General features: G+C 69.5%; 75 protein-coding genes, 1 tRNA gene and 1 pseudogene. 35 read left to right on the top strand and 42 right to left on the bottom strand.

Translation table 11 applies throughout. From position 1 onward, the window contains the following. Nucleotides 1-632: pseudogene (locus ACFVXE_RS21775) on the top strand (hypothetical protein); the annotation flags it as partial. A 447-nt stretch (nucleotides 633-1,079) separates the two neighbouring features. Here ACFVXE_RS21775 and ACFVXE_RS21770 read toward each other — a convergent pair. The 4 genes from ACFVXE_RS21770 to ACFVXE_RS21755 all read right to left on the bottom strand — a co-directional run bounded on the left by ACFVXE_RS21770 (nucleotide 1,080) and on the right by ACFVXE_RS21755 (nucleotide 5,679). Then, entirely contained in the window at nucleotides 1,080-2,288 is a 1,209-nt protein-coding gene (locus tag ACFVXE_RS21770) for a type II toxin-antitoxin system HipA family toxin (protein WP_389673227.1), read from the bottom strand. Continuing rightward, nucleotides 2,269-3,885 carry a DUF262 domain-containing protein gene (locus tag ACFVXE_RS21765; protein WP_389673225.1) on the bottom strand — a complete coding sequence of 539 codons (1,617 nt, stop codon included), beginning with the start codon at nucleotides 3,883-3,885 and terminating at the stop codon, nucleotides 2,269-2,271. The genes ACFVXE_RS21770 and ACFVXE_RS21765 overlap by 20 nt, the downstream gene beginning before the upstream one ends. Nucleotides 3,886-4,150: 265 nt before the next feature. After that, nucleotides 4,151-4,834, bottom strand: coding sequence for an HAD family hydrolase (locus ACFVXE_RS21760; RefSeq protein WP_389673223.1), 684 nt, complete (start codon nucleotides 4,832-4,834; stop codon nucleotides 4,151-4,153). Further along, complete coding sequence (locus ACFVXE_RS21755) at nucleotides 4,831-5,679, bottom strand: GntR family transcriptional regulator (RefSeq protein WP_389673221.1); 849 nt, start codon at nucleotides 5,677-5,679, stop codon at nucleotides 4,831-4,833. Before ACFVXE_RS21755 ends, ACFVXE_RS21760 begins: the two co-directional genes overlap by 4 nt. Before the next feature lie 563 nt (nucleotides 5,680-6,242). On the opposite strand from ACFVXE_RS21755, the gene ACFVXE_RS21750 reads away from it, so the two are divergent. From ACFVXE_RS21750 to ACFVXE_RS21715, 8 genes are all read left to right on the top strand, one after another. Beyond that, nucleotides 6,243-6,509, top strand: coding sequence for a DUF6284 family protein (locus ACFVXE_RS21750; RefSeq protein ID WP_389673220.1), 267 nt, complete (start codon nucleotides 6,243-6,245; stop codon nucleotides 6,507-6,509). Then, complete coding sequence (locus ACFVXE_RS21745; protein ID WP_389673218.1) at nucleotides 6,506-6,958, top strand: Pycsar system effector family protein; 453 nt, start codon at nucleotides 6,506-6,508, stop codon at nucleotides 6,956-6,958. The genes ACFVXE_RS21750 and ACFVXE_RS21745 overlap by 4 nt, the downstream gene beginning before the upstream one ends. Then, on the top strand, nucleotides 6,955-7,818 hold the full coding sequence (locus ACFVXE_RS21740) for a protein spdB (protein ID WP_389673217.1): 864 nt from the start codon (nucleotides 6,955-6,957) through the stop codon (nucleotides 7,816-7,818). The genes ACFVXE_RS21745 and ACFVXE_RS21740 overlap by 4 nt, the downstream gene beginning before the upstream one ends. Further along, nucleotides 7,818-8,147, top strand: coding sequence for an RRQRL motif-containing zinc-binding protein (locus tag ACFVXE_RS21735; RefSeq protein ID WP_389673215.1), 330 nt, complete (start codon nucleotides 7,818-7,820; stop codon nucleotides 8,145-8,147). The genes ACFVXE_RS21740 and ACFVXE_RS21735 overlap by 1 nt, the downstream gene beginning before the upstream one ends. A gap of 17 nt (nucleotides 8,148-8,164) precedes the next feature. Further along, nucleotides 8,165-8,545 carry a DUF6251 family protein gene (locus ACFVXE_RS21730; protein WP_389673213.1) on the top strand — a complete coding sequence of 127 codons (381 nt, stop codon included), beginning with the start codon at nucleotides 8,165-8,167 and terminating at the stop codon, nucleotides 8,543-8,545. A gap of 76 nt (nucleotides 8,546-8,621) precedes the next feature. Continuing rightward, complete coding sequence (locus ACFVXE_RS21725; RefSeq protein ID WP_389673211.1) at nucleotides 8,622-9,179, top strand: hypothetical protein; 558 nt, start codon at nucleotides 8,622-8,624, stop codon at nucleotides 9,177-9,179. Between the two features lie 62 nt (nucleotides 9,180-9,241). After that, on the top strand, nucleotides 9,242-11,362 hold the full coding sequence (locus ACFVXE_RS21720; RefSeq protein WP_389673209.1) for an FtsK/SpoIIIE domain-containing protein: 2,121 nt from the start codon (nucleotides 9,242-9,244) through the stop codon (nucleotides 11,360-11,362). 204 nt (nucleotides 11,363-11,566) lie between these two features. Further along, a complete protein-coding gene (locus tag ACFVXE_RS21715) occupies nucleotides 11,567-11,740 on the top strand; it encodes a hypothetical protein (RefSeq protein WP_389673207.1) in 174 nt (57 codons plus the stop codon). A gap of 4 nt (nucleotides 11,741-11,744) precedes the next feature. On the opposite strand, the gene ACFVXE_RS21710 is transcribed toward ACFVXE_RS21715, so the two are convergent. Further along, nucleotides 11,745-12,710: an HNH endonuclease gene (locus ACFVXE_RS21710; protein ID WP_389673205.1), complete on the bottom strand. Its 966-nt coding sequence runs from the start codon at nucleotides 12,708-12,710 to the stop codon at nucleotides 11,745-11,747. A 100-nt stretch (nucleotides 12,711-12,810) separates the two neighbouring features. Here ACFVXE_RS21710 and ACFVXE_RS21705 point away from each other — a divergent pair, with 100 nt between their 5' ends. The 6 genes from ACFVXE_RS21705 to ACFVXE_RS21680 all read left to right on the top strand — a co-directional run bounded on the left by ACFVXE_RS21705 (nucleotide 12,811) and on the right by ACFVXE_RS21680 (nucleotide 18,550). Continuing rightward, complete coding sequence (locus tag ACFVXE_RS21705) at nucleotides 12,811-13,497, top strand: DNA cytosine methyltransferase (RefSeq protein WP_389673203.1); 687 nt, start codon at nucleotides 12,811-12,813, stop codon at nucleotides 13,495-13,497. Beyond that, nucleotides 13,494-14,144, top strand: a complete 651-nt coding sequence (locus tag ACFVXE_RS21700) for a DNA cytosine methyltransferase (RefSeq protein ID WP_389673202.1) — start codon at nucleotides 13,494-13,496, stop codon at nucleotides 14,142-14,144. Before ACFVXE_RS21705 ends, ACFVXE_RS21700 begins: the two co-directional genes overlap by 4 nt. After that, complete coding sequence (locus ACFVXE_RS21695) at nucleotides 14,141-14,980, top strand: bifunctional DNA primase/polymerase (protein WP_389673200.1); 840 nt, start codon at nucleotides 14,141-14,143, stop codon at nucleotides 14,978-14,980. Before ACFVXE_RS21700 ends, ACFVXE_RS21695 begins: the two co-directional genes overlap by 4 nt. Before the next feature lie 3 nt (nucleotides 14,981-14,983). Beyond that, nucleotides 14,984-16,456, top strand: a complete 1,473-nt coding sequence (locus tag ACFVXE_RS21690; RefSeq protein WP_389673199.1) for an ATP-binding protein — start codon at nucleotides 14,984-14,986, stop codon at nucleotides 16,454-16,456. Nucleotides 16,457-16,932: 476 nt separating this feature from the next. Next, nucleotides 16,933-17,124, top strand: coding sequence for a helix-turn-helix transcriptional regulator (locus ACFVXE_RS21685; protein WP_389673198.1), 192 nt, complete (start codon nucleotides 16,933-16,935; stop codon nucleotides 17,122-17,124). 61 nt (nucleotides 17,125-17,185) lie between these two features. Continuing rightward, a complete protein-coding gene (locus tag ACFVXE_RS21680; RefSeq protein WP_389673197.1) occupies nucleotides 17,186-18,550 on the top strand; it encodes a tyrosine-type recombinase/integrase in 1,365 nt (454 codons plus the stop codon). A 164-nt stretch (nucleotides 18,551-18,714) separates the two neighbouring features. Here the strand turns inward: ACFVXE_RS21680 and ACFVXE_RS21675 are convergent. Beyond that, nucleotides 18,715-18,796: transfer RNA gene (locus ACFVXE_RS21675), tRNA-Tyr, on the bottom strand. 167 nt (nucleotides 18,797-18,963) lie between these two features. Between ACFVXE_RS21675 and ACFVXE_RS21670 the strand changes: the two genes are divergently transcribed. The 3 genes from ACFVXE_RS21670 to ACFVXE_RS21660 all read left to right on the top strand — a co-directional run bounded on the left by ACFVXE_RS21670 (nucleotide 18,964) and on the right by ACFVXE_RS21660 (nucleotide 20,923). Further along, the gene (locus ACFVXE_RS21670) at nucleotides 18,964-19,452 is read left to right on the top strand and encodes a YajQ family cyclic di-GMP-binding protein (protein ID WP_266931780.1); all 489 of its coding nucleotides are present in this window, start codon (nucleotides 18,964-18,966) and stop codon (nucleotides 19,450-19,452) included. 187 nt (nucleotides 19,453-19,639) lie between these two features. Next, a complete protein-coding gene (locus tag ACFVXE_RS21665; protein WP_389673196.1) occupies nucleotides 19,640-20,170 on the top strand; it encodes a methylated-DNA--[protein]-cysteine S-methyltransferase in 531 nt (176 codons plus the stop codon). 93 nt (nucleotides 20,171-20,263) lie between these two features. Continuing rightward, nucleotides 20,264-20,923, top strand: coding sequence for an alpha-ketoglutarate-dependent dioxygenase AlkB family protein (locus tag ACFVXE_RS21660; protein WP_389673195.1), 660 nt, complete (start codon nucleotides 20,264-20,266; stop codon nucleotides 20,921-20,923). A gap of 13 nt (nucleotides 20,924-20,936) precedes the next feature. On the opposite strand, the gene ACFVXE_RS21655 is transcribed toward ACFVXE_RS21660, so the two are convergent. From ACFVXE_RS21655 to ACFVXE_RS21585, 15 genes are all read right to left on the bottom strand, one after another. Then, the gene (locus ACFVXE_RS21655; RefSeq protein WP_389673194.1) at nucleotides 20,937-21,209 is read right to left on the bottom strand and encodes a GlsB/YeaQ/YmgE family stress response membrane protein; all 273 of its coding nucleotides are present in this window, start codon (nucleotides 21,207-21,209) and stop codon (nucleotides 20,937-20,939) included. Between the two features lie 99 nt (nucleotides 21,210-21,308). Beyond that, nucleotides 21,309-21,866, bottom strand: coding sequence for an SMI1/KNR4 family protein (locus tag ACFVXE_RS21650; RefSeq protein ID WP_389673192.1), 558 nt, complete (start codon nucleotides 21,864-21,866; stop codon nucleotides 21,309-21,311). A 59-nt stretch (nucleotides 21,867-21,925) separates the two neighbouring features. Next, on the bottom strand, nucleotides 21,926-22,318 hold the full coding sequence (locus tag ACFVXE_RS21645; RefSeq protein WP_389673190.1) for a YccF domain-containing protein: 393 nt from the start codon (nucleotides 22,316-22,318) through the stop codon (nucleotides 21,926-21,928). Next, nucleotides 22,315-23,178, bottom strand: coding sequence for a zinc metalloprotease HtpX (gene htpX / locus ACFVXE_RS21640; protein ID WP_389673188.1), 864 nt, complete (start codon nucleotides 23,176-23,178; stop codon nucleotides 22,315-22,317). The genes ACFVXE_RS21645 and htpX overlap by 4 nt, the downstream gene beginning before the upstream one ends. A gap of 193 nt (nucleotides 23,179-23,371) precedes the next feature. Then, nucleotides 23,372-23,836, bottom strand: coding sequence for an MscL family protein (locus ACFVXE_RS21635; RefSeq protein WP_389673187.1), 465 nt, complete (start codon nucleotides 23,834-23,836; stop codon nucleotides 23,372-23,374). Nucleotides 23,837-23,943: 107 nt separating this feature from the next. After that, the gene (locus tag ACFVXE_RS21630; RefSeq protein ID WP_389673186.1) at nucleotides 23,944-25,494 is read right to left on the bottom strand and encodes an NADH-quinone oxidoreductase subunit N; all 1,551 of its coding nucleotides are present in this window, start codon (nucleotides 25,492-25,494) and stop codon (nucleotides 23,944-23,946) included. Further along, a complete protein-coding gene (locus ACFVXE_RS21625) occupies nucleotides 25,491-27,041 on the bottom strand; it encodes a NuoM family protein (RefSeq protein WP_389673184.1) in 1,551 nt (516 codons plus the stop codon). Before ACFVXE_RS21625 ends, ACFVXE_RS21630 begins: the two co-directional genes overlap by 4 nt. A gap of 27 nt (nucleotides 27,042-27,068) precedes the next feature. After that, nucleotides 27,069-29,069, bottom strand: coding sequence for an NADH-quinone oxidoreductase subunit L (locus ACFVXE_RS21620; protein WP_389673182.1), 2,001 nt, complete (start codon nucleotides 29,067-29,069; stop codon nucleotides 27,069-27,071). Further along, nucleotides 29,066-29,473: an NADH-quinone oxidoreductase subunit NuoK gene (nuoK, locus tag ACFVXE_RS21615; RefSeq protein WP_389673181.1), complete on the bottom strand. Its 408-nt coding sequence runs from the start codon at nucleotides 29,471-29,473 to the stop codon at nucleotides 29,066-29,068. Before nuoK (ACFVXE_RS21615) ends, ACFVXE_RS21620 begins: the two co-directional genes overlap by 4 nt. Next, complete coding sequence (locus ACFVXE_RS21610; RefSeq protein ID WP_389673180.1) at nucleotides 29,473-30,027, bottom strand: NADH-quinone oxidoreductase subunit J; 555 nt, start codon at nucleotides 30,025-30,027, stop codon at nucleotides 29,473-29,475. Before ACFVXE_RS21610 ends, nuoK (ACFVXE_RS21615) begins: the two co-directional genes overlap by 1 nt. Continuing rightward, on the bottom strand, nucleotides 30,024-30,641 hold the full coding sequence (locus tag ACFVXE_RS21605; protein WP_389673179.1) for a NuoI/complex I 23 kDa subunit family protein: 618 nt from the start codon (nucleotides 30,639-30,641) through the stop codon (nucleotides 30,024-30,026). Before ACFVXE_RS21605 ends, ACFVXE_RS21610 begins: the two co-directional genes overlap by 4 nt. Further along, nucleotides 30,641-31,609 carry an NADH-quinone oxidoreductase subunit H gene (locus ACFVXE_RS21600; RefSeq protein WP_389673178.1) on the bottom strand — a complete coding sequence of 323 codons (969 nt, stop codon included), beginning with the start codon at nucleotides 31,607-31,609 and terminating at the stop codon, nucleotides 30,641-30,643. Before ACFVXE_RS21600 ends, ACFVXE_RS21605 begins: the two co-directional genes overlap by 1 nt. Continuing rightward, nucleotides 31,606-32,949: an NADH-quinone oxidoreductase subunit C gene (locus ACFVXE_RS21595; protein WP_389673176.1), complete on the bottom strand. Its 1,344-nt coding sequence runs from the start codon at nucleotides 32,947-32,949 to the stop codon at nucleotides 31,606-31,608. Before ACFVXE_RS21595 ends, ACFVXE_RS21600 begins: the two co-directional genes overlap by 4 nt. Then, nucleotides 32,946-33,590 carry an NADH-quinone oxidoreductase subunit B gene (locus ACFVXE_RS21590; protein ID WP_389673175.1) on the bottom strand — a complete coding sequence of 215 codons (645 nt, stop codon included), beginning with the start codon at nucleotides 33,588-33,590 and terminating at the stop codon, nucleotides 32,946-32,948. Before ACFVXE_RS21590 ends, ACFVXE_RS21595 begins: the two co-directional genes overlap by 4 nt. Further along, nucleotides 33,581-33,982 (bottom strand): NADH-quinone oxidoreductase subunit A, encoded by a 402-nt coding sequence (locus ACFVXE_RS21585; protein WP_389673239.1) that lies wholly within the window; start codon nucleotides 33,980-33,982, stop codon nucleotides 33,581-33,583. The genes ACFVXE_RS21590 and ACFVXE_RS21585 overlap by 10 nt, the downstream gene beginning before the upstream one ends. A 180-nt stretch (nucleotides 33,983-34,162) precedes the next feature. Between ACFVXE_RS21585 and ACFVXE_RS21580 the strand changes: the two genes are divergently transcribed. The 6 genes from ACFVXE_RS21580 to ACFVXE_RS21555 all read left to right on the top strand — a co-directional run bounded on the left by ACFVXE_RS21580 (nucleotide 34,163) and on the right by ACFVXE_RS21555 (nucleotide 43,002). Beyond that, nucleotides 34,163-35,356: a sensor histidine kinase gene (locus ACFVXE_RS21580; protein ID WP_389673174.1), complete on the top strand. Its 1,194-nt coding sequence runs from the start codon at nucleotides 34,163-34,165 to the stop codon at nucleotides 35,354-35,356. 149 nt (nucleotides 35,357-35,505) lie between these two features. Continuing rightward, nucleotides 35,506-36,861 (top strand): sensor histidine kinase, encoded by a 1,356-nt coding sequence (locus ACFVXE_RS21575; RefSeq protein WP_389673173.1) that lies wholly within the window; start codon nucleotides 35,506-35,508, stop codon nucleotides 36,859-36,861. A gap of 133 nt (nucleotides 36,862-36,994) precedes the next feature. Then, nucleotides 36,995-37,654: a LuxR C-terminal-related transcriptional regulator gene (locus tag ACFVXE_RS21570; protein ID WP_389673237.1), complete on the top strand. Its 660-nt coding sequence runs from the start codon at nucleotides 36,995-36,997 to the stop codon at nucleotides 37,652-37,654. Nucleotides 37,655-37,923: 269 nt separating this feature from the next. Then, complete coding sequence (locus ACFVXE_RS21565) at nucleotides 37,924-39,894, top strand: 2-oxoacid:acceptor oxidoreductase subunit alpha (protein ID WP_389673171.1); 1,971 nt, start codon at nucleotides 37,924-37,926, stop codon at nucleotides 39,892-39,894. Then, on the top strand, nucleotides 39,887-40,966 hold the full coding sequence (locus tag ACFVXE_RS21560) for a 2-oxoacid:ferredoxin oxidoreductase subunit beta (protein ID WP_389673170.1): 1,080 nt from the start codon (nucleotides 39,887-39,889) through the stop codon (nucleotides 40,964-40,966). The genes ACFVXE_RS21565 and ACFVXE_RS21560 overlap by 8 nt, the downstream gene beginning before the upstream one ends. 80 nt (nucleotides 40,967-41,046) lie before the next feature. Next, nucleotides 41,047-43,002, top strand: coding sequence for an APC family permease (locus ACFVXE_RS21555; RefSeq protein ID WP_389673169.1), 1,956 nt, complete (start codon nucleotides 41,047-41,049; stop codon nucleotides 43,000-43,002). Here ACFVXE_RS21555 and ACFVXE_RS21550 read toward each other — a convergent pair. Next, nucleotides 42,990-43,376 carry a winged helix-turn-helix transcriptional regulator gene (locus ACFVXE_RS21550; RefSeq protein ID WP_389673167.1) on the bottom strand — a complete coding sequence of 129 codons (387 nt, stop codon included), beginning with the start codon at nucleotides 43,374-43,376 and terminating at the stop codon, nucleotides 42,990-42,992. The two genes, ACFVXE_RS21555 and ACFVXE_RS21550, sit on opposite strands and share 13 nt — an antisense overlap. Before the next feature lie 110 nt (nucleotides 43,377-43,486). Between ACFVXE_RS21550 and ACFVXE_RS21545 the strand changes: the two genes are divergently transcribed. The 7 genes from ACFVXE_RS21545 to ACFVXE_RS21515 all read left to right on the top strand — a co-directional run bounded on the left by ACFVXE_RS21545 (nucleotide 43,487) and on the right by ACFVXE_RS21515 (nucleotide 50,878). Beyond that, complete coding sequence (locus tag ACFVXE_RS21545; protein ID WP_389673166.1) at nucleotides 43,487-44,341, top strand: SDR family oxidoreductase; 855 nt, start codon at nucleotides 43,487-43,489, stop codon at nucleotides 44,339-44,341. Nucleotides 44,342-44,468: 127 nt separating this feature from the next. Continuing rightward, a complete protein-coding gene (gene rarD, locus ACFVXE_RS21540) occupies nucleotides 44,469-45,482 on the top strand; it encodes an EamA family transporter RarD (protein ID WP_389673164.1) in 1,014 nt (337 codons plus the stop codon). Between the two features lie 98 nt (nucleotides 45,483-45,580). Further along, a complete protein-coding gene (locus tag ACFVXE_RS21535) occupies nucleotides 45,581-47,140 on the top strand; it encodes an FAD-dependent monooxygenase (RefSeq protein WP_389673162.1) in 1,560 nt (519 codons plus the stop codon). 42 nt (nucleotides 47,141-47,182) lie between these two features. Continuing rightward, complete coding sequence (locus ACFVXE_RS21530; protein ID WP_389673160.1) at nucleotides 47,183-48,673, top strand: hypothetical protein; 1,491 nt, start codon at nucleotides 47,183-47,185, stop codon at nucleotides 48,671-48,673. Between the two features lie 126 nt (nucleotides 48,674-48,799). Further along, nucleotides 48,800-49,249, top strand: coding sequence for a VOC family protein (locus tag ACFVXE_RS21525; RefSeq protein WP_389673159.1), 450 nt, complete (start codon nucleotides 48,800-48,802; stop codon nucleotides 49,247-49,249). A 146-nt stretch (nucleotides 49,250-49,395) separates the two neighbouring features. Continuing rightward, the gene (locus tag ACFVXE_RS21520) at nucleotides 49,396-50,202 is read left to right on the top strand and encodes an HAD family hydrolase (RefSeq protein WP_389673157.1); all 807 of its coding nucleotides are present in this window, start codon (nucleotides 49,396-49,398) and stop codon (nucleotides 50,200-50,202) included. A gap of 124 nt (nucleotides 50,203-50,326) precedes the next feature. Then, nucleotides 50,327-50,878: a flavodoxin family protein gene (locus ACFVXE_RS21515; protein ID WP_389673156.1), complete on the top strand. Its 552-nt coding sequence runs from the start codon at nucleotides 50,327-50,329 to the stop codon at nucleotides 50,876-50,878. A 47-nt stretch (nucleotides 50,879-50,925) separates the two neighbouring features. On the opposite strand, the gene ACFVXE_RS21510 is transcribed toward ACFVXE_RS21515, so the two are convergent. The 5 genes from ACFVXE_RS21510 to ACFVXE_RS21490 form a co-directional block, all read right to left on the bottom strand. Beyond that, nucleotides 50,926-51,519 carry a TetR/AcrR family transcriptional regulator gene (locus ACFVXE_RS21510; RefSeq protein ID WP_389673155.1) on the bottom strand — a complete coding sequence of 198 codons (594 nt, stop codon included), beginning with the start codon at nucleotides 51,517-51,519 and terminating at the stop codon, nucleotides 50,926-50,928. A gap of 277 nt (nucleotides 51,520-51,796) precedes the next feature. Continuing rightward, the gene (locus ACFVXE_RS21505; RefSeq protein WP_389673154.1) at nucleotides 51,797-52,684 is read right to left on the bottom strand and encodes an ABC transporter permease; all 888 of its coding nucleotides are present in this window, start codon (nucleotides 52,682-52,684) and stop codon (nucleotides 51,797-51,799) included. Next, complete coding sequence (locus ACFVXE_RS21500; protein WP_389673153.1) at nucleotides 52,671-53,654, bottom strand: ATP-binding cassette domain-containing protein; 984 nt, start codon at nucleotides 53,652-53,654, stop codon at nucleotides 52,671-52,673. Before ACFVXE_RS21500 ends, ACFVXE_RS21505 begins: the two co-directional genes overlap by 14 nt. A 78-nt stretch (nucleotides 53,655-53,732) precedes the next feature. Next, nucleotides 53,733-54,992, bottom strand: coding sequence for an outer membrane lipoprotein carrier protein LolA (locus ACFVXE_RS21495; RefSeq protein WP_389673152.1), 1,260 nt, complete (start codon nucleotides 54,990-54,992; stop codon nucleotides 53,733-53,735). A gap of 228 nt (nucleotides 54,993-55,220) precedes the next feature. Continuing rightward, the gene (locus tag ACFVXE_RS21490) at nucleotides 55,221-56,231 is read right to left on the bottom strand and encodes a polyprenyl synthetase family protein (protein WP_389673151.1); all 1,011 of its coding nucleotides are present in this window, start codon (nucleotides 56,229-56,231) and stop codon (nucleotides 55,221-55,223) included. 323 nt (nucleotides 56,232-56,554) lie between these two features. Here ACFVXE_RS21490 and ACFVXE_RS21485 point away from each other — a divergent pair, with 323 nt between their 5' ends. The 3 genes from ACFVXE_RS21485 to ACFVXE_RS21475 all read left to right on the top strand — a co-directional run bounded on the left by ACFVXE_RS21485 (nucleotide 56,555) and on the right by ACFVXE_RS21475 (nucleotide 60,759). Then, nucleotides 56,555-58,549 carry a CocE/NonD family hydrolase gene (locus ACFVXE_RS21485; protein ID WP_389673149.1) on the top strand — a complete coding sequence of 665 codons (1,995 nt, stop codon included), beginning with the start codon at nucleotides 56,555-56,557 and terminating at the stop codon, nucleotides 58,547-58,549. A gap of 297 nt (nucleotides 58,550-58,846) precedes the next feature. Further along, nucleotides 58,847-60,076 (top strand): fumarylacetoacetase, encoded by a 1,230-nt coding sequence (gene fahA / locus ACFVXE_RS21480; protein WP_389673148.1) that lies wholly within the window; start codon nucleotides 58,847-58,849, stop codon nucleotides 60,074-60,076. After that, the gene (locus ACFVXE_RS21475; protein WP_389673146.1) at nucleotides 60,073-60,759 is read left to right on the top strand and encodes a GPP34 family phosphoprotein; all 687 of its coding nucleotides are present in this window, start codon (nucleotides 60,073-60,075) and stop codon (nucleotides 60,757-60,759) included. The genes fahA and ACFVXE_RS21475 overlap by 4 nt, the downstream gene beginning before the upstream one ends. Nucleotides 60,760-60,817: 58 nt before the next feature. On the opposite strand, the gene recQ is transcribed toward ACFVXE_RS21475, so the two are convergent. The 15 genes from recQ to ACFVXE_RS21400 all read right to left on the bottom strand — a co-directional run bounded on the left by recQ (nucleotide 60,818) and on the right by ACFVXE_RS21400 (nucleotide 79,055). Next, the gene (recQ, locus tag ACFVXE_RS21470; protein ID WP_389673144.1) at nucleotides 60,818-62,815 is read right to left on the bottom strand and encodes a DNA helicase RecQ; all 1,998 of its coding nucleotides are present in this window, start codon (nucleotides 62,813-62,815) and stop codon (nucleotides 60,818-60,820) included. 239 nt (nucleotides 62,816-63,054) lie between these two features. Beyond that, a complete protein-coding gene (gene nuoN / locus ACFVXE_RS21465) occupies nucleotides 63,055-64,719 on the bottom strand; it encodes an NADH-quinone oxidoreductase subunit NuoN (RefSeq protein ID WP_389673143.1) in 1,665 nt (554 codons plus the stop codon). Continuing rightward, nucleotides 64,716-66,287 (bottom strand): NADH-quinone oxidoreductase subunit M, encoded by a 1,572-nt coding sequence (locus ACFVXE_RS21460; RefSeq protein ID WP_389673142.1) that lies wholly within the window; start codon nucleotides 66,285-66,287, stop codon nucleotides 64,716-64,718. The genes nuoN and ACFVXE_RS21460 overlap by 4 nt, the downstream gene beginning before the upstream one ends. 5 nt (nucleotides 66,288-66,292) lie before the next feature. Then, nucleotides 66,293-68,188, bottom strand: coding sequence for an NADH-quinone oxidoreductase subunit L (gene nuoL / locus ACFVXE_RS21455; RefSeq protein ID WP_389673140.1), 1,896 nt, complete (start codon nucleotides 68,186-68,188; stop codon nucleotides 66,293-66,295). 14 nt (nucleotides 68,189-68,202) lie between these two features. After that, nucleotides 68,203-68,502 carry an NADH-quinone oxidoreductase subunit NuoK gene (nuoK, locus tag ACFVXE_RS21450; protein ID WP_024493678.1) on the bottom strand — a complete coding sequence of 100 codons (300 nt, stop codon included), beginning with the start codon at nucleotides 68,500-68,502 and terminating at the stop codon, nucleotides 68,203-68,205. After that, nucleotides 68,499-69,326, bottom strand: a complete 828-nt coding sequence (locus tag ACFVXE_RS21445) for an NADH-quinone oxidoreductase subunit J (RefSeq protein WP_389673138.1) — start codon at nucleotides 69,324-69,326, stop codon at nucleotides 68,499-68,501. The genes nuoK (ACFVXE_RS21450) and ACFVXE_RS21445 overlap by 4 nt, the downstream gene beginning before the upstream one ends. Continuing rightward, nucleotides 69,323-69,964 (bottom strand): NADH-quinone oxidoreductase subunit NuoI, encoded by a 642-nt coding sequence (gene nuoI / locus ACFVXE_RS21440; protein ID WP_389673136.1) that lies wholly within the window; start codon nucleotides 69,962-69,964, stop codon nucleotides 69,323-69,325. Before nuoI ends, ACFVXE_RS21445 begins: the two co-directional genes overlap by 4 nt. After that, nucleotides 69,930-71,333, bottom strand: a complete 1,404-nt coding sequence (gene nuoH, locus ACFVXE_RS21435; protein WP_389673135.1) for an NADH-quinone oxidoreductase subunit NuoH — start codon at nucleotides 71,331-71,333, stop codon at nucleotides 69,930-69,932. The genes nuoI and nuoH overlap by 35 nt, the downstream gene beginning before the upstream one ends. Beyond that, nucleotides 71,330-73,861 carry an NADH-quinone oxidoreductase subunit G gene (locus ACFVXE_RS21430; RefSeq protein WP_389673133.1) on the bottom strand — a complete coding sequence of 844 codons (2,532 nt, stop codon included), beginning with the start codon at nucleotides 73,859-73,861 and terminating at the stop codon, nucleotides 71,330-71,332. Before ACFVXE_RS21430 ends, nuoH begins: the two co-directional genes overlap by 4 nt. Next, a complete protein-coding gene (gene nuoF, locus ACFVXE_RS21425; RefSeq protein WP_389673131.1) occupies nucleotides 73,858-75,237 on the bottom strand; it encodes an NADH-quinone oxidoreductase subunit NuoF in 1,380 nt (459 codons plus the stop codon). Before nuoF ends, ACFVXE_RS21430 begins: the two co-directional genes overlap by 4 nt. Next, a complete protein-coding gene (gene nuoE / locus ACFVXE_RS21420) occupies nucleotides 75,237-76,064 on the bottom strand; it encodes an NADH-quinone oxidoreductase subunit NuoE (RefSeq protein ID WP_389673235.1) in 828 nt (275 codons plus the stop codon). The genes nuoF and nuoE overlap by 1 nt, the downstream gene beginning before the upstream one ends. A 29-nt stretch (nucleotides 76,065-76,093) precedes the next feature. Next, nucleotides 76,094-77,416 carry an NADH-quinone oxidoreductase subunit D gene (locus ACFVXE_RS21415; protein ID WP_389673129.1) on the bottom strand — a complete coding sequence of 441 codons (1,323 nt, stop codon included), beginning with the start codon at nucleotides 77,414-77,416 and terminating at the stop codon, nucleotides 76,094-76,096. Then, nucleotides 77,416-78,126, bottom strand: coding sequence for an NADH-quinone oxidoreductase subunit C (locus tag ACFVXE_RS21410; protein WP_389673127.1), 711 nt, complete (start codon nucleotides 78,124-78,126; stop codon nucleotides 77,416-77,418). Before ACFVXE_RS21410 ends, ACFVXE_RS21415 begins: the two co-directional genes overlap by 1 nt. After that, nucleotides 78,123-78,677 carry an NADH-quinone oxidoreductase subunit B family protein gene (locus tag ACFVXE_RS21405; protein WP_030926341.1) on the bottom strand — a complete coding sequence of 185 codons (555 nt, stop codon included), beginning with the start codon at nucleotides 78,675-78,677 and terminating at the stop codon, nucleotides 78,123-78,125. The genes ACFVXE_RS21410 and ACFVXE_RS21405 overlap by 4 nt, the downstream gene beginning before the upstream one ends. 18 nt (nucleotides 78,678-78,695) lie before the next feature. Next, a complete protein-coding gene (locus tag ACFVXE_RS21400) occupies nucleotides 78,696-79,055 on the bottom strand; it encodes an NADH-quinone oxidoreductase subunit A (protein ID WP_003992243.1) in 360 nt (119 codons plus the stop codon). A gap of 760 nt (nucleotides 79,056-79,815) precedes the next feature. Here ACFVXE_RS21400 and ACFVXE_RS21395 point away from each other — a divergent pair. After that, the gene (locus ACFVXE_RS21395) at nucleotides 79,816-80,619 is read left to right on the top strand and encodes a C40 family peptidase (RefSeq protein ID WP_389673125.1); all 804 of its coding nucleotides are present in this window, start codon (nucleotides 79,816-79,818) and stop codon (nucleotides 80,617-80,619) included. Nucleotides 80,620-80,757 lie beyond the last annotated feature (138 nt).

The raw sequence follows: 80,757 nt of genomic DNA, 5'->3' as shown, positions 1-80,757 counted from the left end.
AGGCAGACGCTCTCTTCGAGGAGACCCGCGCCAAGGCTGCCCAGGCTGCCGCCGACTTCGAAACCAACCTCGCCAAGCGCCGCGATCAGTCCGAGACGGAGGCCTCTGCCCTCGTCCCGGCGGCCAGGAATGAGGCCTCCCTCATCCTTGCCAAGGCAGCTCGGGATGCTCAGGCGAAGCGGGGGCAGGCAGACGCTCTCTTCGAGGAGACCCGCGCCAAGGCTGCCCAGGCTGCCGCCGACTTCGAAACCAACCTCGCCAAGCGCCGCGATCAGTCCGAGCGCGACCTCGCGTCGCGTCAAGCCAAGACGGAGAAGCGTCTCAGGGAGATCGAGGACCGTGCGGAACTGCTCCGCTTGGAAGCGGAGAAGCTGCGTAGCGACGCCGAGCGCCGCGCGCGCCAGGTGGTGGAGGCAGCGCAGCGGCAAGCCGAGAACCTCGTGGCGGGTACATCCGCCCGCTCCGAGCGCTACCTTGCGACGGACGCAATCGCTCCGGCGGGGCAGCCAGCGGGGACTCTCGCCTACGGCGAGCAGTCGTCCTGGGAAGTCGGTGAGCCAAATACCGAAATCGTGGAGGGCAGCGGCTCCAAGGCCAATCGCCGCAACAAGCGATGGCTGCGCCGGCAATAACGTGGGTGCCCTCGCTCAGTTACGCCCCGGTACCGCACGACGCCAGCCGAAATCAACTACCTTGCACCTCTAACCCAGCAGACCCGTGAGCTCTCGCCACCAAGCGGGAGCTCACGAGCTACGTCCAGCGACGCCTTTCACGACGTCGCTCTGTTCTCGCGTCCATCCATGTCCTCGTCTGCTAGATCACGACAAATCCCCGGCCCCAGTTGGCAGGCGTGGCGAGTCATTTGTATGTCGAATGTACGCGTCGGCAGCCTTACAGTCCGCGCAGGAATCTTCCCTGATCAGCACGAATGAGCAAGGGCGTCGGCATCACTCCGCGGCTGCCCCACAGCGTGGGCTTGGCGGCAAAGATGCGAGACAGCGCTCAGGAATGACCTCGGTTGCGTCAATGACACCCTCTCGCACGACCGGCGCTGAAGTAGAACGAACGCCGCTTTCTCTTCAGCGCAGCAGAGGAAGAAGGTTGAAGCGCTCCTTGAGATGCGTAACGACGGCGTCTGGAGCACCCTCAATCTGGGAGATAGTCGGCAGCGACTCCCGCATCTCGCCCACAGTTGCATCCACCACGTCAAGGACGTGGGCAGGGTCCACAGCATGATCTTCGAGACCTTCGGCGAACCTGCGGAAATGATCCCTGGAGATATACCTCATGTCTGTCTGGCCATCAATGGACAGCGTGAGCCCTTGTTTACGAAAGGCCGCATAAGAGGTGACCGAGAGAAGGTCATAAGCAGGAGACAGGCGCGGGGTGAGAGCATCTGCGTAGCGCAGGGACCAGTTCTTAAGGTGTTCATCGTTGTTTCCAACTGCAATACAAAAAACGATCCGCCGCAGGTACTCATCAAAGTCCTCAGGGCAGTTTTCGAGAAGGACCCTCGCAATTAGTTCCTGACGACCTCGGTCCTTGTCAGCCGGGACAAGGTTGAAGACCTGCGCAAAATCTTCCTGGTGAACACGCCCGCCGGATGTTCTGTCGAAACGACGGACCGCGAAAGCCGATTCTCCACCTTCGAAGTATTCCTCAGGAAGGCCACTCAAGGAGTTAAGAGGAATCAAGTGATGCTCGGGGACATCGATGCCGATCGATCTCGCCCAGGACATAACGAGATACTCGTTCGCGGGAAGGTCCGTGTGGCGGCCACTGGGAAGCTTCACGATCCATTCACCAAGATCCCCCGCAGATGGCAGGGTGAACCCAGTTCCGCCGTGACGCATCGAAAACTTCAGCTGCATACCGGAGAGGGAGAATCCTATTGGCGACTGCTTGGAAGCCGTTGTGCGTGCCTCTTCCAGCGCTTCCGACATTTCACCAGGCAGCTCGGCCTCCGCCTCTACCCGAACAGCGCCAGGAAGGTCTTGTCCGAGGTGAACCAGAAGCAGGAAATCCGGGACCTCACGGCGACCCAGCTGCTGGTTGTAGATCCTGCGTAGTGCCGACTCTCGCTCCGGCAGGAGGTTGGCAAACCAGCTGGGGACTCCGGTGACTGCTTGGGCTGCAACGTCAGGGTCGTATTCGAAGGTGAGTCCGAAGACGGGGTGATCGGGTTCCAGGTCCTCATACTCGAAGAACGAACGGCCCTGCACGTAGTGCAGAGTGCCGACTCGCCGATCACCGAGCAGAACACGGGCTCTAGTCGTCTGAGCGGCCATTGGAATCTCCTGTGATGTCGTTCAGGGTCGGCAGGCGGCCCGCGTCACGGAAACCCCATCGAGCAAAAGACTGCACACGACGCCTAATTGCCTTCTCCAAGGTAGCTTCTCGGTCTGCGGAAAATTCTTCGAACCGCTCCTTCCTCAGCAGGGCAAGACCGTATTGGTCGATGAAATGTCCATCAAGAACCTCACTTCCTGACGGCAGGTTCAAAATGGCTCTCAATAGATCCATAGGTGGCACGCGGGGATGCAGAACAAAGCATCCGATTGTGGCATCAGAGACCAGGTCCAGTGGGAGGAGCGGCGTAAAGACCTCTCCCCCGTCATCCAACCAAGGTGTCAAGATTTGACTATCCGCGAGCGGTGCGCCTTGCAGCTCTCTGAACTGTCCCGTAGGCGCGATCAACATAGGCTGCGCCCCAAGCATTCCCAGAGCATTCATGCGGCCTTCGGGATATTCAATATCCGTCCCGAACCGGTCTGGTTGATAATTCAACTTTCCGCGGACCGGCAGGCTATTCAGGAGCCTCTCAGCTTCCTTCGTCGGTGTTCGCGCCATTGCGCCCATGGCGACGTCTTCGGCCAGACGTCCACCTGCACGCCATACCCAGCGGCGCAGGAGTTCCCTCTCCCGCACACCTGGCCGACCAAACGCATGCACGAAGCGCGCCAGCACCGGAATCGTAGCTTCAACGGGAAGTAGCCGTGCGTGCGGAATCCGGCATTCCCTTTGCAGAAAACTAACGGTCACTCCGAGCGCCTCAAGTGCCGCCTGCTCCGCTTCTCGTCTCGTCTCCGGGGAGATTTCGCGATATTTGCGGAGCAATGTCGATGCACTTGAGGGGATATCGGCATGCGGCTTCAGGACTGCCAACACACACTGCGTGGCCGACTGATGAGTAAGCTGGCCAAAGCCGAGTGCCGCGGTCCTCCGCATAACCTGCGCCAGACCAAAGGAACGCTCCCTAGGACGCAACCGGCCTCTGTCGACGTCAGCCTGCGAGAGCTGCGCACCTCCGCGATTGATACGAGTGAACAATTCGTGGCTGACAGTGCGGTCTTTCAAGTTAGCCATTACAAACATCGGGATCTCGTAAGAGGCCAATCGGCTCCCTAGACCTATGGCCTCTCCTCGCTGCTCCTCGGACAGAAAAGGGCGTTCAGTCAGCCATGCTCGCAATAGGTTCGGGTGCACAGCAACAGGAATCGGCAGCATCAGCAAGTGCGTTGCTGTTCCTGGCACAAATGCCCGCCGCTCAAGGTCGAAGCAAAGTGCGTAGCGTGAGTTGTCTCGCGCCTGCCAGGCGCCGATGATCGTCGATAGCCTCTGCACGCCGTCGATGATCGTCCATGCTTTAGAATCATCTGGTGCGTGGACGATCAGCCCGCCCAAGTCCACGTCTTCGGCCTGTGCTGGTTCCTCAGCAACCATCAGCATCCCGACTGGGAACCCTTGGTAGACCGAGTCGAAGAACGCAGCGATCTGCTTGGGTCCCCACACCATGGGCCGGGAAAAGCTAGAGATCCGGAACCTGCCCTGCTCGGCCGTGCGCGCGATCTCTCCGAGGGTGAGGATCAGCGTCCGCTGTTGCATGCGTGGAGCCATAGGGACCGCCTTCCCGCCGAGATGTGAGCCAGTGCCGATAGTAGAACCCACTATCGATGCCCGAAGTGCCAGGCTCGCAGGTCAGCACATCTCGTCCACGCCCGCCCCGGGCCCCCACGCTCAAGGGCCAGCGGCCGTCTGGCCCCGCATGAGGCCCGAAGGCGGCCGGGATCCGGACGTGTTCGGCAACGACACCGCGACTCCACCGGAGAATCCGACCTAGGCAGAGACGGCAGCTCGGACCAAGAAGGCGTCATCCGAGTGCGTCCGCGATGGCGCTCATGGAATCGGTCACTGCCACAGCCCCTGCCGCCGCCAGCACGGCCTCCTTACCTGGCTTGTTGGCATAGCCGATGGTCGCCACGTCAGCGGCGCTGCCTGCCTGCACGTCGCGTGCCGCGTCTCCGATGAAGATGCACTCGTAGGGCGCGGCAGATGCGGCAGCCAGGGCATCGAGCAGTAGGCGCGGGTTGGGCTTCATGGATGTCGGATCGCCCGGCACGCGGCCGAACACCCCAGCAATTGCGCCATCGAGTCCGCGATCAGCCAGGTAGGCACGAATTGCATCCCCCGAATTGTTGCTGATGATCCAGACCGAGCGACCCGTTTCGACGCAGGCGCGAATGGCAGGCTCCCCGCCGGCGGTCTGCTCAGCAAGCGCGATGGCTTCCATCTCCAAGCGCACCAACGTTTCGTCTGCTTGGACTGCCAGATCCGGCCGCCCCTCTGCGACGCTCCGCAGGAGCGCGAGCGGGTCAGTCTCCGTGGCCCAGCCGTCAGGATCTCCCGGCACCAGGGCAGGGCGGAGAGCCTTAAACAGCCCGCGCGCTACAGCGGGCGCGGGCAGTCCAGCGAAGACGGAGCAAACCGGGCCGTCGAAGTCGAGAAAGACATGCTTGACGGGGCGGAGCACGTCGGTGAGCTGGGTCGTATTCATGGCTTCCGCTCGTAGGAGATGGTGTTCCAGACACTGTTGAACCAGAGCTGCGCTTGCTGAAGGTAGAGAGAGCCGAGCGACGCATCATCCGGTCCGGCGGAATGGTGGAAGAGCGTCGTGTCCTTGCCCGTTACGTCGAAGAACGTGCGGGACTCGCCTTCGACGGAGAGCGACCGCTCCCGCAGGGGATAGAACCCGAAGAAAGCTTCACGCTGGTTCAGGATGTAGAGCTTGAAGAGGCTGGACGCCCGGTGAACGCGCACCTCCACGTTCACAGACTTCACCAGGCCGTATTCCGCGAGCACCTCAACGGAATGCTTGATGCCGCCGGCGTTCGTCAGACCGATGTTACGAGCTCGGTCGCGCAGGGCCGGATCATCCTGAAGGCCATCGACCAACACCGGGACCGCCATAGGCACAGTCGTGTCGGGCAAGAGCAGCCGGACCGTAATCGATTCAGGGGTAAGTCGACCCGAGCGAATCTTGTCCAACGGTTCCTGCATTGCGTTGTACAGGGTTTCACTGGAGAAGCCAGCGAAGTCGAGGGTGACTTGTTGCTCGCCGAACGCTGCCTCGATGTGAGGACGGAGCCCCACCGGCCGCTCTGTGCGTTCCCGCACGAATGACCCGCTGCCCTGGCGAGTGATGATCAGCCCCTCACTCCGCAGCAGCTCCAGAGCCTTGTCCACGGTGCCACGCGCCACGCTGTAGCTCCTGGCCAGCTCGGGACCGGAGGGGAGTTTATCTCCGGGCGTGAAGCCTTCCTTCTTCGTGAGGATCGCAGCTCGCAAAGAGCTACTGACCTGCTGATACGGCGGTCGCGGGTCGTCCGGGTCAAGGGTCATGGACTCATCCTACCCAACATGCCCAACACGCACAGCTCACTCAACCCTCTTGACCTGCCTAAGCAGGTTGCCTATGTTGAGCATGTCGCCGAGAACGAAGCGGAGACAGCAAGAAGGCCCTTCTTTGGGCTGCTTCGGCCTGCACGGCTCAACAACTGCACAGCGTGATCCACCGCGTCAGTACGGCCGTGACTGTTCCGGCCGAGGCGAGTGGAGACCAGCCGATCGAGAACGGGCCCGCGCAGCAAACGCCGGCCCCACACCCCAGATGGGGGACACGCCATCGGCTCTAAAGAACCGCTACGACACACCTTCGAAACTGCGACAACTTCCGGGAGTTCGGAACTCCCCGGAACGAGCAGCGCCGTAGCGAACACGAGAACCGAACCCCTGCACCAGCGCTCACGGTGCCCGGCATTCGGGCCTGCCTCTTCGGCGGGCTGCGGTGCCGGGTCGCCGTGGTCGCTCGTAGCCACGATCGACCCGCAGACGGCGCGCGGCCCCGGTGCTCTAACACCGGGGCCGCTGTTTTGGGCCGTCCTACCGCTAGGAGAAAACAACCCATGAAGACCATCGCTGCACTTCAGGCCACTGTTACGGCCGCTTCGCTCGACTTCGAGCCGCCGGTCGCCGAGCTGGACGCGATCGAGCTGGAGATGCCGCTTATCCGGGCGGAAGTCGAGTTGCTGGACGCGCAGATCATGACCATCGACCGGCCGGCGAACGAGGTGGACGAGCGGCGGATTCGGCGGGCCGGCCGCAAGGTGCTTGCCGCTCGCCGCGCTCTGGCCAACAAGGCCGCGTCGCAGGTGGCGGGGGTAGAGGCATGAGCACTCTCACTCCTCAGCAGGCTCTCACCGCCGCGCACGCGGAGGTAAAGGCCGAGATCGCACGGACGGACACCAAGACCGGGCTGCTTCTCGCGTTCGTCGGCGCGCTCCTGGCCGGTGCCTGGACCGTCGCCAAGGACGCTCCCCTGAACGTTCCCGCCTACGTGGTGGGGGGTCTGGGGATGGGGCTGTTGGTCGTGGCGGCTGGTCTGCTGCTGCGGTCGGTCCGCCCGAACCTTCGCGGCCGGCACGGCTTCCCGCTGTGGGCCACGCTCACCGCCGAGCAGATCCCCGCCACCCTGTCCGGCGACCTCAGCGCGGACGTCGCGGGCCTGTCCCGCCTGGCGGTCACCAAGTTCACCGGCCTGCGCCGTGCGGTCGACCTGACCTGCGCGGGCGGTGCCTTGCTCGTCCTCGCTGCTCTGATCACCCTCGGGGGTGCCGCATGAACGCCAAGACCGTTCTGCCCGCCGTCGCCATGACTGCGGTATCCATGGTCCTCACCCTGGCCGTGGTCGTGATGTGGCTCGGCACGGCGATGCCGTGGCCCGTCGCCCTGGTCGTCGGTCTCGGGATCGACGGCGGATGGCTTGCCACCCTCGCCTACGAACGCCGCCTGGCCGCGCAGGGCGACCACAGCAACACGGTCACCGCCGTCGGCTGGTCCTTCGGACTGATCGCCACCGGCGTCCTGATCACCCACGCTCTCACCGCCGAAGCATCCACCGGCGCGTGGCTGGCCGTCGCCTGGCTGCCCATCGCAGCCAAGGCGTTGTGGTTGGTCCACGGGCTGTGGGAGCGGACCGCGCTCACCGGTGAGGCGCTGGAGGCGATCCAGGGCATTCAGCAGGAAGCCCGCGACGAAGCCGCGGTGGCCCGTGCCCGGCTCCGGTCGGAAGCCGCCACGGAAGAGACCCGGCTGACGGCTGTGACGCAGGCCGGTGCCCGCGTCGCACACGTCCAGGCCAAGACCGCGAACACCCTCTCCCGGGCCTGGTCGACGCTGGAAACGGCCCGTGAGGGTGAGGGCACCGGACGGGCGCTGACCAGTGTGACGACCCGCGTCACACCCGGCGTCACACCCCGCTGGGAACTCCCGGTCTGGGGCCCCACGGAGCCGGTATCGGCGTTCGAGCTGGAGTCGGCCGGCGCCCTCACAGATGAGGCGCTGGACGCGGTGGTCGACCGCATCCGGCACAGCGAAACGCCTGCCCTGTCGTACCGGGAGATGGCGACCCGCTTCCGGGCGGCCGGCCACTCCGCATCCGAAGTCAGGCTGCGGGCCGCGTGGAAACGCATGGTCGCCTGATGGCCACCCTGCCCGAATACCGATGGCGCCTGGCCCCGGACGGATATGCGACCCGCAGGCAGTTGCGGGCGTTGGGGTTGCGGCCCGGCGGACAGGACGTCGCCGCCGTGGTCCACCGCCCGCGCCGCCGCCGCGCACCGCTGGTCGCCTACCTCTACCGCATCGACCAAGCCAAGCCCGTACGGCCCATGACACCGGGCCGTACCGCAGCGCTGGCCAAGGCCATGACCGCCCGCCGTACCTGCCCGAACTGCCGACGCGACGCGGGTTACTGCATCCCACGCTCGCTCGGCATGTGCGTGCCCTGCCACGACTCCCCGAACACCTGACCCGGAAGGACCCCGGCATGGACCCCAACCTGCCCGCGCACCGTCCGCTGTCCGTGGTGCAGCTCCCGGACGGCACCTACGCCTACGCCGACCCGGCGACCCTGGCCGTTCAGCAGGCGCCGCAGCAGATCGTCCAGCACATCCACCAGGCCCCGCCGGACCGGACGGTCCAGCGCATCGCGCTCGGTTCCGGTGTCGGTGCCGGGGCTGTCGCGGCCGGCGTGTACTTCGGCCCGCTCCTGGTCGGTGTCCTCACCGCGATTGCGGCGAACCTCGCGATGCTCGCCTTCCTCGCGGCCGTCATGGCCTGGGGCGTCGTGACCGTCGTGAAGTCCCTCGGAGGTACCGAGGGCAAGGCGGCTTCCAAGTCCGTGTCCCGTGCCCGTCGGCGCCGCTGAGGCACCCCCCGCACCCCCTCTGGTCTGTCCATCGAGTCTGCCGCGTGAGCTGCGGCGATGAACGGAGACGACGCACGTGAAGCTGACCGTGAGCACACACAAGCTGTCCGGCTACCGCGCCACCCAGAAGACCGCCCAGCGCCTGGCCGAAGAGGCCGTGAGGGTCGTGGAGCGGGCCGTGCCCGGCAAGATGCCCGATGTACAGATCACCCTGACGTCGGAGCGCGCGCTGGCAGACGTCACCACGGCCGCCGAGTTCGAGACGGCCGGATGCACGGACAAGCGCATCCAGTCCCGTGCACTTCGGGCTGCGAAGCGGCTGGCCCGCGACACGGCCGGCAGGGCGGTCCCGCTCGCCGACGGCGGGGTCCTGATCGTCATCAACGTCGACCAGCACCCCAACGAAGCCACGTTCGCGATCACGCTCGTGCACAAACTGGTCCACGCCATGCAGACCAGCCGCAAGGGCGTCCGTGACCGGCTCATCGCCGGTCTGCGCAACGACCTCGGAGTCGAGCGCATGACCCGCCGCCACAACCGCGAGCACGAACGCTGCCTGGAGCAGGAAGAGCGCGAGGCATACGGGGCCGAGCACCTCGCCAAGCGCGTCGCGCCCTCCGCCGCCGCAGCCTGACCCACCCCACCACTGCACCCCTACTGCCCCCGGATCAGGGGGAGTTGACGGGAGACACCAGCATGTCCGAGAACGTCATCCACCTCTTCAAAGACCCCACCAACGCCCCTGAGACGCCCGCAGGACCCCCGGCGGCTGCTGTAGCAGCGCCCGCCGATGAAAAGCCGTCTGTGCCTCTGTGGGTGCGCTCCGCGCGGGGGATCCGCACCGTGGCCACCCACGACCACACCAAAACCGCCTGCCGTGCCACCGCCCGCCACGGCCTCTACGTGCTGGGTGGGACACGGATCGTGGCCCGGCGCACCTGGGAGGGCCGTACCGCTTCCCGCTATGAGCGCTTGCTGCGTGCGGCTGAAGCCGCGGGGAACATGGAGGCGGCGGCCGAGTGGGAGGAGCGCGGGCAGCGCTTCCGCCAGGAACGCCACCGCCGCCGCATGGACCTGCTCACCGCCCCCATGGACGCGGCCAAAGGCATCGCAGCCGGCGCCGGAATCGCCGCCGGTGGTCTGCTGATCCTCGGCATCATGCTGGCCGTCGCGAACAAGGACTTCAACGACGTCGCCGCGCCGACCATGGCGCTGATTGAGCTGGTCCGCTGGATCATCTTCATCATCACCGTGACCTGGGGGCCCTTGGTCACCCTGGGGCCGTGGGCGGTGCTGTTCGGTCTGTGGGCGGTGGGCAAGAACCAGCAGGCCGCACCCCAGTGGGCCCTGCCCGCCAACGTCCGCAGCAGCGACGGGGAACCGATCACCCCATCCATCGTCGTCCTCGCGCTCCGCAACCTCGGCATCGCTCCGCTGCGCAACGCCATCAAGGACATGGGCGACGCCGGCGCGTCCATGCTCGGCCCGATCCGGATCGCTGGATGTGGTGTCGAGGTGGACGTCACGCTGCCGTCGGGGGTCTCGACGAACGAGATCCAGGGCAAGCGGCGCAAGCTCGCCGAGAACCTGTCCCGGCATGAGCACGAAGTGTTCATCACCATCCCCCAGGCCGCCCGCACAGTCCGGCTCTGGGTCGCGGACAGCGGCGCGCTCGATGAGCCGATCGGCCCGTCGCCGCTGACCACGGACGACACCCTGACTGCCGACTATGCCAAGGGCCGCGCGCCATGGGGACAGGACCTGCGCGGGGACGCGGCCGCGATCAGCCTCTACCAGCGCCACCTCCTGATCACGGGGCTGTCGAACCAGGGCAAGACCGTCGCGCTGCGCTCGCTGGCCCTGTGGCTGGCGCTGGACAAGTCGGTGCAGTTCCTGATGGGCGACCTCAAGGGCATCGGGGACTGGGCCATGTTCGACGGCCTGGCCACCACCCTGATCCAGGGGCCGACGGACGACCACGTGATCCAGGTGACCGAGATGGTCGAAGGGGCGGTGGACGAGATGAACCGCCGCCTTCAGGCACCCCCGGGCACCAAGTTCCCTGCTCTGGTCGTGCTGGTGGATGAGGCGCAGGTGGCGTTCATGTGCCCGGTCAAGGACGACGAGAAGCGCCCCTACGGCGGCTCGAAAGCCAACTCCCGGTACTTCATGGCCGTCCGCAAAGTCCACAACCAGGGGCGTGCGGTCAACGTCCTGATGTGGCAGGGCACTCAGGACCCCACCGACCAGAACCTGCCCAAGCTCGTCCGCGAAGGCGCCCACACCCGCGCCTCCCTCGCGCTCGGCACCGAGTCCCAGGCCCGCATGGCCCTGGGAGACAAGGCAGTCGACGGCGGCGCCGCACCGAACCTGCTCCGCCCCGGGCTCGACAGGGGAACCCTGGTCGTCGCGTCCGACGGCATCGACATCCCGGCCGGCCAGGCATCCATCACCGTGCGCACCCACTACATCAACGACGACGCAGCCGAAGCCATCACCGACCGCGCCAAGGCACTGCGGGACGGGGTCACCACCCTGCACGTCATCGACCAGGGTGAGGGGCGGGACGCGCTCGCCGACATCGCGACCGTCATCGGCGACGCGAAGCGGGTCTTCACTCAGGACGTGCTGCAGCGCCTCGCCACGCTGTCCAAGGACAGCTACGGGACCTGGACGCACGCCGACCTCAAGCGGGTCCTGGACGGCACGGCGGCCGAGCCCTACAAGTCCGACGGGCGCATGGTCATCGGCCGCGAACGCGTCGCCCGGGCCCTCGCCAACCGCGACACGGACGGTTCCGCTTCCGCCTCCCAGTAGAGGGAGGCGCACCCCCGGCGGGTCAGGGAGTCAGGGAGAACTCCCTGACCCGCCTCCCTGACCCGCCTCCCTGGACCTGACCTGCACAAATGATGTTCAGGGAGGCAGGGAGGCATCCCAGGTCACAGCCCCGAAACCCCGCTCTGAGCGCTCACCCAAGGGGGTGTCTTTGCCTCCCTGAGTGAGTGAAGGAAGGGATTCCGCATGCCGCTCCTGGACTGGCGGGACGCCCGCCACTTCGACGCCACCCGGAACCTGCCGTGCGTGCTCTGCGGCAAGCCCACCCCCCTGCGCAGCCACGACCGCGAACCGGTCCACAAAGTGTGCGCCGAGGACTGGTGCGACCAACACCCCACATCTGACCGCTTCCACAACTGACGCCTCATGGCGTAGGTGTCCCGCGGGTCGGCTGCGGCTGTGGCTCCGACCGGTGGGTGTGCCAATGCGCTGCCAGCCACATCTCGTGTTCTGGGCGCAGATGGAAGGCCACAGTCTTGCCATGCAGTTGCCCGTACAGCGGATAACTGCCAACGCTGTCCGCGACGTCGAGTGTCCGTGTGGTCGGGTCGAATGCAATATGGCCCAAGTCGAAGAGCCTGTGGATGTCGCGTCGCAGCAGCAGCCCACCGTAGTCGTGGTGCTCGCCGCTCTCGGCGAAGCTGTACAGGTGCGCGGCCTCCAGTGCGGCGGCCGGCGTCGGCCCGGTGAAAGCGCAGTGCTCGCCCTGCTCGTCGAGCAGTGCCTTGCGGAACTCCGCCTGCCCTACGCGAACCTGGACCTCCCGGGTCTTGTGTCCTCCCGGAATGGGTGACCGGGGTCCTGCCTTGAGAGCCCTCACCGCAGCTGCCTGCTCGGTTGTCAGGAGCGCGTCGCGCAGCTTCTCCCACCTGGCAGACCGCATGCTGAGCTGAGAGTCCGGCGAATCGCACAGGGCGCGGAGTTCCGGCCCGGACAGCAGCCCCTGGCCATCCATCCAGGTCTTGCCATGCCGGGACCGGTACGTCGTTACCGTCCGGACCTTCTCACCTGGTGCATCGAACAGTGCTCCGCACTGGTTGCACCGGCACACCGGCTTCTGCCGCAAGCGGCGCTTGAAGTCCGCCTTGTTGCAGTGAGGACAGAAGTACGTCGTCTTCTCGGCGGTCCCGGTGTCGATGGCCTGAATGACGGACACCCCGATCAGCTGCTTCTTGTCCCACAGCGCAATCACATCCCCTACGGCCAGCCGGCCGTGGTTGGGGACGGTGCTGTCCCAGCTGTAGTGCTTCGCCGGGTCGTCGTCGTAGCCGTCATTGCCGCCGTGCTGCCGGTCGTCACCCACAGCCAGCACCAGCCAAGCAGTCGTCACCGCTCCCCCTTTGTCTCACCCACCACGAAGGGGCAGCCGCCTCTCGCCAAAGACCGCGGCTGCCCCTTCACCAGCCCACTGCGAACTGGAGATCCCCAGCATGACCCACCCCACTGACATCCGGCGAGCGCCCGGCCACCAGCCGCGCTTACTCGACCTGTTCTGCTGCCAGGGCGGCGCCGCCAAGGGCTACGCCGATGCCGGCTTCGACGTGACAGGCATCGACATCAACCCGCAGCCCCGCTACCCCTACCGGTTCATCCAGGCCGAGGCGATCGCGTTCGTCCGGGAACACGGCACGGACTTCGACTTCATCCACGCGTCCCCACCCTGCCAGCACTACAGCCGCGCGCAGAAGATCCAGCACCGGACCCACCCCGACCTCATCACCCCCACCCGGACCGCGTTGGAAGCGACCGGCCGCCCGTGGGTGATCGAGAACGTGGAAGAAGCCGCCGCGCGGCTCCGCAACCCGCTGACGATGTGCGCCGCCGCGTTCGGAATGCGCACCTATCGCCACCGGCTTTTCGAGACCCGCGGCTTCACTGCCATCCCGCCCCAGCACCCTGCTCACCTGGCCCCGCTCACCAAGATGGGGCGCCCTCGTGCCGCCGGGCACTTCGCCCACTACGTCGGCAACTTCTCCGGCGTCTCCGAAGCCCGCACCGACATGGGTGTGCCGTGGATGACCCGCGACGGCATCCGTGAATGCATCCCCCCGGCCTACACCCAGTGGATCGGCACCGCCGCCCTCCAAGCCCTCGCGCTGCTGGGGGTGGCCGCGTGAACGCCCGCGTCCTGCCCCTGCGCAAGCCGAACGGGTTACGCCTCCTGGACGCCTGCTGCGGAGCCGGTGGCCTGTCCATGGGCTACTACCTCGCCGGATACGACATCGTCGGCGTCGACATCAACCCGATGCCCAACTACCCCTTCCAGTTCGTCCAGGCCGACGCCGTCGACTACGTCACCGAACACGGCTCCGGCTTCGACCTCATCCACGGGTCTTGGCCCTGCCAGTACTTCGCCCGCGTCACCGCCTGGCGCGGCAACCGCGACGACCACGAAAACCTCATCCCCGCCGGCCGCCAGGCCATGCAAGCCACCGGCCGCCCCTGGGTCATCGAGAACGTCCCCGAAGCCTCCTGGTGCGGCGCGCTGCGCCCCGACTACCTCCTGTGCGGGTCGCAGTTCGGACTCAACATCCGCCGCCACCGCGCCTTCGAAACCTCCTGGGGCGGCGGCGGAGACCTGGTGCCGCCCTGCTGGCACCACAAGGGACTGCTCGTCTTCGAGCACAAACGCGAGCGCGCCTACGCCGACGCCATGGGCTGCACCTGGATGACCAACGTCGAGGCCCGCCAAGCCGTACCGCCCGCCTACACCCAGTGGATCGCCGAGCAGTACCTCACCCACGAAAGGACGGCCGCAGCATGAACACCCACCTGGAAACCGCCCTCGACCTGGCCGCACGCGGCATCCCGGTACTGCCGCTGCGGGCGGGGAAGCTGCCGTTCGGGAACTGCGATGCCTGCCGCGACAACGCATGCGGCGGGCGGCCGAACATGAAGGTATCTGGCCCGTGCAACTGCCGCCGCCCCTGCCACGGGTGGGCCGCTGCCACCACCGACCCGCGCATCCTCACCGGACGCCAGTGGGCGACGGTGTGGGAGCAGGCTCGGGCGGTGGCCTACCACCCCGGTGGCGTCGGCTTGGCCGTCGTCGACCTTGACCATGCCGACGCCGTCGCCTGGGCCCGCCGGACTCTTCCCGCCACACGGGTCGTCCCGACGACGCGGGGCGAGCACTGGCTCTACCAGGGCGCGATGCCCTCCGCGAACGGCGTCCGCGACGACGTCGACATCAAGTCCACGATGTCCTACGCCCGATGGCTCGGCCCCGGCACCGGGGCCATGACCGCCCTGCCCGAAGCCGTACGCGCACTGATCGTCCAAGAGCCGTCGCCGGTAGGGCCCGCACGGGACGCCGTCAGGGTGGCCGTGCCGGCCGGGGGCGGAGAGTGCCGGCACCGCATGCCCGCCTACCTGGAGCGCGGTATCGCGATGGCAGAGCAGCGCATCACCGAGGCGGCCGGGGGCGTGCACGCGACTGTCTACCGGACCTTCCTTGCCGTGCTGTCGGCCCACGGCCGGTGCGGCTGCCTCACGGACACCCATATCGCCCGGCTGTTCACCGCCGCTCAGACCAAGGGCGAAACCGCCCGGCACTGCAACGACGCGTGGACCAACGCCCGCACCGCACTGGGGATGTGAGCCATGTCCGAGGACGAAAAGACCCCGGCCCGCGAAGTCATCACCGAGTACGCGCAATCGCACTTCCGGTACTTCCGCACCACCGAGGGCACCGTCTACGCCCAGCGGACCGGCCACCCCGTGGCCCGGCCGATCCGCTCCCAGGGCACCACCGGCAGCCACCGCCAAGAACTCATGGTCGACCTCTTCAACGACGGGGTCGGCGTCTTCAACGGCACCTCACTCAAGGAGGCGTTGGACTTGATCGAAGCACTCGCACTCAGCCAGGACGTGCAGCCCACCCACATCCGCGTCGCCCCCGGATACGACGGGGCGACGTGGCTGGACCTGGGCCGCGACGACGGGCAGTCCGTCCGCATCCACCCCAACGGGTGGGAGATCAAGGTTCCCGACCCGCGCGAGGTGTGCTGGCGGCGCACCCAACTCACCGGAGAACTCCCCCTGCCGGCCAAGGACACCGAGGGCAAGGGCATCGACCAGCTGTTGCGGCTGACGAACTTCGCCACCGCCGAAACCGAGAGCCTGGCCCTGGCCTGGCTCATCGGCTGCCTCGGACCGTCCGTCCCCGTCCCCGCCCCCTTCCTCACCGGCCCCCAGGGCGCCGGCAAGTCGACCGCGGGCCGGATGCTGGTGCGGATCATCGAAGGCATGACCGGAGACCTGCGCCGGGCACCCAAGGACGAAGAGAACCTGATCACGGCCGTCGCCGCCGGATGGGTCACCGCCCTGGACAACCTCTCCCACCTGGCCCCGGACCTGTCCGACCTGATGTGCTGCATCGTCACCGGAGCCGAAAGCATCAAGCGCGCCCTCTTCAGCGACGGCGACGTCGTCCGCTCCCGCTACCGCCGCCCCCTGCTCCTGACCGGCATCGACGTCGGCGTCATCCGCCCCGACCTCGCCGAACGCCTCCTGCCACTGCGCCTGGAGCGCCCCAGCATCCGGCGAACCGAAGCGGAACTCTGGCGGGAGTTCGAAGCGGCCCTGCCCGTCATCCTCGGCTCGCTCCTCGACCTCACGGTCAAGGTCCGGGCGACCCAGGCCGACATCCCCAGCGACCTGCGGATGGCCGACTTCGCGCACCTGTGCGCGCAGATCGACGCCGCGACCGGCTTCCGGATACTCCCGGCCTATCGCAGCAGCCTGGACGAACTCAACGACGACGTCATCGAAGGCGACCTGCTCGCGCAGACCGTCCTCAAGCACGCCGCCACCCTCGACCCCGGCACGGCCATGCGGATGACGTCGTCCGAGTGGCTGAACAACCTCACCGGCCTCTACAGCGGCGCCGACTGCCGCCCCCTGCCCAAAGGATGGCCCACCACCGGCAAAGTCCTCTCCGACCGCCTCAAGCGCCTTCAGCCCACCCTCGCCGCCCGAGGAGTCCTCATCGACTGGGGCCGCACCAAAGAGGGCCGCTACATCGAAATGACCCGACGCCCCGCTCTACCGCACCACGAACAACAGTCGTCCTGACCGGCATCCCCTGCCGGCACGGACAAGCAAGAGGAGCACCCCCACCGCACGGGGCGGGGTGCTCCTCTTGCTGTTCGGCGGAACGCCGCCCGGTGGTCGCGCCGCGAAGCGGCTCCCCATCCCGCCTTAAGGCGCACCGCACCACAACAGACACCCCTCTCTTTTTTCTTAAGAAAGGGAAGGCTGCGTCACCCGCGTCACCAACAAGCCCGAAACAGCCCCTGAGCTGCTGCAACCGGGATGACGCAGAACGGCTTCGGCCGCGTCATCCCGCGTCACCTGCGTCACCCCATGACGCACGCCTGCGTCACCAATGACGCACCCCCAGCCCGCTGCGTCACCACAAAACCGCAGGCCAGCGGCCATCAGTGACGCGGATGACGCGATGACGCAGAAATCAGCTGCTCGGACACACGCGCCCCCGGAATGGCCCACAGCTCGAAAAAACCCCGTCACTCTCCAAAAGGAGTCGCACCGTGGCACGCCCCAAGATGCTCAAGCTCCCCGCAGTCCTCGCTGAGATCGACATGAGCCGCGCCGCCTTCTACCGCATGCGCGCCCGTGGGCAGGCGCCCCACATCCAGAAACTGCCCAACGGCCATCTTCGGGTGAGCCGTGCCGACTTGGACGCCTGGTGGGAGCGCTGCGGACAGCGCGCTGCCGCCTGACCCACTCCGCCAGCCACACGGGGCCCGCCGATCCGGCGGGCCCCTCTCTCTTGGGAGCACGATGCCCACGTACGACGTACGGATCTGGTCCGTCCGGCAGCGCAAGGATCGCGGCCAATCATCGGCCGAGCTGCGCTGGAAGACCGGCCAGACACCACACTCACAGACGTTCCGGACGAAGACCCTGGCCGACGGGCGCCGCGCGGAATTGCTGCGGGCGGTGCACTCCGGTGAGCCCTTCGACGAGGTCACCGGAGTGCCGGTCAAGGAGTTGCGGAAGCGCAAGGAAGTGAGCTGGTACCAGCACGCTCGCGACTACATCGAGATGAAGTGGACGCACTCCCCCGGCTCCACCCGGCGGACTCTCGCCGAGGCCATGGCGACCATTGCGCCGGCCCTGGTCACGGACACCAAGGGCATGGCCGATCCGGGGCTCGTGCGCGTCGCGCTGTACAGCTGGGCCTTCAACATGACCAGGCGCACCGAGGAGCCCCCGGCGGACGTCGCCAAGGTGCTCGCCTGGTTCGAGCGGAAGTCACTGCCCACGTCGGCCCTGACCGACCGAATGCACGTACGTGCAGCTCTGGACGCGCTGACCAAGAAGCTGGACGGCAGCACCGCCGCAGCCTCCACGATCCGCCGGAAGCGAGCCATCTTCCACAACGCGCTGGGCTACGCGGTCGACGCGGGCCACCTGTCGCAGAACCCTCTCCCCCAGGTTCAGTGGAAGGCTCCGGAGCAGGTAGAAGAGGAGTTGGACCTTGCCACTGTGCCCGACCCGCGCCAGGCTCTCACCCTGCTCGATGCCGTACGGACACAGAGCGCCAGGGGCCGCCGGCTGGTCGCGTTCTTCGGGTGCATGTACTACGCAGCAGCACGCCCCGCCGAAGTGATCGGATTGCGCGTCCAGGACTGCGACCTGCCCCGTCGCGGATGGGGCATGCTGCTGCTGCGGGAGACTCGCCCCCGGTCCGGATCGGCATGGACCGACAGCGGAAAGGCCCACGATCAGCGTGGGCTCAAGCACCGCCCCCGGAAAGCCGTCCGCACGATCCCGATCCCACCTGACCTGGTCGCCCTGCTTCGGTGGCATGTCACCGCTTACGGCACGGCCGACGACGGCCGGCTCTTCCGCACCCAGCGCGGCGGCCTCATCCAGGACACCGGATACGGAGAGGTCTGGGCGGAAGCTCGCGCACGTGCCCTCACGCCGCTCCAACGCTCTTCCCTGCTCGCGAAGCGGCCGTATGACTTACGTCACGCGGCTGTCTCGACCTGGCTCAGTTCAGGGGTGGAACCACAGGTAGTTGCGCAACGTGCCGGCCACAGTGTGGCCGTCCTCTTCCGCGTCTACGCCAAGTGCCTGGAGGGGGCCGCGGCGACGGCGAACGAGCGGATCGAAGCAACGCTGAGGGGTGGAAGGTAGGCGCCCCCACGCTGCCCCACGCCCGCCCCACGCAAGCTGGTCAGCACGCGAAACAGGGTGAGACACACCGGTACATAGCGCCGCTTAACGGCCAATCGTGATCGGGCATACAGAGAAGGGCCCGCGGTCAGCGTTTCCGCTGGTCACGGGCCCTTCTTTTCCAGTGGCGGCGCCAGGGTTCGAACCTGGGTAGGCTGAGCCGGCAGATTTACAGTCTGCTCCCTTTGGCCACTCGGGCACACCGCCTGGAACGACGCCTCGGAACTCCGCTGAGCGGATCTCCTTGGCGACGACGTAAACGATACCTGATGACCTGGGGTGCTCCGCCACCTCTTTGATCAGTCCCGGGGGTCGTGGTCGGTGGCTAGGCTTTGCGTCGTATCCCCAGCATTCGACGCAAGGAGCCACACGTCATGGCCGACTCCAGTTTCGACATCGTCTCGAAGGTCGAGCGGCAGGAGGTCGACAACGCCCTCAACCAGGCCGCCAAGGAGATCTCGCAGCGCTACGACTTCAAGGGCACGGGCGCCTCGATCTCCTGGTCCGGCGAGAAGATCCTGATGGAGGCGAACGGCGAGGAGCGGGTCAAGGCGATCCTCGACATCTTCCAGTCCAAGCTGATCAAGCGCGGCATCTCGCTGAAGTCGCTGGACGCGGGCGAGCCGCAGCTGTCCGGCAAGGAGTACAAGATCTTCGCCACCATCGAGGAGGGCATCTCCCAGGAGAACGCCAAGAAGGTGGCGAAGATCATTCGCGATGAGGGCCCGAAGGGCGTCAAGGCGCAGGTCCAGGGCGACGAGCTGCGGGTCAGCTCGAAGAGCCGGGACGACCTGCAGGCCGTTCAGGCGCTGCTGAAGGGCCAGGACTTCGACTTCGCCGTGCAGTTCGCGAACTACCGGTAAGTCTGCTTCCCGGTCGTCCGGGCGGGGTGCGTGACAGGCCGGGAGTCATGGTCCGGCCCACCCCGCACCCGCCGGGCGTGATGTCCGAATCCCGCCGGTCACGCGTGGCCGGCGGGCGCAGACTTGTCCGTACGGAGCGGCGATCCGGACGAATCGTCACCCGGTACGGAGAAGAGAGAGGCCGGACATGACCATGTATGGGACCGTCGACAGCCCGCTGGGCGAACTGCTGCTGGTCGGCGAGGAGTCGGCAGCCGCCGATGGCGGTGTGGCGCTGGCCTCGCTCTCCCTGCCCGGCCAGAAGGGCGCCGCGGTCATCCAGGACGGGTGGATCCACGCACCGGAGGCCTTCGCCGGAATCGCCGCCCAGCTGCACGCGTACTTCGCGGGCCGGCTGACCCGCTTCGACATCGCGTACGCGGAGAACCGGGGCACGGAGTTCCAGCGGCGGGTCTGGGCCGCGCTGGACGCCGTCCCGTACGGGGAGACGGTGTCGTACGGACAGATCGCCGAGCGGATCGGCACACCCGGGGCGGGTGTGCGGGCGGTGGGGACGGCGATCGGGCGCAATCCGCTGCTGGTCGTGCGCCCGTGCCATCGGGTGATCGGCGCGGACGGGGCACTGCGGGGCTACGCGGGCGGCGTGGAGCGCAAGGAGCGGCTTCTGGAGCTGGAAGGCGCCCTGGCGGTGCGCCGGGCCGGCTCGGCGGCGCGCTGAGCCGGCTGCCTGCCGGGGCGTCGGGCGGGTGGCCGCCGTGTTCTCTCGGGGGCGGCGGTGTGCCCTTGAGCCGCAGGATGGGTGGTGGGAGAAATGACGGGTCTCTTCCCCAGGCCGCGGGCCGTCGTGGCACCGGGGGCCGTGCATGTGCCGGAGTGGCTGCCGGTGGAGCGTCAGCGGGAGCTGGTCGGGGCCTGCCGGAAGTGGGCGCGGACTCCGGTACCGCTGCGGCACACGGTGCTGCCGGGCGGCGGGGTGATGTCGGTGCAGACCGTCTGCGTGGGCTGGCACTGGCAGCCCTACCGCTACTCACGGACCGCGGACGATGTGAACGGGGCGCGGGTCGCACCGTTCCCCGACTGGCTGGTGGAGTTGGGGCGCGAGGCTCTGGCCGAGGCGTACGGGGCGCACAGCCCGGTCGAGACGTACGCACCCGACACCGCGCTGATCAACTTCTACGACGGTACGGCGCGGATGGGCATGCACCAGGACAAGGAGGAGCGGTCCGGTGCGCCGGTCGTCTCGCTCAGCATCGGTGATACGTGTGTCTTCCGCTTCGGCAACACCGAGGACCGTGGACGGCCGTACACCGATGTCGAGTTGGCATCCGGCGACCTGTTCGTCTTCGGCGGGGAGTCCCGCTTCGCGTTCCATGGTGTGCCGAAGGTCTATCCGGGTACGGCCGATCCCGCGACGGGCATGAGCGGGGGGCGGCTCAATCTGACCCTGCGCGAGACCGGGTTGAGCGCCTGAGAGGCGACGGGGTTCAGTGACGCTCCCGGGAGTTGCCGAAAAGCAGCCGGTAGATGATGAGCAGCACCAGCGAGCCGCCGATGGCCGAGACCCATGTCGCGGTGTCGTGGAAGTTGTTGGAGATCGGACGGTCGAGGAAGTGCGAGGAGATCCAGCCACCGATGAAGGCGCCGGCGATCCCTATGAGGGTCGTACCGACAAGCCCGCCCGGGTCGCGGCCGGGGAGCAGCACCTTGGCGATGACTCCGGCAATCAGTCCGAAAACGATCCACCCGATAATGATCATAGTGTCGAACCTACCCTTCGTTCGGCTGTGGAATCCAAGACGTCGGACAGGGGCTCGGCGGTTGCCGTTCTCGAAGAAGGCGAGACAGGTCACACCTGCTCATATGCGGTCGTTGTAGTCCGGCCAGGGCTTGAGGTCCATCGCTTCGTCGTCGGCGTCCTCCGCGTACCAGCCGGCTCCGTCCAGCCATGTGCGCAGCCACGAAGCGAGGTCGGGCTGCTCCACGTACCAGGCGTGCTGCGGCTCCCCCGCGTTCGGCTCGAAGAGCAGCACGGTGGTGCGGTCCGTGAGGCAGTCCACGCAGCTGTACATGCCGCAGCCAAGACTGCATATCGGCAGCACGCCCTCCGGCCACGGCCATTCCCCGTCCTGGTTCGCGGACCGGCGGTGGGCGAGGTACTGGGCGACGGCGGGATGCTCCCCGTCCGGGGCGGGGTCGCCGGTCAGCGGCAGCAGCCCGTACGCCGGCCCGAAGCCGCCGTTGGCGATCCGGGTGTGGAGGGCGGTCAGCAGCGGCGGCAGGGTGAAACCCAGCGCCGCTTCAGCGCGGGCGACGTCCTCGGCGGGCAGGGTCGCCGGAAGCGCGTGCTTCACCCACCGCGGTGCGGTGTGCGCCGTCTTCGCGACGGCCGTCAGCAACTGCTCGGTGTCGTCCATGCGTTCATGGTGGACGACGGCACTGACAATCGGCCGGGGCCGGAGAGCCCCCGCCCGCCCTACGTTGCTGCGAACGGCTGGTCCGTCCGGACGATCTCCTTACCGAAGGGCATCAGGGAGACCGGGATCAGCTTGAAGTTCGCGATGCCGAGCGGGATGCCGATGATCGTGATGCACAGCGCGATCCCGGTGGTGATGTGGCCGAGAGCCAGCCACCAGCCCGCGAGGATCACCCACAGCACGTTGCCCACGCACGAGGGTGCGCCCGCGTCGTGGCGGTCGACGACCGTGTAGCCGAAGGGCCACAGGGCGTAGACGCCGATGCGGAAGGCGGCCAGGCCGAACGGGATACCGATGATCGTGATGCACAGCAGGAGTCCCGCGACCATGTAGGCGAGGAACATCCAGAAGCCGCACAGGATCAGCCAAATGACGTTCAGGACTGTCTTCATGGACGATGACCTGCCATCTGCTCAAGTCGGGCGATGCGCTCCGCCATCGGCGGATGCGTGGAGAACATCTTGGACATGCCTTCGCCGGGGCGGAAGGGGTTCGCGATCATCATGTGACTCGCGGTCTCGATCTTCGGCTCGGGGGGCAGCGGGAGCTGTTTCGTACCGGCTTCCAGCTTGCGCAGGGCGCTGGCGAGAGCCAGCGGGTCCCCGGTCAGCTGGGCTCCGGAGGAGTCCGCCTCGTACTCACGGGAGCGGCTGACGGCGAGTTGGATGACGGTGGCGGCGAGCGGTCCCAGAATCATGATCAGGAGCATGCCGAGGATGCCGGGGCCCTCGTCGTCGTTGGACCGGCCCACCGGGATCAGCCAGGCGAAGTTGACCAGGAACATGACGACGGAGGCGAGCGCTCCGGCGACCGACGAGATCAGGATGTCGCGGTTGTAGACGTGGCTGAGTTCGTGCCCGAGGACGCCGCGCAGTTCGCGTTCGTCCAGGATCTGCAGGATGCCCTCGGTGCAGCACACCGCGGCGTTGCGCGGGTTGCGGCCGGTGGCGAACGCGTTGGGCGCCTGGGTCGGGGAGATGTAGAGCCGCGGCATGGGCTGGCGGGCCGAGGTGGAGAGCTCCCGGACCATGCGGTAGAGCTGCGGGGCCTCGAATTCGCTGACCGGGCGCGCCCGCATGGCCCTGAGGGCCAGCTTGTCGCTGTTCCAGTACGCATAGGCGTTGGTACCGACGGCCACGAGGAGCGCGACGATCAGACCGGTGCGTCCGAAGAAGCTCCCGATGACGATGATGAGTGCTGACAGGCCCCCGAGGAGTACGGCGGTTCTCAGCCCGTTGTGCCGGCGGTGCACGGTACGCCCTCCAAGTCGTGCAGCAGGGGAACCCTTGCTCGGTGGTGCTCCACCCCAGTGGAGCCTCCCGTACTGGTCAACGCCAGGCGAGGAGAGCTAGTTCCCTTGTGCGTGCGGCCGGAGGGCGGGCCTGTCCGGCTGTTGGGGCCGGATCGGGCACTGGTCCGTACGGGTGGTGCCGGCGCGGCGCGGGTCAGCGCTGGGCGGGGAGACCGGCGAGTGCGAGTGCCTCGGGGTCGGGCTCGACCTCGCTGGTGCAGTGGGCGCAGCGGGAGGCGACGGCCGGGATCTCGGTGTAGCAGCGGGGGCAGTCGCGCAGTGCGGCCTTGATGTCGACCTTCTCGTCCGCCTTGTTGGCCACGAACCGGTTCTGGACCTTCGCCATGGGGACGACGACGCAGAAGTAGAGGACCGCGGCGGTGATGAGGAACGCGAAGGCGGGGGCGAGGAACTTTCCGTACGGGAAGATGGCGCCCTCGACGGAGAATTCCGCCGCGCTGAAGTCGCCGACGGAGCCGGTCGCGAGGCCGATCAGCGGTGTGATGAAGGCGGCACTGAACCCGGTGACGACTGCGGTGAACGCGGCTCCGACGGCGAGCCCGATGGCCATCGAGACGATGTTTCCGCGCAGGATGAAATCCTTGAACCCGTTCAGCACTGCCCCGGCTCCTCTTTTTGTGTGTACGTATGCGTGGTGTGCGGGCATGACCCTGCCCTGTCCGGCCCGCGCGGGGCAAGCCGATCTTGAGCGGGGCCTGTGGACGTTCAGAAGAGGTTGACGGCGGCGAACCTGAGCACCAGCTGCGGGGCGCCCGAGAGCACGATGCCGACGGCGGCGGTGAGGGCGATCGCGGCGGTCAGGGACACCGGTGCGGCTGAGGTCACTCGCAGCGCCTGTGCCGTACCTGCCGGGGCCGCGGCGGGCACGGGCTCACCCGGGCCGCGGAACAGGTCCGCCGTCCACTGGAGGTAGTAGTAGAGCGCGATCACGACGTTGACGGCCATGACGACCGCGAGCCAGCCGAGCCCCGCGTCGACGGCCGCGGAGAAGACCGTGACCTTGGCGAAGAGGCCGATGACGCCCGGGGGCAGTCCGGCCAGGCAGAGCAGGAAGAAACCCATCGCCAGGGCGGCGAGGGGACGGGTGGCGTACAGGCCGCGGTAGTCGGAGAGGCGGTTGTCCGGGCTCGTACGGGAGACGAGGGCGGCCACCGCGAACGCGCCCAGGTTCACGACGGCGTACATCAGGGCGTACGCGACGGTGGAGCCGATCTGCACGTCGCCGGAGTACGCGGCGGACGCGATCGGCACCAGGAGGTAGCCGGCCTGGGCGACGGACGACCAGGCGAGCAGCCGGACGGCGCTGCGGGCGCGGGTCGCGGTCTGGCGCAGGGCGGCGACGTTGCCGACGGTCATCGTGAGCGCGGCGACGACGGCGAGCGCCGGACCCCAGATGTCGGCGTACGACGGGAATCCGATGACCGTGACGAGGATCAGTCCGGAGAAGCCGACCGCCTTGCCGACGACCGACAGGTAGGCGGCGACGGGGAGCGGGGCGCCTACATAGGTGTCGGGGACCCAGAAGTGGAAGGGAGCGGCGGCCGTCTTGAAGGCGAAGCCGACGAGGGTGAGGGCGACACCGGCCTTGGCGAGGGTGTCGAACTGGCCGGGGACCTCGTCGAGGCGGGTGGCGAGCTCCGTGAGGTGGAGGGTGCCGGTTGTCGCGTAGACGAAGCTGACCCCGAGCAGCATCACCGCGGTCGCCACCACGGAGGAGAGGAAGAACTTCAGCGCGGCCTCCGAGGAGCGCCGGTCGCCGCGCTTGATGCCGACGAGGGCGAAGGCGGGCAGTGAGGCGACCTCCAGGGCGACGACGAGGGTGGCGAGGTCGCGGGCGGCGGGCAGCAGCGCGGCGCCCGCCGTGGAGGACAGCAGCAGGAACCAGAACTCGCCGGCCGGGAGTCTGCGGGTGTCGCCCAGCGAGAGCAGCGCGGTGAGCAGGGCGCCGCCGAGGACGAGGACCTGGATGATCAGGGCGAAGTGGTCGGCGGTGTAGCTGCAGGCCCCGGTGGAGGTGGTGTCCGTGGTGAGGCAGAAGGTCGAGTGGTGGCCGTCGCGCAGCGGTACGAGGAAGGCGAGCGCGGCCACCAGACCGGCGATCGTCGCCCAGCCGAGCAGCGGCTTGCGCTCCTCCGGCAGGAAGAGGTCGGCGACCAGGACGGCCAGGGCGACGGCGGCGACGATGACGGGGGGCGCGATGGCCGTCCAGTCGATGGACTGGACGAGGCTGGTGGCGCTCTCGGCCGCTGTGGTCACGACTTGCCTCCTGCGAGGAGCTTCTGCACGGCCGGGTCGGTGAGGCCGAGGAGGACGGCGGGCCACAGCCCGGCGAGGACGGTGAGTGCGGCGAGCGGTGTCCAGGCGGCGAATTCGTACGTCTGGATGTCGGCGATCCGGTGCGGTTCCTCGCGCTTGTCGCCCATGCAGACGCGGCGTACCACGATGAGCATGTACGCGGCGGTGAGCAGGGTCCCGAACGCGCCGATCGACATGAAGGTGAGGAAGGCGGGGCGGCTGAGGCCGTCGGCCGGGTCGAAGGCACCGAACAGGGCGAGCATCTCGCCCCAGAACCCGGCGAGGCCGGGCAGGCCGAGCGAGGCGACGGCGGCGAAGGCGAGGAGACCGCCGAGGCGGGGGGCCCGGCCGTAGAGGGCCGCTCCGGTGGCTCCGGAGAGGGTGTCGAGGTCCGCGGTGCCGTACCGGTCCTTGACCGCACCGACCAGGAAGAACAGCAGGCCGGTGATGAGGCCGTGGGCGATGTTGGCGAAGAGCGCGCCGTTGACTCCGGTGGGGGTCATGGTGGCGATGCCGAGGAGCACGAAGCCCATGTGGCCGACGGAGGAGTACGCGATCAGGCGCTTGAGGTCACCCTTGGAGCCGGGACGGGCCAGCGCCAAACAGGCCAGCGATCCGTAGACGATGCCGACGACTGCGAACGCGGCGAGGGAGGGCGCGAAGGTCCGCATTCCGTCGGGGGCGACGGGGAGCAGGATGCGGACGAACCCGTACGTGCCCATCTTCAGCAGGACGCCCGCGAGGAGCACCGAACCGACGGTGGGGGCGGCGGTGTGGGCGTCCGGTAGCCAGCTGTGCAGCGGCCACATCGGAGTCTTCACCGCGAGTCCGACACCGATCGCGAGAACGGCGATGACCTGCACGGACGAGGTGAGCCCACGGCCGTTGTCAGTGGCGAGTGCCACCATGTCGAAGGTGCCGCTGTTCAGCCCGATGAGGAGCAGGCCCAGCAGCATGACCACCGAGCCGAGCAGTGTGTAGAGGATGAACTTCCAGGCGGCGGCCTGCTTCTGCGCGCCGCCCCAGCGGGCGATGAGGAAGTACATCGGGATGAGCACCATCTCGAACGCCAGGAAGAACAGCAGCAGATCGAGGACGGCGAAGGTCGCCAGGGTGCCGGACTCCAGGAGGAGGACGAGTGCGACGAAGGCCTTCGGGGAGGGGCCGTCAGGCATTTTGAAGTAGCTGTAGAGCGCGCAGAGGAAGGTCAGCAGCGCGGTCAGTACCAGGAGGGGGAGCGAAATGCCGTCGATGCCGAGGTGGATCCGGACGTCGAGCGCCGGGATCCAGCTGATGTCGGTGGTGGCCTGCATCTTCGACGGGTGGTCGTGGTCGAAGCCGAGGGCCAGGACGATAGCGGCGACGAGGATCGCGCCGGTGACGGTCACTCCGTGGCGGAGCACGGCCTGGTCGGGGCTCTTTCCCTTCAGCCCGGGCGGGGCGGGCAGGAGAGCGGCCGCGGCGCCGACGAGCGGACCCACGACGATGAACGCGAGAAGGAACTGCATCACTGATTCGCTGATATCGATCACGGCTCACGACCCGGCGTTGACGTTGGCAAAAACGACGGCGGCGATCGCCAGGACAAGGGAGCCGGCCAGCAGCGCGGTGAGGTAGGTCTGCACATTGCCGGTCTGGGCGCGGCGGACGGCGGTACCGAGCCGGCGCGCGCCGGCGGCCGCGCCGCGTACGTAGGTGTCGACGACCTCGCGGTCCAGGAAGCGGACGAGGCTCGCCGCGGCCTGGACTGGGCGGACGAACAACGCCGCGTAGACGGCGTCCAGGTGGAAGCCGGTGGCTGCGTGGGGGTGGAGCGGGCCGAGCAGCAGTCGGCCGGGGTCGGCCGGGTCGGGGGCGCCCGGGGCGTCGCCGTAGCCGGCGGCGTGGTGCGTCATGGCCTCGGCCTCGACGAGCGCGGGTTCGGCATCGGGGTGGGCGACGACGGCGCCGGCCGGGACGCGGGCGGCGAGGGCCGTGGTGTGGCGCCAGGCGCCGTAGGTGACGAGGCCGCCGACGAGGCCGACGCCGGTGGAGAGGACGGCGGTGGTCAGGGACGGGGTGAGGCTGTGGCCGTCGAACCAGTCGGTGATCCCGCCGACGGTGAGTCCGAAGGCGATGGTGGGGATGGCGAGGACCCACAGGACGGCGGTCATCGCGACGGGCTGCTTGCCGTGGTCGGGGGCGTCGGCGCCGTGGCCGCGGAAGGCGAGGAGCCAGAGCCGGGTGGCGTACGCGGCGGTGAGCACGGCGGCGAGCAGTCCGGCGACGAGCACGGTCCAGCCGGCGGCGGCCGGGGCGACGTGCCGTTCGCCCAGCGCGGTGTGTTCGGCGGCGACGAGGACGGCTTCCTTGGAGAAGAAGCCGGCGAACGGAGGGATGGCGGCGAGCGCGAGAAGGGCGACGGTCATCGTCCAGTAGGCGTCCGGGATGCGCTTCGCCAGTCCGCCCATGCGGGACATGGTGGTGAGCGAGTTGGTCCCGGCGGCGTGGATGACCACACCGGCCGCGAGGAAGAGGACGGCCTTGAACGCGCCGTGCGAGAGGAGGTGGAAGACGGCGGCTCCGCGGTCCCCGACGGCCAGCGCACCGGACATGTAGCCGAGCTGGCCGATGGTCGAGTAGGCGAGGACCCGCTTGATGTCGTCCTGGGCGAGCGCGGCGAGCCCCGATCCGATCATCGTGACCGCCGCCATCACGGCGAGTACGACGAGGGCGGCGCCCGAGGCGGCGAAGACGGGGAGGAGCCGGGCCACGAAGTAGATGCCGGCGGCGACCATCGTCGCGGCGTGGATCAGCGCGGAGACGGGGGTGGGGCCGGCCATCGCGTCGGGCAGCCAGGTGTGCAGGGGGAACTGCGCGGACTTGCCCGCGACGCCCGCGAGGAGCAGCAGGGCGATGACGGTGGGGTGATCGAGCCCGCCGCTTGCGACGGCGCCGAGGATGCCGGTGATGCGGAAGGTGCCGGCGTCGGCGGCGAGTGCGAACAGGCCGATCAGGAAGGGGACGTCGCCGAGCTTGGTGACCAGGAAGGCCTTGAGGGAGGCGGCGCGGGCCTCGGACGTCTCCCAGTAGTGGCCGACGAGGAAGTACGAGCAGATGCCCATGACCTCCCATCCGACCAGCAGCACCATCAGGTCGCCGGAGTAGACGACGAGCAGCATCGCGGCCGTGAAGAGGGAGACGAGGGCCGCGTACGAGGGGTAGCGGGGGTCGTCGCGCAGATATGCGGTCGAGTAGATCTGCACACAGGTCGCGACGAGTCCGACCAGGACGGCGACGAGGACGGCGAAGCCGTCGAGGTGCAGGGCGAGGTCGATGGGGACCGAGCCGGTAGGGGTGAGCCGGGTCGACGCGTCGATGGCCGGGCCGCCGCCCTGGCGTGCGGCGACGACCACGGCGAGCACCGCCGCTGCGAGGGTGGGGAGGATCGCGAGGGGGCGTACGTAACCGGGGGCGGTGCGGCCGAGGAGCAGGCCGGCGGCGGCGCCGAGGAACGGGAGGAGGGGGACGAGGACGGCGAGGGTCGTGGTGGTCACGCGGTGGCCTCTGCCTTCTTTGCCTTCCCTGCCGGAGCAGTGGCCTGGTCTTCGGTGCCGGTGGTGTCTTCGTCGCCGGGGAGGGTCTCCGCGGCGTCGGTCTCGGCGGTGTCGCGGAGCCGGTCGACGTCCGAGCTGCCGCGGTTGCGGTAGACGGCGAGGACGATCGCCAGACCGATGCCGATCTCGGCTGCCGCGATGGCGACGGTGAAGAGGGTGAGGGCCTGGCCGGAGTGCAGGGCGTCGCGGAGCCAGACGTCGAAGGCGACCAGGTTGAGGTTGACGGCGTTGAGCATCAGCTCGACGGACATCAGGACCAGGATCGCGTTGCGCCGTGCGAGCACTCCGTACAGCCCGGTGCAGAAGAGGAGGACGGCGAGCACGGCGGGATAGGCGAGGTGCATCAGCTCAGCTCCTTACTGCGCTTGCGGGACAGGACGATCGCGCCGACGAGTGCGGCGAGCAGCAGGACGGAGAGTGCTTCGAAGGGCAGCACCCAGTGCCGGAAGAGGAAGGTTCCGGTCACTTCGGTGGAACCCTGCGCCGGTCCGTCCAGGCCGATCCAGGTGGTGCGGAAGGCGTCCACGACGACCCAGCCGAGCGTGACCGCGGCGGCCGCCGCGACACCGAGGGCCACCCAGCGGTTGCCGGAGTCGGCGTCCGGGGACCGGCCGATGGGCGCCTTGGTGAGCATCAGCCCGAAGAGAAGGAGGACGACGACGGAACCGACGTAGATCAGTACCTGCGCCCAGGCGATGAACTCGGCGGTGAGCAGGAGGTACTCGACGGCCAGGCCGCCGAGCGCCACGACGAGCCAGAGGGCGGCGTGCACCAGCTGTTTCGTCGTGACGGTGATGAGGGCCGCGCCGAAAGTGGCGACGCCTACCAGGACGAAGGCGATCTCGATGCCGGTCGGGGAGAGGAAGCCGGGATGGACCGCGGCAGCTGCGAGGGTCACTCCCTCCCCTCCTCTTCCTGGGCATCCTGCCCGGTCTGCCGTTCGTCCTGGGCCGCCTGCTCCAGCCGGGCCCGCTCGGCCTCCTGGGCGCGCTGGGCTTCGAGCTTCTCCGCCGTCTTGCGGGCGGCGGCGATCTCCTTCGGTTCCTCCGCGCCCGGGTCGAGCGCGGGCGGCTCGGGAACCGTCCACATCCATTCGCGGAGCTTGTCCCGCTCATGGGTGAGTTCGAGGATGTCGGTCTCCGCGTACTCGAACTCCGGTGACCAGAAGAGTGCGTCGAAGGGACAGACCTCGATGCAGATACCGCAGTACATGCAGAGCGAGAAGTCGATCGCGAAGCGGTCGAGGACGTTACGGCTGCGCTCGCGGCCGCCCGGGGCGGCGGCGGGCACCGTCTCCTTGTGGGAGTCGATGTAGATGCACCAGTCGGGGCACTCGCGGGCGCAGAGCATGCAGACCGTGCAGTTCTCCTCGAACAGCCCGATGACACCGCGGGAGCGGGGCGGGAGTTCGGGCTGGACGTCCGGGTACTGCGCGGTGACCGTCTTCTTCGTCATCGTCCGCAGGGTGACGGCCAGGCCCTTGGCCAAGCCGGAGCCGGGGATCGGGGGCATCAGTTGATCGCCACCTTCACGATGCCGGTGAGCGCGATCTGCGCGAGAGCGAGCGGGATGAGTGTGGTCCAGGCGAGCTTCTGCAGCTGGTCCTCGCGGAGGCGGGGATAGCTCACCCGCAGCCAGATGACGACGAAGGCGAGGACCGCGGTCTTGAGGAGCGTCCAGACCCAGCCGAGTCCGTCGGCACCGAGCGGGCCGTGCCAGCCGCCGAGGAAGAGGACGGTGGTCAGTCCGCACAGGACGACGATGCCCGCGTACTCGGCGAGCAGGAACAGCGCGAAGCGGAGGCCGGTGTACTCGGTGTACGCACCGAAGATGATCTCCGAGTCGGCGACGGGCATGTCGAACGGCGGACGCTGCAGTTCGGCGAGCCCGGCCACGAAGAAGACCAGGGCGCCGACGATCTGCCAGGGCAGCCACCACCACTCGAAGGCGTTGACGATGCCGGGGAGGGAGACGGTGCCGGCGGCCATCGCGACGGAGGCGGCGGCGAGCAGCATCGGCAGCTCGTAGGCGAGGAGCTGGGCGGCGGTGCGGAGACCTCCGAGGAGGGAGAACTTGTTGGCCGACGCCCACCCCGCCATCAGCGAGCCGAGCACTCCGACGCCCATGACGGCGAGCACGAAGAAGATGCCCGCGTCGACCACCTGACCGACCGCGCCCTCGCTCGGGCCGATCGGGATGGCGACGAGGACGAGCAGGTACGGGAGGAGGGCGACGGCCGGGGCGAGCTGGAAGATACGCCGGTCGGCCTCGGCCGGGACGATGTCCTCCTTCTGCGCGAACTTCACGCCGTCGGCGACGAGCTGGGCCCAGCCGTGGAAGCCGCCCGCGTACATGGGGCCGAGGCGGCCCTGCATGTGGGCCATCACCTTGTGCTCGGTCTGCCCGACGACGAGGGGGAGGACCATGAACACCGCGAAGACGATGATGAGCCGGAGGGCGACGTCGAGTACGTCGTTCACGCGGTATCGCCTCCGGCGGGACGGTCGGGGGTTTCGGGCTGGTCAGGGGTTTCGGGCCGGTCGGGCGTTGCGGGCCGCTCGGATCGTCCGGGGGGCTCGGTGGCGGCGGAGGTGTCCGCCGGTTCACCCGCCTCGGGGGGCTCGGTCGCCTCCGCCGGTTCACCCGCCTCGGGGGGCTCGGTCGCCTCCGCGGGCTCACCCGCCGTGGTGGGCTCCGTCGCCTCCGCGGGCCCGGTGCCACCGGTGGCGGGGCCGCCGCGGGGGGTCTCCGGGCCGCCGCCCGCCCCTTCCCGGACCGGGTTCTCGGTCTCCGGAGTGGAGTCGAAGGCCGGGCGGGCGTGGTGCCAGGGCGCGTCGGCGCTGCGGGGCTTGGGCGCGGACCCGGGGGCCGCCGGTTCCGGCCGGGCTCCCGTTGCCGGTTCCGCCGATGCCGTCTCCGGCGCGCCGGGCTTCGGCGCATCGGGGGTCGGTGCATCGGGGGTCGGTGCACCGGGGGTCGGCGACGTGGCCGCCGGTCCCGAAGCCGCCGGTCCCGTGGCCGCCGGCGCCCCCTGCTGGCTCGCCGATCCCTGGGAAGCGCTGCGGGCCCGGCGCGGGGTCGCGCCCGCAGGAGCGCTCTCCGTGGCCGCCGGTGCCGCCGCCTCCGCGCGCTGCCCCGCCGAGCCCTCGCTCACGCTGCGGGCCCGGCGCACGGGGCGGTCGCCCGCGGGCCGTGCGGCGCGGGTCGGCCGTGCCGGGGCGGGCGGGAGCTGGCCCTTGAGGGGGCCCCATTCGTTCGGGTCGGGGACGCCGGGCGGCAACATCGTGCGCCGCTTGGGTCCGCCGTGCTCGGACTCGCCCGGCTCCTTCGCACCCGGCCACGCCTTGGCGACCCGCGCGGCCAGCACGAAGTCCTTGCGCAGCGGATACCCCTCGAAGCCTTCCGGCAGGAGCAGCGGGACCAGGTGCGGGTGGCCCTCGAAGCCGATCCCGAACATCTCGTGCGTCTCGCGCTCGTGCCAGGCGGCACCCGCATAGACGTCGATGGCGCTCGGAAGCACGGCGGCGTCGTGCGGAACGGTCGTACGGAGCATGAGCCGACGGACGCTGCCCTCGGCCAGGGCGGCGACGTGGGCGCAGACACGGAAACCGGTGCCGGGCTCGTCGACCGCGCTCAGCCAGTCGAAATAGGTGCAGCCCAACAGGTCCCGGGCCGTCTCCAGGGCGGCGATCCATGAGCCGGGCGGTACGTCGACGGTCAGCAGGTCGTAGGCGTACTCCGCCGTGGCGTCCTCGCCGAAGAGTTCGGTGACGGCTTCCGGCAGGCGGTCGTAGGCGTGCGTCGTTCCCGGCTCGGTCACTTCCGCTCCTCCCCCGGCACCTTCGGGGCGGCGACCAGGCCGCTGCGGAGCGCCGCGGTGGAGGGGCGGCCTCCGCCGGTCGCGTACCGCTCACCCAGCGACTCGCGGGCGATCTTCTCCTGGAGCTTGAGGATGCCCTGGAGCAGCGCCTCGGGCCGGGGCGGGCAGCCCGGTACGTAGACATCGACCGGAATGATCTGGTCGACACCCTTGGTCACGGAGTACGAGTCCCAGTACGGACCGCCGCAGTTGGAGCAGGCGCCGAAGGAGATGACGTACTTCGGCTCGGGCATCTGCTCGTACAGCCGCTTCACGGCCGGCGCCATCTTGTCCGTCACCGTGCCGGAAACGATCATGAGGTCGGCCTGGCGGGGCCCTGGGGCGAACGGGATGACGCCGAGCCGGATGAAGTCGTGCCGCGCCATGGACGCGGCGATGAATTCGATGGCGCAGCAGGCGAGACCGAAGTTGAAGACCCAGAGGCTGTAGCGGCGGCCCCAGTTCAGGACCACCTTCATCGGCTCGGGTGCGAGCCGGGACAGCACACCGAGCCGTTTCGGCTCCGGCAGCAGCGTCGGTTCGGGCCGGGACTGCGGCTCGGGGGTCTGCGGCTCGGGGGTCTGCGGGCTCGTCACGTCCATTCGAGGACGCCCTTCTTCCATGCGTAGAGCAGTCCTACGGCGAGAAAACCGAGGAAGATGAACATTTCCACCAGGGTGGTCGCACCGTATCCGGGTGCGGCGAATACGGTCGCCCACGGAAACAGGAAGATCGAGTCGACGGCAAAGATCACGTACAGGAAGGCATAGACGTAATAACGGACCTGGGTATGAGCCCATCCTTCACCCACGGGGTCCACGCCGCACTCGTACGTGAGGAGCTTCTCCGGTGTCGGGACCACGGGGCGCAGCAGCCGTCCGGCCCCGAAGGCGACGGCGACGAAGAGCACGCCGATCAGGGCGAGCAGTCCGACCACCGAATAGCTGTGGAAGTAGTCCGACGCGAGAACGGTCGATTCCGGCAGGTCCGCCACGTGGGCCACGTCCGCCCCTCCGCTCCCTCGTGCCTGTTCGACGATCTGTACGCACGGGAGTCTAGGCCCTGTTAAAGAGACGGTAAGCAGCCGCGTCGGCCAAGGGGTGGGGTTATCCCTACTTCACCCCACCCATGAGCCCCATGGCGTGTGCGGGTCCGGCCCGGCAGGCTTGGGCGCATGACCTCGAGCCCCCCGGTGGCCGGCGACGACCGGCTGCTGCCCACCCGCTTCGCACTGGATCCGTGGACCTGGAAGGAGATCTCTTATCTCCTGACCAACCTGCCGATGGCGATTGCCGGGTTTGTTTACACAGTTGTCATGGTCAGCATCGGGGTGGGGCTTGCCGTCACGGTGATCGGTCTGCCCCTGCTCGCCGGGGGGCTGCAGGGTGCCCGGCTGCTCGGCCGGGCGGAGCGCGGGCGCGCCCGGGCGCTGCTCGGGTTGCGGGTCGACGAACCGAGTGCGATGGCTCTTGTCCACCGCGACCGGGGCTTCTTCCCCTGGCTGTGGTCGAGCCTGAAGGATCCGGTGGGCTGGCGGGCGGCGCTGTACTCCTTCATACGGCTGCCGTGGGGCGTGCTCACCTTCACGGTGACGCTCGTGAGCCTCTTCGTGCTGTGGCCGGTGCTGCCCTTCACGGCCCGGCTGCTCAGCAACGCGGACCGGGCGATGGCGCGCGGCCTGCTCTCGCCCTCGGACGAGCTGGAGCGCAGGATCGCCGAGCTGGAGTCGGACCGCGGGGTGGTCGTGGACACGGCCGCCGCCGACCTGCGGCGCATCGAACGCGACCTGCACGACGGAGCCCAGGCCCGCCTCGTCGCCCTCGCGATGGGACTCGGCCTGGCGAAGGAGAAGCTGACCCAGGACCCGGAAGCGGCCGCCCGCATGGTCGACGAGGCCCACGGCGAGGTGAAGGTGGCCCTCCAGGAACTCCGCGACCTCGCCCGCGGCATCCACCCCGCCGTCCTCACCGACCGCGGACTCGACGCCGCCCTCTCCGCCGTCGCCTCCCGCTGCACCGTCCCGGTGACGGTGGGTGTGGACATGCCGGCTCGTCCGGCGGAGGCGATCGAGGGCATCGCGTACTTCACCGTGTCCGAACTGCTGCAGAACGTGAGCAAGCACAGCGGGGCGCGCTCGGCGTCCGTCGAGGTGTGGCGGTCGGGCGACCGGCTGATGCTCCAGGTCACCGACGACGGCCGCGGCGGGGCGCGGATGGACGGCGGTACGGGGATGTCGGGACTGGCGGAGCGGCTGGGGGCGGTGGACGGGCTGTTCGTCCTCGATTCGCCGGCCGGCGGGCCGACGACGGTCACGGCGGAGCTGCCCTGGCGGGACCGGGACGGCGCAGGAGCCGCGAAGCGCGGCTGACCGCGGCCCGGGGTGGGGAAAACCCCCGGCCGAAGAGGGATACCGGCCTCATGGTGCGGTGCCCCGCGACACAGCACCCTGGACGGAGCAGCCGCGGTACGGGCTGCCGCAGAGAGACGACCACCGAGCAGAGAGAAATGGACGGCACCATGGCCACGGCATACGGACCGGGCACCCGGGACCCTCAGCGGTCCGGGGCCGGCTCGGGGGAACACCCCCCGGTGAAGCCCGTCGTCCCCGCGGTGCTGCGCGCACCGTTCGAGGCGAGGACCTGGCGTGAGTTCGGCTATCTGCTGCTGAGCCTGCCGATCAGCGTGGTGCTGTTCAGCGTCTCGGTCTCGCTGGTGTCCGCCGGCGCGGGTCTGCTGATCACCTTTCTCGGCGTTCCGCTTCTCGCCGGCACCCTGGCCATGTGCCGGGGCTTCGGCGCGATGGAGCGGAGCCGGGCGCGGGGGCTGCTGAAGCTGCCGGTGGCGGATCCGGCACCGGTGCGGGGCAGGACGGGCGGCCTGATGTCCTGGGTCGGCGCGGTGCTGAAGAGCGGGACGTCCTGGCGGCATCTGCTCTACGCGCTGCTGCACTTCCCGTGGGCGGTCTTCGCGTTCTCGGTCTCGTTGACGTTCTGGGCGTACGGATGGGCGGCCTTCACCTATCCGCTGTGGCAGTGGGTCTTCCCCGTTTTCGCCGGGATCGACGGCATCCAGCTGTACGGCGACGCGACTCACGACATCTATCTCGACTCGCCCCTCGAAATGGCCGTGACCAGCGCCCTCGGTCTGGTGCTCGTCCTTGTCACCCCGTGGATCATCCGCGGTCTGGCGTCCGTGGACCGGGTGATGGTGCTCGGACTGCTCGGTCCCTCCCGGCTCGCGTCGCGCGTCACGGAGCTGGAGTCGGACCGCGGGGTGGTCGTGGACACGGCCGCCGCCGACCTGCGGCGCATCGAACGCGACCTGCACGACGGAGCCCAGGCCCGCCTCGTCGCCCTGGCCATGGACCTCGGCCTGGCGAAGGAGAAGCTGACCCAGGACCCGGAAGCGGCCGCCCGCATGGTCGACGAGGCCCACGGCGAGGTGAAGGTGGCCCTCCAGGAACTCCGCGACCTCGCCCGCGGCATCCACCCCGCCGTCCTCACCGACCGCGGACTCGACGCCGCCCTCTCCGCCGTCGCCTCCCGCTGCACCGTCCCGGTGACGGTCGAGGTGGACCTGGTGTCCCGGCCCGCGCAGGCGATCGAGGGCATCGCCTACTTCACCGTGTCCGAACTGCTGCAGAACGTGAGCAAGCACGCCTGCGCGACCCACGCGACGGTCGACGTGTGGCGCACGGCCGACCGGCTGATGCTCCACGTCACCGACAACGGGCGGGGCGGCGCCGATCCGTCGGCGGGCAGTGGACTGGCCGGTCTGACCGGGCGGCTGGACGCGGTGGACGGGGTTCTCGTCGTCGATTCCCCGGTGGGCGGGCCGACCCGGGTCACGGCCGAGCTGCCGTGGCGCGGCTGAGCCGGAACCAGCCGCACAGCCCCCATCCGTGGACCGTTGCTGGGATGCTGAAGGGGCCAGGGGACCGTTTTCCGTGGGCCACGGGCCGGCGGACGAGAGCAGCGGGAGAATCAGCGTCGTGGTGGAGGACAGGGTGCGGGTGGTCATCGCCGAGGATTCGGTACTGCTCCGGGAGGGGCTCACCCGTTTGCTGACGGATCTCGGGCACGACGTCGTCGCCGGGGTGGGGGACGCCGAGGCCCTGCTCAAGACCGTGAGCGACCTCGCCGCACAGGACGATCTGCCCGATGTGGTCGTCGCCGATGTGCGGATGCCGCCGACCCACACCGACGAGGGTGTGCGGGCAGCGGTGCGGCTACGCAAGGACTATCCCGGCATCGGGGTCCTGGTCCTTTCACAGTACGTCGAGGAGCGGTACGCGACCGAGTTGCTGGCCGGCAGCAGCCGTGGGGTGGGGTATCTGCTGAAGGACCGGGTCGCCGAGGTCCGCGAGTTCGTCGACGCCGTGGTCCGGGTGGCGCAGGGCGGTACGGCCCTGGATCCGGAGGTGGTGGCGCAACTGCTGGGCCGGAGCCGCAAGCAGGACGTCCTGGCCGGGCTGACGCCGCGCGAGCGCGAGGTGCTCGGCCTGATGGCGGAGGGGCGGACGAACTCGGCGGTGGCCAGGCAGCTGGTGGTGAGCGACGGCGCGGTGGAGAAGCATGTCAGCAACATCTTCCTGAAGCTCGGGCTCTCCCCCAGCGACGGGGACCACCGGCGCGTCCTGGCCGTGCTGACCTACCTCAATTCCTGACCGGACGACCCGCTGACACCTTGTCAGCTGTGCGAGAACGGCCGGTGGCCCGGCGCCGGCAGATGGGTACCGAACGAGCAGGCAGTCACATCGACGGTCGAGCCAGGGGGTTCGGAGAATATGTCAAATCGGCACAAATATGTGTCTCATTATGGCGTCCACCATGTGACCTATCCCGGGAAGGCGACCCTTACAGACGTAGGGTGGGCCTTGGGACCGCCGGCGGGCCGGACGGTTCCGAGCCGCCGCCCCAAGGGAGGTCCAGTTCAGTGACCAGCCAGGTCAGTAGCCCAGCCGACCAGGCCGATGAGGCCAACGACGCCGATCAGGCCAGCGAGGCTCTTCTCGGGGAACAACGTGCTCCCCGTCCCGAAAACTCCGGCGCCGAGAAAGAGATCCGCCGCCTGGACCGGGTCATCATCCGCTTCGCGGGTGACTCGGGAGACGGCATGCAGCTCACGGGAGACCGGTTCACCTCGGAGACCGCGTCGTTCGGGAACGACCTGTCGACGCTGCCGAACTTCCCCGCCGAGATCCGCGCCCCCGCAGGAACGCTGCCGGGCGTCTCCTCGTTCCAGCTGCACTTCGCCGACCACGACATCCTCACGCCGGGCGACGCACCGAACGTCCTGGTCGCGATGAACCCGGCAGCCCTGAAGGCGAACATCGCCGATGTGCCGCGCGGCGCCGAAATCATCGTCAACACCGATGAGTTCACCAAGCGGCCGATGGCGAAGGTGGGCTATGCGACCAGCCCGCTGGAGGACGGCTCGCTGGAGGCGTACAACGTCCATCCGGTGCCGCTGACGACGCTGACGATCGAGGCTCTGAAGGAGTTCGGGCTCTCCCGCAAGGAGGCCGAGCGCTCGAAGAACATGTTCGCACTCGGGCTGCTCTCCTGGATGTACCACCGGCCGACCGAGGGTACCGAGGCTTTCCTGCGGACGAAGTTCGCCAAGAAGCCGCAGATCGCCGAGGCGAACGTGGCCGCGTTCCGGGCAGGCTGGAATTTCGGCGAGACCACCGAGGACTTCGCGGTCAGCTACGAGGTGGCGCCTGCGACCCAGGCCTTCCCCACCGGTACGTACCGGAACATCTCCGGGAACCTGGCACTGTCGTACGGGCTGATCGCCGCCGGCCGTCAGGCGGACCTGCCGCTCTACCTGGGCTCGTATCCGATCACCCCGGCCTCCGACATCCTGCACGAGCTCAGCAAGCACAAGAACTTCGGCGTCCGCACCTTCCAGGCGGAGGACGAGATCGCGGGCATCGGAGCCGCGCTCGGCGCGGCGTTCGGCGGATCGCTCGCGGTGACGACGACGTCCGGTCCGGGCGTGGCCCTGAAGTCGGAGACCATCGGCCTGGCCGTCTCGCTCGAACTCCCCCTGATCGTCATCGACATCCAGCGCGGCGGTCCGTCCACCGGCCTGCCCACCAAGACGGAGCAGGCCGACCTGCTCCAGGCGATGTACGGGCGCAACGGCGAGGCCCCGGTGCCGATCGTGGCGCCGAGGACCCCGGCCGACTGCTTCGACGCCGCGCTCGACGCCGCCCGGATCGCACTGGCGTACCGCACACCGGTGTTCCTGCTCTCGGACGGCTATCTGGCCAACGGCTCGGAGCCGTGGCGGATCCCCGAGATCGACGACCTCCCGGACCTGCGCGTGCAGTTCGCCACCGGGCCCAACCATGAGCTGGCCGACGGCACCGAGGTCTTCTGGCCGTACAAGCGCGATCAGCAGACGCTGGCCCGCCCGTGGGCCGTTCCCGGCACCCCCGGTCTCGAACACCGCATCGGCGGCATCGAGAAGCAGGACGGCACCGGCAACATCTCGTACGACCCCGCCAACCATGACTTCATGGTCCGCACCCGCCAGGCGAAGGTCGACGGCATCGACGTCCCCGACCTGGAGGTCGACGACCCGGCCGGTGCCCGGACCCTGGTCCTCGGCTGGGGCTCCACGTACGGCCCCATCACCGCCGCCGTCCGCCGGCTGCGGGCGGCCGGTCAGCCGATCGCCCAGGCCCATCTGCGCCACCTCAACCCGTTCCCGAGGAATCTCGGCGAGGTGCTGGAGCGTTACGACAAGGTGGTCGTCCCGGAGATGAACCTCGGCCAGCTGGCGACGCTCGTCCGGGCGAAGTACCTGGTGGACGCCCGCAGTTACAACCAGGTCAACGGTATGCCGTTCAAGGCCGAGCAGCTCGCCACAGCTCTCCAGGAGGCCATCGATGCCTAACACCGACGAGGCACTCCCCACCGGGTTCCCGGCACTTCAGCTGGTGCCGAAGGCCGAGACCAAGCAGTCCATGAAGGACTTCAAGTCCGACCAGGAAGTGCGCTGGTGCCCCGGCTGCGGTGACTACGCCGTCCTCGCCGCCGTGCAGGGCTTCATGCCGGAGCTCGGTCTGGCGAAGGAGAACGTCGTCTTCGTCTCGGGCATCGGCTGCTCGTCCCGCTTCCCGTACTACATGAACACGTACGGGATGCACTCGATCCACGGCCGCGCCCCGGCCATCGCCACCGGGCTGGCCTCCTCGCGCCGTGATCTGTCCGTGTGGGTCGTCACGGGCGACGGGGACGCGCTGTCCATCGGCGGCAACCACCTCATCCACGCGCTGCGCCGCAACGTGAACCTGAAGATCCTGCTCTTCAACAACCGGATCTACGGACTCACCAAGGGGCAGTACTCCCCCACTTCCGAGGTCGGCAAGATCACCAAGTCGACGCCGATGGGCTCGCTCGACGCCCCGTTCAACCCGGTGTCGCTGGCCCTCGGGGCGGAGGCGTCCTTCGTCGCCCGCACGGTCGACTCCGACCGCAAACACCTCACCGGTGTGCTGCGCGAGGCGGCGGCCCACCCCGGCACGGCGCTGGTGGAGATCTACCAGAACTGCAACATCTTCAACGACGGCGCCTTCGAGGTACTCAAGGACCAGGAGCAGGCGGAGGAGGCGGTGATCCGGCTGGAGCACGGGCAGCCGATCCGCTTCGGCGCCGGCCGGTCCAAGGGCGTCGTCCGCGACCCGGACTCCGGCGACCTCAAGGTCGTGGCGGTCACCGCGGAGAACGAGTCGCAGGTCCTGGTCCACGACGCGCACGCCGCCAGCCCCACCACGGCGTTCGCACTGTCCCGGCTCGCCGACCCCGACACTCTGCACCAGACCCCCATCGGGGTGCTGCGCAGCGTCGACCGGCCGGTGTACGACACGCAGATGGCCGATCAGCTCGACACCGCCGTCGAGCAGAACGGCAAGGGCGACCTGGCCGCGCTGCTCGCGGGCAACGACAACTGGACGGTCGTCGGGTAGCGGCCCGCGAGGCGCACCGTACGGGTGCCTGGCCGGGGAGTCTTCACCGCTCCCGGCCCGGCACCCGTTCTCATGTGCCCATGGCCCTGGACCGTCCCGCTTACCGCATCAAACGGCATCTGCTCGGCAAGCCGCTGACCACCGAGCGCATCAGCGACGAGAAGCTGAGCAATCGGACGGCGCTCGGGGTGCTCGCCTCGGACTGCATCAGTTCCTCCGCGTACGGCTCCGAGGAGATGCTCCGGATCCTCGTCCCCGTCGTCGGGGCTGCGGCGTTCACCCTCCTCATGCCGGTGACCGGCGCGATCCTGCTGGTCCTGGTGCTTCTGACGCTCTGTTACAGCGATGTCGTCATGATCTACACGCGGGCGGGCGGCTCGTACGTCGTGGCCCGGGAGAACTTCGGGCCGAACATCGCACAGATCGCCGCCGTGGCACTGCTCGTCGACTACATCGTGACCGTCGCCGTCCAGACCTCGGCCGGCACCAACGCCCTCATCTCCCTCGCCCACCTGGCCGGCGGCGGCTGGACCGGCCTCGACCATCTGCAACTGCCGGTCTCCGTCGCGGTGATCGTGCTGCTCGCGTACGGGAATCTGCGCGGCATCCGTGAGGCGGGCCGGACCTTCGCGCTGCCCGCCTACCTGTTCATGGCCGCGGTCGGTCTGGTGCTGCTCGTCGCCGGGGTGCGCGGATTGACGGGCGGGCTGCCGCAGGCGGACCTGCGGGCCGACGGGGTGGTTCCGCTGGGCACCCCGGGCAACGGCTGGGCGTACGGCGCCTCGCTCTTCATCGTGCTGCGTTCCTTCGCCAACGGCGGCTCGTCGCTCACCGGACTCGAAGCGATCTCCAACGGCATCTCCGCGTTCCGCGAGCCGCAGGGCCGCAACGCCCGCCGCACCCTCATCACGATGAGCTGTGTGCTCGGCGTCCTGGTCCTCGGCGTCTCGGCCCTGGCGCACTGGACGCACGCCGTCCCGTACACCGACGGCACGCCCACCGTCATCGCGCAGGAGGCCCATCTCGCCTTCGGCAGCAGCATGCTGGGGACGGCCGGGCTGGTCTTCGTCCAGCTGGCGACCGCGCTGGTGCTCTACACGGGTGCCAACACCCCGTTCACCGGCTTCCCGTTCCTGGCCAGCTTCGTCGCGGAGGACCGTTTCCTGCCGCGGGTGCTGACCCGGCGCGGGCACCGGCTGGCGTTCTCCAACGGGATCATCGCGCTCACCGTCGTCTCGCTGGCGCTGCTGCTGGTCACCGGCGCCAGCGTGGACCGGCTGGTGGCGCTGTACGCGATCGGCGTGTTCACCGCCTTCACCATGGCGGGGGCCGGTCTCACCGCGTACCACCTGCGCCGCCGCGAACCGCACCGCAAGCTGAAGATCTCGGTCAACGCGCTGGCGTCCGTCATCTCGGCCGCCGTGGTGCTGATCTTCGCGGTCACCAAGTTCACCGAGGGCGCCTGGCTGGTCGTGGTGATCTTCCCGCTCGGCGTCTGGGCGCTGATGCGGATCAACCGCGAGTACCGGCGCGAGGCCGCCGCACTGCAGAGCCTCCGGTCGCCGGGCGCCGACCGGCCCCGGTTCCGGCGCCATCTGGTCTTCGTCCTGGTCGAGTCACTGGACCTGGCGACGCTGAAGGCGCTGCGGTACGCCCATGAGCTGCGCCCGGACGAGATCCGGGCGGTGCACTTCGCGATCGACGAGGCGTACGGCAGGCGGCTGGCGGCCCGGTGGGAGGCGACGGCCGCCACCTCCGTGCCGCTGGAGCTGGTCGAGTGCCCGGACCGGCGGCTGCGCCATGCGATGAGGGAGCTGGCCGCCCGCACCACGGCGGACCGGACGACGTCGCTGACGGTTCTGGTGCCGAGGCGGCTGTATCCGAACGCGCTCGGCAAGATGCTGCACCGCGGCACCGGCGAGAAGATGGCCAAGGCGCTGGTGCAGCTGCCGCACGTGGTGGTGACCATCCTGCCGTTCGACGTCTCGCAGGCGCTGCGGGAGCTGGAGGAGGGGCAGCCTCCTCAGCCGGAGTGACCCACCTGCCTCCGGGCGTCGTACGTCTCGCGTGCGTCGTTCACCGCGTCGAGCCGCCGCTCCGTCCAGCGGGCCAGGCCCCAGACCTGTTCGGCGGCCTCCTTGCCCAGTTCGGTGAGGGTGTAGTCCACCCGGGGCGGGATCACCGGCTTCGCGTCACGGTGCACGAAACCGTCGCGCTCCAGCGTCCGGAGGGTCTGGGCCAGCATCTTCTCGCTGACGCCGCCGACCGTCCGGCGCAGCTCGCTGAACCGGTAGGAGCGCTCCAGCAGGGCGGCGAGGACGAGGACCCCCCAGCGACTCGTGACGTGTTCGAGCACCACGCGGGAGGGGCACATCTGCCGGTTCACATCGGGCGCCTTGCTTACGCTCATGCCAGTACCTTACTTCCAAGTGGGTACTTTCTATTGGTTAGCGCATGTCCTAAAGTGAGCGAAAGACAGAACAAACAAGGACCAGAGCGTGTAAAGAGGAGAAATCACCCATGAGCATCGTCGTCACCGGAGCCACCGGAGAGCTCGGCCGCCTGGTCATCGAGGGGCTGCTGGCCACCGTGCCCGCGAACGGGATCGCCGCCGTCGTCCGCAACAAGGAGAAGGGCGCCGCGCTCGCCGCCCGCGGCGTCGAACTCCGGATCGCCGACTACGACCGGGCGGAGACCCTCGCCGACGCCTTCAGGGCCGGGGACCGCGTCCTGCTCATCTCCGGCAGCGAGGTCGGCAAGCGGGTGCCGCAGCACACCGCGGTCATCGAAGCCGCCAGGGCGGCGGGCGTCGCCCAGCTCGCCTACACCGGTGTGCTGGGCGGCCCCGACGCCGACTTCGAGCTGGCCGCCGAGCACAAGGTCACCGAGCGGCTGATCCTCGACTCCGGCCTGCCGTACACCTTCCTGCGCAACGGCTGGTACACCGAGAACTACACGGCCAACCTCGCCCCCGTCCTGGAGCACGGCGCCGTCGTGGCCAACGCCGGCGAGGGCCGGGTCGCCTCGGCGACCCGCGCCGACTACGCCGCGGCGGCGGCAGCGGTGCTGACCGGCGAGGGCCACCTCGGCCGCAGCTACGAGCTGAGCGGTGATACCGCCTGGTCGTTCGCGGAGTACGCCGCCGAGGTGTCGAAGGCCTCCGGCAGGGAGATCGCGTACAACGACGTCCCCGCCGCCGTGCACCAGGAGATCCTGGTCGGCGCCGGTCTGCCCGAGGGCTTCGCCGCGATCCTGGTCGACGTGGACGAGGCGATCGCGCGCGGCCTGCTCGCCGGCACCACCGGAGACCTGGCCCGCCTGATCGGACGGCCGACGACGCCGATGGCCGCAACGGTGGCCGTCGCAGCCGCGTAGCGCCCACCTCCGGCCGCCCGGGCCCGGTGTCATGACCGTATTGCGATACGGGTATGACACCGGGCCCTGCCGGCGTTACCTTCGTTCAGTCGACGGAGCAGTTGACGCGAGGACGCCGGGAGGGCCCGTGAAGGGGACAAATGAACAACGGGCGGGCTTGCTGTCCGGCATCGGCGCATACGGTCTGTGGGGCATCGTCCCGATCTTCTGGCCGCTGCTGAAGCCCTCCGGCGCGATCGAGATCCTCGCCCACCGCATGGTCTGGTCCCTGGCCTTCGTCGGCATCGCCCTGCTGGTGCTGCGCCGCTGGGCGTGGATCGGCGAACTGATCCGGCAGCCCCGGAAGCTGGGGCTGATCACGGTCGCCGCGGCGGTGATCACCGTCAACTGGGGTTTGTACATCTGGTCCGTGAACAACGGCCATGTCGTCGAGGCGTCACTCGGCTACTTCATCAATCCGCTGGTCACCATCGCGATGGGCGTCATACTCCTCGGCGAGCGACTGAGGCCCGCGCAGTGGGTGGCGGTCGGCACCGGCGTCGCCGCGGTGCTGGTGCTGGCCATCGGTTACGGACGCCCGCCGTGGATCTCGCTGACGCTGGCGTTCTCCTTCGCGACCTACGGCCTGGTGAAGAAGAAGGTCGGGATGGGCGGCCTGGAGTCGCTCACCGCTGAGACCGCGGTGCTGTTCCTGCCCGCGCTCGGCTATCTGCTCTGGCTCGGCGCGCAGGGCGACGCCACGTTCGCCTCCGCGGGCGCCGGCCATGCGGCACTGCTCGCAGCGACGGGTCTCGTGACGGCGGTGCCGCTGGTCCTCTTCGGTGCGGCGGCGATCCGGGTGCCGCTCTCGACGCTGGGCCTGCTGCAGTACCTTGCACCGGTCTTCCAGTTCATCCTCGGCATCCTGTACTTCCACGAGGCGATGCCGGCGGAGCGATGGGCCGGGTTCGCGCTGGTGTGGATGGCACTCGCCCTGCTGACGTGGGACGCGTTCCGGACGGCGCGACGCACCCGGGCCCGGGCACAGGCGGCGCTGCTCACCGTGGCGGCGTCGAAGGTGAAACCGTCGACGCCGGTGTCGGAGCAGCCCGTCCCGGCCGCGGGCACGGATCCTTCCCCGTACGCGGCCCGCGAGCAGTGACCGGCTCGACCCGATACGCCAATCAAACATGACTTAGTTGCGTTTTTTACTCGGTTACGTTTCCCTGGGCACAGCGAAACCGCAACCGAGGAGCAGTCGTGACCGATGTACTGATCGTGGGAGCCGGGCCGACCGGACTGATCCTGGCCTGCGACCTGGCCCGGCGCTCCGTCGGCGTCCGGATCGTCGAGAAGTCCCCCGGATTCCCGCGCAGCTCGCGGGCGAAGGGCCCCAATCCCCGTTCGCTGGAGGTCCTGGAGGACCTCGGGGTGCTCGGCGAGGTCCTGGCGGCAAGCTCGGCGCCACTGCCCATGCGCAAGTACCGCAACGGACTTCCGATCGCCGACACCGACCCGTACGAGGGATCGGCTCCGACGCCGGACGCCCCGTACGACCGGGGCCGGCTCATCGCCCAGTGGCGGCTGGAGGAGATCCTGCGGGCCCGGCTCGCGGAGTACGGGGTGCACGTCGAACTCGGCGCCGAGGTGACGGGACTGACGCAGACGGACACCTCCGTGACCGCCGTGCTCGCCGGTGGCGAGGAGATCGGCGCGCGGTACATGGTGGGCTGCGACGGCGGCCACAGCACGGTGCGCAAACTGCTCGGGGTGCCGTTCGAGGGACGGACGTACGAGGGCCGGACGATGGTCTGCGGCGACGTCGAGGTGACGGAGCTCGACCGCGGCCACTGGCACCAGTGGTTCGACGAGGACGGCGCCGTGATGCTGTGCCCGATCCCGGGCACAGCATCCGGCTGGTGGTTCCAGGCGGGGCAGGAGGCGGACGCCGCCGGTGCACCCGTCCCGCCCTCGCAGGAGAGCTTCCGGCGGCTCTTCGCCAAGCACACCGGGCTGCCGGGGGGCAGCCTGTCGAACGCCGCACTGCTGTCGGCGTACCGGGTCAACGAGCGCATGGCCGACCGTTTTCGGGTGGGGCGCGTGTTCCTCGCGGGCGACGCCGCGCACGTGCACTCCATCGCGGGCGGACTGGGCATGAACACCGGCATCCAGGACGCGTTCAACCTCGGCTGGAAGCTCGCCCTCACCGCGTCCGGGCAGGCAGGGGCGGGGCTGCTCGACACGTACGAGGAGGAGCGGCTGCCCGTCGCGGCCAGGACACTGGACATCACCTCCGACCGGCTGCGGGCGACCCTGGAGGCGATCAGGAAGCCGGGCGGCGGCCTGGAGACGGCGGTCACCGCGGAGACCAGCGGTTTGGGCGGGGGCTACCGCTGGAGCTCGCTCGCACAGGACGGGGCGGCCGGCGGTCCCGCGGCCCGGCTGCGGGCCGGCGACCGCGCCCCGGACGCGCCGTGCCGCGACGCCGGGACCGGGGACCGGGTGCGGCTGTTCGAGACCTTCGCCGGCCCGCACTTCACCCTCCTCGGGTTCGGAGCCGGCACGGAGCGGGAACTGCGGGAGACGGCCGCACGGTACGGCGACGCGGTACGGGCGCACGCGGTGGACGGGGGCGGCCGCGACGGCCTGACGGATGACGAGGGGCACGCCCGGTCGGCGTACGGGATCGGCGAGGACACCCTCGTCCTGGTCCGCCCGGACAATCACGTGGCGCTGATCGCACCCGCCGCGGACCACGGGACCGTCGCGGAGCACCTGGACCGTACGGCATTGGGGCGATCGCAACGCGTGTCACGGTGAGTGAGCACAATATTACTAGCTGCTTATATTCCCCTGTCGGGTATGACCCGAACTCGGTACCTCGCGAGGCACTCCCGTGCGCTCCTGCGCACCGCCACCACCACGGCAGCCATCTCCGCGCTCATCTGCGCAGCCACGCCCACCGCATTCGCCGACGACACGGTGCAGGTGGTGCAGCCTTCCCCACTCGACTCCACGCTCGACACGTACGTGGACGACGTCACCGCCGACGACACCACATCGGACTTCGCCGCCAACGGTACGGCCACGGCCGGTCTCACCGTGCCCGACGAGCTCGTGACGGGCGACGGGGCACGTCCGGCGGACGCCTCGTACACCAACCCCGACGACGGACCGGAGTATGCGGGCATCGGTACGCGTCTGACGCTGCTCGGACCCGCAGGTCTCGGTGCCGACGAACTCACCGTCGTCTCCGAGGGCCAGGAGGTCGAACTGACCGAGCAGCCGGACGGCACGCTGACCGGCGACCTGCCGACCAACCTCAGGGCGGGCGGCACCCTGGAGCCCGGCGGCAAGGCCGGGGCGGACTTCACCCTCGCCGCGGACTCCGACGCTCCGCTCGGCCCGCTGTCCGTCACCGCCGAGCTGACCGTCGGCGGTCAGAACGGGGAGCCCGTGCTCACGGGGGTGCGTGCGTCCGCCGACACCCGGATCACCTCGGACGAGGGATCCAACCCGACGCCGTCGCACAGCTGGCCGTCGCTCGACTCGTGGCCGGCCCACCACGCCTGGCCGGCCCACCAGCGTCCGTCCAATCCCGTCGAGAGCGGCCACGCGTGGGGCGGAGAGACCGGCGGAGAGCACGGCAAGCCCGACAACGGCGACCACCAGTGGTCCGGCGGAGAGCACGGCAAGCCCGACAACGGCGACCACCAGTGGTCCGGCGGAGAGCACGGCAAGCCCGACAACGGCGGCGGCCAGTGGACCGGCGGGGAGTACGGCAGCGGTGACAACGGTGGCGACCACCAGTGGTCCGGCGGAGAGCACGGCAAGCCGGACAAGGGCGACCACCAGTGGTCCGGCGGCGGCCACCACAAGCCCGAGAAGGGCAACGAGTGGTCCGGCGGCGGCCACCACAAGCCCGAGAAGGGCAACCACCACTGGTCCGGCGGCGGCCACCACAAGCCCGAGAAGGGCAACCACCACTGGACCGGCGGCGGCCACCAATGGTCCGGGAAGGGCAACCACCAGTGGTCCGGGAAGGGCAACGAGTGGTCCGGCGGCGGCCACCAGTGGTCCGGGAAGGGCAACCACGAGTGGTCCGGGAAGGGCAACGAGTGGTCCGGCGGCGGCCACCACTGGAGCGGCGGCCACCACGGTGCCAAGCCCCATGGACCGGTCGACGCGGGTGAGGGCGGTCTCACGACGCAGGGCACCGGTACCGCGAGCGCAGGCGTGCTCGGCACCGGGCTGACCGGTTCGCACCTGGCAACAGCCGCGGCCGGACTCATGGCGGCCACCGCGGCCGTCTCCATGGGCGGACTCCGCATCCTGCGGCGTCGCCGCCGCTGAGGCAGTTGAGGGACACCACCTCGCGGGAACGGCCGCACCGCCGGCCGTTCCCGCACGGGGGCGTGAAGTCCCTTTCCCGGCGCGCCGGTTGCCGAGCCGCCGCTGAAGCCCGTACAAACGGTTTCCATGGCCCTGCACTGGAAGCTCGTCATCGACGCCGCCGACCCGCACGCCCAGGCCGACTTCTGGGCCGAGGCCCTCGGCTACCTGGTCGAGGACAACAGTGCGCTGATCGAGCGGCTGCTGGCCCTCGGGGCCGCCCCGGAGGCGGCGACGATCGAGGCGCGAGGCCGCCGGGCCTGGCGCGACCTCGTGGCGGTACGGCATCCGGACGATCCGTACGACGAGGAGAGCGGCATGGGCCTCGGGCGCCGGCTGCTGTTCCAGCGCGTACCGGAGCCGAAGGCGGGCAAGAACCGGCTCCACCTGGATGTGCACGCCGGCCCGGGACGTCGCGACGCCGAGGCGGCCCGACTGGAGGGGCTGGGCGCCACCCGTTCGCGCAAGGTGGAGGAGCCGGGCGGCACTTGGTGGGTGCTCGCCGATCCCGAGGGCAACGAGTTCTGCGTGCAGTGACCGGGCAGGGTGCCCGCCGGCCGGCCGCTCGCCTTGCGAAGTTCCTGCGGATATGCCCCCGCCCGGCGGTCACCGCGCCCCGGGCCCCGACCGTACGTGCAGGTCAGGGCCGTACGACCGGGAGCGGATCTCCCTAGGCTTGCGCCATGCCCCTCCCTCCCGCATACGCCCTCGTCGCCACGGACCTGGACGGCACTCTGCTGCGCCGCGACGACACCCTGAGTCCCCGATCCCGCGCCGCACTCGCCCGGGCCGCCGCGGCGGGGGCGCGGCACATCGTGGTCACCGGGCGGCCCGTGCCCGGCATACGCGACCTGCTCGCGGAGCTGGACTACCGGGGTCCGGTGGTCTGCGGTCAGGGCGCGCAGCTGTACGACGCGGGGTCCGGGCGGATGGTGCGCGCGGCCACGCTGGACCGGGACGCGGCAGACACCGCGCTCGGCAAGATCGAAGCCCAGGTCGGGCCGGTCTTCGCGGCAGTGGACCAGGACGGAACGGACGGGCGGACACTGATCGAGCCCGGGTATCTGATGCCCCACCCCACGTTGCCCGCCATGCGGGTCGGCCACCGCGAGGAGCTGTGGGCGTCGCCGGTCGTCAAGGTGCTGATCCGCCACCCGGGACTGGCGGACGAGGCACTCGCGGACGCCGCCCGCGCGGTCGTCGGCGATCTGGCGACCGTCACCCTGTCCGGTCCCGGCACGGTCGAACTCCAGCCGTACGGCGTCGACAAGGGGACCGGGCTGGCCCTGGCCGCCGAGGCCATGGGTATCGATCCGGCAGCGACGATCGCTTTCGGCGACATGCCCAACGACCTGCCGATGTTCCGTCTTTCCGGGCACGGTGTCGCAATGGCCGACGCCCATCCCGAACTGAAGGCGGCAGCGGACGAGGTGACGCTGTCGAACGACGAGGACGGTGTCGCGGTGGTGCTGGAGCGGCTCTTCCCCTGAACCGCCCGGCAGCGGGGACCGTTCCGCATCGCCGCCTTGCGCCCCGTTCCCAATCTTGCATGCATGTGCATATAGTGCAGACGCATGCAGTCGTCGCACGCAACGCCTCGGGGAGCCCATCACCATGACCAGCCGTTCGTTCCTGTTCCTGCTCGGCAGCAGCCGCACCGACGGCAACACCGAGGAACTCGCCCGGTTCGCCGCCGAGCAGCTGCCACCCGAGACCGAGCAGCGCTGGCTGCACCTCGACGAACTGACGCTCCCCGACTTCGAGGACCTGCGGCACGAAGGCGACGGCAGCTATCCCGCCCCGACCGGAAACGCCGCCACCCTGTTGGACACGACGCTCGGGGCGACCGATCTGGTGCTCGCCTCGCCGCTGTACTGGTACGCCATGTCCACCTCCACCAAGCGCTATCTGGACCACTGGTCGGGGTGGATGCGCGTGCCCGGCGTCGACTTCAGGGAGCGGATGGCCGGACGGACCCTGTGGGGTGTCACCGCACTCGCGACGGCCGACCCGTCCGTCGCCGAACCGGCGACGGCCACACTGCGCACCATCGCGTCGTACATGCGGATGGAATGGGGCGGGATGCTGCTGGGACGGGGCAACCGGCCCGGTGACGTACTGAACGACGCTTCCGCCGTCACCCGCGCCAAGACCTTCTTCGGCTGATCCCCGAGCGGGCGGGGCCGACTCGGGCCCGCACCCGCTCGGCGAGTTCAGGAAGTCCCGGAGCTTCCGAGCGAGCGCAGCACATGGGCGACCAGCGCGGCTATCGTCGCCGGGTCCTGGGCCGGTTTGCGCAGCACATGGCGGTAGTAGACCGGCCCGTAGAGCATCTCCACGGCCAGCGGAAGATCGGCGTCCGGCCCGATCTGCCCCTGCTCCTGAGCTCTGCGCAACCGGCGGACCGCCGCGGCGAAACGGGGTTCGATCAGCTGCGTCCGAACAGTTTCGGCCAATTCCTCGTCGTGGTGAATCTCCGAGAGGATCCCGGCGTACGCAGGGCCGAAGGGCGGCGTGGCGAGCAGATTCACCGCGCCGGTCACATGAGTGCGCAGGTCGGCGGCGATGTCGCCGGTGTCGGCGAAGGGCGTGGCGTCGACCAGCGCCTCCGTGAACGCCTCCAGCAGCACCGCGCTCTTCGACGGCCACCAGCGGTAGATCGTCTTCTTGCTGACCCCGGCCCTGGCGGCGATCGCCTCGATGGTGACGCGGCCGTACCCCTTCTCCGTGCACAGGGCGAGGGCGGCTTCCAGTGTCGCCCGTCGTGATCTCTCGCTACGACGCTGGGAACTCGGCGATGTGATCATTCGGTGAGCATAGGACGCTTTGGCCTGATCCTTGTTGACAGTCCGTCGCCAGAAGTCGAACAATACTCACGCGGAAACGGAACGTGCCGTGTCGTGTCGTTCCCGCTGTTCGCACCGTTCGTGCCGTTCGTGCCGCGACGAGCCGATCGGGGGACGGCTCGCCCGGCCGACGGCACGGACGGGTCCGCGACACCGCCGCGCCCATGCGCCCCGTTCGCATCTCGCGAGCCGCTCGCACCTCGGGGACCGTTGGCTCCTCGCGGACCGCTCGCGCCGCTCAAGCCGTGATGTCCTTCCCCGTGAAGCGCGCCCAGGCCGCCGAGCCGAACACCACCGCGTACAGCCCCTGCAGCCCCAGGTTCTTGACCACCTCGTCCCAGTACACGGGATCGCGCAACAGGTCCGCGAAGGACAGCCAGTAGTGCGGGAAGAGGTACGGGTGGATCCCGCTCAACTGCGGGACGGTGTCCAGGATCTGCGTGGTGATCAGCACTCCGACCGCGGCGGCCATCGCCGCGATCCCGCTGCCCGCGAGGGTCGAAAGGAAGAGCCCGAGTGCCGCGAACCCGATCAGTGACGCCGCCACCGTCACCGCGATCAGCCCGGCCCGCAACAGCCCCTCCCCGAAGCCGATGCGGGTCCCGGAGATCGTCGTGACGTCGCCGACCGGGAAGAGCAGCGCCCCGACGGCGAGCGCCGATGCCGCCACGACCAGGGTCGCGATCAGGCAGAACACCAGTGTGGCCGCGTACTTGGTGAGCAGCAGTCTGGTCCGGCCCGCGGGGGCGACCAGCAGATAGCGCAGCGTGCCGGCGCCGGCCTCGCCCGCGATCGCGTCCCCCGCGATGACCCCGACGGCCATCGGCAGGAAGACCGGAAGAGTCACCGCGAGGGCCGCGAAGACCAGGAAGAGACCGTTGTTGGTCACCTGGGAGAGGAACGCCGGGCCGCCCTCGCCCCCGCCGGGGCCGGCCGGCGAGCCGTCGCTCGTCTGGATCTTCACCGAGATCCCGATCAGTACGGGGACGGCGGCCAGCACTCCGAGGAGAGCGAGCGTGCGCCCACGGCGCAGCGTCGTGGTCAGTTCGGAGCGGAGGATCCCGAGCGACCACAGCGGGTTGCGGAGCCGGCCGGCCCGTACGGGTGCGGCTTCAGCCTGCGACATCGAAACCCTCTCCGGTGAGTGCGACGAAGGCGTCCTCCAGCGAGGCCCGCTCGACGCCGAAGGAACGTACGCGCACCCCGCCGCGGACCAGCGCCCCGTTCAGGTCCGCGAGTTCGGTCTCGCGCGGTGGCGCGTCGGCGGTCAGACGGTCGCCGTCGGTGGTGATGCCGGTGATGCCGCGTTCCTTGAGGATGCGCGCGGCGTCCGCGGGGTCGGGGGTGGTGACGGCGAGCCGTCCGCGGGTGCCTGCCGCGAGGTCGGCGACCGGGCCCTGGGTGATCAGCCGGCCCCGGGCCATGACCGCGGCGTGCGTGCAGACCTGTTCGATCTCGTCGAGGAGGTGGGAGGAGAGGAAGACGGTGGTGCCGTCCGCCGCCAGTTCACGGACCAGGGTGCGGATCTCGCGCATGCCCTGCGGGTCGAGTCCGTTGGTCGGCTCGTCCAGGACGAGGAGCCGGCGCGGTTGCAGCAGGGCGGCGGCGAGACCGAGACGCTGCTTCATGCCCAGCGAGTACGCCTTCGCCTTCTTGCCCGCCGCCGCGGCGAGCCCGACCCGGTCCAGCGCCGCGGCGACCCGGGCGCGGCGGGTGCGCGGATCGGCGGTCGGGTCGACGGAGTCGTACCGTACGAGATTGTCCCGGCCGGTCAGGAACCCGTACAGCGCGGGCCCCTCGATCAGCGCGCCGACCTGCGGGAGTACGGCGCGGGCTGCGCCGGGCACCGGACGGCCCAGGACCCGGGCGGTGCCGGACGTCGGGTCGATCAGGCCCATCAGCATCCGGATCGTGGTGGTCTTCCCGGAGCCGTTGGGCCCGAGGAAGCCGAAGATGCTGCCTTCGGGGACGGTGAGGTCGAGCCCGTCGACGGCGAGCTGGCCGCCGCGGTAGCGCTTGGTGAGGCCCCGGGTCTCGATCACTGCCGTGGCCGGGGTCGTCGCCTGCGGCTCGATCACGGCACCGGGCTCCGTCATGCGCAACTCCCCATGGTTCGGTCGGCGGACCGCTCCGCCGTACGGAGGGTACGGCGGAGCGGGGGCGGGGGGCGAAGGTCAGGCGGCGTCGTCCGCGGCCTTGACGAGCGCGTCCTTGGTCACCGCACCGACGTAGACCTTGCCGTCGTCCGTCATCAGGGCGTTGACCAGCCGGGTCCTGAAAACCGTGCCCGAGCCGAACTTTCCGGTGACCTTGTCGCCGAACGAGTCCAGGAACTGCTGGGCGGCGGCCGGTCCGCCATCGGACTTCGCCGGCTTCGGGCTCTTCCCCGTGCCGCCCGGCGCCTCGATCGCGTAGACGGCGCCCCAGCCCTTGCCGATGACCTTCACGCCCTCACCGCCGGCGAGCTTGTCCAGGCCGGGCAGCCCCTCGGGCGCCTCCCCGGCCTTCCGCTCCGCCTGCTTCCGCGCCGGGGCGTCGTCCGCCTCGGTCACCTTGGTGCCCTTGGGCGGGGTGAACGCGAACAGCGACGCGGCGGGCTTCGAGAAGTCGACCTTGGTGAACCCGGCGTCGATCGCCGCCTTGCCGCCGCTGCTCGGGGAGAGCGTGAACTTCAGCGGCACGCCGTTCTTCGCGTCGACCGCGACCGTGATCGCGCCGATCGTCGAGCCGCTCTGCCTGGGCTTGATGACCAGCTTGTACGCGTCACGTCCGGCGACCTGCGCGGTGCCGCCGACCGTCACCGAGGTGGTGGGGCCGGCCGCCTTCAGCGCCTCTTCGGCCAGCGCCTTCGGCGTGGCCGGCACATCTTCCGCTGCCGTGTGTCCGGAGCGCTTCCCGGCGTCGCCCGCGGCCCTGTCCGTGGTCGCGTGGTATGCCTCGTCGGACTTGCTGTCGTACGCCCACAGCTGGTCCCCGTTGTGGATCACGCTGTACTCGGCGGCGCTCTCCAGGACCGAGACACGCTGCTTGTCGGGGCCGTCGGCAGCCACCCGCAGCGTGTGCGTGCCGGACGCCAGCTCGGTCAGCTTCTCCTGCGGAGCGACGCCCGGACCGCCCTGTGCGTCGTCGCCGCCGGCGCTCTGCGCCAGCGAGTCCGCCAGGCCGCCCAGCGACGGGATGCCGAGGTCCGTGCTGATCCGCACCGTGCCCGAGAGCTGCTGGGTGTCCGAGGCGGCGATCTTCTCGACGAGCTGCTGTGCGGTGATTCCCGGCAGATCGGGGTCACCGGAGTCCGCGAGTGCGGGGACCAGCCCGATCGTCGCGGCCGCCACCCCCGCCACCGCGACCGGTACGACGTAGCGCGCCGCCTTCTTGCGGCCGTTCGCCGTGCCCGTGGCCCTGCCGGTGGTCTCTGCGCTGTCGTTCGGTGCCATGTCTGCCCTACCTCCGTGGTCGGCGGCTTCCGTCCGGATGCACTCGTCCACTCCGTGCCGCCGTTCTCACCCGATGTGGTCAGGAGTGGTTCTTATCCATCTGACCAAAATCGCCGGGCGGAATCGTCAGCCCGAGGGAGCAACTCCGCGTACCTCTTCGGTATGACGCCACGGTACCGCCGGTCCCGCAACCCCTAGGGGCCGGAGGACCGGAACGACGGGCAGGTGTCAGCCCGCGCGGTGCACCACGGCGTCGCAGAGCTCTTCCAGCGCGGCCTTCGCGTAGCACTCCGGCAGCGGCTTCAGCGCGGCCCGCGCGTCCTGCGCGTACCGGACGGTGTCGCGGCGGGCCTGCTCCAGGGCCGGGTGGGCGCGCAGCCGGCAGAGCACCTCGGAGAGGCGGTCGTCGTCGCTGAGGTCGCCGTCCAGCAGCTCCAGGAGCTCCAGGTCGTCCGGCTTGCCGTCGGCCGCCGCCTGTGCCCGCAGGTGCAGGACGGGCAGGGTCGGGATGCCTTCGCGCAGGTCCGTCCCCGGCGTCTTGCCGGACTCGTGGGTGTCGGAGGCGATGTCGAGGACGTCGTCGGCGAGCTGGAAGGCGACACCGAGCCGCTCTCCGTACTGGGTGAGGATGTCGACGGCCGACTCGTCGGCCCCGGCCATCATCGCGCCGAACCGGCAGGCCACGGCGATCAGCGAGCCGGTCTTGCCGCGCATCACGTCGAGGTAGTGCTCGACCGGGTCGCGGCCGTCGCGGGGGCCCGCGGTCTCCAGGATCTGGCCGGTGACCAGGCGCTCGAACGCCTCCGCCTGGACGCGTACGGCCTCCGGGCCGAGGTCGGCCAGGATGTGTGAGGCGCGCGCGAAGAGGAAGTCGCCGGTCAGCACGGCCACCGAGTTGCCCCAGCGGGTGTTGGCGCTGTCGACCCCGCGGCGCACGTCCGCCTCGTCCATCACGTCGTCGTGGTAGAGCGTCGCGAGATGCGTCAGCTCCACGACCACGGCGGACGGCACGACACCCGGCGCGTCCGCATCACCGAACTGGGACGCCAGCATCGCCAGCAGCGGCCGGAAACGCTTCCCCCCGGCCCGTACGAGATGCTGCGCGGCCTCCGTGATGAACGGGACGTCGCTCTTGGTGGCCTCGAGCAGCCCCGCCTCGACAGCGGCCAAACCGGTCTGGACATCGGCCTCAAGAGCCTGGTCCCGCACGCTCAGTCCGAACGGCCCGACGACGGTCACGAGGGGATCTCCTGTCTGCTGACGATCACACGGAATGTCGATGTGTCGCTGTCATCACTCAACTCAGCGTATCCGGTCCCGTTTGGATCACCGTGGGCGCCTTCCCGCCACCGCCGGTATGTTCAGGATCGGCTCTTACGGTCAGGAGTGGCTCCTTATGTCCCACAGCGCTGCCGTCACCGACGGGACTCGCCCGCCGCCCGGCGACGAGCCTGCCTTCGTCACGGCGCCAGGAGGGCCCACGGACCGGGTTCCCGGCGCCCGCCGGGCCGTCCGGCCGCCGTGGACCGGCCCCGGCGCGGCACGTCCACAGGGGTGACGCCATGCATGTCCGGACCGAGTTCCCGTACGGAACCACCCATGAGGACGTCCGCATCCCGATGCCGGACGGCACGCTGCTGTACGCGCGGGTCTGGCGGCCGGTCTCCGACCGACCCGTCCCGGCGCTGCTGGAGTACCTGCCGTACCGGCTGAGCGACCGGACGGCGCCGCGCGACCACCAGCGCCACCCCTGGTACGCGGGGCACGGTTACGCCTCCGTGCGCGTCGACGTCCGCGGGCACGGCAACAGCGAGGGGGTGCCGGGCGACGAGTGCGGCACGGCCGGGCCCGCCGACGGGGTCGCCGTGATCGACTGGCTGGCCGGGCAGGAGTGGTGCTCCGGCCGGGTCGGCATGTTCGGCATCTCCTGGGGCGGCTCCGAAGCGCTCCGGATCGCCGCCCTCGCCCCCGAACCGCTGAGGGCGGTCGTCACCGTCTGCTCGACCGACGACCGCTACGACAACGGCGCGCACTACATGGGCGGATCGGTCGTCGCCGCCGGCCTGCCCGCCCGGGCGGCCGCCATGCTGGCCTTCGCCTCCCGGCCGCCCGACCCGGCCCACGTCGGTGACGGCTGGAGGGACATGTGGCTGCGGCGGCTCGAAGGGATCGAGCCGCCGGTCCACACCTGGCTGGCGCACCAGACCCGCGACGGCTACTGGCAGCACGGCAGCATCCGCGAGGACTGCTCGTCGATCACCGCGCACGTACTCGCGGTCGGCGGCTGGCACGACCCGTACCGCGACACCGTGCTGCGGCTGGTCGAGCATCTCGACCCGGCAAAGGTACGCGGGCTGATCGGCCCGTGGTCGCACCAGTACCCGGACCGCGGGCTGCCGCCCGGCCCCTCGATCGGCTTCCTCCAGGAGACGCTGCGCTGGTGGGACCAGCATCTGAAGGACAGGGACACCGGCGTCATGTCCGAGCCGCTGCTGCGGTCCTGGATCAGCGCGTCGCACCGGCCCGCGACGGTGTACGAGACGCTGCCCGGCCGGTGGGTCGGTGACGCCGGCCGGCCGTCGGAGAACGTCACGCCGGTCACGTACGCCCTGCGGGGCGGGGTGCGGACCGTCGCCTCGCCGCAGCAGACCGGAGTGGACGCCGGTCGGTTCCAACCTTCGGGCGACGACGCCGATCTGCCGCCCGACCAGCGCGACGAGGACGCCAAGTCGGTCTCGTTCGAGTTCCCGGTCGAGGAGGCCCCGGTCGAGATCCTGGGCCGCCCGCGGGTGCGGCTCCGGATCCGGATGGACGTACCGCGCGGCCAGGCGATCGCCCGGCTCTGCGACGTCGCCCCGGACGGCGCCTCCACCCTCGTCACCCGCGGCGTCCTCAATCTGTCGGCCCGGCACGGCCGCGACCGGTGCGACGGGTGGCCGGCCGGTGCGGCCGAGGACGTCGCCTTCGAGCTGAACGGCATCGGGCACGCCTTCCCGCCCGGCCACCGGATCAGGCTGGCCGTCTCCTCCTCGTACTGGCCGTGGATCTGGCCGCAGCCCGGTTCGGCGGGCTTCGCCCTGGACGCGGACGGCAGTTTTCTCGAACTGCCGGTGCGCCGGCCCTCCGACGGTCCCCCGATCGGGTTCGAGGAGGCGGAGCAGTCGGAACCGCTCGGCGTCGTCCACCCGGTGACGCTCGACGAACCCCGCCCCGGACGTCTGGTGGTCCGCGATGTCGCCAGGGGCGAATGGCGGCTGGAGACCGTCCCGCGCGACGGAGGCACCGACGTCCACCCGGACGGCCTCGAATACACCGAGGGCGCGGTGGAGACGTACACGATCCAGGAGGACGACCCGCTGTCGGCGCGCACCCGCTCCGACTGGACGATCCGCCTGCACCGGCCCGATACGGCATGGGACGTGCGGATCGCGACACGCTCCGAGGTGAGCACCGACGGGGCCGATTTCATCACCTCCGACGAGGTGGTGTGCAAGGACGGCAGCGAGATCGTCTTCCACCGGACCTGGGAGAAGCGGATCCCGCGCACGGCGGGCTGAGAAGCACCTCGCTCCCGCCGTACGAGAGGGGAGGAACGTGCCGGTCACCGGACGCGGCCACTGTCCGGCCGGGCTCCGCGGACCGGCCCGCGGCGTCCGGTGCGGTGCGCCGCAGGGCGGACGATCTTCCTCGTACGGGACGCGCGCGGAGGATTCCGGCGACGCGGCGACGCGCTGTGCCGGCCCTCCCGGGTCCGTGAAGACCGGCCGGGCAGCACCTGGTTGGGGCACTGCCGAGGGGTTGCGGCACCCCCGTAACGTGTCCCCCAAGCGACCTGGAAAGCGAGGCAGCAACAGATGCCCGAGCAGAGCAGCCCGCTCGATCTGGCCGAGGGCGATCCCTTCGGCCCGCACAACCTTCCGTACGGTGTGTTCTCCACCCCCGGCCACCCCGAGGACCGACGGATCGGCGTCCGCATCGGCAACCACGTGCTGGACGCCGGAGCCGCGGCGCACGCGCTCGGCTCGCCGTACGCGCAGCTCCTCGCCCGGCCCGACCTGACCGCGCTGCTGTCGGCCGGCCGGACCGCCTGGCGGGACGTCCGGCGTGCGCTGACCGCATGGGTGACGGTCCCGGCACACCGCCCGGACATCGAGCCGCTGCTGCACCCCGTCGAGTCGGTGACCCTTCATCTGCCGTACCGGGTCGCGGACTACGTCGACTTCTACGCGAGCGAGAACCACGCCACCAATGTCGGCAGGATCTTCCGTCCGGACGGCGAGGCGCTGACGCCCAACTGGAAGCATCTCCCGATCGGCTACCACGGCCGGTCCGGCACCGTCGTCGTCTCCGGCACCGATGTGGTGCGCCCCTCGGGCCAGCGCAAGGCGCCGTCCGACGCGGCCCCGGTCTTCGGGCCCTCGGTCAAGCTGGACATCGAGGCCGAGGTCGGGTTCCTGGTGGGGGTGGGCTCGGAACAGGGCCGGCCGGTCGCGCTCGGCGACTTCCGCGAGCATGTCTTCGGCCTCTCGCTGCTCAACGACTGGTCGGCGCGGGACATCCAGGCGTGGGAGTACGTCCCGCTGGGCCCGTTCCTGGGCAAGTCCTTCGCCACGTCCGTGTCGGCGTGGGTGACACCGCTCGAAGCCCTCGACGCGGCCCGCGTCGCCCCGCCCGCCCGCGACTTCCCGCTCCTCCCGTACCTGGAGGACAGGGACGAGGAGCAGCCCGGCGGCTTCGATCTGCGGATCTCCGTCGCGATCAACGGACACCCGGTCGCCGAGCCGCCGTTCGCCTCCATGTACTGGACGGCTGCCCAGATGCTGGCGCACATGACGGTGAACGGCGCGTCGCTCCGTACCGGCGACCTGTACGGCTCGGGCACGGTCAGCGGCGCCGAGCCCGGGCAGCGCGGTTCGCTCCTCGAACTCACCTGGAACGGCAGCGAGCCGCTGGAGCTCCCCGACGGGAAGCGGACGTTCCTGGAGGACGGCGACACGGTGACGCTGACGGCCTGGGCGCCGGGCCCGGACGGCACCCGGGTGGGTCTCGGCGAGGTGACGGGACGGATCGTGCCCGCGCCATGACGGTGCCGGAGCTCACCCTCCCCGAGGAACTGCTGCTGCTCGCGCTGGACCCGCGTGGAAAGCCCTACTGCAGGAGCCGCTTCCTGGAGTACGGCATGGCGGGCGCCGCGCTCGCGGAGCTCGAACTCCTGGGCAGGGTCTGCGAGGAGTACGGCCGGATCAGGGTGATCGACCCGCTGGCTGTGCCTGATCCGCTGCTGGCGCCGGTCCTGGACAGCCTGCCCGCGCCCGACAAGGGCGGGCGCCGGGGCGGCGTCGGAACGAAGGGGTGGATCCGGCACGCCGGCCGGCAGATCGGCCCCATGTGCCTGGAGCAACTGGTGGGGCGCGCGGTGCTGCGCCGCGAGACCCACCGATTCCTGGGCCTGCTGCCGTACCACCGTCACCCGGCCGCGGCGCCTGAGCTGCCGGTGGCGGTCCGGGAACGCTTCGCGGCCGCCGCGGCGGCCGGCTTCCCCGATCCGCGCAGCCGCACGCTGGGCGCGCTGGTCTCGGCGGTCGACCTGTCGAACGCGGTGGTGCAGGGCGGTTGGAGGGCACGCGCGGCCCTGCGTGAGCTGGTCCGCGAGGAGTGGACCGCCTACGCGGTGCGCCAGAACGTCCGCCAGGACAAGGCCAACCGGAGCGGCGGCATGCTCGGCGGCCGGAGCGGTGCGAGCAGCAGCGGCGGCGGCAGCGACTGACGCGGGGCCGGGCCGGGCGGGGCGGCACGAGGACGGTCGCCCGCCTCCGGCCCGGCGCTCACTCGTACTCGGGCGGTTCCTCGTCCCAGCCGAACTCCGGGTCGGCGTCGGGGACCACAGGAGCCGCCGGAGACGCGGGTGCGGGTGCGGGGCGCGCGTTCGGCACTTCGGCGCCCTCGGCGCCCGTACCGTCCAGTGCGGCGAGCACCTCCAGCACCCCCTCCCCGTACGTGACCAGCTTCTTCTCGCCCAGTCCGCCGACGGAGCCGAGCTCGCCCAGGGTGGACGGGCGCAGCGTGGCGATCTCGCGCAGGGTCGCGTCGTGGAAGATGACGTACGCCGGGACGCCCTGCTCCTTCGCCTGGGCGCCGCGCCAGGCCCGCAGCGCCTCGAAGACGGGCACCGCCTCCGGGGCCAGTTCGGCGACGGCCGCCGAGCTCTTCGCCTTCCGTTCCCCCTTCGAGGACCGCGACGCGGGCTTGGCGGCTTCCTTGCGCAGCCGCACCTCGCGCTCACGGCCGAGCACCGAGCCGCTCAGCTCCGTCAGCACCAGCGTGCCGTACTCGCCCTCGACGCCCAGCAGTCCCTGGGCCAGCAACTGCCGCACCACGCCCCGCCATTCGGCCTCGGCCAGCTCCTCGCCGATGCCGAAGACCGACAACTGGTCGTGGTCGAACTGGATGACCTTCGCGGTCTTGCGGCCCAGCAGGATGTCGATGATCTGGCCCGCGCCGAACTTCTGGCCGCGTTCCCGCTTCAGCCGGACCACGGTGGACAGCAGCTTCTGCGCGGCCACCGTGCCGTCCCAGGTCTCGGCCGGGGTGAGGCAGGTGTCGCAGTTGCCGCAGGACGCCGCCTGCGGCTCCTGGCCGAAGTAGGTGAGCAGCCGGGCCCGGCGGCAGTCGGCGGTCTCGCACAGGGCGAGCATGGCGTCGAGATGGGCGGCCGCGCGGCGGCGGAACGCCTCGTCGCCCTCGCCGCCCTGGATCAGCTTCCGCTGCTGCACGACGTCCTGGAGCCCGTACGCCATCCAGGCCGTGGACGGCAGCCCGTCGCGGCCCGCGCGGCCGGTCTCCTGGTAGTAGCCCTCGACCGACTTCGGCAGGTCGAGGTGGGCGACGAACCGGACGTCCGGCTTGTCGATGCCCATGCCGAACGCGATCGTCGCGACGACGATCAGGCCGTCCTCGCGCAGGAACCTCGCCTGGTGACGCGCACGCGTCGCGGCGTCCAGACCGGCGTGGTACGGGACGGCCTCGATGCCGTTGCGGCAGAGGTACTCGGCGGTCTTCTCCGTCGAGTTCCGCGACAGGCAGTAGACGATGCCGACGTCCCCGGCGTGCTCCTCCTTCAGGAAGGAGAGGAGCTGCTTCTTCGGGTCGGACTTCGCCACGATCCGGTACTGGATGTTGGGGCGGTCGAAGCTGGCGACGAAGTGCTTCGCGTCGGGCATGCCGAGGCGCTGGGTGATCTCCTGGTGCGTCGCGTTGGTCGCCGTGGCCGTAAGGGCGATCCGCGGCACGTCGGGCCAGCGCTCGCCCAGCACGGAGAGGGCCAGGTAGTCCGGCCGGAAGTCGTGGCCCCACTGGGCGACGCAGTGCGCCTCGTCGATGGCGAAGACGGAGATCGTGCCGCGGGCGAGCAGGCTGAGGGTGGAGTCCAGGCGGAGCCGTTCCGGCGCCAGGTACAGCAGGTCGAGCTCGCCGGCGAGGAACGCGGCCTCCATCACCCGGCGCTCGTCGAAGTCCTGCGTGGAGTTGATGAACCCGGCGCGCACACCGAGCGCCCGCAACGCGTCGACCTGGTCCTGCATGAGCGCGATCAGCGGGGAGACGACAATGCCCGTACCGGGTCTGACCAGGGCCGGGAGCTGGTAGCAGAGGGACTTCCCGCCTCCGGTCGGCATCAGGACGACGGCGTCGCCACCCGCCACCACATGGTCGACGACCGCTTCCTGCTCGCCGCGGAACGTCTCGTACCCGAAGACGCGGCGCAGCGTCTGCCGCGCCTCGCTCTCGGTGCTCTCGGTCACCATGGTCCCGCCTGTCCCGCTCATCGCTCTGTCCCCCGGGGTCCGTCCCGTTCTGTCCTGCGCCGTCCCCTGCCACGATAAGCGCCGCCGGTGACAACCCCCGCCACGCTTGACATACGCGGTGCCCGCCGCTCCGGAGCAGCCCGCGCCCCGGCCCGCGTCGCCGCCGGCGCCGGAAACGCCGATCGCCGGGCGGACCCGGAATCGGGCCCGCCCGGCGATCGGGGGCGCAACGGCCACCGGAGCCCGGTGGCCGTTGCGGGTCAGCGCACGAACACTCCCGCCTGGCTCGCCAGGTCCAGGAAGTACTGCGGGGCCAGGCCCAGCACCAGCGTGACAGCGACACCGACCGCGATCGTGGTCATCGTCAGCGGGGACGGGACGGCGACTGTCGGGCCGTCCGCCTTCGGCTCGCTGAAGAACATCAGCACGATGACCCGGATGTAGAAGAACGCGGCGATCGCGGACGAGATCACACCGACCACGACCAGACCGCCCGCGCCGCCCTCGGCCGCCGCCTTGAAGACGGCGAACTTTCCGGCGAAGCCGGAGGTCAGCGGGATACCGGCGAAGGCCAGCAGGTACACCGCGAAGACCGCGGCGACCAGCGGCGAGCGCCGGCCGAGCCCCGCCCACTTCGACAGGTGCGTCGCCTCGCCGCCCGCGTCGCGCACCAGTGTGACGACGGCGAACGCGCCGACCGTCACGAAGGAGTACGCACCCAGGTAGAAGAGCACCGACGAGATACCGCTCGGGGTGGTCGCGATGACACCGGCGAGGATGAACCCGGCGTGGGCGATGGACGAGTACGCCAGCAGCCGCTTGATGTCGGTCTGGGTGATCGCGACGATCGCGCCGCCCAGCATCGTGACGATCGCGACAGCCCACATGACCGGGCGCCAGTCCCAGCTGAGCCCCGGCAGCACCACGTAGAGCAGGCGCAGCAGCGCACCGAACGCGGCGACCTTGGTGGCCGCGGCCATGAAGCCGGTGACCGGGGTCGGGGCGCCCTGGTAGACGTCCGGGGTCCACATGTGGAACGGGACGGCGCCGACCTTGAAGAGCAGACCGGTCAGGATCATCGCGCCGCCGATCAGCAGCAGCGCGTCGTTGCCCATGGTGTCGGCGAGCGCCGGGTCGATCTGGGTGACGGAGCCGTCGACCACGTCGGCGATGCTCCCGTACGAGACGGAGCCCGCGTACCCGTACAGCAGGGCGATCCCGAAGAGCAGGATCGCCGACGAGAAGGCGCCGAGCAGGAAGTACTTCACCGCCGACTCCTGCGACATCAGCCGCTTGCGGCGGGCGACCGCACAGAGCAGGTAGAGCGGGAGGGAGAAGACCTCCAGGGCCACGAAGAGCGTCAGCAGGTCGTTGGCCGCGGGGAAGACGAGCATTCCCGCCACCGAGAAGAGGACCAGCGGGAAGACCTCGGTGGTGGTGAAGCCCGCTTTGACCGCGGCCTGCTCGCTCTCGCTGCCGGGGACCGAGGCGGCCTGCGCGGCGAACGAGTCGACGCGGTTGCCGTGCGACGTGGGGTCGAGCCGCCGCTCGGCGAAGGTGAATACGGCGACCAGCGACGTCAGCAGGATGATGCCCTGCAGGAAGAGGGCGGGTCCGTCGACGGCGACGGCGCCCATCGCGGCGATGTGCGCCTTCGTCGTGCCGTACCCACCGGCCGCGAGGCCGATGACCGCTGCGAATGCCGCGGCGAGAGCGACGACGGTCAGGAACACCTGCGTGTAGTAGCGGGCCCGGCGCGGCACGAAGGCCTCGACGAGTACGCCCACCACGGCGACACCGATCACAATGAGAACCGGGGTCAGCTGGGCGTATTCGATGACCGGTGCCTTGAACTTCTCCTCCGGGGCGGCCGATGTCACCCCGCCCGCCATTGTCCACAGGCTGTGGACAGCTGTTGCGCTCACTTGGCGGCCTCCACCTCAGGCTGGGGGTCCTTCTTCTGGACGTCCGACATGGTGTGCTGCACCGCCGGGTTGACGATCTCCGTCAGCGGTTTCGGATAGACACCCAGGAAGATCAGCAGCGCGATCAGCGGGAGGACCACCACCAGCTCCCGGGCCTTGAGGTCGGCCATCCCGCCGACCGCGGCCTTCACCGGGCCCGTCATCGTCCGCTGATAGAGGACCAGGACGTAGAGCGCGGCGAGCACGATGCCGGAGGTGGCGACGATGCCGGCCACCGGGTACGCGCTGAACGTGCCGACCAGGACCAGGAATTCACTGACGAACGGGGAGAGCCCCGGCAGCGAGAGGGTCGCCAGTCCGCCGATCAGGAACGTCCCGGCCAGGACCGGCGCCACCTTCTGCACCCCGCCGTAGTCGGCGATGAGCCGCGAGCCGCGCCGGGTGATGAGGAAGCCCGCCACCAGCATCAGCGCGGCCGTCGAGATGCCGTGGTTGACCATGTAGAGCGTGGCGCCCGACTGGCCCTGGCTGGTCATCGCGAAGATGCCCAGGATGATGAAGCCGAAGTGCGAGATCGACGCGTAGGCGATCAGGCGCTTGATGTCTCGCTGGCCGACGGCGAGCAGCGCCCCGTACACGATGCTGATCAGCGCCAGGACCAGGATCACCGGCGTCGCCCACTTGCTGGCCTCCGGGAACAGCTGGAGGCAGAAGCGGAGCATCGCGAACGTGCCGACCTTGTCGACGACCGCGGTGATCAGGACGGCGACCGGGGAGGTCGCCTCGCCCATGGCGTTGGGCAGCCAGGTGTGCAGCGGCCAGAGCGGGGCCTTCACCGCGAAGGCGAAGAAGAACCCGAGGAACAGCCAGCGTTCGGTGCCGGTCGCCATGGAGAGCGAGCCGGACGCCCGGGCCTCGGCGATCTCCGAGAGCGAGAACGTTCCCGCGACGACGTACAGACCGATGACGGCGGCCAGCATGATCAGGCCGCCGACCAGGTTGTAGAGCAGGAACTTGACGGCGGCGTACGAGCGTTGCGCCGCCGCGTTCTCGTCGCTGCCGGAGTGCGCCCGGTCCCCGAAGCCGCCGATGAGGAAGTACATCGGGATGAGCATGGCTTCGAAGAGGATGTAGAAGAGGAAGACGTCGGTGGCCTCGAAGGAGAGGATCACCATCGCTTCGACCATCAGGATCAGGGCGAAGAACCCCTGGGTGGGGCGCCAGCGCGAGGACTTCGTCTCCAGCGGGTCGGCGTCGTGCCAGCCGGCCAGGATGACGAACGGGATGAGCAGGGCGGTGAGCGCCATGAGCGCCAGCCCGATGCCGTCCACGCCCAGTTCGTACCGGACGCCGAAGTCCTTGATCCAGGCGTGCGATTCGGTGAGCTGGTAGCGGGCGCCGCCGGGCTCGAAGCGGGCGAGCGCGATGCCCGCCAGCACGAGAGTGGCCAGCGAGAAGAGCAGCGCCAGCCACTTGGCGGCGGTGCGCCGGGCGGCCGGGACGGCGGCGGTGGCGACCGCACCGATCGCCGGGAGCGCCGCCGTCGCTGTCAGGAGGGGAAAGGACATGGTGATCAGACCGCCCTCATCAGCAGGGTCGCGGCGATGAGAACCGCCGTACCGCCGAACATCGAGACCGCGTAGGAGCGGGCGTAGCCGTTCTGCAGCTTGCGCAGCCGGCCGGAGAGCCCGCCCATCGACGCGGCCGTACCGTTGACGACGCCGTCGACCAGGGTGTGGTCGACGTACACCAGGGAGCGGGTGAGGTGCTCGCCGCCGCGGACCAGGACCACGTGGTTGAAGTCGTCCTGGAGGAGATCGCGGCGCGCGGCCCGGGTGAGCAGCGAACCGCGCGGCGCGACGACCGGCACCGGTCCGCGCCCGTACATCGCCCAGGCGATGGCGACGCCGATGACGAGCACCACCATGGTGGCGGCGGTGACCGTCATGGCGCTGACGGGCGAGTCCCCGTGGCTGTGACCGGTGACGGGTTCCAGCCAGTTCAGGAAACGGTCGCCGATGGAGAAGAAGCCTCCGGCGAAGACCGAACCGAACGCCAGGATGATCATGGGGATGGTCATCGACTTCGGGGACTCGTGCGGATGCGGCCGATGGCCCTCCGCGTCCGGCTGCCAGCGCTTCTCGCCGAAGAACGTCAGCAGCATCACGCGCGTCATGTAGAACGCGGTGATCGCGGCGCCCAGCAGCGTGACGGCTCCGAGGATCCAGCCCTCGGTGCCGCCCTTGGCGAACGCCGCCTCGATGATCTTGTCCTTGGAGAAGAAGCCGGAGAGGCCGGGGAAGCCGATGATCGCCAGATAGCCGAGGCCGAAGGTGACGAAGGTGACCGGCATGTACGACCGCAGGCCGCCGAACTTCCGCATGTCGACCTCGTCGTTCATGCCGTGCATGACCGAACCGGCACCGAGGAAGAGCCCGGCCTTGAAGAAGCCGTGCGTCACCAGGTGCATGATCGCGAAGACGTAGCCGATCGGGCCGAGCCCGGCGGCCAGGATCATGTAGCCGATCTGCGACATCGTCGACCCGGCGAGGGCCTTCTTGATGTCGTCCTTCGCGCAACCGACGATCGCACCGAAGAGGAGCGTGACCCCGCCGACGACCACGACGACCGTCTGGGCGTCGGGGGCGGCGTTGAAGACGGCGCCGGAGCGGACGATCAGGTAGACGCCCGCGGTCACCATGGTGGCGGCGTGGATGAGGGCCGAGACCGGGGTCGGGCCCTCCATCGCGTCACCGAGCCAGGACTGCAGCGGCACCTGCGCCGACTTGCCGCAGGCGGCGAGCAGCAGCATCAGGCCGATCGCCGTCAGCTTGCCCTCGCCGGTCTCCCCGGTCGCCGCCAGGACGGGACCGAAGGCGAACGTCCCGAAGGTGGTGAACATCAGCATGATCGCGATCGACAGGCCCATGTCGCCGACCCGGTTGACCAGGAAGGCCTTCTTGGCGGCGGTGGCCGCACTGGGCTTGTGCTGCCAGAAGCCGATCAGCAGGTACGACGCCAGACCGACGCCCTCCCACCCGACGTACAGCAGCAGGTAGTTGTCGGCGATGACCAGCAGGATCATCGCCGCGAGGAACAGGTTGAGATAGCCGAAGAAGCGGCGCCTGCGCTCGTCGTGCTCCATGTAGCCGATCGAGTAGATGTGGATCAGGGTGCCCACACCGGTGATCAGCAGCACGAACGTCATCGAGAGCTGGTCGAGCTGGAAGGCCACGTCGGCCTGGAAGCCCTCGACCGGGATCCAGCTGAACAGCTTCTGGTGCATCGCCCGGTCCTCGGCGCCCTTGCCGAGCATGTCGAGGAAGAGCACCACGCCGATGACGAACGAGGCGGCGGCGAGCAGCGTGCCGAGCCAGTGGCCGGCGCGGTCGAGCCGCCGGCCGCCGCAGAGCAGGACGGCCGCTCCGAGCAGGGGCGCCGCGACGAGCAGCGCAATGAGGTTGTCCACGATTCAGCGTCCCCTTACAGCTTCATCAGGCTGGCGTCGTCGACCGAGGCCGAGTGGCGGGAACGGAACAGCGACACGATGATCGCGAGCCCGACCACGACCTCGGCGGCTGCGACGACCATCGTGAAGAAGGCGATGATCTGGCCGTCGAGGTTGCCGTGCATCCGGGAGAAGGTGACGAACGCGAGGTTGCAGGCGTTGAGCATCAGCTCCACGCACATGAACACCACGATCGCGTTTCGCCTGATCAGCACCCCGGACGCGCCGATGGTGAACAACAGGGCGGCGAGATAGAGGTAGTTGACCGGATTCACTTGGCGACCTCCTCTTCGTCCTGGTCACGGCCGAGCCGTTCCTCGGAGCGCTGCTCCAGCGCCTTGAGGGCGTCCAGCGACTCGTTCGACACGTCGCGGATCTGGCCGCGTTGCCGCAGCGTCTGCATGACGGTGAGCTCGGACGGGGTGCCGTCCGGGAGCAGACCGGCGATGTCCACGGCGTTGTGCCGGGCGTAGACACCGGGTGCGGGCAGCGGCGGCAGGTGCTTTCCGCGTACGCGCTCCTCGGACATCTCCCGCTGGGTCTTGGCGCGCTCGGTGCGCTCCCGGTGGGTGAGCACCATCGCGCCGACCGTCGCCGTGATCAGCAGGGCGCCGGTGATCTCGAAGGCGAAGACGTACTTCGTGAAGATGAGGCTGGCGAGCCCCTCGACGTTTCCGCCGTGCGCGGCGTTGGCGTTGCCGAGTCCGTTGAAACTGTTCAGCGACGCGTTGCCGATGCCCGCGATCAGCAGGACACCGAAGCCGAGTCCACATCCCGCGGCCAGCCAGCGCTGGCCCTTGATGGTCTCCGTCAGCGAGTCCGCCGCCGTGACACCGACGAGCATGACCACGAAGAGGAACAGCATCATGATCGCGCCGGTGTAGACGACGATCTGGACGACGCCGAGGAAGTAGGCGCCGTTGGCCAGGTAGAAGACCGCCAGGATGATCATCGTCCCGGCGAGGCTGAGCGCGCTGTGCACGGCCTTCTTCATCAGTACGGTGGAGAGCGCGCCGATCACGGCGACCGTGCCGAGCACCCAGAACTGGACGGCCTCGCCGGTCGACGTGGTGGAGGCCGCTGCGGCCAGGCCGGTCATGCGTCCACCTCCTCGTCCTTGGCCGCCTGCTCCTTGGACTCGCCCTTGGAGGTCGCGACCTGACGCTGCGTTCCGGGCGCCACCTCGGTCACCAGCCCCCGGTAGTAGTCCTGTTCGTCCATGCCCGGGAAGATCGCGTGCGGGGTGTCGACCATGCCCTCGTCCAGACCCGCGAGCAGCTCGTCCTTGGTGTAGATGAGGCTCTCGCGGGTGGTGTTGGCGAGCTCGAACTCATTGGTCATCGTCAGCGCCCGGGTCGGGCAGGCCTCGATGCACAGTCCGCAGAGAATGCAGCGCGCGTAGTTGATCTGGTAGACGCGGCCGTACCGCTCGCCCGGGGAGTAACGTTCCTCGTCGGTGTTGTCCGCGCCCTCCACATAGATGGCGTCGGCGGGACAGGCCCAGGCGCACAGCTCGCAGCCGACGCACTTCTCCAGGCCGTCGGGGTGACGGTTGAGCTGGTGCCTGCCGTGGAAGCGCGGCGCCGTCACCTTCTGCTGTTCCGGGTACTGCTCGGTCAGCCGCTTCCGGAACATGGCCTTGAAGGTCACGCCGAAGCCGGCCACAGGATTCTGGAACTTGTCCCCGGTGGACTCCGATGGCTCAGACACTGTCAGCCTCCTTTCCGTCACTCGCATTTCCGTCACTCTGAGTATCCGGCCCGCCACTGACAACGAGCTCCCGGTCGTGCCGCGGCCTGCGTCGCGGTACCGGTGGCAGGGTCTGTCCGGGCAGCGGCGGCACCGGGAATCCGCCCGCCATCGGGTCGAACTCCGGACCGGGTCCGGCGTCCTCCTCGGCCGCCTTGGCCGAGCGGTCCCGGAAGAGGTCGGCGACGAAGGAGATCAGCAGGACGGCGACCACGGCCCCCGCCACGTACAGCACGATCTTCGAGAAGTCGTAACCCTCGTTGCGCAGTGCCCGCACGGTCGCGACGAGCATCAGCCAGAGCACGGAGACCGGGATCAGGACCTTCCAGCCGAGCTTCATCAGCTGGTCGTAGCGGACGCGGGGCAGCGTGCCGCGCAGCCAGATGAAGAAGAACAGCAGCAGCTGGACCTTGACGACGAACCAGAGCATCGGCCACCAGCCGTGGTTCGCGCCCTCCCAGAAGGTGCTGATCGGCCAGGGTGCGCGCCAGCCGCCCAGGAACAGCGTCGTGGAGACGGCGGAGACGGTGACCATGTTGACGTACTCGGCGAGCATGAACATCGCGAACTTGATCGACGAGTACTCGGTGTTGAAGCCGCCGACCAGGTCGCCCTCGGACTCCGGCATGTCGAACGGCGCGCGGTTGGTCTCGCCGACCATCGTGATGATGTAGATGATGAACGAGACCGGCAGCAGCAGGATGAACCAGCGGTCGTGCTGGGCTTCCACGATCTTCGAGGTCGACATCGACCCGGAGTAGAGGAAGACGGAGGCGAACGCGGCGCCCATCGCGATCTCGTACGAGATCATCTGGGCGCAGGAGCGCAGTCCGCCCAGGAGCGGGTACGTCGACCCGGAGGACCAGCCCGCCAGCACGATGCCGTAGATCCCGACCGAGGCGACCGCGAGGATGTAGAGCATCGCGATCGGCAGGTCGGTGAGCTGCATCGCCGTGCGGTGGCCGAAGATCGAGACCTCGTTGCCGGACGGCCCGAACGGGATCACGGCGATCGCCATGAACGCCGGTACCGCGGCGACGATCGGGGCGAGGATGTAGACGACCTTGTCCGCCCGCTTGACGACGAGGTCTTCCTTCAGCATCAGCTTGATGCCGTCGGCGAGCGACTGGAGCATGCCCCAGGGGCCGTGCCGGTTGGGGCCGATCCGCAGCTGCATCCAGGCGACGACCTTGCGCTCCCACACGATGGAGAAGAGCACGGTCACCATCAGGAACGCGAAGCAGAACACCGCCTTGACGACGACGAGCCACCAGGGGTCGGTGCCGAACATCGACAGATCCTCGGCGGCGAGTACGGCACGGTCGGGTGCCGCGGCCAGTTGAACGAGGGCAGTCACGCTCGCACCTCCGGTGTGACGTCGGGAGTACCCGGTGCGGCGGGGCCGATCCGGACCAGACCGCCGGGGTGGGCGCCGGTGTCGGCCGGTACGCCCCGCCCGACGGAGTTCAGCGGCACCCAGACCACCCGGTCAGGCATGTCCGTCACCTGCAGCGGGAGTTCGACGCTGCCGGACGGTCCGGTGACGGCAAGCAGGTCGCCGTCCTTCACCCCCGTCTCGGCGGCGGTGACGGCGGAGAGCCGGGCGACCGCGGCGTGCCGGGTGCCGGCCAGCGCCTCGTCGCCCTCCTGGAGCCGTCCCCGGTCGAGCAGCATCCGGTGGCCCGCGAGGACCGCCTCGCCGTCGCCGGGCCTGGGCAGCGGCTGCGCCGATTCGTGCGGGTCGGTGGCGTGGGTGCCGGTCCAGCCGCCGAGCCGGTCCAGCTCACGGCGTACGGACTTCAGGTCCGGCAGCGCGATGCGACCGGGGCCGTCGGCGCCGCCGGTGGAGGCCAGCGCGTCGGCCAGCATGTGCAGCACCCGGGCGTCGGCCGGGGCGAGCGTCCGGGTCATCTGCTCGGGCTTCAGCGCCGCCTCGAACATCCGGGCCCTGCCCTCCCAGTTGAGGAAGGTGCCGGGCTTCTCGGCCACCGCGGCGACCGGGAAGACCACGTCGGCCCGCTCGGTGACCTCGCTGGGCCGCAGCTCCAACGAGACCAGGAAACCGACCCGGTCCAGCGCCTCCAGGGCGCGGGCCGGGTCCGGCAGGTCGGCGGTCTCCACGCCGGCGACGAGCAGCGCGCCCAGTTCACCGGTGGCCGCGCCCTCGATGATCTGGCCGGTGTCGCGGCCGAACCGGGCGGGGAGTTCACCGACGCCCCATACCGCCGCCACCTCGTCCCTGGCCCGCGGGTCGGTGGCCGGGCGGCCGCCCGGCAGCAGCGACGGGAGCGCGCCCGCCTCCACCGCGCCGCGCTCGCCGGCCCGGCGCGGGATCCACACCAGCCGGGAGCCGGTCGCGGTCGCCGCGCGCACCGCGGCGGTCAGTCCGCCAGGCACTCCGGCCAGCCGTTCACCCACCACGATCACGGCGCCCTCGCCGCGCAGCGCCTCGGCCGCCGCGGCTCCGTCGCCGTCGAGTCCGACCCCGCCCGCGATGGCGTCGAGCCACTCGGTCTCGGTGCCGGGCGCGGCGGGCAGCAGCGTGCCGCCCGCCTTCGTGAGGCCGCGGGTGGCGTGCGAGGCGACGGCGAAGGTGCGCTGGCCGTGCCTGCGGTTGGCCTTGCGCAGCCGCAGGAAGACGCCGGGCGCCTCCTCCTCGGACTCGAAGCCGACCAGCAGCACGGTCGCGGCCTTCTCCAGCGAGGTGTAGGTGACCCCGCTGCCGTCCAGGTCGCGTCCGCGACCGGCGACGCGGGCGGCCAGGAAGTCGGCCTCCTCGCCGCTGTGCACCCGGGCCCGGAAGTCGATGTCGTTCGTGTCGAGGGCGACCCGGGCGAACTTGCTGTACGCGTACGCGTCCTCGACGGTCAGCCGGCCGCCGGTGAGGACACCGGTCCGGCCGCGTGCGGCGGCGAGCCCTGCGGCCGCCGCCTCCAGCGCCTCGGGCCAGCTCGCCGCTTCGAGGACCCCGTCCGCGTTCCGCACCAGCGGGGTGGTGAGCCGGTCCCGCTGCTGCGCGTAACGGAAGCCGAATCGGCCCTTGTCGCAGACCCACTCCTCGTTGACCTCGGGGTCGTCGGCGGCCAGGCGCCGCATGACCTTGCCGCGCCGGTGGTCGGTACGGGTGGCGCAGCCGCCCGCGCAGTGCTCGCACACCGAGGGCGACGACACCAGGTCGAAGGGGCGGGAGCGGAACCGGTACGCCGCCGAGGTCAGCGCGCCGACCGGGCAGATCTGGATGGTGTTCCCGGAGAAGTACGACTGGAACGGGTCGCCCTCACCCGTGCCGACCTGCTGGAGCGCGCCGCGCTCGATCAGCTCGATCATCGGGTCACCGGCCACCTGGTTGGAGAACCGGGTGCAGCGCGCGCAGAGCACGCATCGCTCCCGGTCCAGCAGCACCTGGGTGGAGATCGGGACGGGCTTCTCGTACGTCCGCTTCCTGCCGTCGAACCGGGAATCCGGGTCGCCGTGCGACATCGCCTGGTTCTGCAGCGGGCACTCGCCGCCCTTGTCGCAGACCGGGCAGTCCAGCGGGTGGTTGATGAGCAGCAGCTCCATCACCCCGCGCTGCGCCTTGTCGGCGACCGGCGAGGTGAGCTGCGACTTGACGACCATGCCGTCGGTGCAGGTGATGGTGCAGGACGCCATCGGCTTGCGCTGGCCCTCGACCTCGACGATGCACTGGCGGCAGGCGCCTGCCGGATCGAGGAGCGGGTGGTCGCAGAAGCGCGGGATCTCGATCCCGAGGAGTTCGGCGGCGCGGATGACCAGGGTCCCCTTGGGGACGCTGATCTCGATGCCGTCGATCGTCAGCGTGACGAGGTCCTCGGGCGGAACGGCGGCCTCGCCGCCCCCGGAGGGCGCACTTGTGGTGACTGTCATGCGTTCACCTCCTGGTGAGCGTTCTTGTCGTCGGCCCAGGCGGTCGACTTGGCGGGATCGAAGGGGCAGCCCTTGCCGGTGATGTGCCGCTCGTACTCCTCGCGGAAGTACTTCAGTGAGGAGAAGATCGGCGAGGCGGCGCCGTCGCCGAGGGCGCAGAAGGACTTGCCGTTGATGTTGTCGGCGATGTCGTTCAGCTTGTCGAGGTCGGCCATCTGTCCCTTGCCGGCCTCGATGTCGCGGAGCAGCTGGACGAGCCAGTAGGTGCCCTCACGGCATGGCGTGCACTTGCCGCAGGACTCATGGGCGTAGAACTCGGTCCAGCGGGTGACGGCCCGCACCACGCAGGTCGTCTCGTCGAAGCACTGGAGCGCCTTGGTGCCGAGCATGGAACCGGCGGCGCCGACGCCCTCGTAGTCGAGCGGCACGTCGAGGTGCTCGTCGGTGAACATCGGGGTGGAGGAGCCACCCGGGGTCCAGAACTTCAGCCGGTGGCCGGGGCGCATGCCGCCGCTCATGCCGAGCAGCTGGCGGAGCGTGATGCCGAGCGGCGCCTCGTACTGGCCGGGACTGGCGACATGTCCGCTGAGCGAGTAGAGCGTGAAGCCCGGGGACTTCTCGCTGCCCATCGACTTGAACCAGTCCTTGCCCTTGTTGAGGATCGCGGGAACCGACGCGATGGACTCGACGTTGTTCACCACCGTGGGGCAGGCGTACAGACCGGCGACCGCGGGGAAGGGCGGCCGCAGCCGTGGCTGGCCGCGTCGTCCTTCGAGCGAGTCGAGCAGTGCGGTCTCCTCACCGCAGATGTACGCGCCCGCGCCCGCGTGCACGGTGAGCTCCAGGTCGAGCCCCGAGCCCAGGACGCTCGTCCCGAGGTAGCCCGCCTCGTACGCCTCGCGCACGGCCTCGTGCAGACGTCGCAGTACGGGCACGACTTCGCCGCGCAGGTAGATGAAGGCGTGCGAGGAGCGGATCGCGTAGCAGGCGATCACGATGCCTTCGATCAGGCTGTGCGGGTTGGCGAAGAGGAGCGGGATGTCCTTGCAGGTGCCGGGCTCCGACTCGTCGGCGTTGACCACCAGGTAGTGCGGCTTGCCGTCGCCCTGCGGGATGAACTGCCACTTCATGCCGGTGGGGAAGCCGGCGCCGCCGCGGCCGCGCAGTCCGGAGTCCTTGACGTACGCGATGAGGTCGTCCGGCGACATCGCGAGGGCCTTGCGCAGGCCCTCGTAACCGCCGTGCCTCTTGTAGGTGTCCAGGGTCCAGGACTCGGGCTCGTCCCAGAAGGCGGAGAGCACGGGCGAGAGCAGCTTCTCGGGGCTGTCCCCGCCGCCGTTGCCGCCCCCGTCGTTGATTTCGGCTGCCAACGTCATCACTCCCCCTCCTCAGCTGCGGGACCGGCCGGGTGGTCCGGGTCGGATGCAGAGGTCTGCTGCGGTGCGTCATGGGAGCTGAGGTGCTCGGCACCCGGCTGCGGACGGTCCTGCGGAGCTTCCGCGCGGGCTGCCTCGCCTCGGGGAGCGACGACCTTCGGGTGCAGCTCCTCGCCCTTCGCCAACCGGAGGCCGACGAGCGAGGCGGGGCCGGCGCCACCGGTGGCCTCGACGGCGCCGGGGCGCTGGTCGGGGAAGCCGGCCAGGATCCGGGCGGTCTCCTTGTACGAACAGAGCGGAGCACCGCGGGTGGGTTCGACGGTGCGCCCGGCGATCAGGTCGTCGACGAGCTGTGTCGCGCTCTCGGGCGTCTGGTTGTCGAAGAACTCCCAGTTGATCATCACGACGGGGGCGAAGTCGCAGGCCGCGTTGCACTCGATGTGTTCGAGGGTGACCTTGCCGTCCTCGGTCGTCTCGTTGTTGCCGACGCCGAGGTGCTGCTTCAGCCGGTCGAAGATGGCGTCGCCGCCCATCACCGCGCAGAGCGTGTTGGTGCAGACGCCGACCTGGTAGTCGCCGCTCGGCCTGCGCCGGTACATCGAGTAGAAGGTGGCGACCGCGGTGACCTCGGCGGTGGTGAGGCCGAGCAGTTCGGCGCAGAACGCCATGCCCGTGCGCGAGACGTACCCCTCCTCCGACTGCACCAGGTGCAGCAGCGGCAGCAGCGCGGAGCGGCTGCCGGGGTAGCGGGCGATCACCTCCTTCGCATCCGCTTCGAGCCTGGCGCGCACCTCGGCCGGGTAGGCGGGGGCGGGGAGCTGCGGCATCCCCAGACTGACTTCCTGACGTGTTTCGGTCACCGGTCGACGCCTCCCATCACGGGGTCGATGGACGCGACGGCGACGATGACGTCGGCGACCTGGCCGCCCTCGCACATCGCCGCCATGGCCTGCAGATTGGTGAAGGACGGGTCACGGAAGTGGACCCGGTAGGGACGGGTTCCGCCGTCCGAGACGACATGCACGCCGAGCTCGCCCTTGGGCGACTCGACGGCGGTGTACGCCTGGCCGGCCGGGACCCGGAAGCCCTCGGTCACCAGCTTGAAGTGGTGGATCAGGGCCTCCATGGAGGTGCCCATGATCTTCTTGATGTGGTCGAGCGAGTTGCCGAGTCCGTCCGGTCCGAGCGCGAGCTGCGCGGGCCAGGCGATCTTCTTGTCGGCGACCATCACCGGTCCCGGGGCGAGCCGGTCGATGCACTGCTCGATGATCCGCAGCGACTGGCGCATCTCCTCCAGACGGACGAGGAAGCGGCCGTAGGCGTCGCAGCTGTCGGCGGTGGGGACGTCGAACTCGTAGTTCTCGTACCCGCAGTAGGGGTCCGTCCTGCGCAGGTCGTGCGGGAGTCCGGCGGAGCGCAGGATCGGGCCGGTGGCGCCCAGCGCCATGCAGCCGGTCAGGTCGAGATAGCCGACGTCCTGCATGCGGGCCTTGAAGATGGGGTTGCCGGTGGCGAGCTTGTCGTACTCCGGCAGGTTCTTCTTCATGGTCTTCACGAACTCGCGCAGCTGGTCGACCGCGCCCGGGGGCAGGTCCTGGGCGAGTCCGCCGGGCCGGACGAACGCGTGGTTCATCCGGAGCCCGGTGATCAGCTCGAAGAGATCGAGAACCAGTTCACGATCGCGGAACCCGTAGATCATGATCGTGGTGGCGCCGAGCTCCATGCCGCCGGTGGCGATGCACACCAGGTGCGAGGAGATCCGGTTGAGCTCCATCAGCAGGACGCGCAGGACGCTCGCCCGGTCGGGGATCTGGTCCTCGATGCCGAGGAGCTTCTCGACGCCCAGGCAGTACGCCGTCTCGTTGAAGAACGGCGTCAGGTAATCCATGCGCGTGACGAACGTGGTGCCCTGGGTCCAGTTACGGAATTCGAGGTTCTTCTCGATGCCGGTGTGGAGGTAGCCGATGCCGCAGCGGGCCTCGGTGACGGTCTCGCCGTCGATCTCCAGGATCAGCCGCAGCACGCCGTGCGTGGACGGGTGCTGGGGGCCCATGTTGACGATGATGCGCTCGTCGTCGGACTTGACCGCCGACTCGACGACCTCGTCCCAGTCGCCGCCGGTGACTGTATATACAGTCCCCTCGGTCGTGGCCCGCGGCGTTGCATGTGGAGTAGACATCAGGAGTACGACCTCCGCTGGTCCGGAGCCGGGATCTGGGCGCCCTTGTACTCGACGGCGATGCCACCGAGCGGATAGTCCTTGCGCTGCGGGAAGCCCTGCCAGTCGTCCGGCATCATGATCCTGGTGAGGGCCGGGTGCCCGTCGAAGACGAGCCCGAAGAAGTCGTACGCCTCGCGCTCGTGCCAGTCGTTGGTCGGGTACACCGCGACGAGCGACGGAATGTGCGGATCGCTGTCCGGGGCCGAGACCTCCAGCCGGATCAGCCGGCCGTGGGTGAGCGACCGCAGGTGGTAGACGGCGTGCAGCTCGCGTCCCTTGTCACCGAGGAAGTGGACGCCGCTGACCCCCGTGCAGAGCTCGAAGCGCAGGGCCGGGTCGTCGCGGAGCGTCCGCGCGACCTGGACCAGATGCTCGCGGGCGATGTGGAAGGTGAGCTCGCCGCGGTCGACGACGGTCTTCTCGATGGCGTTCCCGGGAAGCAGGTCCTGCTCCTCCAGGGCCCCTTCGAGCTCGTCGGCCACCTCGTCGAACCAGCCGCCGTACGGCCGGGACGTGGCGCCCGGCAGCGTCACCGTGCGGACGAGGCCGCCGTAGCCGGAGGTGTCGCCACCGTTGCCGGCGCCGAACATGCCCCTGCGTACGCCGATGACCTCGCCGCTCTGGTCGCGCGGGGCGGGTACGCCGTTGTTGTTCTGTTCGTCGCTCACCGCAGCAGCCCCTTCATCTCGATCAGGGGGAGCGCCTTGAGCGCCGCGTCCTCCGCCTCGCGGGCGGCCTCCTCCGCGTTGACCCCGAGCTTGGAGCCCTGGATCTTCTGGTGGAGCTTGAGAATGGCGTCCATCAGCATCTCGGGGCGCGGCGGGCACCCCGGCAAATAGATATCGACCGGAACAATATGATCAACACCCTGCACAATGGCGTAATTGTTGAACATTCCACCCGATGACGCACAAACCCCCATGGAAATAACCCACTTGGGGTTGGGCATCTGGTCGTAGACCTGCCGCAGGACGGGCGCCATCTTCTGGCTGACCCGTCCTGCCACGATCATCAGATCCGCCTGCCGCGGCGATCCGCGGAAGACCTCCATCCCGAAACGGGCCAGGTCGTAGCGTCCGGCTCCGGTCGTCATCATCTCGATGGCGCAGCAGGCGAGGCCGAAGGTGGCCGGGAAGACGGAGGATTTCCGCACCCAGCCGGCGGCCTGCTCGACAGTGGTCAGCACGAAGCCGCTGGGCAGCTTCTCTTCGAGTCCCATGGTGTGCCCCTCAGCCCCTCAGTCCCATTCCAGGCCGCCGCGACGCCATACATACGCGTAGGCGACGAAGACGGTGAGCACGAAGAGCAGCATCTCCACGAGCCCGAAGATCCCCAGGGCGTCGAAGGTGACCGCCCAGGGATAGAGGAAGACGATCTCGATGTCGAAGACGATGAAGAGCATCGCCGTCAGGTAGTACTTGATGGGGAAGCGGCCGCCTCCGGCTGGAGTGGGGGTGGGTTCGATACCGCACTCATACGCTTCGAGCTTTGCTCGGTTGTACCGCTTCGGGCCGATTAGCGTGGCCATGACCACGGAGAAGATCGCAAACCCTGCCCCGAGGGCGCCGAGCACGAGGATGGGCGCGTAGGCATTCACGCTCCTCGCTCCTTCCAGTCGTCCTTGACCGTTGGACCGCATCGGGCGACCGGCTCGCCACCTCACCAAGATCGTGCACATGTGAGGCAGTTCACAAGCCCGACTGCCCCGCATCCTATGCCCGCCGTCCTGTGATCTGCGACACGGGGTACTACACCGACTTTGTGATCTCCACCACCAGGCGAAGGATCATGAAGCCGGATGAGGAGTGATCTTCGTACGCAAAGCGGCCGCGCGCTCACGAGACGTGACATCTGGTGTTGTTGTTGCTGGTCAAAGCGATGCTCCTCTAACAATCAGACGCCTCGACAGGCAAATTGGCAATGGATGGCCTGGGAGTGATAAGAGAATCCGCCCCATTCCGGGGTCACCCGCCCGAGGGGCCCGCGCGGAGCGAAGTGGACGCGTGCGAACATTCACGATCTTCAGGACGAATGGAATCCCGCCGCGCCACCGGTGCCGCCTCACGCGCGAGCCGCTCGTATGCCCACCACGTAACGAACATGCTGTGACCTGCGTCACTCCACTTGCTCTTCAACTAAAGCGGGCTTGGCCATCGGTGTGAACGGATGGTAAGCGACGGGCAATTCGGGCGAAATACTGAAAGCCCGTGATCACAGCGGTATTCGGGGGTGCCCGTTTTGCCCGTTACGGCGTCAATAAGGGCCGCCAGAAAGCGGATTCACAGATTCCGAACGTAACTGTGTCGCAACACACGTTTCTTGAAGGGACCCCGGAGGCCCTGATAGCGCTAGTACTCATGTCCCACACCGCTCACATACCCAGCCACCGGAAGCCCCGCCGAAGCGCCCCTAAGACGGCGCTGCGGGCCGGAGTTGCCGGTGGCGTCCTCAGCACCATCGCGGTCGCAGGCGCCGCCGGCCCGGCCCAGGCCGAGCCGGTGACCCAGACCATCGAGATGCCCACGCTCACCTCCGGGCTCTCCACCACCGTCGCCGCGTCCGCCCAGGCCACGCAGCAGGTCGCCCTCGACCTGGAGACGCAGGCCCACGAGGACGCCGCTGCCGCCACCGCTGCCAAGGCCGCCGGCAAGGCCAAGGCCGAGGCCGTAAGGAAGGCCGAGGCCAAGAAGAAGGCCGAGGCAGCCGCCAAGGCCAAGGCCGAGGCCGCCGCGCGTGCCTCCCGCTCCGCCGCCCGTACGACGCTGAGCGCGACCAGCTCCGCCGCCTCGGTGGCGTCGAGCGCGACCGGCTCCGCCGCGTCCGTCATCGCCTTCGTCAAGGCGCAGGTCGGCGACGCGTACGTGTCCGGCGGCACCGGCCCCAACTCGTGGGACTGCTCCGGGCTGGTCCAGGCCGCGTTCCGCTCCGTCGGCGTCGACCTGCCGCGCGTCTCGCAGGACCAGTCGACCGCGGGCACCCAGGTCTCCCTGAGCAACCTCCAGCCCGGCGACATCCTGTACTGGGGCGGCGCGGGCTCCGCGTACCACGTGGGGGTCTACGTGGGCGGCGGCCAGTTCGTCGGCGCGCAGAACTCCAGCACCGGTGTGGTGCTGCGTCCGCTGAGCTACGACCCGCCGTCGGGCGCGGTCCGCGTTCTCTGAGTTCGCCAGGTCTCCGGGTCGTCCGGAGAGGCTGCGTTCTCTGATTCACAAGCGCGTGTGAAGACGTCGAAGGGGGGGGGGGCCCCCCCCGCGGGGGGGTTGGGGGCCCCCGCCGTTTGGGGGGGGCGGGGCCCCCCC

This window comes from Streptomyces sp. NPDC058231 (genome assembly GCF_042882275.1).
GTDB lineage: Bacteria > Actinomycetota > Actinomycetes > Streptomycetales > Streptomycetaceae > Streptomyces.
The sequence above is the reverse complement of the archived record's forward strand: the minus strand, read 5'-3'. Positions and strand labels throughout refer to the sequence as shown.

What these genes read in the sequence shown, in the direction of transcription:
- ACFVXE_RS21770 (WP_389673227.1), bottom strand. Translation starts at nt 2,288, where the DNA reads ATGGCCGCTCAGACGACTAGAGCCCGTGTTCTGCTCGGTGATCGGCGA.
- ACFVXE_RS21765 (WP_389673225.1), bottom strand. Translation starts at nt 3,885, where the DNA reads ATGCAACAGCGGACGCTGATCCTCACCCTCGGAGAGATCGCGCGCACG.
- ACFVXE_RS21760 (WP_389673223.1), bottom strand. Translation starts at nt 4,834, where the DNA reads ATGAATACGACCCAGCTCACCGACGTGCTCCGCCCCGTCAAGCATGTC.
- ACFVXE_RS21755 (WP_389673221.1), bottom strand. Translation starts at nt 5,679, where the DNA reads ATGACCCTTGACCCGGACGACCCGCGACCGCCGTATCAGCAGGTCAGT.
- ACFVXE_RS21750 (WP_389673220.1), top strand. Translation starts at nt 6,243, where the DNA reads ATGAAGACCATCGCTGCACTTCAGGCCACTGTTACGGCCGCTTCGCTC.
- ACFVXE_RS21745 (WP_389673218.1), top strand. Translation starts at nt 6,506, where the DNA reads ATGAGCACTCTCACTCCTCAGCAGGCTCTCACCGCCGCGCACGCGGAG.
- ACFVXE_RS21740 (WP_389673217.1), top strand. Translation starts at nt 6,955, where the DNA reads ATGAACGCCAAGACCGTTCTGCCCGCCGTCGCCATGACTGCGGTATCC.
- ACFVXE_RS21735 (WP_389673215.1), top strand. Translation starts at nt 7,818, where the DNA reads ATGGCCACCCTGCCCGAATACCGATGGCGCCTGGCCCCGGACGGATAT.
- ACFVXE_RS21730 (WP_389673213.1), top strand. Translation starts at nt 8,165, where the DNA reads ATGGACCCCAACCTGCCCGCGCACCGTCCGCTGTCCGTGGTGCAGCTC.
- ACFVXE_RS21720 (WP_389673209.1), top strand. Translation starts at nt 9,242, where the DNA reads ATGTCCGAGAACGTCATCCACCTCTTCAAAGACCCCACCAACGCCCCT.
- ACFVXE_RS21715 (WP_389673207.1), top strand. Translation starts at nt 11,567, where the DNA reads ATGCCGCTCCTGGACTGGCGGGACGCCCGCCACTTCGACGCCACCCGG.
- ACFVXE_RS21705 (WP_389673203.1), top strand. Translation starts at nt 12,811, where the DNA reads ATGACCCACCCCACTGACATCCGGCGAGCGCCCGGCCACCAGCCGCGC.
- ACFVXE_RS21695 (WP_389673200.1), top strand. Translation starts at nt 14,141, where the DNA reads ATGAACACCCACCTGGAAACCGCCCTCGACCTGGCCGCACGCGGCATC.
- ACFVXE_RS21690 (WP_389673199.1), top strand. Translation starts at nt 14,984, where the DNA reads ATGTCCGAGGACGAAAAGACCCCGGCCCGCGAAGTCATCACCGAGTAC.
- ACFVXE_RS21680 (WP_389673197.1), top strand. Translation starts at nt 17,186, where the DNA reads ATGCCCACGTACGACGTACGGATCTGGTCCGTCCGGCAGCGCAAGGAT.
- ACFVXE_RS21670 (WP_266931780.1), top strand. Translation starts at nt 18,964, where the DNA reads ATGGCCGACTCCAGTTTCGACATCGTCTCGAAGGTCGAGCGGCAGGAG.
- ACFVXE_RS21665 (WP_389673196.1), top strand. Translation starts at nt 19,640, where the DNA reads ATGACCATGTATGGGACCGTCGACAGCCCGCTGGGCGAACTGCTGCTG.
- ACFVXE_RS21660 (WP_389673195.1), top strand. Translation starts at nt 20,264, where the DNA reads ATGACGGGTCTCTTCCCCAGGCCGCGGGCCGTCGTGGCACCGGGGGCC.
- ACFVXE_RS21655 (WP_389673194.1), bottom strand. Translation starts at nt 21,209, where the DNA reads ATGATCATTATCGGGTGGATCGTTTTCGGACTGATTGCCGGAGTCATC.
- ACFVXE_RS21650 (WP_389673192.1), bottom strand. Translation starts at nt 21,866, where the DNA reads ATGGACGACACCGAGCAGTTGCTGACGGCCGTCGCGAAGACGGCGCAC.
- ACFVXE_RS21645 (WP_389673190.1), bottom strand. Translation starts at nt 22,318, where the DNA reads ATGAAGACAGTCCTGAACGTCATTTGGCTGATCCTGTGCGGCTTCTGG.
- ACFVXE_RS21625 (WP_389673184.1), bottom strand. Translation starts at nt 27,041, where the DNA reads ATGCAGTTCCTTCTCGCGTTCATCGTCGTGGGTCCGCTCGTCGGCGCC.
- nuoK (WP_389673181.1), bottom strand. Translation starts at nt 29,473, where the DNA reads ATGCACCTCGCCTATCCCGCCGTGCTCGCCGTCCTCCTCTTCTGCACC.
- ACFVXE_RS21605 (WP_389673179.1), bottom strand. Translation starts at nt 30,641, where the DNA reads ATGCCCCCGATCCCCGGCTCCGGCTTGGCCAAGGGCCTGGCCGTCACC.
- ACFVXE_RS21590 (WP_389673175.1), bottom strand. Translation starts at nt 33,590, where the DNA reads ATGGACGTGACGAGCCCGCAGACCCCCGAGCCGCAGACCCCCGAGCCG.
- ACFVXE_RS21580 (WP_389673174.1), top strand. Translation starts at nt 34,163, where the DNA reads ATGACCTCGAGCCCCCCGGTGGCCGGCGACGACCGGCTGCTGCCCACC.
- ACFVXE_RS21575 (WP_389673173.1), top strand. Translation starts at nt 35,506, where the DNA reads ATGGCCACGGCATACGGACCGGGCACCCGGGACCCTCAGCGGTCCGGG.
- ACFVXE_RS21560 (WP_389673170.1), top strand. Translation starts at nt 39,887, where the DNA reads ATGCCTAACACCGACGAGGCACTCCCCACCGGGTTCCCGGCACTTCAG.
- ACFVXE_RS21555 (WP_389673169.1), top strand. Translation starts at nt 41,047, where the DNA reads ATGGCCCTGGACCGTCCCGCTTACCGCATCAAACGGCATCTGCTCGGC.
- ACFVXE_RS21550 (WP_389673167.1), bottom strand. Translation starts at nt 43,376, where the DNA reads ATGAGCGTAAGCAAGGCGCCCGATGTGAACCGGCAGATGTGCCCCTCC.
- ACFVXE_RS21545 (WP_389673166.1), top strand. Translation starts at nt 43,487, where the DNA reads ATGAGCATCGTCGTCACCGGAGCCACCGGAGAGCTCGGCCGCCTGGTC.
- ACFVXE_RS21530 (WP_389673160.1), top strand. Translation starts at nt 47,183, where the DNA reads ATGACCCGAACTCGGTACCTCGCGAGGCACTCCCGTGCGCTCCTGCGC.
- ACFVXE_RS21525 (WP_389673159.1), top strand. Translation starts at nt 48,800, where the DNA reads ATGGCCCTGCACTGGAAGCTCGTCATCGACGCCGCCGACCCGCACGCC.
- ACFVXE_RS21520 (WP_389673157.1), top strand. Translation starts at nt 49,396, where the DNA reads ATGCCCCTCCCTCCCGCATACGCCCTCGTCGCCACGGACCTGGACGGC.
- ACFVXE_RS21515 (WP_389673156.1), top strand. Translation starts at nt 50,327, where the DNA reads ATGACCAGCCGTTCGTTCCTGTTCCTGCTCGGCAGCAGCCGCACCGAC.
- ACFVXE_RS21510 (WP_389673155.1), bottom strand. Translation starts at nt 51,519, where the DNA reads ATGATCACATCGCCGAGTTCCCAGCGTCGTAGCGAGAGATCACGACGG.
- ACFVXE_RS21505 (WP_389673154.1), bottom strand. Translation starts at nt 52,684, where the DNA reads ATGTCGCAGGCTGAAGCCGCACCCGTACGGGCCGGCCGGCTCCGCAAC.
- ACFVXE_RS21500 (WP_389673153.1), bottom strand. Translation starts at nt 53,654, where the DNA reads ATGACGGAGCCCGGTGCCGTGATCGAGCCGCAGGCGACGACCCCGGCC.
- ACFVXE_RS21495 (WP_389673152.1), bottom strand. Translation starts at nt 54,992, where the DNA reads ATGGCACCGAACGACAGCGCAGAGACCACCGGCAGGGCCACGGGCACG.
- ACFVXE_RS21485 (WP_389673149.1), top strand. Translation starts at nt 56,555, where the DNA reads ATGCATGTCCGGACCGAGTTCCCGTACGGAACCACCCATGAGGACGTC.
- fahA (WP_389673148.1), top strand. Translation starts at nt 58,847, where the DNA reads ATGCCCGAGCAGAGCAGCCCGCTCGATCTGGCCGAGGGCGATCCCTTC.
- ACFVXE_RS21475 (WP_389673146.1), top strand. Translation starts at nt 60,073, where the DNA reads ATGACGGTGCCGGAGCTCACCCTCCCCGAGGAACTGCTGCTGCTCGCG.
- recQ (WP_389673144.1), bottom strand. Translation starts at nt 62,815, where the DNA reads ATGAGCGGGACAGGCGGGACCATGGTGACCGAGAGCACCGAGAGCGAG.
- ACFVXE_RS21460 (WP_389673142.1), bottom strand. Translation starts at nt 66,287, where the DNA reads ATGTCCTTTCCCCTCCTGACAGCGACGGCGGCGCTCCCGGCGATCGGT.
- ACFVXE_RS21445 (WP_389673138.1), bottom strand. Translation starts at nt 69,326, where the DNA reads ATGACCGGCCTGGCCGCAGCGGCCTCCACCACGTCGACCGGCGAGGCC.
- nuoI (WP_389673136.1), bottom strand. Translation starts at nt 69,964, where the DNA reads ATGCGAGTGACGGAAAGGAGGCTGACAGTGTCTGAGCCATCGGAGTCC.
- ACFVXE_RS21430 (WP_389673133.1), bottom strand. Translation starts at nt 73,861, where the DNA reads ATGACAGTCACCACAAGTGCGCCCTCCGGGGGCGGCGAGGCCGCCGTT.
- nuoF (WP_389673131.1), bottom strand. Translation starts at nt 75,237, where the DNA reads ATGACGTTGGCAGCCGAAATCAACGACGGGGGCGGCAACGGCGGCGGG.
- nuoE (WP_389673235.1), bottom strand. Translation starts at nt 76,064, where the DNA reads ATGCCGCAGCTCCCCGCCCCCGCCTACCCGGCCGAGGTGCGCGCCAGG.
- ACFVXE_RS21415 (WP_389673129.1), bottom strand. Translation starts at nt 77,416, where the DNA reads ATGTCTACTCCACATGCAACGCCGCGGGCCACGACCGAGGGGACTGTA.
- ACFVXE_RS21405 (WP_030926341.1), bottom strand. Translation starts at nt 78,677, where the DNA reads ATGGGACTCGAAGAGAAGCTGCCCAGCGGCTTCGTGCTGACCACTGTC.
- ACFVXE_RS21395 (WP_389673125.1), top strand. Translation starts at nt 79,816, where the DNA reads ATGTCCCACACCGCTCACATACCCAGCCACCGGAAGCCCCGCCGAAGC.